The organism is Mesorhizobium sp. Z1-4, assembly GCF_004000235.1.
Classification (GTDB): domain Bacteria; phylum Pseudomonadota; class Alphaproteobacteria; order Rhizobiales; family Rhizobiaceae; genus RCIO01.
Window position 1 is genome coordinate 1,085,189 of the sequence record NZ_RCIO01000001.1, and the last position, 113,226, is coordinate 1,198,414.

Sequence of the window (113,226 nt, forward strand, 5' to 3'; positions counted from 1 at the left end):
TTGGCGTTCCGGGCCAATCATCCGTCGCTGCTCAAGGGGTCGATCGAATTTCTCGCCACGACCGGCGATGCGGTCGCTTTCATTCGCCGCACCGAGACCGAGAAGCTGCTCTGCGCCTTCAATCTCGGCAGCATGCCGGCCGAGGTCGCGCTCCCTGGCGCGATTTCGCCTGTTGCCATTCCCGGTCACGGCCTTGCCGGCCAGCACGTGAACGGAAAACTGCTTCTGGACGCTTATGGCGGCTGGTTCGGCCGCCTCGCCTGACGGCAGCGGCGCGATATTTGTTGGGAGGACACTATGGCCAATCTCAAACTGACAGGCGTCAGGAAAGCCTATGGCAATCTTGAAATCCTGCATGGCATCGACCTCGACATAAAGTCGGGCGAATTCATCGTCTTCGTCGGGCCTTCGGGCTGCGGCAAGTCAACACTTCTGCGCAGCATCGCGGGGCTCGAGCAGATCACCGGCGGCACGCTGGAGATCGACGGCACGGTGGTCAACGACATTCCGCCCTCACAGCGCGGCATCGCCATGGTGTTCCAGTCATACGCGCTCTACCCGCACATGACGGTCTACGACAACATGGCCTTCGGCATGCGGCTGGCGAAGAAAACCAAGCAGGAGATCGACGAGCGGGTGAAGTATGCCGCCGGCATCCTTCAGCTCACGCCCTATCTAGACCGTTTGCCCAAGGCTCTCTCGGGCGGCCAGCGCCAGCGCGTCGCCATCGGCCGCGCCATCTGCCGCAACCCCAAGGTTTTCCTCTTCGACGAGCCGCTGTCGAACCTCGATGCCGCGCTTCGCGTCGCCACCCGCATCGAGATCGCCAAGCTCAGCGAATCGATGCCCGACACCACCATGATCTACGTCACGCATGACCAGGTGGAGGCGATGACGCTGGCAGACCGTATCGTCGTGCTTAAGGACGGCTATGTGGAGCAGGTCGGCTCGCCGATGGAGCTTTATCTCAATCCAGGCAATCTCTTCGTTGCCCAGTTCATCGGCTCTCCCGCGATGAACATTCTGCCGGCGAAAATCACCAGGGCAGGCAAGGCGACAGAGGTCGAATATGCCGGCGGCCGCAAGGCGACCGTGCCGATCGAGACCCCGGCGGGTGCGGCAGGCCAGGAAATCAGCTTCGGTGTGCGGCCAGAGGATCTGACGGTCGCCGATGGCGCAAACGCACTCTTCGAGGGCAAGGTCGATTATGTCGAGCAGCTCGGCGAGGTGCAGCTCGTCTATCTCGACATCGGCCGCGAAGGCGAGCCGCTGGTTTCCAAGCTGGCCGGCAACTCGAATGTGGAGCGCGGATCCACCATGCGGTTCAACGCAGACGGCGACACGCTGCATATCTTCGATGGCGACGGACGCTCCTTCGCACGCGAGCGCATGGCAGCGGCAGCCGAATAGAAGAGCTCTGCAATCCATTTCGCGCATGGCGGTTGTGCACGAAGTGATAGCCGGCCATGTGGAACTGCGGCCGGATTTGCCCTAGTTTCTCGCCAGCAACCTCTGGCGAAAGGGCAGGTACCCATGGCCGACCAGCCGCCTCTCAGCCTCTACGTTCCGGAACCGGCTGTCCGGCCGGGAGACACTCCAGACTTCTCCAATGTGATCATTCCGAAGGCCGGGTCGGTCGACCGGCCGCCGGTCGATGCAGATCCCGAGTCGATCCGCGATCTCGCCTTCTCCATCATCCGGGTTCTCAACCGAAAGGGCGAGGCTGTCGGCCCATGGTCAGGCCTGCTGACGCCCGACGAGCTGCTTGAAGGCCTCAAACATATGATGACCTTGCGCGCTTTCGATGCGCGAATGCAGACCGCGCAGCGCCAGGGCAAGACCTCCTTCTATATGCAGCATATGGGCGAAGAGGCGGTGAGCTGCGCCTTCCGCCAGGCGCTGGAACCCGGCGACATGAACTTCCCGACCTACCGGCAGGCCGGCCTGTTGATCGCAGGCGGTTACCCGATGGTCGACATGATGAACCAGATCTATTCCAACGAGGCCGACCCGCTGAAGGGGCGCCAGCTTCCCATCATGTACTCGTCCAAGGAGCATGGCTTCTTCTCGATTTCCGGCAATCTCGGCACGCAGTTCGTGCAGGCCGTCGGCTGGGCGATGGCCTCGGCAATCAGCAAAGACACGCGGGTCGCCGCCGGCTGGATCGGCGACGGCTCGACCGCCGAGAGCGATTTCCACGCCGCACTGGTTTTCGCCTCCACCTATCACGCGCCGGTGGTGCTCAACATCGTCAACAACCAGTGGGCGATCTCGACCTTTCAAGGCATTGCCCGCGGGGGCTCCGGCACATTCGCGGCGCGTGGCCTGGGCTTCGGCATTCCCTCGCTCAGGGTCGACGGCAACGATTATCTCGCCGTTCATGCGGTGGCGAAATGGGCGGTCGAGCGCGCCCGCCGCAATCTCGGGCCGACGCTGGTTGAATACGTCACCTACCGGGTCGGTGCGCATTCCACGTCGGACGACCCGTCGGCCTACCGCCCGAAGGCGGAGTCCGACGCCTGGCCATTGGGCGACCCGGTGCTGCGTCTGAAGAACCATCTCATCAAGCTTGGTGCCTGGAGCGACGAGCGCCACACGCAGGCGGAGGCCGAAATTCTTGACACGGTGATCGCCGCGCAGAAGGAAGCCGAAAAACACGGCACGCTGCACTCGGGCGGCAAGCCGTCGACGCGCGACATGTTCGAAGGCGTTTATGAGGAGATGCCGCCGCATCTGCGCCGCCAGCGCCAGCAGGCGGGAGTGTAACGCGATGCCGCGCATGACGATGATCGAGGCGATCCGCGACGCGCTCGACGTGTCGATGGGACGCGACGAGGGCGTGGTCGTCTTCGGCGAGGATGTCGGCTATTTCGGCGGCGTTTTCCGCTGCACTGCCGGCCTGCAGCAGAAATATGGCCGCACCCGCTGCTTCGACGCACCGATCTCCGAGCTTGGCATCGTCGGCACGGCGATCGGCATGGCCGCCTACGGGCTGAAGCCCTGCGTCGAGGTTCAGTTTGCCGACTATGTTTATCCTGCCTACGACCAGATCGTGTCGGAGGCGGCGCGCCTGCGCTACCGGTCCAACGGTCAGTTCACCTGCCCGATGGTCATCCGCATGCCAACTGGCGGCGGCATCTTCGGCGGTCAGACGCACAGCCAGAGCCCCGAGGCGCTGTTCACTCATGTGTCGGGCCTGAAGGTCGTTGAGCCATCCAACCCGGTCGATGCCAAGGGCCTGCTGATCGCCGCAATCGAAGACCCCGATCCGGTGATCTTCCTGGAGCCGAAGCGGCTCTATAACGGCCCCTTCGACGGCCATCATGACCGTCCAATCACCCCCTGGAGCAAACATGCGCTGGGCGAGGTCGAGGCCGGCCACTACACCGTGCCGCTCGGCAAGGCCTCGGTGCGCCGCGAAGGATCGGCCCTAACCGTGCTGACCTATGGCACCATGGTCTATGTCGCGGAGGCCGCGGCGGAGGAAACCGGCATCGACGCCGAAATCATCGATTTGCGCACCTTGCTGCCGCTCGACCTCGATACCATCACGGCCTCGGTGAAAAAGACCGGCCGTTGCGTTGTCGTCCATGAGGCAACGCTTACCTCCGGCTTCGGCGCCGAGCTTGCTGCGCTCGTGCAGCAGCATTGCTTCTACAATCTCGAAGCGCCGATTGCCCGCGTCACCGGCTGGGACACGCCTTATCCGCACGCGCAGGAATGGGAGTATTTCCCCGGCCCCGCGCGGCTTGGCGAAGCGATGCGCGAGGCGATGGAGGCTTAGATGGGCGAACACACCATCAAGATGCCGGATGTCGGCGAGGGCGTTGCAGAAGCTGAGCTTGTCGAATGGAGCGTGAAGCCCGGCGACCTCGTGCGCGAGGACGACGTGCTGGCCGCCGTGATGACTGACAAGGCGACGGTGGAGATACCTTCGCCGGTCGAGGGCGAGATCACCTGGCTGGGTGCGGAGGTCGGCGACACGGTTTCGGTTGGCTCGCCCATTGTCCGCATCAAGACCGCGGGCGGCGGTGACGGGGAGGCGGAAGAAATCGTGGCCGAAGCCAAACCGGCTGCGCCCGAGCCCGAGAAACCCGCAGAGAAGCCTGCTGAAGAGCGCTCGCACAAGGCCGAAAAAAAGCCGGCTAAAGATACTGCACCCAAGCCCGCGGCTCCGATCATGCGGGCCGCAGGCGCGCCGCGTGCGGAAGGCGAAAAGCCCGTTGCTTCACCGGCCGTCCGGTTGCGGGCCCGCGAGGCGGGCATCGATCTGCGCCAGGTTCCGGGCTCCGGTCCCGCCGGCCGTATTCTGCATGAGGATATCGACGCCTATCTGCGTGCTGGTCCGTCTCAGCAGGCGACCGCTGCTCGTCATGCCGACAGTTCGGTCGAGGAAATCAAGGTCATCGGGCTGCGTCGCCGCATCGCGGAAAAGATGGCGCTGGCGAAATCGCGCATCCCCCACATCACCTATGTCGAGGAAATCGACGTCACAGCACTGGAAGACCTGCGCGCCGCGCTGAATGCATCGCGCAAGGCCGATCGTCCCAAGCTCACCATCCTGCCGTTTCTCATTCAGGCGATGGTGGTGGCGATCAGGGATCAGCCGGCGCTCAATGCGCATTTCGACGACGATGCCGGTGTCGTGCGCCGCTATGGCGGCGTACATGTGGGCATCGCGGCCCAGACCGATTCCGGCCTCGTTGTGCCGGTCGTCCGCCATGCCGAAGCGCGCGATCTGTGGGACAGCGCGGCGGAGGTGAACCGCCTGGCAGACGCCGCGCGTGCCGGCACCGCGACACGCGAGGAACTGAGCGGCTCCACAATCACCATCACGTCTTTGGGCGCGATGGGTGGTGTCGCAACCACGCCGGTCATCAACCATCCGGAAGTCGCGATCGTGGGCGTGAACAAGATCATGATGCGCCCGGTCTGGGACGGTGCCGCTTTCCAGCCGCGCAAGATGATGAACCTGTCCTCCAGCTTCGATCACCGCGTGATCGACGGCTGGGATGCCGCGCGCTTTGTCCAGCGCATCAAGGCGCTGCTGGAAGCGCCGGCCATGATTTTCGTGGGGGAGTGAGCAGATGAAGGAAATCGCCTGCAAGCTTCTCGTCATTGGCGCTGGCCCGGGTGGATATGTCTGTGCCATCCGTGCCGGACAGCTCGGCATCGACACCGTCGTGGTGGAGGCGGTCAAGCCGGGCGGCACCTGCCTCAATGTCGGCTGCATTCCCTCTAAGGCGCTCATTCACGCCGCCGAAGAGTTCGAGAAGGCCTCGCACTGGGCCGCAGGCGACACGCCGCTCGGCATCTCGGTCGCCAAGCCGGCCATCGATTTCGGCAAGACGATCGCCTGGAAGGATGGCGTTGTCGGGCGCCTAACCAGCGGCGTCTCGGGCCTGCTGAAGAAGGCCGGCGTGAAAGTTGTCGATGGCTGGGCGCGGTTCCGCGACGGCAAGACCGTCGAGGTCGAAACCGAAACGGGCACGCAGGTGATCCGTGCCGAGGCGATTGTCATTGCGACCGGCTCAAGCCCTGTCGAGTTGCCCTTCCTGCCTTTTGGGGGCCAAGTGATCTCCTCCACCGAGGCGCTGGCGCTGGCAGAAGTGCCGGCGACGCTGGCCGTGGTCGGCGGCGGCTATATCGGGCTCGAGCTTGGTACCGCCTATGCCAAGCTGGGTGCAAAGGTCACCGTGGTTGAGGCGGAAGACCGCATCCTGCCGCTTTACGACCCGGAGCTGACGCGCCCGGTATTGAAAAGCCTCGCCGCGCTGGGCGTCGAGGTGATGACCGGTGCAAAGGCCAAGGGCCTGTCGAAGAAGGGCGATGCCCTTCTGGTGGAAACCGGTGCCGGCGAAAAGAGGATCCAGGCCGCAAAGGTTCTCGTCACTGTCGGGCGTAAGCCGCTCACCGAAGGTTGGGGCCTCGAAGAAATCGACCTCGACATGAGCGGCCGCTTCATCCGCATCGACGATCACTGCCGCACCTCGATGCGCGGCGTTTATGCAATCGGCGATGTCACCGGTGAGCCGATGCTAGCGCACCGTGCGATGGCGCAGGGCGAGATGGTGGCCGAAATCATCGCCGGCAAAAGCCGCGCATGGGACAAGCGCTGCATCCCCGCGATCTGCTTCACCGACCCCGAAATCGTCTCGGCCGGCCTGTCGCCGGAGGAGGCACGCACCGCGGGGCGCGACGTCAAGGTGGCGAACTTCCCGTTCTCGGCCAATGGCCGCGCCATGTCGCGACTTGCCGAAGCCGGTTTCGTGCGCATCGTGGCGCGCGCCGACAATCATCTGGTTCTTGGCGTTCAGGCGGTCGGCCAGGGCGTGTCGGAACTCGCCGCCGCCTTCGGGCTTGCGATCGAGATGGGCGCAACGCTGGAAGATGTCGCCGGAACGATCCACGCGCACCCCACGCAGGGCGAGGCCTTCCAGGAAGCGGCTTTGCGCGCGCTCGGCCACGCGCTGCATATTTGATTTCGCCGAACGCGGCGTCTTCCTCGGGCTTGTAGCTCGATTGCGTCCTCTCCCTGTCCTTCGACAAGCTCAGGATGAGGGAGAGGAAGAGCTTCCGCAGATGACAGCGCGCTCTTCTCCCCACCGGGGAGAAGGTGGCCCGAAGGGCCGGATGAGGGGGTAAGAAGCTCCGTTGGGGCTGATGAAGGCAGGCCCTTGGGACAAGCCCAAGGGTGACGGCGCGGACGGGTTGGCCCACTCGCCTCCGTCATTACCGGGCTAGTCCCGACAATCCATGCCTCGGCATCGCTGCGCAGGAGCGACGGCGGCTAAACCAGAACCGGCTTCTTCACCCGCTCTTCGCCGCCGAAAACTTTGATGTAGCGCTCGATCTCTTGTCGGTCGCCGGTCGCCTTGTTCGGATTGTCGGAGAGCTTCACGGCGGGGCGTCCGTTCGCTTCGCTCACCTTGCAGACCAGCGAAATGGCCTTCAGCCGGTCATTGGGCAGCGGCGCGCAATCCTCGAAATCATTGGTGAGGTTGGTGCCCCAACCGAATGCCATGCGCACCCGGCCCTCGAAATGCCGGTAGGTTTTGAGGATCGTGTCGACGTCGAGGCCATCGGAGAAGATCAGCAGCTTCTCTTTCGGGTCGCGGCCATGCGCCTTCCACCACTCGATAATGCGCTCGCCGCCCTCGATCGGCGGAGCGCTGTCGGGGCGGAAGCCGGTCCAGTCGGCCACCCAGTCGGGCGCATCGCGCAGGAAGGCGGCTGTACCAAACGCGTCCGGCAGCACAATCAGCAGATTGCCGCCGTAAAGCGTGTTCCAGTCCTGCAGCACCTTGTAGGGCGCTGCACGCAGCTCTTTCTCGGTATCTGCAAGCGCTGCCATCACCATGGGCAGCTCGTGCGCATTGGTGCCGAGCGCCTCAAGGTCGGTATCCATGGCGAGCAGCACATTGCTGGTGCCGGTAAAGGCTTCGCCGATGCCTTCCTTCAAGGCTTCCACGCACCAGCGCTGCCACAGGAACGAGTGCCGCCGCCGCGTACCGAAATCCGAAATGCGGATTTCAGGAAACGCCTTCAGCCGCTCCACCTTGTCCCACATGCGGGCCTTTGCCCGCGCATAAGTGACATCGAGCGAAAACGGACCGAGTTCGCGCAGCGCGGCGCGGCTGCGCAATTCGTTGATGATCGCGAGAGCCGGAATTTCCCACATCGACGTCTCGGCCCATGAGCCGTGAAAATCGAGCTGGTACTGGCCTTCTTCCTTGCGCAGCTCATATTCGGGCAGCTGGAACGCCGACAGCCAGTCCAGAAATTCGGGCATGAATATCTGCTTGCGGCCGTAGAAGCTGTTACCTGCCAGCCAGATCGTCTCTTTCTTGGAAAGCCGCACCGTGCGCGCGTAATCGAGCTGCGCCCGCAACTCCGCCTCGTCCACCTCCTCGGCCAGCCGCACCGAGGTCGTACGGTTGATCAGCGAAAAGGTCGTGCGGACATCCGGGTAGCGGCTCCAGATCATCTGCAGCATCAGGAGCTTGTAGAAGTCCGTATCGAGCAGGCTGCGCACGATTGGGTCGAGCTTCCAGGTGTGATCGTAGACGCGCCGCGCAATGTCCGTGGTCGTCATCTGGCTCTCCGATGCAAATCCGCGTTAGTGCATAAGGGTTGCCGGCGCGAATTGCCAGCTTGTCCAATCAATTGAAAGCATGCAGCATTTTGTGAAATTGCGCCTGAGGGCAGTGTCGCTATTCTTGCAGGTACAGAGGGGCGCGCCGATTCCAGCCAGGATTTTCATAACAGCGTTGGTCGCGGGTGTCGGGTTGCTGGCAGCGTCGCCGGCCGCCTTCGCGCATACGGCCGACCGCGGCTTCGTGATGCTTCTGCCGACCGGCTATTATCTCTTCGGCGGCGCGGCGGCGGTGGCGCTCAGCTTCGCGGTTCTGGTCGTCATGCCGCCCGTCGCACTTGCCGTGCTTTTCGCTACGCGATTACGGCTCGTTGCTCGCCCGATCGACGGCAGGCTGTTCACCAGCACGATCAGCTTCCTCGTCGTTGCCAGCATCTGGTACGCCGGTCTTTTCGGCAGCCGCGACCCGTTGTCGAACCCGCTGCCGCTGGTGTTCTGGACGGTTTTCTGGGTCGGCTTCACGCTAGTTGTCGGCCTGCGCGGCAATCTCTGGCGCTGGCTGGAACCATGGTATGGGCCTTCGCGGCTGATCCTCAAAGCAATCGGCCGGGCGGACGCGCCTCCGCCGCTGAAACTGCCTGAGCGCATGGGCCATGCCGGTGCGCTGGTTCTGCTCCTCGGCTTCGGGTGGTTCGAACTCGTATACCCCTCGCCCGACGATCCCGCACTTCTGGCCAAGGTGCTGATCGCCTACTGGCTTTTCAACCTGGCGGGCATCCTGGCTTTCGGCCATGAGGCCTGGACGGCGCGTATCGAGCTGTTTTCGGTGCTGTATTCAATGATTGGACGGCTTGCGCCGTTTCAGCGTGAAGCGGACAGTGACGGGCGGCAGGCGCTTTTTCTGCGGTTTCCCGGTGGCGCGCTGGAGAAGGCCCCGCCGCTACCGCGCGGTGCAACACTCTTCCTGCTGCTAGCGCTGGCAACTGTTTCCTTCGACGGGCTGATGCGAACATTCTTCTGGCTCAGCTTGGTCGGTGTGAACCCGCTCGAATTTCCGGGCCGCTCTGCCGTGGTGTTTGCAAACACTGTGGGGCTTGCCGGCATCTTCTCGGCCCTTTCGGCACTGTTCGTTTTTGCCGTCTGGCTCGGCAACCGCATCGCCGGCTCGACTGCATCGCTCGCGACAAGCTGCGGCTTGCTGGTGTGGTCGATCCTCCCCATCGCGCTCGCCTACCACTTCTCGCACTATCTCGGCGTGCTGGTGATCAACGGCCAATATGCGCTCGCCGCGATTTCCGATCCGCTGTCGAATGGCTGGAATATTTTCGGCACCGCCGGCTTTCATGTTGCCGCTGCGGCAACCGCCGGTTATGACGCCGCATGGATCATCTGGAACCTGCAATCGGCCGCGATTATCGGCGGGCATCTCATCGCCGTTATGATCGCCCATGCACTCGCGTTCCGAATTTACGGCTCCGCGCGCCAAGCCGCGCTCAGCCAAATTCCCCTTGCAATTCTGATGGTTGGCTACACTGTGTTCGGTCTGTGGCTGCTTTCGTCGCCCACTGGAGGCTGACGCTGCGGAACTCAGTTTTCGCGGTTCTATTGCCAGCTTCCGGGTTTGGTGATTTTATTTGCATACAAGTGAATTTTGGCGCACCGCGAAACCCGTGAAACGCCTCTTTGAATATGGTCTTAACAGCCGAAAAAGGGGAACTGGTATGGCTGACAAACGCACTTCTCTCCTGCTTCCAAAGAAACAGGGCCTCACCCGCCGTGGCGCGCTGAAGGGGCTCGGCGCAGCGGCCGGCATCATGGCCGCGCCGGGCTTCGTGCGCTACGCCCAGACACAATCGTCGGAGCCGATCCGCATCGGCTTCCAGGCACACCGCACCGGCATCGGCGCTGCATACGGCCGCTGGTATGAGCGCGTCACCATGGCCGCGACACAGGCGATCAACGATGCCGGCGGCATCAACGGACGCCCACTCGAGATCGTCACCGAAGATGACGGTACCGACCCGAAGCGCGGCGCCGAGGTGGTCGAGAAATTTGCCAACCAGCACAAGACCGACGTCGTGTTCGGCACCCTGTTCAGCCATGTCGTGGTGGGTTCGGCGCCAGCTGCGGGCGAACTCAAGATTCCCTACTATGTCGTGTCGGAAGGCTACCACGTCGCGTCCGGCAGCCTGAACCGCTACGTATTCCAGCCGGGCATCACCGATGTGAAGGCGCAGGTGCGCGCTGTTGGCCCGTGGATCGCCGACAACCTCGGTAAGAAGATCACCCTGGTTTTCCCGGATTACGCTTTCGGGCACGACCACCGCGACAAATTTCCCGAGCGTTATGAGGCGGCTGGCGGACAAGTCGTCGGCCTGGTGCCGATCCCGCCTACGGAAACCTCCTTCACCCGCTATTTCCCGCAGATCCCATCGGAAACCGAGGTGATCTACCACGTGATGGTCGGTCCCGGCGTGCTGACGTTCGTCAAGGAACTCGGCGAGTTCTACGGCTCCAGCGGACCGAAGCTCTTCGGTTTCCTGGACAGCCTTGAAGCGGTCGATATTGCCAGCCCCGGGCTCGAATTCCTGGAAGGCTCGCACTTCTGGGAGGCTATGCCGCGTTATCTGCAGCCCGACGCCAGCGATGCCGCCAAGGCGTACCGCGCCGCCGTCGGCATCGACGACAACGGCGCCAGCGTGAACGATCCGAAGGATGTCTCCACCGCCTCGCACATGTTCGGCTGCTGGGAGACGCTTCATATCATCAAGCAGGCGATGGAAGCCGCCGGATATCAGGGCCCTGCCGACCGGGCCAAGCTGGTGGAAGCCACCGAGGCGCTGACCAGCTTCGCCGCCGGCGCTGCGCACCCGCAGGGCGACAAGGTCTTCAACGCCAAGATCCACCAGTCCTTCGGACACCAGCACGTTTCTCAGGTTGTCGACGGCAAGCTCAACGTCGTCCACACAACCTCGATCGAAGACGGCATGTACGAGGCGGAAGCCGACTACACGACAATGCCGCTTTAGGCTCTGTTCTTACCCTCCCCCTTGTGGGGAGGGTGGACGGACGAATGGAATTCGAGAGACCGGGTAGGGGTCGTGAAAAGCATGGTTCGTCGGCACCCTCAACCCGGACCTGTGGTCCGACCCTCCCCACAAGGGGGAGGGTAATCTAAATGGCATTCGGACCTTATTTCTTTCTGGCTACGCTTGAAGGCCTGGTGATGGCCGCGGTGCTGGCGCTCACCGCGCTCGGCCTGTCGCTGGTCTTCGGTGTCATGCGCGTGGTCAATGTCGCCCATGGCGAGTTCTTCATGCTGGGCGCGGTGCTCGCATGGGCGGTGGCGTCCTCGATTTCGGGGCACCCCGCGCTGGGTTTCCTCGCGGCTCTCGTCATCAGCCCGCTCGTCGTGGGTGCGGTAGCACTTGCCTCCGAGCGGCTGGTGCTGAAGCGCGTCAACTACAACCCTGAAGCCACCATCGTTGCGACCATCGGCATTCTCTACATTCTCCAGCAGCTGGCGCTCACCTTCTACGGCCCGGACGCACGGCCGGTGGTGGCGCCGTTCGACTATCGCATCCGTTTCCCCTGGTTCGGCTATTCGGCCTACAAGCTGTCGGTCATCGCGGCCTCGGCAATCGTGCTTGCCGCGACCTGGTACCTGCTCTCGCGCACCAAAATCGGCCTGATCATGCGCGCCACGCAGTTCGACGCCGAAACCGCGACGGCCTTCGGTATTCCGGTCGACAAGGTCTATGCCGGCGTCTTCGCGCTGGGCGCCATGCTCGCGGCGGTTGCCGCAGTTCTGATCGTGCCGATCCAGCAGGCGCATTACCTGATGGGCCACGACCCGCTGCTGCTCTCCTTCATCGTCGTCATCATCGGCGGATTGGGCAGTTTGCGCGGCACCATCGTCGCCGCGCTTCTCATCGGCCTGTCGGACGGCATTATATCGGTGTTCTTCTCGCCGACTCTGGCCAAGATCATCGCCACCATGGCCGTGGCGCTGGTGCTGGTTTTCCGCCCGCAGGGGCTGTTCGGAGTATCGGCGCGGTGATGGGGCTCGGCAATCTGTCTGGCCGTGTGCTTGCCCTGCATCTCGGCGTCGTTGCGCTGCTGTTTGCGCTGCAATTCGTCCTGCCGGCCTATCACCACGGCATCATGGCGCGCATTCTGGTGCTGGCCGTCTTCGCCATGGGCTACAATCTGCTCTTCGGCTACACCGGCCTGCTCAGCCTCGGCCATGCGATGTTCTTTTCCGCCGGGCTCTACGGCGCGGGACTGACCGTCTATCACCTCGACTGGTCGGTGCCGGCTGCTTTTGCCGCGGGCCTTGCATCGGGGCTCGTGCTTTCAACGGTCGTCGGCTTCCTGGCGCTGCGCACAACCGGCGTCGCGTTCCTGATCGTCACCATGATGTTCGGCCAGGTTGCCTATCTCTTCACGCTCTATTTCGGCGACTGGACACGCGGCGAAGAGGGCCTCACCCTGTCGCAGGCAGCGCGCCAGCTCGGACCGCTCGATCTCACCGACCCGACGACGCGATATTTTGCAGCGCTCGCCCTGTTCACGGTGGTGCTGTTCGTCACGCTTGCGCTGGTGCGCGCGCCCTTCGGCCGGGTGCTGATCGCGATCCGCGAAAACGAGGAACGCACCCGCATGCTGGGCTACGACACGTTTCGCAACAAGCTCGGCGCGACCATTGGCTCGGGCGTCATCTGCGCGGCCTCGGGCGCAGCCTATGTGCTTCTCTTCGGCTATTTCGGCTCGAGCTTCGCCGCCGTGCAATATTCGATCCTGCCGCTTCTGTGGGTCCTCGTCGGCGGAGCTGCCACCACGCTGGGCCCGCTGCTCGGCACTGTGCTAATGTTCTATCTGATCGACCTCTCGAACGACCTTCTGAACAGCCGCTTCCCCGATTGGGACGTCTCTTATCTCGGCATCGTCGGCGTGGCGCTCGTGCTTCTCATCCTGTTTTTCCCGAAGGGGCTGCTCGGCTCCATACGTGACCGCTGGGTCAGGTGGCTGCCATGAGCGCGCTTGTGGAAACACGTGGCCTCGGCCGCAGCTTCGGCGGCCTGCGTGCGGTCGACAGCGTCGATTTCAGCCTCCCGGAGGGTGAAATCCGCGCAATCATCGGCCCCAATGGCGCGGGCAAGACCACCTTCGTCAGCCTCATCTGCGGCCGTGTTGCACCGACCGACGGTACGATCAGCTTCGACGGGCGTGACATCACCGGCATGCCGGCGGACCGGCGGGTGATGGCGGGCATTGCCTACACGTTCCAGATCACCTCGATCTTCGCCAACCTCACGGTCGAGGAAAACGTCACGCTCGCCGCGATGCGCCGCCATGTCGGCCGCGCCGGCAAGCGCTATTCGCCCGCGGCCCTTCGCCAGGCTTCGCTGTCCGCGCTCGGCCGTGTTGGCCTGCGCGACCACGCCGACGCAGTTGCCGGCAATCTCGCTTATGGCCATCAGCGGCTTCTGGAAGTCGCGATGGGGCTGGCGCTCGAACCCAGGCTTCTGGTGCTCGACGAGCCGACGCAGGGGCTCTCAGACACCGAGATCGAGAGTTTCATCGCGCTGGTGCGCGAGATCGGCCAGCAGGCGACCGTACTTCTGATCGAGCACAACATGCCGGTCGTCATGGCACTGGCCGAGCAGATCACCGTCATGGACCAGGGCCGCATTATCGCCGAAGGCACGCCCGATGCGATCCGCGCCAACGCCGCCGTGCAGCAGGCTTATCTTGGAGCGCCTGCCGATGGCTGACGTGCTCGTTCTGGACAATGTCGACGCCGGTTACGGCGAGGTGCAGGTGCTGCGCGGCATGTCGCTCATGCTGCGACGGGGCGAGGTGCTGTGCATGCTCGGCCTCAATGGTGCGGGCAAGACCACGACGCTGAAGACCATCATGGGGCTGGTGCGCGCCAGCGCCGGCTCCATTCGCCTCGGCGAGAGGGAACTCGCCGGGCTGCCCGCGCATGAGGTGCCGCGCGCCGGCGTCGCCTATGTGCCGCAGGGCCGGCGTCTGTTTTCCGAGCTCACCGTAGCCGAAAACATCGAGATCGGCTTGATGACGCGCAAACATGGCGAAGCCACGCGCGAGAGCGTGCTCGAACTTTTCCCGGTTCTGCGCGAGCGGCTGAAACAGCGCTCCGGCACATTGTCAGGCGGCGAACAGCAGATGCTCGCCATGGCGCGCGCGCTGTGCGTGGAACCCGAAGTGCTGCTTCTCGACGAGCCGACCGAAGGGCTGATGCCGTCAATGATCGCCCGCATTCGCGACACCGTTGCGATGCTGCGCGAGCGCGGCGTCTCAACGGTCCTTGTCGAACAGCGGGTCGACGCGGTTCTGCCGGTCGCCGACCGTGTGGCGTTCATAGAGAACGGCCGCAACCGTGAAACACTGGATGTGGAAAAGCTGCGCGAGAACCCTGAGCTCGTTCGCCACTATGTCGGCGTGGGGTAGCGCGTGGTGCGCCGTGCCTGCCATTGCGACCACGCGAAGGCGGCAACGAACTGCAGGCTCATCAGAAGCACGATCGTGGGTGCCGGCGCGCTGTCGATGAAAAAGCTCGCATAGACGCCCAGAACCGACGACCCCACCGCGATCGCCATCGAAACGACGAGCATGCGCTCGAAGCTGCGCGTGATCAGATAGGCGATGGCGCCGGGCGAGATCAGAAGCGCGATGGCGAGGATGATGCCGACCGCCTTCAGTGCACCGACGATGGTCAGCGAAATCAGCGCCAGCAGCCCGTAATGCAGGAGCCGCACCGGCAGGCCGATGGCGCGCGCATGCTGTTCGTCGAACACCATCGCCATCAGGTCGCGCCGGAACACACCGGCGGTGGCAAGCGCCACGAGCGCTATCGCCGCGCTTTCGGCGACATCGCGCCAGGCAACACCCAGAATGTCGCCGAACAGAATGTGGTCGAGGTGAATTTCGGTCTGGATAGCGATGTAGAGCACGATGCCCAGCCCGAACATTCCGGAGAACACGACGCCCATGACGGTGTCTTCCTTCACCCGGCTGTTTTCTTTGAGATAGCCGGTGGCGAGCGCGCAAACCATGCCGGCCGCGAATGCGCCGGCCGCCAGCGGCAGGCCGACGACATAGGCAAGCACAATGCCGGGCAGCACCGCGTGGCTGATGGCGTCGCCCATCAGCGACCAGCCCTTTAGAACCAGAAACGGCGACAAGAGGCCCATCGGCAGCGCCGCGAGCGCGGCGATCAGGAACGCCTTTTGCATGAAGGGAAGCTGGAAGGGTAGAAGGAGGAGGTCGATCACGCGCCAGCCCCCAGCGCCGCCCGGGCGCGGCGGCGCGCCGCCAGCATGCCGTGTTTGGGTGCGAAGAAAAACGCTATGAGGAAGATCAGCGTCTGCAACACGACGATGATGCCGCCGGTCGCGCCATCGAGGAAATAGCTCGCATAGGCGCCGGTGAAACTTGTCACCGCGCCGATGGCGACGCTGGTCAGGATGAGACGCGGAAAGCGGTCGGTCAGCAGATAGGCGGTAGCGCCTGGCGTCACCACCATGGCGATGACCAGAAATGCGCCGACCGTCTGAAGTGCTGCCACCGTGGAGGCTGCGAGCAGCGTGAAGAACACGACGCGCAGCAGCCCGGTGTTGAGACCGATAGAACGCGCATGGCTTTCGTCGAAGAAGGTGACCATCAGGTCCTTCCACTTCAGCGTCAGCACCGTCAGCGTCACCACCGAAATGATGACGAGCTGCAGCGTGTCCATGGGCGTGATCGCCAGAATATTGCCGAGCACGATGGTCTGAATGTTCACCGAGGCCGGCGACAGGGAGACCATGAACAGGCCCAGCCCGAAAAAGGATGTGAAGATGAGCCCGATAATGGCGTCTTCACGCAATTTCGTGCGCTGGTTGAGAAAGAGCATGCCGGCCGCCGCCAGTCCGCCGGAAAGGAAAGCACCCAGCGAGAATGGCAGGCCGAGCATATAGGCGCCGGCCACGCCCGGCACGATGGCGTGCGAAAGCGCGTCGCCGATCAGCGACCAGCCTTTAAGCATCAGATAGGCCGACAGAAACGCGCATACGCCGCCCACCAGAGCCGACACCCACATGGCGTTGACCATGTAGCCATAGCCGAAGGGTTCGAGCAGAAGCTCCATCAGGATTTGTCTTTCCCGCCCTTGCCCGCCGCGTCATCGCCATAGATGACGAAGGGGCGCTCGTCGTCGGTCAGCACGGTCACGCTGCGCGTATCGGTTTCCGCGTCTTCATGCAGGTCGGCGCCGCCGAGCACATGCCGCCTCAGCACGCCGCCAAAGGCCTTGCGCAGATTGGCCTGCGTAAACACATCCTCGGTTGGCCCGGCGGTCAGCACCGTGCGGTTGATGAGGATCGCCCGGTCGCAAAAGCGCGGTACGCTGCCGAGGTTATGGGTTGAGACCAGCATCACGCGGCCTTCGTCGCGCAGCGTCTTCAAAAGCGTGATGATCGCCTCTTCGGTCTTCACGTCGACGCCGGTGAAGGGCTCGTCGAGCAGGATCACCCGGCCTTCCTGCGCCAGCGCGCGGGCAAGAAAGACACGCTTCTTCTGACCGCCGGAAAGCTCGCCGATCTGGCGCTTGCGGTAGTCGCTCATGCCGACGCGGGCGAGAGCCTCGTCGACCAGCGCGCGGTCGCGGGCGCGCGGAATGCGCAGTGCATTCATGTGGCCGTAGCGGCCCATCATAACCACGTCTTCCACCAGCACGGGGAAGTTCCAGTCCACCTCCTCCGCCTGCGGCACATAAGCGACAATGTTGCGCTTCAGCGCCTGCGCAGCCGGCTGGCCGAATATCGAAACCGAGCCGCGCGCCAGCGGCACAAAACCCATGATCGCCTTGAAGAGCGTGGACTTGCCGGAGCCGTTGACGCCGACAAGCGCTGCGATCGAGCCTTCTGGAATGGCGAAGCTGGCGTCGATCAGCGCCGTATTGCCGTTCCGGTAGGTGACGGTTGCGTCACTGACGGCGAGGCCCGGTCGCTCCACCTTTTCAGGCGCTGCAAACCCGTCGGCCTCGGGCTGCAGGTTCATTGTTTCAGACCTTCCACGATCGTGTTGGTCGTCACCTTGAGGAGGTCGAGATAGGTCGGCACGGGACCGTCCGGGTCGGAGAGCGAGTCCACATAAAGCACACCGCCGTAACGGGCTCCGGTCTCGCGCGCCACCTGCCGCGCCGGCTTGTCGGAAACCGTGCTTTCGGAAAACACCACGGGAATGTCGTTATCCCGAACCGCATCGATCACCTTGCGCACCTGCTGCGGCGTACCCTGGCTGTCGGCGTTGATCGGCCACAGATAAAGTTCGCGCAGGCCGAAATCGCGCGCAAGGTAGGAGAACGCACCCTCGCTGGTCACCAGCCAGCGCCTTTCGGCCGGGATGCTGTCGAGCGCATCGCGCAGCGGCTCTACAAGTGCCGCGATCTCGGCGAGATAAGCATCTGCATTGGCCTGATAGATGTCCGCATTGTCGGGATCGTTCTCGGACATGGCGCGGCGGATATTGTCGACATAGACGGCCACATCGCTGGGCGACATCCAGGCATGCGGGTTCGGCTTGCCGGTGTAGGGACCCTCGGCAATACCCATTGGCTCCACACCGTCGCTGACGACGATACCCGGCACGTCGCCGAGATTGTTGAGGAACCGCTCGAACCACTGTTCGAGGTTGAGGCCGTTCCACAGTACCAGATCGGCGTCGCGGGCGCGCAGAATGTCGCCCGGCGTCGGCTGGTAGTTATGAATCTCGGCATTCGGCTTGGTCACCGATTCCACGGTCGCGGCATCGCCTGCCACGTTGCGCGCGATGTCGGCGATCACCGTGAAGGTGGTGACGACCTTCAGCTTATCCGCAGCCTGAGCCTGAACGAGGCCCATCGACAATACCGCAATCGTACCAACAAGGCCTGACCAGCTAAGCGAACGCATGAAATTCCCCGGATGACGATCATTGGACACACTGCATTTAGGAGAATTCCAAACACCTGTCAATGCAATTGCAAATCGTTTGCAACTGAGGCGAGCCAGTTGCGAATTGCTCGCATTAGTTTTTGCAACTGGGTGTCAGCTGGCTCATAGTTCGGCGATGAATCACAGCGCACAGACCAAGCCGGACTACGAACGGGAACTGAGGCGCGCGGGCGTCCGCATCACGCGGCCGCGCCGCGTCATCCTCGATATTCTCGCGGCAACCGAAGATCATCCCGACGCGATGGAGATATTCCAGCGTGCCAGCACCATCGATAAGTCGATTTCGCTGTCGACCGTCTACCGCACGATGAAGCTGCTGGAGGGCATGGGCGCCATTCACCGGCACGCATTCGAGGGGGGGCCAGCGCGTTTCGAGCAGGCGTCAGGCGACCACCACGACCATCTGATAGACCTCGATACGGGCGACGTGATCGAATTTCACTCGAACCGTATCGAGGAGTTACAGGACGAGATCGCCCGCGAGCTGGGCTACGAAATTGTCCATCACAGGCTGGAACTCTACGGCCGGCGCAGGAAGGCCAGCGCTCGGAAATAGGTCAACGCAAGGCCAGCTGCGCGTTTCGCGGGACCGCGGCCGCGATCGCTTCCAATGCCGCCGGATCAAGTGTCATCGCGACATGTCCGAGCCCCGGAAGAAGCGTCACCTCCGCCTGAGGCTGCACCGCATGCACAGTCCCGGCATAGGCCTGCGAGGCAAAGACCTCGTCCTTGTCGCCAGCCAGAAGGGCGATTGGCGCATCCACAGCCTTCAGCAGACCGTCGGTGTCTTGCGGGTTCATGCTAACGAGCAGCCGGTGCGAATAGACCGGCGTGAGATTAGGACTGTCGCCGGCCGCGAACACGATCACGGGCAGATAATCGAGCCCGTGAAAGCCCAACCCGTTGAGGATCGACAGACCGATGATGCGCGGAATATCGGGGTAGGCCCAGGCGCGCTCCGCCGCGTTCGGATTGTCGGCGGTCGAGGGTTCCGCGTCGACACCAAGCATGGGCGACACCAGGATCAGCCTGGCGATGTCGGGCGCATGCCCCTGGCCGGCGGCATTGAGCGCAAGGCCGCCGCCCGAAGAAAATCCGATCAGGCTGATTGGCAGGCGCGGGGCCTCGTTGCGCATGAAAGCCAGGAAATCTTCGACGTCCTCAGCCGGCTGGCCGATATGAGCAACGTCGCCGCGCAGCCCGGTTGCGCCATGGCCCCTGATGTCGATCGCATAGGCGGTGACGCCGCTTTCCGCCAACGCCACGGCCAGCGGATGCATGCTCTGGCTGTCGGCGCTCGACCCATGCAGAAGAAGCGCGGCTGCGCGGGCATCTTTTGCTTCGTAGCGGCGGAACGCGATGCCGACGCCATCGCGCGCGTCGGTGAACCCGATCCCGGCCATGGTGCCATAATCGACATCCGCGAACGGGTCGGTGATCGAAGCGAAGGGTTTCGGTTTGTCAGCCACCGGCCACATGACCAGAAGCGCAAGAACAAGCGCCGCGACGATGGGCACGGCTAGGATCGAGAGGAGAAGTTTCATTCGGGACAGGGTTCCTCCGGGCCGATCGATTGTCGAGCTGCGCAGCTAGCAACCGCGGCCTGCCAGGGTCAAGTTGTTGGGGCCGAGGTTGTTCGGGTTGACGCTTGTCACATCACTCGTTCATCATTTGCGCACGCGGCCGGCCGCGGGGGGAATCAATGAGCGAAGCGGAGATCGGCCTCATCGGCCTGGGCACAATGGGCTCGAACCTGGCGCTCAACATCGCCGAAAAAGGCCACAAGATCGCCGTCTGGAACCGAACCGCCTCGCGCACAAAAACCTTCGCGGGCAATGCCGGCGAACTGGCCGGCAACATAATGGCATGTGAAACGCTCGAAGATCTGTTGCAGGCGATCGAGCCGCCGCGGCCGGTCATTCTGATGGTGCCGGCAGGCGATCCGGTCGACCAGCAGATCGAAGCCCTGCTGCCTCTTGCCGGCAAGGGCGACATCATCATAGACGCAGGCAACGCCAACTTCCGCGACACTGAGCGCCGTGCGCAGGAACTCGAAGGCAGCGGCATCGTGCTCGTCGGCATGGGTGTGTCAGGCGGCGAGGACGGCGCCCGCAACGGGCCCTCCATCATGGTCGGGTCCGACAAGGCGGCGTGGCTGCGCGTCGAAGGCATCTTCAACGACATTGCCGCCAGATATGAGGGCGAACCTTGCGCGGCCCGGCTGGGGCCGGGCGGTGCCGGCCATTTTGTCAAGACGGTCCATAACGGCATCGAGTATGCCGACATGCAGATGATCGCCGAGGTCTACGGCATCCTGCGTGACGGGCCGGGGCTCAGCGCCGAGGAGATAGGTTCGATCTTCGCCCGCTGGAACGATGGCCGGCTCAACTCATATCTCATCGAAATCACGGCGGAAGTGCTGGCGACGGCCGACCCGGACAGCAGCGTGCCGCTGGTCGATGTCATTCAGGACAAGGCCGGCCAGAAGGGTACGGGACGCTGGTCGGTGATCGAAGCCGCAATGCTCGGCGTGCCGGCAACCTGTATCGAGGCCGCGGTTGCCGCGCGCAGTCTTTCGTCGCTGAAAAAAGAGCGGGAGTTCGCCTCCCGCCGCTACCCGCAGATAACGCGCCAGCAACCGGGCTCTACCGCGGCCCTCGTGGCCGAACTTGAGACCGCGTTGCTTGCCGGCAAGATCGCCGCCTATGCGCAGGGCTTTGCAATCATGCGGGCAGCGTCGGACGAGCATGGCTGGGATTTGCCGATGGCCACGATAGCCCGCATCTGGCGCGCCGGCTGCATTATTCGCTCGCAGCTTCTCGATTCGATTGCCAAGGCCTACGACGCCAAGCCGAAGACGACCAATCTGATGGTGGCGCCGGCTTTCGTGGACATGATGCAGCCGGCACATCTCGCCCTCAGGGTCACTGTCGGGCGTGCGGCGCTGCACGGGCTGCCGACGCCGGCACTATCAGCCGCCCTCGCCTATTTCGACAGCTACAGACAGGCCCGCGGAACCGCCAACCTGATCCAGGGCCAGCGCGACTTCTTTGGCGCGCATGGTTTCGAGAAAATTGGCAGCCGGGGGCAGAAGCACGGCCCCTGGTCAGCGCGCGCCGGGAAAAAATAGCGTCTAGCCGCCGCCCTGCGGCCGCTCCGCAGCGGGCGGAATAGAGGCGGGATCGCGCACCAGCTCCGGTACGCTCAGACTGTGCAGGTCCGCCACGGGACGACCTTCGATCTGGCCCAGGACGGCATTTGCGAGTTCGCGACCCGCCAGCCGGAAATCCTCCTCGACCACGTAAAGGCCCGGCCGAAACATCTGCACCAGCGGGGTCGACTGTTTGGTCACGACATCGATCTCATCGCCAAGAGTCATGCCGCACATTTCCAGCGCGTTGACGATTGCCATAGCAGACGCGCCGCTGCCGCAGACCACACCGTCGGGGCGGCTGGGGCGTCTGAGAAGCTCGATAGCGGCATCGCGGATACGGTCGATAGGCTGATCGACCCAGCTGTTGTGAAACGGAACTTCGGTCAGCCCGCATTCGGCGACGCCATTGGCAAAACCGTCAGCCATATGCCGGTAGTAGCTGAGCTTGGGTTCGGGGGCGAGCAACGCGAGCCGCTTGCGACCGTTCCGGGCGAGCCGGCGAACCGCCAGTCGGGCAAAGACCTCGTTGTCGAAATCGTGCCAGGGATGCGCGTTGCCGAGATCGGTGCGCCCATGCGTTGCGAATGGGAATTTGTGCTCCAGCATGTAGAGCACGCGCGCGTCCTGCGGCTCGGTCCGCGAGATGATGATTCCGTCGGCGGAATGTGTTTCCACAACGTAACGGACGGCATCCATGGGATCGTCGCGCCCCGAATAGGGCGTCAGAATGATATGGTACGGCGTGCCGCGCAGTGCGCGCGATACGCCATAGATGATGTCGGAGATGAAGCCCATCAGCTGCTCGTCGGTATTGAGCAGCAAGGAGATGACATTCGTCTTGCCGGTCCTTAAGCGCACGCCGGCGCGGTTCGGACGGTAACCTACCTGTTTGGCGACTAGCTGGACCCGGCGTTTGGTATCGGCGGAAATGTCCGGTGCGTCCTTCAAGGCACGCGAGACGGTGGTCACGCCGAGTCCGGTCATGAACGCAATCGTCTTCAGGGTGGGCCGCCCCTCGGCGCCGGCCTGCACGTTCCCCTCAGCTGATCTGTCGTTCATGGCCCCGCCACCATTTCAAGCCGCACGTACCGTTCTGACTCCACACGTTCACGAAGACAACCATAGCTGTAACGATACAGATTTGGACCATTTCGGGAAAATCTGCGACGCTGGCCGTCCACAGGGTGCAGGCAATCCCAACGACAGATCCCGCCCTGATCACGACTCGATTTCTTGCACCGCAGCATAGCCTGAATTCTTGATTCCGCTACAATAATCCCCTGAAATGCTGCGTTGCAGCGGGATTTCCTACCGATCTCCCAGCGGCCGCTACCCTCGTCAGTATATTTTCGGGACACGAAAAAATATCGCCGAATCGCCGATCCGCTGTTGCCGGAGCTTTTTCATTCGCATAACGTCCCGACCTGTAACGTTACAGATTCAGGGAGGACTGTGATGAAATACCGTATGTTGACCGCTGCTTTTGCCGCCCCGGTCGCGCTTCATTTCACCGGCCCGGCCAGCGCCGTTGATCTCGAAGTCACGCATTGGTGGACCTCGGGCGGCGAAGCTGCCGCTGTCGCCGAATTCGCAAAAGCATTCAACGAAAAGACCGAACACAACTGGGTCGACGGCGCGATTGCCGGGTCCGGCGGTGTTGCCCGCCCGATCATGATTTCGCGCATTACCGGTGGCGACCCGATGGGCGCAACCCAGTTCAACCATGGCCGCCAGGCCGAGGAACTGGTCGAAGCCGGCCTGATGCTCGATCTCACCGAACTGGCCGAGAAAGAAGGCTGGAAGGACCTCGTCCATCCGTCTTCGCTGCTCGACAGCTGCACGCTTGACGGCCGCATCTATTGCGTGCCGGTCAATATTCACTCCTGGCAGTGGATCTGGCTAAGCCACAAGGCCTTCCAGGACGCAGGCGTTGCTGTTCCGACCAACTGGGACGAGTTTGTCGCCGCTGCGCCCAAGCTGCGCGAAGCCGGCAAGGTTCCGCTGGCAATGGGCAATCAGCCCTGGCAGGCATCCGGTGCGTTCGGTGTGATCGCGATCGCAATTTCAGGCATCGACGCCTGGAAAGCGGTCAACATCGACAAGAACGCCGAAGTTGCCGCCGGTCCCGAATATGCCAAGGTCTTTCAGGCTGCGGCGAATGCGCGTGAATTCCGTAAGGGTTCCAACGTGCAGGACTGGAACCAGGCCACCAACATGGTCATCACCGGCGAAGCCGGCGCACAGATCATGGGTGACTGGGCGCAGGGCGAGTTCCAGGTAGCCGGCCAGACGGCCGGTGAAGACTATAGCTGTCTACCCGGCCTCGGTGTGAACGAGATCATCTCGACCGGCGGCGATGCCTTCTACTTCCCGAAGCTCGACGACCCGGAAAAGGAAGCGGCCCAGCTCGAGCTGGCATCGCTGATGCTTTCGAAGGAAGTCCAGGTCAGCTTCAACCTCAAGAAGGGCTCGCTGCCGGTGCGTGGCGACGTCGACCTCGCGGCTGCCAACGACTGCATGAAGAAGGGTCTCGCGATCCTCGCTACTGGCGCAATCCTGCCCGACGGCAACCAGACGCTGTCGCCGGACACGCAGGGCCAGATCGAGGATCTGATGACCCAGTTCTGGTCAAGCGACGAGATCTCCGCCGACGAAGCGCAGAAGCGCTACGCAGAGATTATCGCAAGCGCCGACTGATCAGGTGAGACGCCGCCGGCCTTCTGCGGCCGGCGGCTACTTTGTGCGGGAGGTCGGTCATTGCTGTGCCAGCCTTTGCTGGCGAACGGCAATGCCGACAGCCGATCGGGGAGGTGCTTTCCATGGCTGATACCGTCGAAACGGCAGTTGCCGCGGCGGGCGCACGGCCAGTCGAGCGTGGCCGATGGGAACGCTGGCTGATCGCGGGAATCGCAGGCGGGGTACTTCTCAGGCTGGCCATGCTGCTCGGACTTTCGGTTTGGTTCGAAGAACTGGGCACAGCCGGAGACTGGATCGTCGAGGGGTTGCCATGGCTGGTTCTTGCCTTCGCCGGCCTGTCGCTCATCGCCGTCATCGCCAATTCTGCAAGTGGCTTCAGCCTGTCCGGCAACCGCCTGCGCGGCCATGTCGTCGGCTGGACGATAGCCGCACTGTTACTCCTCGTATTCGACTTGCTGGGGCCGCAATTCAAACCAGCCGTTTCCGTCCTCGGCAAACCGGCGCGCATATTCATCGAATTCTGCGGCGAACACGGTCTCTTCCTCGCCGCGGTCTGCTTGCTGGTGGCCGGTGCGCTGGCTGCCAGCGGCTCGGAAAAGCAGCTCCTGTCGCGACCCGGCATCTTCGAGCGCGTCTGGGCGCTCAACCTGACGGCCAAGATCGCAGCGGTGCCGATGATGCTGGTTGCGCTCGGTGTCTTCACCGGCGGCACAGTCTGGACCGTCGTCTATTCCTTCACCGACTCCCGGCTGCTGCCGCGCGAAAAGTGGGTCGGCCTTGCGCAGTACGATCGCCTCTGGGGCGAGGATCGCTGGCTTATCTCGATCGAGAACCTGCTGATCTACGGCGTCTGTTCGCTGGTATTTTCGATCGTCATCGGTTTTCTGCTGGCCGCAATGCTCGACCAGAAGGTGCGCTTCGAGAACACATTCCGCACCATCTTCCTCTACCCCTTCGCGCTGTCCTTCATCGTCACCGGCCTCGTCTGGCAATGGGTGCTGAACCCCGACTTCGGCATACAGGGCGTGGTGCGCTCGCTTGGCTGGGAAACCTTCACTTTCGACCCGCTCTACAATCAGGACATCGTCATTTACGGCATCCTGATCGCCGGGCTGTGGCAAGGCACGGGCCTGATCATGTGCCTTATGCTGGCCGGCCTGCGCGGCATTGACGAAGAGATATGGAAAGCCGCGCGCATCGACGGCATTCCGATGTGGAAGACCTACCTGTTCATCGTCGTGCCGATGATGCGTCCGGTATTCATCACCACGCTGGTGCTGATCGCCTCCGGCATCGTGCGCGTTTACGATCTGGTGGTGGCACAAACCAGCGGCGGACCGGGCATCGCTTCAGAGGTTCCGGCCAAATATGTCTACGACAAGATGTTCCTCGGCCAGAACCTCGCACAGGGTTTTGCCGCATCGACAATGATGCTGCTGAGCGTCCTGATCGTGCTGATCCCCTGGGCCTATCTCGAATTCGGAGGGAAGAAGCGTGGTTGATACCGCATCCCTTCTCAAGATGGCTTCGGTTGAATCCAGCCCTGCCTATGATGCCTTGACAGGCCCGCGCGGCCCGCGCCCGCGGCCGAGATTTTCACGGCGCAATATCTTCCTCTACGGCACGCTTCTGGTTGTTGCCGTCTACTACTTGCTGCCGCTTTACGTGATGATCGTGACATCGCTGAAAGGCATGCCGGAAATCCGGCTGGGCAACATCTTTTCCCCACCGGTGGAAATCACCTTCCAGCCCTGGGTGAAGGCCTGGGCAGAAGCCTGTACCGGGCTGAACTGCGAGGGTCTGTCGCGCGGTTTCTGGAATTCGGTCCAGATCCTCGTGCCGTCGGTGGTGCTGTCGATCGCAGTCGCCTCGGTCAACGGCTACGCGCTTGCCAACTGGCGCTTCAAGGGCGCCGATATCTTCTTCACCATCCTGATCTTCGGCGCCTTCATTCCCTATCAGGTGATGCTCTACCCCTTGGTCATCATGCTGCGCGAGCTCGGCCTTTACGGCACGCTGTGGGGACTGGTGCTGGTTCACACGGTGTTCGGCATGCCGATCCTGACGCTGCTCTTCCGCAATTATTTCACGTCGCTGCCGGAAGAGCTGTTCAAGGCTGCCCGCGTCGACGGGGCCGGCTTCTGGGGCATCTACTTCAAGATCATGCTGCCGATGTCGCTGCCGATCTTTGTCGTGGCGATCATCATTCAGGTGACCGGTATCTGGAACGACTTCCTGTTCGGCGTCGTCTACACCAAGCCCGACACCTATCCGATGACGGTTCAGCTCAACAACATCGTCAACTCCGTGCAGGGCGTGAAGGAATACAACGTCAACATGGCGGCGACGCTGCTGACCGGCCTGGTGCCGCTGATCGTCTATTTTGTTTCTGGAAAACTCTTCGTGCGCGGCATTGCAGCCGGCGCGGTCAAGGGCTGAGATACGGGGCCGGATATGGCAAGTGTGGTCGTACGCGATGTTTCGCTGAATTTCGGAGCGGTCGAGGTTCTGAAATCGCTGAATATCGAGGTTGAACAGGGCGAGTTCCTGGTGCTGCTCGGGCCATCGGGCTGCGGCAAGTCGACATTGCTGAACTGCATTGCCGGCCTGCTCGACGTCACTGACGGCCAGATTTTCATCAACGGCAAGAACGTCACCTGGGAGCAGCCGAAGGATCGCGGCATCGGCATGGTGTTCCAGTCCTATGCGCTTTATCCGCAGATGTCGGTGGAAGGGAACTTGTCCTTCGGGCTGAAGAACCAGCGCCTGCCAGCCGACGAGATCGCCGAGCGCGTGAAACGCGCCTCCGAAATCCTGCAGATCGAACCGCTGTTGAAGCGCCGCCCCTCGGCGCTTTCCGGTGGCCAGCGCCAGCGCGTCGCGATCGGCCGTGCACTGGTGCGCGACGTGGATGTGTTCCTGTTCGACGAGCCGCTTTCCAATCTCGACGCCAAGCTGCGTAACGAACTGCGCGTCGAGATCAAGCGCCTGCACCAGAAACTCGCCAACACCATGGTCTACGTCACGCATGACCAGATCGAAGCGATGACTTTGGCCGACCGTATCGCCGTCATGCGCAACGGCATCATCCAGCAGCTCGATGCGCCGCAGGCGATCTATTCGCGGCCGGTCAATCGCTTCGTTGCCGGCTTCATCGGGTCGCCCGGCATGAACTTTCTGGAAGGGACCATCGAGGGCGGCGCGACACCCAGATTCAATGCCGGCGACACCACGATCGACACCAAAGGCTATGAGTTTGCCGACAAGCCTGAAACCGGGACGAAGGCGGTGTTCGGGGTGCGGCCCGAACATGTTATGCTCGGCGAAGCGGCCCGCGCGATGCCCTACACCAGCGAGGTCGATATCGAGATAGTGGAGCCGATGGGCTCAGATACACTCGCCTGGACCAGGCTGGGCGGGCAGAACTTCACCTTCCGCACCGATTCCGAATACGCGCCGAAGGAAGGCGAGAAGGTACTGATCGGGTTCGATCCGGCCAGAGCCTCGCTGTTCGACGCGCACACCGATATCCGTCTCTAAAGAGGCCGCGGCATTGTTCAGCGCCTAGGCCAATTTTCTCAGCCGGTGCAAGGCACCGGAAACAACCGGACCAGAAAACACAACAGATCGCGCTTGGAGCAGTCGATGACCGCCTTTTCCTACCAGCTTTATTCTTCCCGCGAGTTTCCACCGCTCGAGGACACACTCGCCATGCTCAGAGGCCTCGGCTACGAGCAAGTCGAGGGTTACGGCGGCGTCTACGGCGATCCCGCTGCCTTGCGTGCAGCTCTCGACCGCAACGGTCTGGCGATGCCGTCGGGCCATTTCGGCCTCGATATGCTGGAGGACAATCCCGGCAAGGTGATCGAGATTGCCCGTATCGCCGGGATGAAAGCGGTATTTTGCCCGCATATCGGTCCGGAGCTTCGCCCGGACAGCGCGGCCGGATGGGCCGATTTCGGCCGCAGGCTGGCGAAAGCCGGTGAGCCGATCATGAAGGCGGGCTTCACCTATGGCTGGCACAATCATGACTTCGAGTTGCGCGCGCTCGCCGACGGGTCGGTGCCACTGGCGCATCTTCTCGATGCAGCGCCCGAACTCGCCTGGGAAGCCGATATTGCCTGGGTCGCTCGCGGCGGCGCGGACCCGCTCGGATGGATCGCGCGTTATGGCGACCGGCTGGCGGCTGTCCACGTAAAGGACATAGCGCCTGCTGGCGAAAAGGCCGACGAGGACGGCTGGGAAGATGTCGGACACGGCACGATGCCCTGGACGGCAATCTGGGCTACGTTGAAGAATACGCCCGTGGACATCTTCGTGATGGAACACGACAAGCCCAGCGACCATGAGCGCTTTGCGCGCCGGTCGATCGAAGCAGCCCGCAGTTTTTAGGAGAGCGCAAATGGCCAGCAAGAGCGGAGCCGGGAAACTCGGCGTCGGCGTTATGGGCTGCGGCAATATCTCAGCAGCGTATTTCTCGCTGTCGAAGCTGTTCAAGGGGATGGAAATCCGTGCCTGCGCCGACCTCGACATGAAACTCGCGCAGTCGCGGGCAGCGGAATATGGAGTGCGTGCTGAAAAGCCCGCCAACCTTCTGTCGGCCGGCGATATCGACATTGTCGTCAACCTGACCATTCCGGCGGCCCATTACGAGGTGTCGAAAGCAGCGCTCGACGCCGGCAAGCACGTGTATTCCGAAAAGCCGTTCGTACTGTCAGTGAAGGAAGGGCTGGACCTGAAGAAGTGCGCCGACAGAAAAGGCCTGCGGGTTGGTTCCGCGCCGGACACGTTTCTCGGCGGCTCGCACCAGCTTGCCCGCAGGATCATCGATGCCGGCGACGTCGGCAAGATCACCAGCGGCACAGCCTATGTGATGAGCCACGGCATGGAGCACTGGCACCCGAACCCGGATTTCTTCTTCCAGCCGGGCGGCGGACCGGTGCTCGACGTCGGCCCCTATTACGTGACCAACCTGATTCAGCTCGTCGGCCCCGTGAAACGGGTCGCAGCGTTCTCGTCTACGCCCGCTACGCACCGCACCATCACGTCGAAGCCGCGTTATGGCGAGAAGGTCAAGGTCGAGACCCCGACCACGATCCACTCCGTGCTCGAATTCGAAAACGGCGCGGTGATTACGCTCAACGCAAGCTGGGACGTATGGGCTCACGGTCATTCGCCGATGGAGCTCTATGGCGAAACCGGAACTCTGTTCCTTCCCGATCCGAACTTTTTCGGCGGCGACGTGGGCCAGACGAAAGCCGGCAAGAGGCTGAAGAAAAATCCGACCTGGAAGCACCCGCTTGGCATTCCGAACCAGAAGCACAGCGAAGGCATGATGGCCAACTACCGCACGATCGGCCTGGCCGACATGGCGCTGGCTATTGCGGAAGGCCGCCCGCACCGCTGCTCGCTGGAGCTGTCGCTGCACGCGGTGGAGGTCATGCTTGCAATTCTACAGGCCGGCGAGACCGGCAGGGTCGTCACCTTGAAGACAAGCTGCGAGCGCCCGGCGGCTCTTGGCGTGGCCGAAGCCAAGGCTATGATGAAGAAGAAAAAGGGCTAGACCGGCCACCGGCCGGTAGGAGATTTGTATGACCCATTGGGTGCCTGCCGAACATCGTTATGATGGAATGTTCTACAACCGCTGCGGCAAGTCCGGCCTCAAACTGCCGGCCATTTCGCTCGGCCTGTGGCACAATTTCGGCGGCGACACGCCGCACGACCTCAAACAGGCCATGTGCCGGCGGGCCTTCGATCTGGGCATCACCCATTTCGACCTCGCCAACAATTACGGCCCGCCACCCGGTTCGGCGGAGGAGGCATTCGGCAAGATCCTGCGTGAGGATTTCGCCGGTTTTCGCGACGAGCTGATCATCTCTTCCAAGGCAGGTTATCTGATGTGGCCCGGGCCTTATGGCGAATGGGGCAGCCGCAAATATCTGATCTCAAGTCTCGACCAGAGCCTGAAGCGTATGGGTCTCGACTATGTCGACATCTTCTATTCGCACCGCTTCGACCCCGACACGCCGCTTGAGGAAACGATGGGCGCGCTGGACCAGATCGTGCGTTCGGGCAAAGCGCTCTATGCCGGGATCTCCTCCTACAACTCGAAGCGCACGCGCGAGGCCGTCGCCATACTGAAAGAGCTAGGCACGCCCTGCCTGATCCACCAACCAAGCTATTCCATGATCAACCGCTGGGTGGAGGATGACGGTCTGCTCGACACGCTGGACGACCTCAGTATCGGTTCGATCGTCTTTTCGCCGCTGGCGCAGGGCATGCTCACCAACAAATATCTTGGTGGCATACCCGACGCGAGCCGCGCGGCGCAGGGCAAATCGCTCAAGAGCGAATTCCTCAACGACAAGACACTGGCCGGCATTCGGGCGCTCAACGAAATCGCAAGAAAGCGCGGCCAGACGCTGGCGCAGATGGCGCTGGCCTGGGTGCTGCGCGGCGGGCGCGTGACGACGGCGCTGATCGGCGCCAGCCGCCCCGAGCAGATCGACGACTGCGTGGCCGCCCTTCAGAACCTCGAATTCTCGAAGGACGAACTCGCCGAAATCGACAAATACGCCATGGACGCCGACATCAATCTGTGGGCCGCTTCGGCGGAACGTGCCGGCCCTTCGCGCAACTAAGCCGGTGCCGTGATCGTCAATCCGATCCTGCCCGGCTTCAATCCCGACCCTTCGATCTGCCGGGTCGGAGACGATTATTACATCGCCACCTCCACGTTCGAATGGTATCCCGGCGTCCAGATTCACCACTCGAAAGACCTTGCCAACTGGCGGCTGGTCAGGCGCCCGCTGGAGCGCGCCAGCCAGCTCGACATGCGCGGCAATCCGGATTCCGGCGGCATCTGGGCGCCCTGCCTGTCATATGCCGACGGGCTGTTCTGGCTGGTCTATACCGACGTCAAGCGCATCGACGGGTCGTTCAAAGACACGCACAATTACATCGTCACCTCGCCGACCATCGAGGGTGAGTGGTCGGATCCGATCTACGCCAATTCGAGCGGTTTCGATCCATCGCTGTTCCATGATGACGACGGCCGCAAATGGTTTCTCAACATGCTGTGGAACCATGTGTCGCCGGGCGTCGGCGGATCACCGAAACATCCGTCCTTTGCCGGCATATTGCTGCAGGAATTTGATGCGGCTGCCGGCAAGCTTGTCGGGCCGGTGAAGAACATTTTTGCCGGCAGCCCGCACGGGCTGGTCGAAGGCCCGCATCTCTTCAAGCGCGATGGCTGGTACTATCTCACCACGGCGGAAGGCGGCACCGGCTACGACCACGCGGTTACCTATGCCCGCTCGCGTCAGATCGACGGCCCCTACGAACTGCACCCCGAAACCTTCCTCGTCACGTCCAAGGAGGCGCCCGACGCAGCACTGCAGCGCGCCGGTCACGGGCAGATGGTGGAGACTACGGATGGCAGCTTCTACCACACCCATCTGACAGGCCGTCCGCTTCAGGGCACCCGGCGCTCGCCGCTTGGCCGCGAAACCGCGATCCAGAAGGTCGAATGGAGTGACGATGGCTGGCCGCGACTTGCAGGCGGCGGAGTGGTTCCTTCGCTCGAGGTGCCCGCGCCCTTTGGCGCAAAAACGAAGCCGAAACCAGAAATCGTTCGGCATGACTTTTCGAGCGCCGACCTGCCGCTCGATTTCCAGTGGCTGCGTTCGCCGGCGCCGGGGCGCATCTTCTCACTGACGGAGCGGCCCGGTCACCTTCGGCTTTATGGCCGTGAGTCGGTTGGCAGCTGGTTCGAGCAGGCGCTTGTCGCGCGCCGGCAGGAGGATTTTGCCTTTCGCGCCGAAACCGAACTTGATTTCCAGCCGGAGCATTTTCAGCAGGCGGCGGGCCTGACGCATTATTACAACCGCCACAAATTCCACTTCGCGGCGATTACCCACGACGCGAAAAAGGGACGCGTGCTGCGCATCATGTCCTGCCTCGGCGATTGGCCGGAAAGCCGGCTGACATTCTTTCCCGAGGAACCGGTCGCTGTCGGCAATGGTCCGGTCTCGCTGGCCGCCGAGGTTGACGGCGCGGCACTTCAGTTTTTCTGGCGCCAGGGCAAATCCGATTGGGTGCCGCTGGGGCCGGAGCTTGATGCGAGCCTGATCTCGGATGAGGCGGGCCGCGGCGAACATGCCTCCTTCACAGGCGCTTTCGTCGGCATGCTGGCCTTCGATGTTTCGGGCACGGCGATGCCGGCCGACTTCGCATATTTCGAATATCGCCGCGTGGTCTGATCAACCGTCCGCGCGCCGGGGTCTCGTTCGACACACCGATTTTTGAGCCCCACCGCTCTGCGACGCTGCTAGAAGGTGTCAACCTTACGAGCGGGAGCCGAAGCCATGTCCAGTATCACACAGCGCCTCGAATTCACCGGTCATTCCGGCGCGAAGCTCGCCGCCAGGCTCGATTTGCCCAACGGGCCGTTGCGCGCCTACGCGCTCTTTGCGCATTGCTTCACCTGCTCCAAGGACGTGGTGGCCGCGCGGCGCATCGCGGCCTCACTCGCGCGAGAAGGCATCGCCGTGCTGCGCTTCGATTTTACCGGGTTGGGCTCCAGCGAGGGCGAATTCGCCTCGACCAACTTCTCCACCAATTGCGGCGACCTGTTTTCGGCCATCGAATATCTGCGCGAAAATTACGAGGCGCCGGCCGTGCTGATCGGCCATTCGCTTGGCGGCGCGGCGGTGCTGGCTATTGCGAAGGATGTGCCCGAGGCAAAGGCAGTGGTAGCGATCGGTGCACCGGCGGATGCCGGGCATGTGCTCCACAATCTGGGTACGACGCTGGAGACCATCCGCGCCGAGGGCGAGGCCGAAGTCGATCTGGCCGGCCGCAAGTTCCGTATCCAGAAGCAGTTCGTCGAAGACGTCGAAAGCCAGAAGGTGAAGGACGCGGTCGCGAAAATGCGCAAGCCATTGCTGATCCTGCACTCGCCGATCGACCAGACGGTCGGCATCGAGAATGCGTCGGAGATATTTCTGGCCGCGAAGCACCCGAAGAGTTTCGTCTCACTCGACACAGCGGACCATCTGCTAACCAAGCCGGACGATGCCGAGTTTGCCGCGCGCACCATCTCGGGCTGGCTCACCCGCTACGTGAAAAGCGACAAGCCACAGGGCAGCGAGGCGATCGAGCATGTGCGGGTTATGGAAACCGGCGAAGGCAAGTTCCAGAATGCGGTACAGGCCGGGCGCCACCGTCTCTTTGCCGACGAGCCGGAAAGCGTCGGCGGCATGGATTCCGGCCCCTCGCCCTACGACTTCCTGTCGATTGCGCTAGGCGCCTGCACGGCAATGACCTTGCGCCTTTATGCAGCGCACAAGGAGCTCGATATCGGGCGCATCAGCGTCGATGTCTCGCACGCCAAGATCCATGCGAAGGACTGTGACGATTGCACGGAAGCGGAGCGCGAAAAGGGCGGCAAGATCGATCGCTTCGAGCGTGTCATTTCCGTCGATGGCGATGTCCCCGCCGACCTTCATGACAAGCTTCTGGAGATCGCCGACAAATGTCCGGTTCACCGCACGCTGGAAGCAGGCGCCAAGGTCAAATCCTCGGTGCGCTCCTCATAGGCTCAGGGAAACAGAACCGAAGGCAGATAGGTGGGAATTGCCGGCAGGAACCAGATGATTGCCACACCCACGATCTGCAGCAAAATGAAGGGCGCAACGCCGGCATATATATGTCCGGTGGTGATTTCGGGCGGCGCCGCGCCACGCAGATAAAACAGCGAGAAACCGAATGGCGGCGTCAGGAATGACGTCTGCAGATTGATCGCGATCAGGATCGACAGCCACACCGGGTCGTGCCCCATCAGGATGAGCAGCGGCGCCACCAGCGGCAGCACGATCACCGTGATTTCCACGAAGTCGAGGAAGAAGCCGAGCACGAAGATCAGGAGCATGCAGAAGATCAGTGCGCCGGTCGGGCCGCCGGGCATCGCAGACAGGAGCTCCTCTATGCGTTCTTCGCCGCCAAGACCGATAAAGACCAGCGAGAAGATGCTGGCGGCAATAATGGTGGCGAAGATCATCGAGGTGACCGTCATGGTCGATTTCATCGCCGGCACCAGCAGCCCGCTGGCGTGGATGCGCAGCAGCGTGACAACGAGCGCTGCCAGTCCGGCCAGCGCCAGCAGCGTGTAGGCACCGCCCTGCAGCCATCCCAGGATCGTGACGTCGCTGCGCTGCAGACGTACCGGCGCTGCCCCCGCAGCAATTGCGAGAAGAAGCAGCGCTACCGCTCCGCTCAGAACCAGCCAGCGCGGGGCGCCGAGGCGCTGCCCGGCAAGCAGCATCGTGCCGACGGCACCCACTGAAGCGGCTTCGGTCGGCGTTGCGATGCCGCCGAGAATGGCGCCGAGCACTGCAACAATCAGGATGATCGGCGGCAGGATGGCGCCGGCCACCTCCCGCGCCGAAGGGCGTTCTTCAAGCTGCGACGCCGCCGGTGCGTCCGTCGGCACCAGCCAGGCACGGCCGAGAATGTAGAGGATGTAAAGTACGACGAGCGTCAGGCCGGGCAACAATGCGCCGGCAAAGATTTCACCCACCGAGATCGTCTCGATCGAAAACTTGCCCTGCTCGAACTGCGCCTGCTGATAGGCGTTGGACATCACATCGGAGAGGATGATCAGCAGCGTCGATGGCGGGATGATCTGGCCGAGCGTGCCCGCGGTGCACACCGTGCCTGCAGCGAGCTTCGGGTCGTAGCCGTTGCGCAACATGGTCGGCAGCGCGATCATACCCATCGCGATCACGGTGGCACCGACAATGCCGGTGGATGCCGCAAGCAGCGTGCCGACCAGCACCACTGAGACGCCGAGGCCGCCGCGCAACCGGCCGAAAAGCCGCCCCATCGTTTCGAGCAGCTCTTCCGCGATGCGGCTCTTTTCGAGCACAACGCCCATCAGAACGAACAGCGGAATGGCGATCAGTACGTCGTTGGTCAGCACGCCGAACACGCGCTGGCCCAGAGCGCCAAGCAGCGTGATGTCCATCGTGCCGGTTGCCCAGCCGAGGAAGGCGAACAGCGTCGCAACACCTGCGATCGAAAACGCCACCGGGAAGCCGAGCAGGATAAAGGCGATCAGCGCCGCGAACATGATGATGTCGAGCGGCAGCATCATGCGCCCTCACGCAAGCGGGCGATGTCGCGCAGCAGGCCGGATACCGATTGCACGATCAGAAGGACGCAGAAGGCCGGGATCAGCGATTTCAGAAGGAAGGAGGCCGGGATGCCGCCAACGGAAATCGGGCCTTCGAGGATCGCCCATGAATTCCGCACCGACGGCCAGGTCCAGTAGAGCAACACCAGCATCGACGGCAGCAGCAGCGCCAGATGCCCGAAAATGTCGATCTGCGATTGCCGCCGCGGGGCGGCTTTGGCGTAGAAGATGTCCACGCGAACATGGCCGTTCATCAATAGCGTGTAGCCGGCGCCCAGCATGAACAGTGTGGAGTGGAGATAAAGCACGCTTTCGCTGAGCGCGATGAAGCTGATGCCGAAGACATAACGCAGAAGCACGATGACGAACTGCAACAGCATCATCGCCAGCGCGCACCAGCAGACCACGCTGCCGACTGCGCGGTTGACCCGATCAAGCGCATCGGAAAGCGCAGCCATTCAAATCCCCCGGCGATCATGCGCCGGCGCTGATGCCGCGCCGGCGCACTGGTTCCCTTAGTATTTGTAGTCCATCGCGCGGGCGTTCATCTGCCCGTTGTCGGCGTAGACCATATAGGCCGAGACCGACTTGCGGTAGGCAAGGAAGCTCTCGGTGATTCGCTGGACGAGTTCGTCGCTGTCGTTGCGCAGATCGGCGATCACCTCGCCGGCGGCATTGCCCATGGCGACAACCACGTCGTCAGGCAGCATCTTCACCTGAACGCCTTCATCAGCGACCAGCTTCTCGAGTGCGAGGGCGTGTTTGGTCGTGTATTCGGTCCAGACCGGATTGTAGAGGCTCTCGCAGGCGAGCGACACAACCTGCTTCAGGTCGTCCGGCAGGTCGGCATAGGCCTGCGCATTGACCACGCATTCCTCGGCCGAGGACGGCTCGCCGACACCCGGCCAATAGTAGTTCTTGGCCACCTGCTGGAAGCCCAGCGCGCTGTCGGTCCACGGGCCGATGAACTCGCCCGCATCCAGCGCGCCCGACTGCAGCGCCTGGAACATGTCGCGGCCGCCCATTGCCTGAACGGCCATGCCGATCTTGGCGCACATTTCGGATGCGAGACCGGTGGTGCGGAACTTGAGGCCCTTGAGGTCGTCGACCGAGTTGATCTCCTCGCGGAACCAGCCGGCCCACTGCGGACCGGAATTGCCGCACAGGAAGGGCTTCAGGCCGAAGCGTCCGTAGATTTCGTCATAAAGCGCCTGGCCGCCGCCATGCGTCAGCCAGCCTACCTGCTCGTCGGCGCGCAGTCCGAAAGGCTGCGAACCGAACAGGAGAATGCCCTTCGACTTCGAACCCCAATAGGCGGGAACGGCATGGTAGAGCTCGGCGGTGCCTTCCGACACCGCATCAAACACGCCATTGCCGGGCACAAGCTCGCCGGCGGCGAAGAGTTTTACCTCGATGCGTCCGCCCGACAAGGTTGTGATGCGGTCGGCCAGAAGCTGTGCCGCAACGCCCGGCCCCGGCAGGTTCTTCGGCCATGCCGTGACCATCTTCCATTCGCGCCGCTCCTGGGCAATTGCGGGTGTTGCGAGTGCGGCAGCTCCCGCGCCGACCGCCGCGGTTTTAAGGAATTCACGTCTTTTCATGATCGTTGCTCCCAATTTCCCTGCTTGTTGCTCAGTTGCCCAGAATGCCAGGCAGCCTGAGGCCTTTTTCGCGCGCACAATCGAGCGCGATCTCGTAGCCGGCATCGGCGTGCCGCATGACACCTGTCGCCGGGTCGTTCCACAATACACGTTCAAGCCTGCGGGCAGCATCATCCGTGCCGTCGGCGCAGATCACCATGCCGGAATGCTGCGAAAAGCCCATGCCGACGCCACCGCCGTGGTGTAGCGACACCCAGGTTGCGCCCGATGCGCAGTTGAGCAGCGCGTTGAGCAGCGGCCAGTCGGACACGGCGTCCGAGCCGTCCTTCATAGCCTCGGTCTCGCGGTTCGGCGATGCGACCGAGCCGGAATCGAGGTGGTCGCGCCCGATTACCACCGGCGCCGAAAGCTCGCCCTTTGCGACCATCTCGTTGAAGGCGAGACCCAGCCGGTGACGGTCGCCCAGCCCCACCCAACAGATGCGCGCCGGCAGGCCCTGGAACGAAATACGCTCCTTGGCCATGTCGAGCCAGCGGTGCAGATGCTCGTTGTCGGGCAGCAGTTCCTTCACCTTGGCGTCGGTCTTGTAGATATCCTCGGGGTCGCCGGAGAGTGCTGCCCAGCGGAACGGGCCGACGCCGCGGCAGAACAGCGGCCGGATATAGGCCGGCACGAAACCCGGGAACGCGAAGGCGTTTTCGAAACCTTCATCCTTGGCGACCTGGCGGATATTGTTGCCGTAGTCGAGCGTCGGCACGCCGTCGTTCCAGTAGGCCACCATCGCTTCGACATGCTCACGCATTGACGCGCGTGCCGCCTTCTCGACCGCCTTCGGATCGCTCTCACGCTTCTCGCGCCATTCGCCCATCGTCCAGCCTTTGGGCAAATAGCCGTTGACCGGATCATGGGCCGAGGTCTGGTCGGTCAGCATGTCCGGCCGCACGCCGCGCCGGCGCAGCTCGGGCAGGATTTCGGCCGCGTTGCCAAGCAGGCCGACGGATTTCGCCTCGCCCGCCTTCGTCCAGCGCTCGATCATCGCCAGCGCTTCGTCGATCGTCTCGGCCTTCTCGTCGAGATATCGGGTGCGCAGGCGGAAATCGATGGAATCGGGATTGCACTCGATGGCCAGGCAGCAGGCTCCCGCCATCACCGCGGCAAGCGGCTGAGCGCCACCCATGCCGCCGAGCCCGGCGGTGAGGATCCATTTGCCCTTGAGGTCGCCGCCATAATGCTGGCGGCCGGCCTCCACGAAGGTTTCGTAGGTGCCCTGCACGATGCCCTGCGTGCCGATGTAGATCCACGAACCGGCCGTCATCTGGCCGTACATCATCAGGCCCTTGCGATCTAGCTCGTTGAAATGATCCCAGTCGGCCCAGTGCGGCACGAGGTTGGAATTAGCGATCAGGACGCGCGGCGCGTCGGCATGGGTCTTGAACACGCCAACGGGTTTGCCCGACTGCACGAGCAGTGTTTCGTCGCCCTCCAGCGTGCGCAACGATGCGGCGATACGGTCGAAATCGTCCCAGGTGCGGGCGGCGCGGCCGATACCGCCATAAACCACCAGTTCGTGCGGGTTTTCTGCAACCTCGGCGTCGAGGTTGTTCATCAGCATCCGCAGCGGGGCCTCGGTAACCCAGCTCTTGGCGCTGATTTCGGGACCGCGCGGAGAGCGCACATCGCGGATGTTGTGGCGTGGATTTGTCATGGTCTGGCTCCGGGTGTGATGACGAGCGCAATGTCGTTGAGGCGGTTGAGAATGGCGCCCAGATGGACACGCAATCGTTTCGCCTTCTGCCCGTCATAGTCGAATGGCGGTTCTTCGGTTGCGAGGTGGGTCGCCTGCGCAAGCTCCATCTGAATGGCGTGCACGCCCGCATGCGGGCGGCCGTAATGGCGGGTTGTCCAGCCGCCTCGGAAGCGGCCGTTGACGACGTGGTCATAACCTTGGGCCGCCGAGCAGATGTCCGCTACAGCAAGCTCCAGTGCCGGCGCGCAGGTGGCGCCGTTGTTGGTGCCGATGTTGAAATCCGGCAACCGCCCGTCGAACAGAAAGGGGCAGTGCGAACGAATGGAGTGGCAATCGTAGAGGATTGCGATTTCATGCTCGGCCAGCACCCGGTCGATCTCGGCCTGCAATGCAGCGTGATAGGGCGTGTGAAATTCGGCGATCCGCTGTTCGATGTCGCGTACGCCCGGTTCCGCGCCGTCCTTCCAGATCGGCTGGTTGTCGAAATCGGTCAGCGGCACAAGGCTGGTCGTGTTCTGCCCGGGATAGAGGCTCTGGCCGCCGGGATCGCGATTGGCGTCGATCACGTAGCGATGGAACGTCGCCCGAACGGTCGTCGCACCGGGCGGCAGACCATCATAGAGCGTGTGCACATGCCAGTCCGTATCGCGCAGCTTGCGCCCTTCCTCGTTGAGGCGATCCCAGATATCCGGCGGCACATGCGTGCCGGTGTGCGGCAGCCCGAGGATGACAGGCGATGAGCCCCGACTGACCTCGACAGGGATCATGCATCAAGCTCCGGCAGGATGCCCGCGCCCACGGAAGCATTGAGGCCGCCCGAGGCAATGAGTTCGGAAGCTGCCTCCAGATCCACGGCCAGATACCGGTCTTCCGCGATCATCGCCGCGGCTGAACGGATCGCCTTGTGCGCGTTCTGCAATTCGGCGCTCGTCTTCAGCGGCGCGCGCAGATCAACCCCCTGTGCGGCCGTCAGCGCCTCAATGCCGATGATGCCGAAGAGATTTTCGGTCATCGGTGTGAGGCGGCGCGCACCGTGGCAGGCCATCGACACATGATCTTCCTGATTGGCGGAGGTCGGCGTGGAGTCGACAGACGCCGGGTGCGCCATCTGCTTGTTTTCCGACATCAGCGCCGCAGAGGTGACTTCGGCAATCATCAGCCCGGAATTCAACCCTGGTTTTGGTGACAGGAAAGCCGGCAGCCCGAATGAAAGCGCCGGGTCGACAAGCAGCGCGATGCGCCGCTGGGCGATTGCGCCGATCTCGCAAACGGCAAGCGCTATCTGGTCGGCCGCAAGCGCCACGGGCTCGGCGTGGAAATTGCCGCCCGACACCACGCTGCCGTCAGACAGAATGAGCGGATTGTCGGTGACGGCATTGGCCTCGATCGTAAGCGTGTGGGCAGCTTGCCGGAGAAGGTCGAGACAAGCGCCATCGACCTGCGGCTGGCAGCGGATGCAATAGGGATCCTGCACGCGCTGGTCGCCCTCGCGATGGCTCTCGCGTATCTCCGACCCGTCGAGCAGCGAGATCAGCGCCGCTGCAGCGTCGATCTGCCCGCGGTGTCCGCGCAGTGCGTGTATTTCAGGGTGAAACGGCGCCGACGAGCCCATTGCCGCGTCGGTCGAGAGCGCCCCGGTGATCAGCGCCGAACGTGCCGCGCGGTGGGCGCGGAACAGGCCGGCCAGCGCCAGCGCCGTCGAGACCTGAGTGCCGTTGATCAGAGCGATGCCTTCCTTGGCCTGAAAGACCAGCGGCTCCAGTCCAGCCTTTTCGAGAGCATCAGCTGCCGGCAGCCGTTCTCCGCCGAAATAGGCTTCACCCTCGCCCATCATAGCCGCCGCCATGTGGGCAAGCGGAGCAAGATCGCCCGAGGCGCCCACCGATCCTTTTTCCGGAATGAGCGGGATGACGCCGCGCGCAAGCATCTCCTCGATCAGCCGGATGACGTCCATCCGCACGCCGGACGCGCCGCGACCCAGAGACAGTAGCTTCAGTGCCATGACCAGCCGCACGATCTGCTCGGAGAACGGCGCTCCCACGCCGCAACAATGGGAGAGGATCAGGTTGCGCTGCAGTGTCTCGACGTCGTGCGGCGGAATGCTGACGCTGGCCAGTTTTCCGAACCCGGTATTGACGCCGTAGATGGCCTCGTTGCCGCGCGCGATGCTGGCGATGCGCGCGGCCGCCGCTTCAATTGCCTTGTGGCAGGACGGGTCCAGCCGTACCGGCGGCATCTCCCGCCAGACACGTTCCAGGTCCTGAATGGTGACCTTTCCCGGTTGCAGCACAAGCGTCATTCAATTTTCTCCCCCAATGCGCAGATGAAGCGGGTTGAAGCCGATGCGATAGGCCAGTTCGGCCGGCTCCCCGGCGTTCCAGACCGCGAGTTCGGCGGCCTTGCCTTGCTCGATGGTCCCGATTTCTTCCGAAAGGCCCAGTGCCGCCGCGGCGTTGCGCGTCACGCCCGCAAGCGCTTCCTCCGGCGTCATGCGGAACAGCGTACAGGCCATGTTCATGGTCAGCAGCAAAGAAGCGAGCGGCGACGAGCCGGGGTTGCAGTCGGTCGCAACGGCGATCGGTACGCCCGCCTCGCGCAGCAACTGCACCGGCGGCAATTGCGTCTCGCGCAGCGTGTAAAACGCGCCCGGCAGGAGCACCGCCACCGTGCCGTGCTCGGCCATCGCGTTTACGCCGGCCGCGTCGAGATACTCCAGATGGTCGGCCGAAATGGCGCCGTGCCGCGCGGCAAAAGCCGCGCCGCCGAGATTGGACAGCTGCTCGGCATGCAGCTTCACCGGCAGGCCGAGCGTCTGGGCATGTTCGAATACACGCTGCATCTGATCTGGCGAAAAGGCGATGCCCTCGCAGAATCCATCGACCGCGTCTGCAAGACCCTCGGCTTTCGCCTGGGTCATGCCGGGTAGAACGACCTCGCCGATATAGTCGTCGGCGCGGCCCTTGAATTCGGGCGGCAGCGCGTGGGCAGCAAGCCAGGAGGTGACGATGCGGACGGGCCGCATCTCACCGAGACGCCGCGCCGCGCGCAGCATCTTCAGTTCGTGCTCGACCGAAAGCCCGTAGCCGGATTTGATCTCGATGGTCGAGACGCCCTCTGCGATCAAGGCGTCGATGCGCGGCAGCGCCGATTCGACGAGCTCGTCCTCGCTAGCCGCCCGCGTCGCCGACATGGTCGACACGATGCCGCCGCCGGCCCGCGCGATCTCCTCGTAGCTCGCGCCCTCGAGCCGCATTTCGAATTCGCGCGCCCGGTTGCCGCCGAAAACAATGTGCGTATGGCAATCGATGAGGGCTGGCGTGACCAATCGGCCGCCGAGGTCGACACGCTCAGCGCCGTGCCAGCCGGAGGGGAGTTCGCCCTCGGGGGCCACCAATGCAATGCGACCGTTCTCGACGCCGACGGCGTGGCCTTCAAGTAGCCCATAGGGGGCGCCGCCGCGCATCGTCGCGAGCCGCATGTTGACGAACAGTCTTGTGGTCATCGGTGCGTTTTCGGTTTCAATAAGCAGAGATTGATGGTATTATGTATAGACATAATAAGTCAAACGGAATTCATCGATGCAATCCATCTTCGCCGAAAACGCGCTGCTGCCCGACGGTTGGGCGACCAATGTAAATGTCCGGATCGGCGACGATGGCCATGTAGCTGAAGTGACCCCAAATGCAGCAGCCGACACAGCTGCCACCCGCGTACCGGTGCTGGTGCCCGCGGTTTCCAACCTGCACAGCCACACATTTCAGCGGGCCATGGCCGGCCTGGCGGAGCGGCGCGGACCCAACGAACGCGACAGTTTCTGGACCTGGCGCGAGGTCATGTACCGCTTCCTCGACATCCTGACGCCGGACGAGATCGAAGCCGTCGCGGCACTGGCGTTCGTCGAGATGCTGGAGTCCGGTTTCGCGGCGGTGGCCGAGTTCCATTACCTGCACAACCAGCCCGGCGGGGCCCAGTACGACGACATCGGCGAGCTGGCCGTTCGTATTGCCGCGGCCGCTTCGCAATCCGGCATCGGGCTGACGCTGCTTCCGGTCTACTACCGGCAAGGCGGCGTTGACGGACGGCCGCTGAAAGGCGGCCAGCTGCGTTTCGCCAACGAGCTCGACAGCTTCGGCAATCTGGTCGCCCGGAGCATGGAGATCGCCGCCGGCGCGACGGCGGACACCGGTTTCGGCATTGCACCGCACTCGCTGCGCGCTGTTCCCGCCGCCGACCTTGCCGAACTCGCCGGCTGGCAGCCGCAGTTGCCGCTGCACATGCACATCGCCGAACAGGAGGCCGAAATCGAGGAGACGCTGGCCGTATTGAAGGGGCGGCCGGTGGAATGGCTGCTCGGCAATCACGACGTCGACGACCGGTGGTGCCTGATCCACTGCACGCACATGACGCCGGACGAAGCATCGCGGCTCGGCGCGTCAGGAGCCGTTGCGGGGCTCTGTCCCGTTACCGAAGCAAATCTCGGCGACGGCATATTCGACGCACCGACCTTTCTGAAACCGGCAGGCAATTTCGGTGTGGGCTCAGACTCCAACATCTCCATAAGCGTTGCCGGGGAGCTGCGGCAGCTCGAATATTCGCAACGCCTGCGCGACCGTGCGCGGGTGGTTCTGGCAGAACCGAAACAATCGGCCGGACGCCGGCTCTATCTCGGCGCGCTATCGGGCGGCATGCGCGCGCTCAACCGAAATAGCGGCGAGATCGCTGCCGGACGCTGGGGCGATCTCGTAGCGCTGTCCGCAGGAGAACTGTCGGCATTCGGAGCCAAGGATCTTGTTCTCGACGAATGGATTTTCACCGGCGGCGTACAGGTGCGCGACGTGTGGGCAGCAGGGCGTTATATGGTACGCGATGGATCACATGTGTCGTCGGACGCGATCCGCGCCCGATACCGCAAGGTACTCGAAAGTCTCGGTAGCCGCCTGTGAACGCAGCCCGCATATCCTGGAAAGACATACGCGACGAGCTTGAGCGCCGTATCGCCGTGCGCGAGTGGGCGCCGGGTGCTGGGCTGCCGGGCGAGGAAACGCTGGCCGCCGAGTTCGGCGCCTCTCGCGCGACCGTCAACCGGGCGATGCAGGACCTCGCCGCACGCGGGCTGATCGAACGCAAACGAAAGGCTGGAAGCCGGGTTTCGGAAAACCCGGTGCGAGAGGCACGTTTCGTGATCCCGCTTGTGCGCCAGGAGATAGAGGACACCGGCGCGCGGTACGACTACAGCCTGCTGTCGCGCGAAATCGTCGGAGCGCCGGAACTTGTCGCCGCACGGCTTCAGATCGCGCAGGGCGCCCGGTTCCTGCATCTGCGCTGCCTGCATCTCGCAGACCGCGCGCCGTACCAGTACGAGGACCGCTGGATCAGCCTGATGGCGGTACCCGAAGCCGAAGAGGTCGACTTCAGCTCGGTTGGCCCCAACGAATGGCTCGTCGCCCATGCACCGTTTTCGACCGCGGAATATGCGTTCTTTGCAGCTGCGGCCTCGGGCGAGGAAGCCCCGGCGCTCGGGCTTCCATTGGGTTCACCGGTCTTTGTCGGCGAGCGATTGACCTGGCTGGCTGGGCGGCCGATCACGCTCGTGCGCATGACACATCCGCCGACGCACAGGGTCGTCACCCGCCTCTGAACGGGAAAGGGCGGCGCACAGCACCGCCCTCTCCAAAGCCAGCTGTCCGCAGGCTTAGTTCATTTTTCCTGCTATCCAGTCCTTGTAGTTGGCCAGCCGCGTGTAGATGCCGTAGGCATTGGCGTGGCCGCAGGCAGCGTCAGCGTCGATCGGGCCTTCGCCCCAGGACACGATACCGACCTGAACCGGCTTGCCGTCGACCATGGTGAAAAGCGGCCCACCGCTGTCGCCGTTGCAGGCGTCGCGCGCGCCGTCTGCTTCGCCGGCACACAGCATGTTACCCGTAAGCGGGTTGCCCATCGTCGCCGCCATGGTCTGCACGGCATCGTCGATAGCGGTTTCGCTGTAGCGCATGCGCCAGGCGTAGTCGCGCAGGATTGCGCCGATGTCGCGGGCGTAGATTTCCTTGATACCACTGTTACAGGCGGCGTTGGGGAACAGCTTGATGCTGGCTTCCATCAGATTGTTGGGGAAGCTGCCGTCGTCCATCATGCCCCAGCCGATCACCGTGGCGTCGCCGCCATCCAGATCGTCGCTTGTCATTGCGATGGTCGGCGCGGTCGCCGAGTCGGCCAGCCGCAGCAGCCCGATATCGTTGTCCAGCGTCGAAGGATCGTAACCCTCGTGCACGATGACCTCGGCAACGGCCAGCCGCTTGCCTTCAGCAAGGTTGGTCGCTTCGGAGAGTACGGTCACCGTTTCAGCCGGGATCGCCTCGCCGAAATCGTAAAGGCAGTGGGCCGCCGTCAGTACCCAGTTTGGCGCTATCAGGCTGCCGCCGCAGAACTGCGCATTTGGCTGCGACTGAGGCGAGTCGTCCAGCCACTCGGTGGTCAAAAGCGCGACCTGGAACGGCCACGCGCCCTTGGCCGCTTCCTTGCCGCCGAAGACACGGTCGTCCGACGGTTCCATGGCATTGGAACGCAACTCCGGCACACGGCTTGCGGGCGACGTTTCCGGCCGCGCGTCCTGCGCCAGTGACTGCGTCGCAAAAGGCAGCGACAGCGCCAGAGCCGTCAGCGATGCTGCCGTGACTTGGTATCCACGAGTGAAGAAGCTCAAATTGTCCTCCTGAGACATGTGCACCGTGCCCCAACGCATTCGTGCGGCCCGGCCGATAGCCACCTAAAGCCCATAGGTGACGATACGGAAACATTAGTTGACATCAAAGTTGGAATAAATGGGGCGCCCGCCGCGATCGCTCCGCCTCGAAAGGCTTGTCATCGGCGCATTGCCGGGCTTCGATAGGCTTGGCGCGCATCATCATATCGACATGATTGTCGATTGTGTTCACGCCCGTCTCAGGCATCTGGAGTTTTACGGCAATGAAATTTCCTGACAAAGCGGTGTTTGCGTCGGCGCTTGCCGCCTTCGCTCTGGTCGCGGTTCCGGTGACGGCGGCAGAAGTGTCGTCCGGCAGCGAAGGCACCGGCGAAGCTTCGCGTGCGGCACCGGGGGGTGCGCGCATTTCGGAGCGCGGTTCGCCGGTGGAACAGTTGAAGCTCGACGAAGAAGGTGTGACACGCGCTCTCGAACTCGACGCGGAAAAGATCGAGAGGAACCTCGGCACCGTTATCCGCAAGAAGGACGGTACCGAGAGCCGCGAACCGGCAAGCGATGCAGTGATGCGCGCTTTACGGGGCGCAATGCGTGAAGGATCCGATCCGACATTTGCCGAGGGCGGCGACGCACGCCAGGTCTTCGGCGACGACGACCGAATTCAGGTGACGGACAGCAGCAACTATCCGTTCCGCACCTTCGGCCTGATCCAGGGCGAAGGTCCCGACGGCGGGATCTTCAATTGCTCGGCAACCCTGATCGGTCCGCGCACGCTGCTGACCGCAGCACACTGCCTCTACAATCACGACACCGGCTGGCTCGACAATTTCGTTTTCGCGCCAGGCCTCCTCTCCATGCAGGAGGCGCCGCACGGCGTCTACGAATATGAGGAAGCCCACATCTTCGAAGGCTACATTTCGAACTATCAGGGCTATTACGGATCGGTCGTGCCGTGGGATATCGCGGTCGTCATCCTGCAGGAGCCGGCTGGCGAAAATCTCGGCTGGATGAGCTACGGATATGACCCGAACCTGGGCAATTTCGTCGCCAACATCGTCGGTTATCCCGGCGACATGCCGCCCGGAACCATGTGGGCGGTAAGCTGCGATGTGTCCGCTGCGAACATGGGCGACAGCTGGTTCCAGTATCTGTGCGACACCTATCCGGGTTCGAGCGGCAGCTCGGTCTACAAATACAACGGCTCCACGAACGAGCGCGTTATCTACGGCGTCAACGTCGCGGAAAACCCCTCCGCCAACACCGCGGTGCGTATCAACCGCACCTATTTTGAGTGGTTGCGCGGTCTGGTTAAGTAACTGTTTGAAAGCTCAGGCAGCAGGGGCCCGTGGCGCAAGCCGCGGGCCTTTTCTTTTGAACTCAGGCTGCAACACGCCTTTTTGCAGCTTCATATTCAGCGGCCAGCCGGTCGATCAGTTTTGCCGCCGGTACGACCTCATCCACTGCGCCGATGCCCTGCCCGCAACCCCAGATGTCTTTCCAGGCCTTGGTCGCACCCGAGGAGAAATCCATTTTGGAGGGGTCGGATTGCGGCAGATGGTCGGGATCCAGCCCCTGCGCAGCGACCGACCCTTTGAGGTAGTTGCCGTGGATGCCGGTAAAGAGGTTGGAATAGACGATATCGGCAGCTTTGGAATCGACGATCATCTGCTTGTAGCCATCCACCGCGCGTGCTTCCTCGGTGGCGATGAACGGCGATCCGATATAGGCGAGGTCGGCGCCCATCGCCTGTGCCGCGAGCACGGCGCCGCCATTGGCGATCGCCCCGGAAAGCAACAGCGGCCCCTCGAACCACTGCCTGATCTCCTGGATCAGCGCAAAAGGCGACAGCGTTCCGGCGTGGCCGCCGGCACCGGTGGCAACCGCGATCAGCCCGTCGGCACCCTTTTCGATCGCCTTGCGGGCGTGCCGGTCGTGGATGATGTCGTGCAGCACGATGCCGCCATAGGAATGTACGGCCTCATTCACCTCCGGCACAGCACCCAGCGAGGTGATGACGATCGGCACTTTGTATTTGACGCATGAAGCCAGATCCTGCTCCAGCCTGCTGTTCGATTTGTGAACGATCTGGTTGACGGCGAAAGGTGCCGCCGGCCGGTCGGGATTGGCTGCGTCATGTGCCGCCAGCGTTTCGGTGATCTCGGCCAGCCAGTCGTCGAGCTGCTCCTGCGGCCGCGCATTCAGCGCTGGAAACGACCCGACGACCCCGGCCTTGCACTGCGCCAGCACCAGCGGCGGATGCGAGATGATGAACAGCGGCGCACCGACCACCGGGATACGCAGGTTCCGCTTCAGAATATCGGGTAGCGCCATCGGTTGCCTCATTTCAGATTTATTGACGTGTGCGTAAACGTAACTCGTTCTAGCAGATCGACTGTCGCGGGCAATCCTGAATGTCGGCGGGCCGCAGCCACCGGCGCGGACGGCATCCAGCTATCGAGATTGATCGCAGCGCTGCCACGGTTTAACCATTGTCCGTCGGAGCGGCGGACGAGGATTTTCGATTGGATTCCATCGAGCGGGCGATAAGGGATGCGCTGGCAAAGGGCGATGCGCGCGACAAGGCCTATCGCGAAAACGTCTACCGGTCGGTGCTGGCGGCGCTGGAGCGCGCCAATGCGGCGGATCCCGAGCTTTCCCAGGAAACCATCACACATCGCAGGCGGGCACTTCAGGGCCACATAACAACGATCGAACGCGAATTCGTCGTGCCGTCCGCACCTAAGGTGGAGCCGCCCCGCGCAGCGGCCGAAACCGGAGGGCAGGCTACCGCCTCGCCGCAAATCGATGCGCCGACCCGTGACGAACCCGCGGCGCCACGCTTTGATGAAGCGTCCGAAGAGATCGGCGTGGCTGAAGACGACAGGCTGGCACCCGGGGGCGCAAGGCGTTACCGTCGGCGGCGGCCATATGCCGTCATGTTCGTGGTTGCCATGCTCGTCGCGGCCGTCGCGATCGGCGCCTGGTGGACCGCGCAGCTTGGCCTTTTTTCGCGCCCAGAACCAACGGAACCGCCGCCCTCAACAGGCGGCGAGAGCTTCACGCCTCAGCCTCCGGCTGCGGGAACGGTCCGCGATTGGGTGACGCTGTTCGATGTCTCGGATGTCTCCGGCGTGATCACGCCGTCCGGCACCGCGGCAGGGAAAGTGGAGGACGACGACGGCACCTACCTCGTGGTCCGCTCGGGCTCCGGCGGCGAGGCCGTGCTTGTCAACGTGCCTGAAGATCTGTTGCAGCGCCTGGCTGGCGGACATGTCGTATTCGACGTGATTGCCCGGTCGGAGGAAGGCCGGGAAACGCAGATTTCGATCAGCTGCAATTTCGGCGAGCTGGGCGACTGCGGGCGCAGGCGCTATCTCGTCGGTTACGAACGCGCCGACTATCTCTTCGACGTCGAACTTCCGGCCGGAACGCCTAGCGCGGATGGCACGATCGCGATCGTCTCCGACGTCGACAATGAGGGCAAGGTGCTGCATCTCTTCGAGATCAGGGCCGCGCGGCGTTAGTCGAGAAGCGCGAGGAGTGTCTCAAGCCGGTCGGCTTCGCCAGCAGGTTTGTCCCATCTGAGCCGCGATATGCGCGGAAAACGCATCGCCACGCCTGATTTGTGCCGGGTCGAGCGGTTCAGCCCTTCGAACGCCACTTCCAGCACCAGCCCATGGCCTGGCTCGGCGCGCACCGAGCGCACCGGCCCGAAGCGTTCTACCGTGTTGTCGCGCACATATTTGTCGATCTGCTTCAGCTCGTCGTCGGTGAAGCCGAAATAGGCCTTGCCGACAGGCACCAGCTCGGGCGCGTTTTCAGGCCCGGTCCATACGCCGAATGTGTAGTCGGAATAGAAGCTGGAGCGTTTGCCGTGTCCGCGCTGCGCGTACATCAGAACCGCATCGACGAGGAACGGATCGCGCTTCCATTTGAACCACGGGCCTTTCGGGCGGCCAGCGGCGTAAGTAGAATCCCAGCGCTTCAACATGATGCCTTCGATCACTGGATGCGGCGGCGACTGCCGGAGAGACTCCAGTTCCTCGAAGGTTTCGAAGGTCACCAGCGGCGACAAGTCGAAGCGGCTGGCATCCAGCCCGGTGACGAAATCTGCCAGCCGCTCGCGCCGTTGCGCAAACGGCATTGCGCGCAAATCCTCTTCGCCCGCCCGCAGCAGATCGTAACAACGCACGAATGCCGGGTACCGCGCCTGCATCTTGGCAGAGACAGTCTTGCGGTTGAGCCGTTGCTGCAGATCGGAAAAGCTGCCGGTCTCATGCGGCGGCGTGCCGACCAGCAATTCGCCGTCGATGGTGCCGTCGAACGTCACCGCCTCCACCAGGTCGGGGAACGCACCCGATACATCGTCACCGGTGCGCGAATAGATGCGGCGGACGCCGGCTTCCGCGGTGACCTGAACGCGTATGCCGTCCCACTTCCATTCAGCCGCATAGTCCGCGGGGTCGAGCTTCTCGCGGTCGTTTTCGGCAAGCGGGTGGGCGAGCATGACGGGCCGGAAAAGCGCGGCAGCGCTTTCTTCCGGCTTGTCGCCCTTGCCTTCGAGCCAGGCGAAAAGCGCCTCGTAGGGCGCTTCGATGCCGTGCCAGATTTCCTCGATCTCGCTCACATCAATGTCGCCGAGCCCAGCCAGCGCCTGTTTCGCGAGCCTTGCCGAAACGCCGATCCGCAATCCGCCGGTGACAAGCTTGATGACCGCGAAGCGCGCCGGAATGTCGAGTTCGTCGAGTAGTGCCGCAAGTATTGCCGGCGCATCGGAACGGCTGGCGGCGGCGAGCGTGTCCACCACTTGCGCCAGCGGCGGGCCGCCGCCGCTGTTCTCCTCGCCGCCGGGCCATACCAGCGACAGCGTTTCCGCCAGGTCGCCGACATAGTCGTAGGAGTAGGCGAAAAGCACCGGATCGATGCGCTCCGCACCTAGCGCCCGCAAGACGCCCGGTTTCACGCCGGTGAAAGACAAATCGCCGGTGATTGCCGCCAGCGCGTAGCCCCGGTCGGGGTCCGGCGTAGAACGCAAATAGTCCGTCATCAGCTTCAGCTTGGCGTTGCGGCTTGCCGTCAGCACCAGCCGGTCGAGGAGTTCGGCGAAGCGCTGCATCTAGTCGCCCTCGTCCTCGTAGCCGACGAGGTTGAGCGGCCGCGCGGCGATGCCGTTGATCTCGCACCAGCGCACAAGGGCTTCTTCGCGGCCATGCGTGACCCAGACCTCGCCTGCTCCGGTATCGCGTATGGTGCGGGTCAGTTCCTCCCAGTCGCCATGGTCGGAGATGATCAGCGGCAGCTCCACGCCGCGCTGCTTGGCGCGCTGTCGAATACGCATCCAGCCCGAAGCGAATGCCGAAACCGGGTCGGCGAAGCGCCGCGCCCAGCGGTCGGCGAAGGCGGATGGCGGCCCAACAACGATCTCGCCGGCGAAATCGCCACCCTCGGCGTTGTCCAGCGTCGCCGGTTCGAGCCGGCCAAGCTCGATACCCTCGCTCTGATAATAGGCGCAGAGCTTCTCCAGCGCGCCGTGGATGAAGACCGGCCGGTCGTAGCCGGCGTCGCGCAAAAGACGGATCACGCGTTGCGCCTTGCCGAGCGCATAGGCGCCGACCAGATGCGTCCGTTCCTGGAAGGCAGCGGCGGAAGCGAGCAGCCGCCTGATTTCGCCTGCGGCGTCCGGGTGCTTGAAGACAGGCAGGCCGAAGGTCGCTTCGGTGATGAAGACGTCGCAAGGCACCACTTCGAAATCGGCGGAGGTCGCATCTTTCTGGCGTTTGTAGTCGCCCGACGCCACGATCCTGATGCCGCCGGCCTCAACCGCGATCTGCGCCGAACCCAGCACATGCCCCGCCGGATGGAAGGACACTTTCGCGCCGCCAATCGCGACCTGCTGGCCGCACTCGATCGCCTGGCTGGTGCCGGCGAAATCGTCGCCATAGCGCAACTTCATGATCGCCAGCGTCTCGCGCGTCGCGAGCACGCTTTCGTGGCCGGCACGCGCATGGTCGGAATGCCCGTGCGTGATCAACGCCCGCTCCACCGGTCGCACCGGGTCGATGAAGAAATCGCCCAGCGGGCAAAAGAGACCTTCGGGCCTTGTGTGGAGAAGCTGTTCGGGGCGCATCGCCTGAAGATAGCGGTTTGCCGCGGCCGGAAAAGCCTTCGCGGCTGCCACCAGAATCTCTCTTGCCAGTTCGCGACAATCGCGGGATAAGCCGCGCGCCCGGGATGCCGGGTTCCGGAACCCTCAAGACATGCAATATCTGCAGCTTTCGTCCGGCGATCTCGTCGTCGACCGCCGCGCCTCCTATGCCGAAGCTCTGTTTTCGGCAGGTGACCACATGGCCGCGGCCGAGCTTCTACGTGAGGCACTTGAGCTTGCGCCCACATGGAGCGCCGGCTGGTTCCGCTGCGGCGAAATCTACTGGGAGGCCGGCCGTGCCGAAGAGGCCGCCGATTGCTGGCGCGAGGTGCTGCGGCTCGACCCCGCCGACAGCCTTGGCGCTACGCTCAGGCTCGGCCTCGCTGGCGCGGTGCCGCTTCCCGACCACACGCCGCCGGCGTTCGTCGAGGCGCTGTTCGACCAATATGCGCCCGACTTCGACACCGCTTTGGTCGAAACGCTCAACTATCGCGTGCCGGAACTTCTCGCCGAAGCGATAGCTCGCACCGGCTCAAACGCATTTGCCCATGCAGTCGATCTCGGCTGCGGCACCGGTCTGATGGGCGAGCGCTTGCGCAAGGCGGTGAGCTTTCTGGAAGGCGCGGACCTGTCGGCCGAGATGCTGAGGCGCGCCGAGGCAAAGCGCGTCTATGACCGGCTCGAGAAAGCCGACCTGCAGAGTTTGGTTATTCCTGAAGAAGCCGATCTCGTCACGGCAGCCGATGTCTTCATGTATGTCGGCGGACTGGAAGCGCTGTTCGCGCGCATTTCGGCTTCGCTCGCGCCTGGTGCTCTGTTCGCCTTCAGCGTCGAGCGGCATGACGGCGATGGCTTCGTACTTCTGGCCTCGCGTCGCTATGCCCACTCCGAGACCTATCTGCGTGACCTGCTCGCCGCCAACGGCTTCGAGTTGCTCTCGCTCGACCGCAAGCCGATCCGCATGGACCGCGGCGAGGCAATCGAAGGGCTGATCGTTGTTGCACGCCGGGCAGACGTTATCGACGTGCCGGTGGCCGCAGCTGAAGACGAGACCAGTCACGCCGCCGAACTGCGCCAGCCAAACTGATCACGGTTTGTTCGCATTTTCGCTTGGCGCGCCCGCGGCCGGGCGCTAACGTTCGCGCGTGACCGCGAAACCAGACCTCACCAGCGCCGAAGCCGGCCCTTATCTGCCTGAACCGTTCCTGCGCTGGTTTGCGGAGCGCGGCTGGTCGCCGCGCCCACATCAGCTGGAATTGCTGGGCAAGGCGCAGGCGGGCGCCTCGGTGCTGCTCATAGCCCCGACCGGGGCGGGCAAGACGCTGGCCGGTTTTCTGCCTTCGCTGGTCGATCTGGCCGAGCGCCCGAAACGCAAGCCGGGCGAGCCCTTTCGCGGCATCCACACGCTTTATATCTCGCCGCTCAAGGCGCTCGCCGTCGATATCGAGCGCAATCTCGGCAAACCGGTCGCCGAGATCGGCCTCAGCCTCTCGATGGAAACACGCACCGGCGACACGCCGTCTCACAAGCGCCAGCGGCAGAAATATGCACCGCCCGACATTCTGCTCACCACACCAGAGCAGCTTGCTCTGCTGATCGCCTCGCGCGAGGCGGACCGGCTCTTTTTCGGCCTTCGCTATGTGGTGCTCGATGAGCTGCATTCGCTCGTCACGTCCAAACGCGGCCATCTCCTTTCGCTGGGGCTGGCGCGCCTGCGCCGCTTTCAGCCGCAGCTTCAGGCGGTCGGGCTGTCGGCGACGGTGGCCGACCCGGATGCGCTGCGGCGCTGGCTGGTGAGCCAGGCGAGCCTCTCCCCCCTTGAGGGGGAGATGGCCGCGAAGCGGCCAGAGGGGGTTGCCTCAGAAGGCGCCGCTGGAAAGCTGAGCCCTGCATCAACCACCCCACCCCGATCGGCTGTGCCGATCGACCCTCCCCTCAAGGGGGAGGGAAAGCGCAGCGCTATGTCTGAACTGATCACCGTGAAGGGCGGCGCGAAACCTGAAATCACCATCCTGGATTCGAACGAGCGCGTGCCCTGGTCTGGGCATTCCGCCCGCTACGCGATCCCCGAAGTTTATGAAGCGATCAAGCGCCACAAAACGACGCTTCTGTTCGTCAACACGCGCAGCCAGGCAGAGCTTTTGTTCCAGGAACTCTGGCGCATCAACGATGAATCGCTGCCGATCGCGCTGCATCACGGTTCGCTCGATGTCGGCCAGCGAAGGCGCGTCGAAAAGGCAATGGAGGATGGCAGCCTGCGCGCCATCGTCGCCACGTCGACACTCGATCTCGGCATCGACTGGGGCGATGTCGATCTGGTCGTCCATGTCGGCGCTCCGAAGGGCGCGAGCCGGCTTGCCCAGCGTATCGGCCGCGCCAACCACCGGCTGGATGAGCCGAGCCGCGCCACCCTCGTGCCGGCAAACCGCTTCGAAGTGCTGGAGTGCAAAGCGGCGGTCGAGGCTAACTATCTCGGCGCGCAGGATACGCCGCCTCTGCTGGCCGGCGCGCTGGACGTGCTGGCGCAGCACGTGCTGGGCTCGGCCTGCGGCGATCCCTTCCAAGCCGACGAGCTCTATGCCGAGGTCCGTTCCGCCGCACCTTATGCCGCGCTCGACCGCGGGACTTTCGATGAAGTGGTCGCCTTCGTCGCCACTGGCGGCTACGCGCTGAAAAGCTATGAGCGTTATGCCCGCATACGGCAGATGCAGGACGGCCGCTGGCGCGTCGCGAATCCGCGCATCGCGCAGCAATACCGGCTGAATGTCGGCACGATCGTGGAATCTCCCATGCTCAATGTCCGCTATGTGCGGGCCGGGCGCGGCGCGGCAGCGCGCGGCGGGCCGGTGCTTGGCAAGATCGAGGAATATTTCATCGAAACGCTGGCGCCGGGCGACACATTCCTCTTCGCCGGCAAGACGCTGCGGCTGGAAGGCATCCGCGAAAACGAGTGTTTTGTATCGAATGCCGCCGGCGAGGATGCCAAGGTTCCCTCCTATGCCGGCGGCAAGTTCCCGCTCTCCACCTATCTCGCCGAACAGGTGCGCTCGATCCTTGCCGACACGTCGCGCTGGACGTCTCTGCCGCCGCAAGTGTCGGAGTGGTTGCAGGTGCAGAAATACAAATCCGTGCTGCCCGGCCGCGACGGCCTCCTGATCGAAACCTTCCCCCGCGCCGAGCGCCACTACATGGTCGCTTACGCCTTTGAGGGCCGGCTCGCACATCAGACGCTGGGCATGCTTCTGACCCGCAGGCTCGAGCGCGTAGGCGCCCGTCCGCTGGGCTTCGTCGCGACCGATTACTCTCTGGCCGTGTGGGCACTGGAGGATCTTGGCGCGCTGTTCCAGTCGCGTTACCCGCTGGGCGAACTCTTCGACGAGGACATGCTGGGCGACGACCTCGATGCCTGGCTCGCCGAAAGCTGGATGCTGAAACGTACCTTCCGCAATTGCGCGGTTATTGCGGGACTGGTCGAGCAGCGGCACCCCGGCCAGGAAAAGTCCGGCCGCCAGATCACCGTTTCCGCCGACCTGATCTACGATGTGCTCAGAACCCATGAGCCCGACCACATTCTGCTGCGCGCCACCCATGCAGATGCCGCCGCCGGGCTGCTCGATGTCAGCAGGCTCGGCGACATGCTCTCGCGCATTCGCGGGCGAATCATGCATAAAAGGCTGGATCAGATATCGCCGCTCGCGGTTCCGATCATGCTGGAGATCGGCAAGGAACCCGTCGGCAAGGACGCCAGCGAAAGCCTGCTGCGCGAGGCGGCGGACGATCTGATTGCCGACGCCATGAAGATGTGAGACAGGAATGAACCTCGCAGCCATCGCTGAGCCGCAATATGAAACCGCCACGATCGAAGTGGCGGGTGCGACGGCGATATGCGACCCGCGCGGCGCGCTCTATTTCGCCGATGACGATCTGCTTGTCGTGTCGGACTTGCATCTGGAAAAGGGTTCTTCGCTCGCCCGCCGCGGCATCTTCGCGCCGCCATATGATACGGGTTCGACGCTTTCGGTACTGGCGGACATCGTCGCCCAATACCGGCCACAGGCTGTGATCAGCCTTGGCGACAGCTTTCACGATGCCGAGGGCGCGGCGCGCCTGCCGTTGGTCTATCGGGAGGCGCTGCTTGAGATGATGTCGGGGCGCGACTGGTTCTGGATCGCCGGCAATCACGATCCCGACGCTCCGCATGATCTGCCGGGTGAATGCGTGCGCGAGCTGGCGCTGGGCGATCTCATTTTCCGGCACGAACCCTCACGCGGGAGAGCGCCGGGCGAAATCGCCGGGCACCTGCATCCCGGCGCCCGCATCGTGCGGCGCGGTCGGTCGGTGCGGCGTGCCTGTTTCGCCTGCGATGGCGAGCGCCTCATCATGCCGGCCTTCGGCGCGTATACGGGAACGCTGAATATCAGGGACCGCGCCTATGCCGGCCTCTTCGCCGCCGAACGGCTGGTGGCCTACATGCTTGGCCGCAACAGCGTCTATCCGATCGCCGGCACGGCGCTCAGGTAGCCGTCGCCGCAAAAGCGATGATCATCGTCACCACGATGCCCGCCGTCAGCTGCATGCGCAGCCGCGCGAACCAGCCGGGCATGCGGCCTGATTGCGCCGAAAGCGAATCCCAGGCGCCATGGGCGGCGAATGCAACCGCCAGAAGCACGAATGAATAGGGCGGCGGAATAAACAAGGCGGCCCAGCCGCCAAGCGCCGGCACCACCGATATCGCCAACAGGCGCGCCGTATCGTCGTTTGTGCCCGACATGGCATAGCCCCAGCGGATACCACCCAGAAACGACAGCACGACCGCCGCATAGCCTGTAAGCAATGCGATGGTGGTTTCGCGCCAGAGGTGATCGCCCGGTATGCCATACAGCCAGAGCGAAAGAAGGATCGCGGGTACCAGGCCGGCATAACCGAGGCGCAGGGCAACCGTCTGCGGCGACGCTTGTTGGACAGCCCGGTTTTCTTCCGGTTGCTCGGTTTCGGTCATTTCTACTCCCTGCGGAAGACGACACTGCCGATCCACCCCGTCAGCAGGGCGAGAGCGACAGCCAGCAAACCATAAAGCAGGCTGTATTCATGTGCGGCGCGGAAAATCGACTGCTCGAAACCGGCCTTGAAAATGACCAGAGGAACCGAAGTCTCGCGCAGGAAGGCACTGTTCTTGAACAGGAAGGCGCGCGCGCGATGTGTGCCAACCGGCACGTTGGGCGCCAGCGAAACCGTCGCACGGAAGAGATTCTGCGACAGGAATTCGACGCCGCCGATGCGCTCGCTGTAGAGCCCGGTCGTACGTTTGCGCTCGCGCAGCGCGGTGGTGAACTCTTCGATCGTTTTCCTGGAACCCTCGGCATCGATCGGCTCGAGGAAGATATTGTCCGCGCCGAGCGAGAGCTGCTGGTAACTCTCGACATTCGTGATGTCCTGAAACGCCCGCGTCGTCGCGACCGAATAGGAGCTCGGAACGCCCCGGAACGATTGCGACTGGGTGTTGATCCACATGCCGAGCACGCGGCTCTTCTTCCACACCACCAGCGGCCGCGGCGGGCCTTCCAGCACGACAATCACATCATACCGCCCCTGGCGGCTCACCAAAGGGTCGATGTTTTCCAGAGCGCCGAAGATCGTCAGCTCCGCCCCGCCGAAATCCGATGTGATGGAGAACCGGTCGGTGGAGAGGCCGACCTGGATGTTTTCCGGGTTCTCAAGCTCGACCTGCGCCAGCGCCGCATGGACGCAGGCGATGAGGCCAATCAGGATCAGGAGCGCGCGAAGCATCATCTCATGCGCCTCCGATCGGGGTCAGCGTGTAGATGCTCGAGGGGCGCACGAAGAGATCGAATCCGAGCCGCAGTGCAACCGCGAGAACCAGCAGCGCCAACAAAGCGCGCAGCTGCTCGCCGCGCAGCTTCTGGCCGGCCCTTGCACCATATTGAGCGCCGGCAACACCGCCGGCCATCAGAAGGAACGCCAGCACGACATCGACCGTCTGGTTGGCGGTGGCATGCAATACCGTGGTGAAGGCGGTCACAAAAATGATCTGAAACAGGGAGGTGCCGATCACCACATTGGTCGGCACCTTGAGCAGATAGATCAGGGCCGGCACCATGATGAAGCCGCCGCCGACACCCATGATCGCCGCCAGAAAGCCGATGCCCGCGCCGAGGGCGACAACCGGTATGGCGCTGACGAACAGCTTGGATGCCCGAAAACGCATCTTCAGCGGCAGCTTGTGAATCCAGTTGTGCTGGCCCGGTTTGCGCAGAGTTGCCGTTGCGCCGCCGCGCGAACGCTGAATCGCGCGCACCGATTCCACGAGCATCAGTCCGCCCACAATGCCGAGAAACGCGACGTAGAGCAGCGAGATGAAGAGATCGAGCTGACCGAGCCGCCGCAGCAGCGCGAAAACATAGGCGCCGAGCGCCGACCCGGCGAAGCCCCCCAGAAGGAGCACCGTTCCCAGTTTGAAATCGAGCGTTCCACGCTTGAAGTGCGCGATCGCGCCGGAAATGGATGACCCGATAACCTGGTTGGCTCCGGTCGCGACCGCGATCGCCGGCGGAATGTTGTAGAAAATCAGCAGCGGCGTGATTAGAAAGCCGCCGCCGACGCCGAACATGCCTGAGAGGAACCCGACTGCGGCGCCCATTCCGAGCAGCACCAGAAGGTTCACTGACATTTCCGCTATCGGGAGGTAAATGCTCACCCGTCCACCCGGTCTGCGCAACGCGTGCCGGGCACCCGTTCCCAGCCACAAGCCTTAGAAATAGAAGCCGGTTTTGCGCCCACAGTGTGGCCAAGTCAAACCAATCTCGCACAAATGGCTAATGCAGTGGCTGGTGGCTGCCGCCCGGACGGCCCGCGGATGGTCGGCGGGCACCACAGGCGTCAGTTGAGCGCCAGCAAGGCCTTGACCAGCTCGTCGTCGACCTGGCCGTCGGCCTCCATGCCGTTGGCGGCCTGGAAGGCCTTGATGGCAGCCTGAGTCTTGGCGCCCATCACGCCGTCGGCGGGGCCTGCATCGTAGCCGTTGTTGTTGAGAATGGCCTGTATGTTGCGCACTGCCTTTTCGACATCGACGCTTGCCGTTTGCGCATCGCCCTCGGTCCACTCTTCAGGAATGTCGGCAACGTTGGCCTCGGGAAGCACAGGGCGGGCTTTCCACAGCTCGACGGTCTGGCGCGCCTTTTCGAGCTGCTCCGGACGCAGGGCCTTCGCAACCTCGTCGCGCTTGGCCGCGGCGTCGCGGTCGCCCGTCTTGGCCACGAGTGCGAACCATTTGTAGCTCTCTTCGAGGCTTTGCGGCACGCCGGTGCCCTTGGCCGCGAGGATACCGAGATTGTACTGGCTGTCGGTCACACCGAGTTCGGCCGCCTCCAGGAACCAGCGCGCGGCGCGGTCATTGTCGGGCGCGTTTTCGGTTCCGCCCATTGCATAAAGCACGGCAAGATTATGCATCGCGCTGGCGTTGCCCTGTTTCGCGGCCCGGTCATACCACTCCATCGCCGCGGTGATGTCACGTTCCACACCGGAGCCGCGCTCGTAGAGATTGCCCAAGCGGTATTCGGCCGGCGCGTAACCGAGTTCGGCGGAGCGTTCGTACCATTCCGCCGCAGCCGCCATGTCGGCGGCGACACCGCGCCCGTCCGCATAACGATTGCCGATCTCGAACATCGCCTTCGCGTCGCCGGCGTCGGCAGCTTCGCGCAGCGCCACGGGGCCGGCATCAACCGGCACAAAGGTGGCCATAGTCGCGGGGTCGGCCGCGTCCACGCTCTCGGGCAATGTCATGGGTTCGACAGCCGCCATGCGCTCGTCGATCTTGCGGGGCTCGGCGACGTGTTCGACCGGCGCGGAGTTCATGATCGCGTCCCGGGCAGAGTTCACGACAGCGGTTCCGCCTTCGCCTGCCACTGTGGGCGCGGCAGGATCATCCTGATGCAGCATCTCGGCGCTCAGGGGAGTCAGAGCCGGTTCGATGGTTTCCTGTTCGGCAATGGCGACATCCACGGAGCCATCGTCGGAAAGCAGCGCCGCGCCAAGCTGCCACGTGCCGACAACAACGACAATTGCCGTCGCGGCCATGAGCGCAGTCTTGCTGCGCCCCTTCAGAATTCCGCCAACGCCCAGCTTGCGACCGCTCCCACCGCCGTCACCCTTGCGTTTCATTGCTTCTGCCTCGGCGGCAGCCGCCTGCGCGGCGCGGCGCGCCGCAGCGATGAAGTCGGACTTGGCAGCGTCCATGCTGCTCGCCGGGCCAGGGCCACCTTCCTCCGAGCGGACGCGTTTCATGATTGCATCGAGATTGGGCGCGCCGGAGCCGGGTTCGATCGGCTGGTTTGCCGTGCTCGGATCAAGCGGCTCGTCGAGTTTGGGTTCGCTGGCGGCGTTCGAGCCGGCGAGTTCAACTTCGGCCGGTTTGCGCTCTTTGCGGAACTTGCGCGCCAACCCGCCGAGCATCGAGCGTTTCTCGGCACCAGCCGCGGCAGTTTCCTCATCCGCGCCGAGCGCCTGCTGCGCGGCGGCGGCTGCGGCCTGAGCCGGTGATCTGATCTGCGGTCCGACCGCCGGTTCGGGAACGTCGAATTGCGGGTCATCGCCGAAATCGCTTTCGATCGACGGCGTGTCGGCGGCGGCAAATTCGGGCTTGCGCACCGCTTCTGGTGCCGGCCCCCGCTGTTCCAGCGTGCCGAGCCGGTCGACAATCTTCAGCAGCGTGTCGTGAATGGTCTCGAAGGTCTTGGCGTTGCGCTCGTCCGATTTGCGCGACAGCTCCTCGAACGCTTTCAGCTCGGCCGAGAATGCGGAAAGGCCTTCGCCTCCGGCGCCCGGCGGAAGGCTGCTCACCGCCTCCTGGGCGGCCCGGCGGGCGGCCTCAACCATAGCCTCGCGCCCTTGCGACAGCGACTGCTCGATGTGGTCGAGCCGCGGCGAGATGTCGTCGAATTCGGGAAGCGGCTGGCTTGGCTGCTGCAGGTGAGCCGAAAGCGCGGCCACCTGGGACTCCAGGCTGCGGATCACTTCGGGATCGATACCCGCAACGTCGCGGCCGGAATTGTCGAGCCGGCGCGAAATATCGTCAAGCCGCTCTTCGAGCCCGGCCATACCCTGCACGTCGCCGAGGGCCGGCCGATAGGTCTCCAGGTTTGCCGCAAGCTCGGCAAAACGCCGCTCCATTGCATCGACGAGGTCCGCGCCGCCATTCGCGGCGCCGGTATCGCGCTGGTCGAGCTTGTCGGACACCGTTTCCAGCCGCCGCTCAAGCTCGCGGAACAGCTGCTTGCCCTGCTCGATGGCATCGCCCTGACGCTGCTCCAGCAGAGTCGAAATCTGCGCGAACCTGTCTTCCATTCCCTGGAAGATCACATCGGCATAGTTACGTGCCGGGTCCTGCTCAAGCTTTCCTGCAATAGCGCTGATCTGGTCGGCCAGAACCTCGACCGCGGATTCCGGCACCTCGATGCGCTGCGCAATCTCCTCGACGCGGTGCGACAGGGCGTTGAGCCTGTCGATGACCTGTTCGGAGCTCTGGTCTTCGGCCAGTTCCTCGATCTGGTGCGCCAGCGAGGTGACACGCGCCTCGATGCGCTCAAAGGGCTCCGGGTCGAAGGATTGGGACGTGGCATTTGCTGCCGAAGCCGCAATCGCCCGGGTGATTTCGTCGAGCCGCTGCTCGATCAGCGCAAAGGACTCAGGCATCTGTGCGCCGTAATTGGCGGAGAACTGATCGACCGTGCCGGCGAGCCCGCGAAGCTTGTCTTCGAGCGAGCGCAGCGAAAGCGATTCCGGCAGGCTGTCGACGGCCTGGCCGATGCGTTCCAGCTGACTGTTGAGTGCTTTCAGCGTCGGTTCGAACTGCGCCCGGTCCGGTGCGCGGTCCAGCTTGCTCTCGAGGCTCGACCAGCGCCGATCGACCGAGCGCAGGGTTTCTTCGCGCGCCAGTTCGCCGAGCGCACCTTTGACCTTCTCAAGCTCCAGCCGCAGCATGTTGACGCTGCGGTCGTCGCTGCGTTCCGAAAGCGACCGGACGGCGTCTGAAAGGCGTTCGAATTCAGCGCCGATCTCGCCGGCGCTGGAAGACGGCGCCATGGAACCGAGGCGTTCGATGTCGGAACGAAGCGAATCGAATTCGCGCCGAAGGCCATGGCCCATCTGCTGGCGCAGCTCCTCGCGCAGTGCCTGGAGTTCCGACGCTACGCGCGTCACAGCGCCGAGGCTGTCTTCCTGCTGGCGCACGCGGCTCATGTCGCGGGCCAGAGCATCGAACGACCCCTGCCGCACGTCGCCGCGCGGCGCTTCATAGCGGTCATACTGATCTGCGAACTGGTGATGGTCGTCTTCGCGGTAGCGCTGCCGTTCTCCGCGGCGCGGCGCCTGAAACGCCTCGCGCCCCGGTTCGCCACGGCCTTCAAGCCGGGCCAGCGTACGGTCCATATCCTGGAAGGAGGGGTTTGGGCGCCTTCTCCGTCCGGCGTTGATTGATTCGAGATATGACCGTTTGTTGTTCATCGACATGCCTGTCCGCCGTCGCAACCGGCAGGGAGCCGGTGCTTTTAAGGTCGGGGCGACTGCGAATTCGGCCTAAGTCCGGTCTTCCATGGTCACGGTGGGTTGCGCCACCTGACTTTTCGAATGGAAAACCGTGGCCAACGCATGACAGGATATCCACAGTACACCGACGCGCTCACCTTTCCCCGAACGTGGTAAACAAGGCGTTAACCAACCTTACCAGGATGCAAATTGCACTGCGTAGCTTGCCTGTGGCGTTTCTTCGCAGTTGCAACATGAAGCCGCCGGCATTATCTGGCCCGCAATGAAGTTGACTCGTTCCGTCAGGAACGGGTCTTTCGACTGAAACTGGTCCGGATCCCTGACCCCCAGGGGATCCGATGCTATGGGCCCGATGCGGTGCCCGCCGGGGATTTTGAGAGGACATTATGAACTTCACCTCAGCCGGGCTCGACCCGGCCGGTGGCGGTGGTTCGGATTCCGTTTCCGAAAACCTCACGAGAATCGGCGAAATGGCGCGCGAATTCGGCGTTACGCTGCGTGCGCTGCGTTTCTACGAGGACAAGGGGCTGATCCAGCCCATCCGCCACGGCGCAACCAGGCTCTACCGGTCTGCCGACCGCAAACGCCTCGACTTCGTGCTGCTAGGTCGCCGCGTCGGCTTCTCGCTGCGCGACATCAAGCAGATGCTCGACCTGTACGATCCGGACGGCTCCAACGTTCGCCAGCTTAAAGTGATGCTCGACAAATCCGAGCGTCAGCGCGGACGGCTCGAAAAGCAGCGCGAGGAACTTGCGCAGGCGCTTGCCGATCTGGATGGCCTGATCGATGACGTTCGGGGGCAGCTCGCCGCGCGAGCCTGAACCCCGGCCACCGGCCGCATTTTACACCTTCAGACGCGACGGTGGTGGCGAATGCCGCCGCCGCGATTGCGCCTGGCATAAGCGGATTCATAAATTTTGACGTTTACGCAAACGTCAAAATTTGATAGTCCGCGCTCCGAATGCCGATCTCACCTTGCGCCCGCTCGCTGCGAGGCGCAGATTTGTATTTTCGGAGGAACCCATGCCGACCTACAAAGCACCGGTCGAGGACACGCTTTTCGTGCTCCGGGACGTTCTGGGCTATGAGCGCTATTCCAATCTCCCCGGCTTTTCGGACGCCACGCCCGATGTGCTGGAAGCCATCCTCGCCGAGGGCGCCAAACTCGCCGAAAACGTGCTTCAGCCGCTCAATCGCGCCGGCGACATGGAAGGCTGCGTGCGCCACGACGATGGTTCGGTGACCACGCCGAAGGGCTTCAAGGACGCTTACGAGCAGTATTGCCAGGGCGGCTGGCTGGGTCTTGCAGCGCCGGCCGAATATGGCGGCCAGGGGCTCCCCTATTCAGTTCACTCCGCCGTCAGCGAATACATGATCTCTGCCAACATGGCGCTGATGATGTATCCGGGTCTCACACAGGGCGCGGTTGCGGCAATTGTCGAACATGGCTCCGACGAGCAGAAGCAGACCTGGCTGCCCAAGATGATCGAGGGCACCTGGACCGGCACCATGAACCTGACCGAGCCGCATTGCGGCACCGATCTTGGCATGCTGCGCTCCAAGGCGGTGCCGCAGGCCGACGGCTCCTACAAGATCTCCGGCCAGAAGATCTTCATCTCCGCCGGCGAACACGACATGTCCGACAACATCGTGCATCTGGTGCTGGCCCGCATCGAGGGTGCGCCGGAAGGCGTGAAGGGCATCTCGCTGTTCATCGTTCCGAAATTCCTGCTCGATGACAACGGCGAGCCGGGCGAGCGCAATGGCGTTTCCTGCGGATCGATCGAAGAGAAGATGGGCATTCACGGCAATTCGACCTGCGTGCTCAACTACGATGACGCCACCGGTTATCTGATCGGCGGCGAGAATGCCGGCCTCAAGGCAATGTTCGTGATGATGAACGAAGCCCGCCTCGGCGTCGGCCTTCAGGGGCTTTCGATTGCCGAGGTCGCCTATCAGAACGCCGCAGACTATGCGCGCGAGCGCATTCAGGGCCGGGCGCTCACCGGCCCGAAAGCGCCGGACAAGAAGGCCGATCCCATCATCGTTCATCCCGATGTGCGCCGCTCGCTGATGACCATGCGCGCCTTCAACGAGGGCGGCCGCGCACTCGTGCTGTGGACCGCGATCAAGTCCGACGTTGCGCACCGTTCCGGCGATGACAGGGAGGTGCAGGAGGCCGACGACCTGCTCAGCCTCATGACCCCGATCATCAAGGGCGTTCTGACCGACAAGGGTTTCGACCACGCAGTAATGGCGCAACAGCTCTTCGGCGGCCATGGCTACATTGAAGAACACGGCATGAGCCAGTTCGTGCGCGATGCCCGCATCGCCATGATCTACGAGGGCGCGAACGGCATTCAGGCGCTCGATCTCGTGGGACGCAAGCTGCCGGCCAATGGCGGCCGCGCCATTCAGGCATTCTTCAAGGAGGTCGGCGACTTCTGCGAAGCGCACCGCGAAGACGAGACGATGAAGCCATACACCAAGGCGCTCAAGAAGGGTCTCAACGACCTCCAGGCGTCCACGATGTGGCTGATGCAGAACGCGATGGCCAAACCCGACAATGCAGGTGCCGCCTCGACCGATTTCATGCATCTCTTCGGCCTGGTGGCACTCGGCTATATGTGGGCGCAGATGGCCAAGAGCGCGCAGGAGAAGCTGGCCGCAAACGGCTCGTCTGCCTTCCTCGACAACAAGCTGACCACCGCTACCTTCTTCATGGAACGGCTGATGCCGGAAACGGCGACACGGCTCGCCCGCATCTCAGCCGGAGCCGATTCCATGATGGCAATGCCAGCGGAGGCATTCTAGGCGCGACGTTGCGGGCGGTCTTTTGACCGCCCCGCGCACGCCGCCGGCAATCCTGGCGCGCCCGCACGAATGTGATGGTCCAGGCGGAGTCACTACTGTTCAAGGTTGAACTTGTTGGTAGAATGCCGGCGTTCCACGGGAGAAGAAAATGGCCGTCAGACCAGCTGAAATCCTGCAGCGTCCCAAGCCGGACTGGGCGTCCGAGGACGTCGCCATGCTGTATGACATGGCGACCAAGTTCCTCGAAGCCGAGATCGCACCGCGCTACGAGGAATTCGAGAAGGCCGAATCGTTCGACCGCGAAAGCTGGGAAAAGGCAGGGGCCAACGGGCTTCTTTGCGCTTCCATACCTGAGGAGTATGGCGGCTCGGGCGGCACCTACGCGCATGAAAGCGCGATCACCATGGCATTGGGGCATGTCGGTGTCGACGGGTTCGGCATTGCGCTGCACAATGCCATCGTCGCGCCTTACATACTCCACTACGGCTCGGAAGAGCAGAAGAAGAAGTGGCTGCCCAGGATGGCCTCCGGCGAGCTGATCGGCGCCATCGCGATGACAGAGCCAGGCGCGGGTTCGGATCTTCAGGGCATCAAGACACGCGCCGAAAAAGACGGCAACCAGTACCGCATCAACGGTTCCAAGACCTTCATAACCAACGGCCAGCTCGCAAATCTCATCATCGTGGTCACCAAGACCGACCCGGCAGCGGGCGCCAAGGGTACCTCACTGATCGTTGTCGAAACCGACGGTGCGGATGGCTTCGAACGCGGACGCAACCTCGACAAGATCGGGCTGAAAGCCAATGACACGTCGGAGTTGTTTTTCAACGATCTGAAGGTGCCGACATCCAACCTGCTCGGCAACGAAGAAGGCCAGGGTTTTGTCCAGCTTATGCAGCAGCTCCCTCAGGAGCGCCTGCTGATTGCCGGCCAGGCGGTCGGGATGATCGAGCGCGCGCTCACCGTCACGATCGACTACGTGAAGGAACGCAAGGCCTTCGGCAAAGCCGTCCTCGACTTTCAGAACACCCAGTTCAAGCTGGCCGAACTCAAGACCGAGGCGACAATCGGCCGTGTCTTCTACAATGACTGCGTCGCGCGCCATCTCGCTGGCGGGCTCGACCCCGCCACGGCTTCGATGGCGAAGTACTGGTTGACTGACCTGCAGTGCAAGATCGTCGACGAATGCCTGCAGCTCTTCGGCGGTTATGGCTACATGAACGAATATCCGATCGCACGCATGTATCGCGACGCCCGCGTCCAGCGCATCTATGGCGGCACCAACGAGATCATGAAGCTGCTGATCGCGAGGAGCCTCTAAAGATGTCCGCCGATCCGCTTGCCAGCTTCAGCATGGACAATGCGCCGCCGACCGCCAAATGGCTGGGCATGGAAGTGTTGGGCTGGGATCGCGACGCGATGACTCTGCGGCTCGCGTTCGACCCGCCGCGCGACGTGATCAATTTCGGCGGCGTGGTGCAGGGCGGCTTCCTGATCGCGATGATGGACGACGCGATGGGCTTCAACTGCTTCATCAGCCTTGGCATGGTGAACCGGCAGGCTTCGATCGACGTTCACACGCATTTCCTGCGCGCGGTCCAGCATGGCCGCGTGGAGGTTGAGGCGCGCGTGGTCCGGGCCGGCCGGTCCGTCGCCTTTCTGGAGGCTGAGCTTTACGGCCCCGACGGCGAACTTGCGGCACGTTCCGTTTCCAGCATGAAACTCACCCCCGTCGCCAAGGCTGCGCAGGCGGCCGAATAGGAGCGTGCATGAGCGAGTTTGATCTCCACTGCTTTTCCGAGAGCGGAAACTCCTACAAGGTCGCGCTGATGCTCAAACTCTGCGATGCCGACTGGCGGCCGCTGGGTGTGGAGTTTTTCAAAGGCGCCACGCGCTCGGCTGAGTATCGCGACATCAACGTGATGGGCGAGGCGCCGGTGCTGATCCATCACCGCGAGGGTGGCGATCTCACACTCAGCCAGTCCGGCGCGATTCTGATCTATCTGTCGCGCCATTTCGGCAAATTCGGCCACAAAACCGAGGCCGAGGAGTTCGAGATCCTGCGCTGGATCCTGTTCGACAACCACAAGCTCACCAGCTACACCGCGACCGAGCGTTTCATGCGCCATTTCCGCGGCAAGAAGGGCGACCCTGCGGCGGAGTTCATCTATGGCCGGGCACGCGACGCCTGGAAGGTGCTCGATACTCATCTGACGGGCCGCGACTGGGTTGCTGCGGACCGCGCCACGATCGCCGACTTTTCGCTCTGCGGCTATCTGTTCTGGCCCGAGCAGGTGGATGCCGACTGGACTGAATTCCCCGCGATCGCCGCATGGCTGGAGCGCATCCGCGCGCTGCCCGGCTGGGCCGCACCGGAAGATTTGATGCCTTCGGGCATGTGAGGAAAAAACTGAGGGCGCCGCCGTTCGCGCCCCATTGCAAGGAGATGCAAGATGGCAGACGCATTTGTATATGACGCCGTTCGCACGCCGCGCGGACGCGGCAAGAAGGACGGCTCGCTGCACGAAGTGCCGGCGGTGCGGCTTGGCGCCAAGGTGCTGGAAGCCGTGCGCGACCGCAACGGCCTCGACACCTCCAAGGTTGACGACATCATCTTCGGCTGCGTCGATCCTGTCGGCGAGGCCGGTGCCGTCATCCCACGTGCCTCCGCCTTTGAGGCGCGTTACGCCACCGAGGCACCTGGCATGCAGATTTCGCGTTTCTGCGCTTCGGGTCTCGATGCCATCAATTTCGGCGCTGCCAAGATTGCCGGCGGCTCGGATGACATCGTGATTGCCGGCGGCGTCGAATCGATGAGCCGCGTCGGCATGGGTATGTCGGGCGGTGCCTGGTTCATGGACCCCTCGGTCGGCCTGCCGTCTTATTTCATGCCGCAGGGCGTCTCCGCCGACCTGATCGCCACCAAATACGGCTTCAGCAGAGACGACGTGGATGCCTATGCGGTGGAGAGCCAGAAGCGCGCCGACGAAGCCTGGAAGGACGGCCGTTTCAAGAACTCGGTCGTCACGATCAAGGATCAGAACGGCCTGACCATTCTCGACCATGACGAGCATATGCGGCCGGGCACCGACATGCAGTCGCTGGCTTCCCTCAATCCGTCCTTCGTCATGCCCGGCGAGATGGGCGGCTTCAATGCCGTCGCCGTGCAGCGTTACCCCGAAATCGAAGGCGTGAACCATGTGCACCACGCCGGCAACTCGTCCGGCATTGTCGATGGTGCGGCCGCCGTACTGCTCGGCTCCAAGAAGGCTGGCAAGGCGATGGGGCTGACGCCGCGCGCCAAAATCCGCGCCTTCACCAATATCGGCTCCGAGCCGGCAATCATGCTGACTGGCCCCGTCGACGTCACCGAGAAGCTCCTGAAGAAGGCCAAGATGACGCTCGACGACATCGACCTGTTCGAGCTCAACGAGGCCTTCGCCTCGGTGGTGTTGCGCTACATGCAGGCCTTCGACATCGATCACGACAAGATCAACGTGAATGGCGGCGCCATCGCCATGGGCCATCCGCTCGGCGCCACCGGCGCGATGATCTTCGGCACCGTTCTCGACGAGCTGGAGCGCCGCGATCTGAACACCGCGCTTGTCACGCTTTGCATCGGTGCGGGCATGGGCACCGCCACAATCATCGAGCGGGTCTGACGGAGGCGCGCCATGTATATGCCGAGCAGCGCCCGTGAGGAGCGCCGCGACGTTCTGACAGCTGCGATGCGTGACATCCAGTTCGCCGCGCTCGTGTCGAGTGGGCCGGAAGGGCTGCATGCGTCGCACCTACCCGTCCTGCTGCGCGAGGTGGGCGACGACCTTTTTATCGAGGCGCATGTCGCCAAGGGCAACCCGCACTGGAAGCTCGGTGGCGCACCGACGCTCGCGATCTTCCAGGGCCCGCAGGCCTACATCCACCCCGGTTGGTACGAGAGCAAGAAAGAGCATGGCCGCGTGGTGCCGACCTGGACCTACATCGCCGTTCATGCTCATGGCAGCATCGAGGCGTTCGATGCAAAGCACGAGCTGCTCGATCATGTCGGCCGCCTGACGTCTCAGAACGAAGAAAAGCGGGCCGAACCTTGGGCGGTCACCGACGCGCCAGAGAAATATCTCGACGCGATGACCCGCGCCATCGTGGGCATCAGGATGCGCGTCGAGCGCATCGAGGGCAGCTGGAAACTCAATCAGCACAAATCCGATGCCGACCGTGCCGGCGTCGTCAGTGGCTTGGCAGCGGAAGAGCGCACAGGCGCGCATGCGGTTTCAGCGCAGATGCAGGCTCTGGAAGCCGAACGCCAGGGAGCCCGATGATGAAGCTGAACCCAGCCACCACCGCCCTCATAGTGATCGACGTGCAGAAGGGCTTTTTGCAGCGCGAGGCCAATGGCGAGCGCCGCAACAATCCTGCCGCGGTATCCAACATGGTGCGGTTGCTCGAGGCGTTCCGCAGCCGCGGCATGCCGGTGATCCACATCCGGCATGCATCCACCAATCCCGGCTCGCTTCTGCGGCCCGAATTGCCGGGTTTTGCCTCCATGGACGAAACCCGCGAGATCGGCGACGAGCCTGTTCTGGTTAAGTCGGTCAATTCCGGCTTCATCGGCACCGATCTCGAACAGCGCCTGCGCAATGCGGCAATCGAGACCGTGGTTCTTGTCGGCGCCACGACCAATCACTGCGTCGAGACCACGACCCGCATGGCCGGAAATCTGGGCTTCGATGCCCGGCTGGTCGAAGACGCCTGCTACACGTTCGACCGCATCGGTTATGGCGGCGCACACGATAGCGCGGAAGACATTCACGCGATGACACTGTCGAACCTCGACGGTGAGTTCGCGATCATTGAAACGACTGACAGCCTGCTCGCGGCATTTGCTGCGAGCGCCGCGGCCTGAGGAGAACACAGATGAGCTACAACAATTTCACCGTCGAAACCGACGCCGACGGCATCGCCCTTGTCACATGGGATTCGCCGGGCCGCTCCATGAACGTCTTCACCGAAGAGGTGATGGACGAGCTGGAGAAGATCAACGACAAGCTCGCCGCCGACGAGGCGGTCAAGGGCGTGGTCATTACCTCCGGCAAGGACAGCTTCTCCGGCGGCGCCGACCTCACCATGCTGCAGCGCCAGCTCGGCACCTTCTACGCGATGGAAAAGAAGGACCACGATGCGGCGATAAAGATGCTCTTTGACGGCGCCGGCCGCATGAGCTGGCTGTGGCGCAAGATCGAGACCTCGGGCAAGCCGTGGGTCTCGGCGATCAACGGTACCTGCATGGGCGGCGCGTTCGAGCTTTCGCTCGCCTGCCATGGCCGTGTCGTCGCCGATAGCGACAAGGTCAAAATGGCGCTTCCCGAAGTGAAGGTCGGCATCTTCCCGGGTGCTGGCGGCACGCAGCGCGTGCCCCGGCTTGCCAATGCGCAGGAAGCGCTGCAGATGCTGACCACCGGCCAGAACCTGTCGGCCAAGAAGGCGAAGCAGATGGGTCTGGTCCACGAGGTCGTGGACCCGGCCAATCTGGTCGACGCCGCCAAGGCAATGATCAAGGCCGGCCTCAAGCCGGTTCAGCCCTGGGACGAAAAGGGCTTCAAGCTGCCGAGCGGGCCGGTCTATTCCGCGGCCGGTGCCAATCTCTGGCCACCGGCGATCGCGATTCTGCGCCGCGAGACCTACGGCAACTACCCGGCTGCTACCGCGATCCTGAAATGTGTCTATGAGGGCCTGCTTGTGCCCTTCGATACCGCGCTCCGGATCGAGCAGCGCTATTTCACCGAAATCCTGCAGTCGACCGAGGCGGCCATGATGGTGCGCTCGCTGTTCGTTTCCCTGCAGGAGCTGAACAAGGGCGCGCGCCGGCCCGGGGGCGTGCCGGAAACCAAGTTCAAGAAGATCGGTGTGCTAGGCGCCGGCTTCATGGGCGCCGGCATTGCCTATGTCACCGCGCAGGCCGGCATACCGGTCGTGCTTCTCGACCGCGACATGCCCTCAGCCGAAAAGGGCAAGGCACATTCCGCCGGTCTGATGGATGGCCGCATCAAGAAGGGCCGTTCGACCGAGGCCGACAAGGAAAAGCTGCTGTCGCTGATCACGCCGACCGACGACTACGATCAGCTCGACGGCTGCGACCTGATCGTGGAAGCGGTGTTCGAGGACAGCGAGATCAAGAAAGGCGTGACGGAGAAGACCGAGGCGGTGATCTCCAAATCGGCGACCTTCGCATCCAACACCTCGACCATCCCGATCTCCGCTCTGGCGAAAAACTCGAAGCGGCCAAAAAACTTCATCGGCATCCATTTCTTCTCGCCGGTCGACAAGATGATGCTGGTCGAGATCATCATGGGCAAGAAGACGGGCGATGCCGCTCTTGCCGTCGCGATCGATTATGTGCGCGCTATCCGCAAGACGCCGATCGTCGTCAACGACACCCGCGGTTTCTACGTCAATCGCTGTGTGCTGCGCTACATGGCCGAAGCCTTCCAGATGCTGATCGAAGGCGTACCGCCGGCAATGATCGAGAACTCCGCCAAGATGGCCGGCATGCCGGTCGGCCCGCTCTCGCTCACCGATGAAACGGCGATCGACCTGGCGCAGAAGATCATGAAGCAGACGATGCGCGATCTGGGCGAGAAGGCGGTGCCGGCCGACCAGTTCGAGCTCATCAACACCATGGTCGACAAATATGGCCGCCATGGCCGCAAGAACGGTAAGGGCTTCTACGATTATCCGGCCAAACCGGCGAAGAAGCATCTGTGGCCGGAGCTGAAGACGCTCTACCCGCAGCAGGATCCTGACAAGATCGATGTCGAGGAACTGAAGCAGCGTTTCCTCGTCACCATCGCGATGGAAGCCGCGCGTGTCATGCAGGAAGGCATCGTCACCGACCCGCGCGAGGCGGATGTCGGCTCGATCCTGGCCTTCGGCTTTGCGCCCTATACCGGCGGCGCGCTGTCCTACATCGACGGCATGGGCGTGGAGAATTTCCTCGCGCTGTCGAAGAAACTCCAGAGGAAATATGGCGCCCAGTTCAAGGCGCCGAAGCTGCTGGCCGACATGGCAGCCAAGGGCGAGACCTTCTACGACCGCTTCAATCCCTATCCCAAGGACGCTGAAAAGAAGGCGGCTTAGCGCACCAGCTTTCCTCTCCCCGTCGGGGAGAGGTCGGTTTGCACCACGAGGCGAAGCCGAGTGGCCAGGCAAACCGGGTGAGGGGCCGGTCATCATTCCCCCCCACCCCGCTCACTCCGTTCGCGACCCTCCCCTCAAGGGGGAGGGAAATAGGAGCATTTCATGTACGTCTGGGGTCGCATGCTGCGCATGGGTCTGACCGCGAAATCGCGCGGGCCCTATCGCATGGGCGATGAAAGCCGCCTGACCTTTCGCTGCCTGCCGTCAGACATCGATTCCAACATGCATCTCAACAATGCGCGCTACATGATGCTGGCCGATATCGGCCGCATCGACATCTTCATTCGTGCCGGCCTGATCGGCCTTGCACGCAAGCGCAGATGGGCGCCGATGATGGGCGGCCTGCAGTCTGTGTATGTGCGCGAGATACGGCTGTGGCGGAAGTTCGATGTGGTCTCCACCGTCGAGACCTGGGAAGACACGCAGGTCATTGGTCGCCACCGTTTCGAGCTTGAAAGCGGCGAGACCGCCGCACTGGTGATGACAACGGCCGGCGTCTACGACTTTTCGGCCCGCCGTTTCGTGCCCATCGACGAGATGGTTCGCGAACTCGGTCATGAGATCAAGCCGCGTCCGCCAAGCGAGGAAGAGCGCATTTTCATGGATTCGCATGCGGGCCTGCGCAAACTCGCGAAAGTGAAGAGCTGACCGCTTGCCAGTCGGCAGCCACGCCATATGCTGCGCCGGAATTGACCAAGGAGCATTGCGCAATGGCAACCAGCATCGACTATTTCGTGACCAGCGTCTCGCCCTGGACCTATCTCGGCCATGACGCCGCGCGCGCGGTTGCTGCCAGGCATGGGGCAACGCTCGTGCCGCGCCCGGTGAACCTTGGCCAGATGTTCGGTGTTTCGGGCCAAGTGGCGCTTGGCGAGCGACCCGCCGTGCGCCAGCGCTACCGCTTTATCGAGCTGCAGCGCTATGCCGAGATGCGCGGCAAGAAGATGAACTTCAAGCCGAAGCACTTTCCCACCAATCCGGCGCTTGCCGACCATACCATCTGCGCCATTGCCGCCGACGGCGGCGATCCTTTCGATTATATGGGCCGGGTCTTCGCCGCTGTCTGGGCCGAAGAACAGGACATTGCAGATGAAGCGACGTTGAAGCCGCTTTTGACCGCATCCGGTTTCGATGCAGAAGCAGTCATCGCACGCGCCAAGACCGACGAGGTTGCGGCGATCCGCCAGAAAAACACCGAAGATGCAATCGCGGCCGACGCCACCGGCGTACCGTCCTTCGTGCTCAACGGCGAGCCCTTCTGGGGGCAGGACCGTCTCGATGAGCTCGACCATGCGCTGGCGAGCGGCCGCGGGCCATACGGTCCGCTATGAGATGACGCCTGAGGAGACAATTGATCTCTACGCCGCCGCCTGGGGCGAAACCGATTCCGGGCGGCGCATGACGATCCTGGAACAGGTGCTGTCGCCCGACTGCACATACACCGACCCCCGCGTTCATGCGGCCAATCCGGGGGAGCTATCCGATCATATCGGGCGCATCCTGCCATCGCGTCCGGGGGCGAAAGTGCTGCGCATCAGCACCGTCGACATGCACCACGGCAAGGCGCGTTTCGCCTGGCACATGGTCAATGCCGACGGCACCGCCCTGCCGGCCGGGCTCGATATCGTCGAATTCGATGAAGCGACCGGCAAGCTCAAGACGATCCTCGGCTTTTTCGGCTCTCTGCCGGACCTCGAATAGCCGGCAGTGTATCGGCGCCGCTCTGCGAACTGGACAGACGCGCCCGCGCATCCTACAAGACAAAAAAGGTATATTTTCCTGCTCACTGCAGGCGGAGGATCCATGCTTTCGCACGACCAGGTCTGGGAGGCCATCGACCGGCTTGCCGAGCGTAACTCGCTTTCGGCGTCCGGCCTCGCCAAGCGCGCCGGTCTCGATTCCACCGCTTTCAACAAATCGAAGCGCCGCTCGTCGGACGGGCGCCCGCGCTGGCCGTCGACGGAATCGCTAGCCAAAATCATGCAGGCTACCGGCGCTTCGCTCGATGACTTCATGGCCCTGCTCGGCGGGACGGCGCGGCGCGGAGGCGTGCCCGGCGCATCGGATACCGGCATTCCGCTGCTCGGTTTCGCCCAGGCAGGCGCCGGCGGATACTTCGACGATGCCGGCTTCCCCGCCGGCCATGGCTGGGACATGGTGGAGTTTCCGGCCGGGGTGGCCGACGGGTCTTACGCGCTGAAGGTTCAGGGCGATTCCATGCTGCCGCTCTACCGCGACGGCGACGTTCTCATTGTCCATCCCGGTGCTACGGTGCGGCGCGGCGACCGTGTTGTGGTGAAGACATCGGGCGGCGAGGTGATGGCCAAAATCATGACCAAACGAAGCGCCCAGATCATCGAACTGACCTCGATGAACCCGGACCATCCGGACCGCAGCTTGCCCATGGCCCAGGTCGAGTGGGTGGCCCGCATCGTCTGGGCCAGCCAGTAAGGCGACAGATGCGAAAGGCGCCCATGGCCCTGGCGGCTGGCGGATTGATCCTGCTTGCGGCCGGCTTGCTTGCCGGCAGAACCGCCTGGCAGCAGCAGCCGGCGGCGGAACCAGAACTGGTCGAGGCGAAGACCGAGGCGCCCGAGCCGTCGCCTGCAATGGTTCAGCAGTCCGCAGTGCCGGCGAATGCGCGCCCGGTGGCGCCGGACGTTGTGGCCATCCCCGAGGTGGAACCGGAGACGCTCGTGCGCATCGCGCCGCGCGCCCCGCTCAGCCCTTTCGCCAAGCCGCTGCCGCCGCCCACGCCCGACCACAGCAGGATCTACCGGCCGCTCGCGGAGGCGGCGGGCCGTATTCTCGGACAGGGGCTGATGGTTGAAATCGCGGGCCTCGACATTGTCGAACCCGACGAGTTGTGTCTCGATCCCGAGGGCATTGAATGGCCATGCGGCATGCGCGCGAGAACGGCGTTTCGCGGCCTGTTGCGCGGGCGCGCCGTCAGTTGCGATATCCCGCCCGATTTCGAGGGTAGCGAAATCACCGCCGGCTGCACGCTGGGCAAGCTCGATCTCGGCGAGTGGATCGTTGCCAATGGCTGGGCGAAGGCGGTGCAGGAAGGCCCGTACAAGGAATATGAAGAGGCCGCGCGGGACGCCGAAAAGGGCATCTTCGGTCCAAGCCCGATGCCGCTTCCCATACTCACCGAAGTCCCGAACTTCATGGATGAACGCTGAGGCAACCCGCCTCTGCGAAGTCAGTCCGCGAGTTCGCCGGCCAGCGCTTTCGCAATCAGTGCCCGGGTTTCGGCGATGCCATAAAGCGCGGCGAAGGAGCCGAAACGCGGCCCGCGCTCCTGGCCGATCAGCACCTGGTACAGCATCTGGAAGAAGGCGCCGGAAACGCCGGGCCCGCCGCCGGGGCTCTGGCGCTTGTGATCCTGATAACGCTCGATCCCGCGTGCGACGTCGAGTACGGCGTTCTGGACCGCCTCGCCATCCGCGCCGGCAGACAGGCTGCCAAGTTTTTCGGAAAGGGCCGCGAGAGCCGCCGCCTCCGTTTCGTCCGGCGCGCGGAAGGTCTTCGTCGGCTTCACGAAATCGTCGAAATAGCGGATCGCATAACCCACCAGCCGGTCAAGCTCGGGATGCGACTCGGCCGTCACGCCCGGCGCGTGCCGCGAAATGAAACCCCACAGCACGGTGTTGTCATGCGCGTTCGACGCGCTCACCAGGTTAAGCAGCAGCGCGAACGACACCGGCAGCGCAATCGCAGGCGGTTCGCCGTCGTGAATATGCCAGACCGGGTTGCCGAGCCGCTCCTTCCATTCCTGCCGGGAAAAGGCGGAGAGGAAGGTGTAATATTCGTCCACCGCGCGCGGAATGACGTCGAAATAGAGCTTCTTCGCCTGCCGCGGCCGCTGGAACATATAGAGCGCGAGGCTCTCGGTGGGGGCGTAGGTCAGCCATTCGTCGATGGTGAGCCCGTTGCCCTTCGACTTCGAAATCTTCTGCCCGTTTTCGTCGAGGAAGAGCTCATAGACGAAATGCTCCGGCGCCCGTCCGCCAAGGATCTCGCAAATCCTGTCATAGATCACTGCGTTGGTCTGGTGGTCCTTGCCGAACATCTCGAAATCGACGCCGAGTGCGGCCCAGCGCATGCCGAAATCCGGCTTCCACTGCAGCTTCACCGCGCCGCCGGTCACAGGCAAGGTTGTCTCGGTTCCGTCCTCGTCGTCGAATGTGACGGTACCGGCGGCCGCATCGACATTCTTCATCGGCACATAGAGCACGCGGCCGGTCGTCGGCGAGATCGGCAGGAAGGGGCTGTAGGTCGCCTGCCGTTCGGGCCCGAGCGTCGGCAGCATCACCGCCATGATATCGTCATAACGCGCCGCCGCGCGCAGCAGCACCTCATCGAAGCGGCCAGACTTGTAGTATTCCGTTGCGCTGGCAAATTCGTAGTCGAAGCCGAAGGTGTCGAGGAAACGCCGCAACATCGCGTTGTTGTGGTGGCCGAAGCTCTCGTAATTGCCGCCGAAGGGATTCGGCACGGTGGTCAGCGGCTGGTGCAGATACGGTTCCAGCGCGGCGCGGTCCGGCACGTTGTCCGGAATCTTGCGCATGCCGTCCATGTCGTCGGAAAAGCAGAGCAGCCGCGTCGGCACCTTGTCTTCGGTCAGGACACGAAACGCATGCCGCACCATGGTCGTGCGCGCCACTTCGCCAAACGTACCGATATGCGGCAGGCCCGAGGGCCCGTAGCCGGTCTCGAACAGCACCGCCTCCGGCCAGTCACGGCCTTCATAACGCGCGATGATCTTGCGCGCCTCCTCGAAGGGCCAGGCATTGCTCTCGGCTGCCGCGCCGATGATTTCGGGGCTGAGTGTGACGGGGTTCATGCCAGCCTGTACTGCTTTGAAAGGGACCGGTGGCGCTTGGCGCCGCAAATGCGGCTTGGTCCTATTCGCCCGGCCAAACTTCGTCAACAAACACGGCGAAAATCGTTGCACCGGCTGGCCTCGATCCGTAACAAGACGCGGCAATCTCAAGAGCGGAGTTATCGATGAAGCAGCCGACTGCGCAGGAAGCGCTCATCTATCTCATGGTGATGGTCTCGGCGTCCGACCGCGAAATGGGCGATCCGGAACTTTCGCGCATCGGGTTCGTGGTCTCCAACCTGCCCGTGTTCGAGGGTTTCCAGGCAAGCCGTACGCTGGATGTGGCGCGCGAGTGCCAGGAATGGCTCCAGCGCGAAAACGGCTTTCAGGAGATTCTCGACGCCGTTGCCGCCGCAATTCCGGAGCGCCTGCGTGAAACCGCCTATCTGCTTGCCGTGGATGTCGCGGTCGTGGACTTGCATGTGGAGCCGGAGGAACTGCGCATGCTGCATATCCTCCGCGACAAGCTCGAGATCGGGCGCGACGCCGTATCCGCCATTCAGCGCGCCGCGAAGGCCCGATTCCTGCGGCTTTAGCCCGGTTCACCGTGAGTTGACCGGGCATCCCCTTTCGGCAGCCCGCGGCAAGCTTTATGCGCAGGAAACCGCATGCCGCGGTTCGGGTTTCGCATGACTGTCGAAGGCAATTCAGAGGTCATATTGCGCCTGGTCGCATTCGCCGCGATTTTCGGGGCGATGGCGGTGTTCGAGCTCTGGTCGCCGCGCCTGGAACGCGCCGAGATGATGGGCGCGCTCAAATCGCGGCGCTGGTTCACCAACCTGTCCATGGTGATCCTGTCCTCGCTACTGCTGCGGCTGATTTTCCCGGCCGCGGCGGTCGGAACCGCGCTTTGGGCACAAGCGAATGGTTATGGCCTCTTTCCCGCGCTCGGGTTGAACCCCGTCATAGGCGGCATTCTGGCCTTCATCGTCCTCGATTTCGCTGTGTGGCTGGAACACGTCGCCAGCCACAAAATCCCGCTTCTGTGGCGCATCCACCGCATGCACCATGCCGATACCGGGTTCGACGTGACCACGGCGCTGCGGTTTCATCCGCTCGAAATCGTGCTTTCCATGTTCTGGAAGGCGGCAGTCATCATCGCTCTCGGCGCGCCGCCTGTTTCGGTGCTGCTGTTCGAGATCGTGCTCAACGGCACCGCGATGTTCAACCACTCCAACATCGATTTGCCCCGCCGTATCGACGGGCATCTGCGCAAGCTGCTGGTGACGCCGGACATGCATCGCGTCCATCATTCGACGCTGCGTCGCGAAACCGATTCCAACTACGGCTTCAACTTTCCGTTCTGGGACCGGATTTTCCGCACCTATAATGCGCAGCCCTCCGCCGGCCACGCGAAAATGGAAATCGGTCTGAAAAACTGGCGGGACGGCCGCCCGGCCGGGCTCCTGTGGTCGCTGCTGCTGCCGTTCAGAAAAAGCTGACCGGGAAATAGCGCAGGTAGAGCTCCTCGAACTCACCGTTCATGTTGATTTCCCGGAGTGCATAGTCGAAAGCCTCCGCCAGGATTGCGTCTTCCTGCCTTACGGCGATGGCAAGCCCTGCGCCGAAATACTCCGGTGCAATGTAGGGACCACCGGCAAAGCGGCAGCAATTGGCGGAATCGCTTCCCGCCAGCCAGAAGCTCAGCCGCAGGCCGTCCCCGAATGCCGCATCGGTTTCGCCGCTTCGCATCCCGGCATAAAGCCAGTCTTCGCGGCTGTAGAGCACCGGTTTTGCCCCTGGAAAGTAGTCGCGCAGCATCCTTTCATGCTCCGACCCGGCAAGCACGCCAACGCGCCTGCCTTCAATGTTGCCGTGGATCGGCTCCTCAAGGGTCGAACCGCTTGCTACAACGAAGCGGGCGGGAAAGCGCAAATAGGACCGTGTGAACGCGTATTTCAGCCTGCGCTCCGGTGTCAGCGCCAGGCCGGCGATGAGCGCATCGCCTTCGCCGCGCTCGATTGCACCTTCCAGTTCTTCCCAGGGCAAGGCCTGAATCTGGCAGCGGTCGAGAATATCGAGTGCCCGGCATACCGAGCGTGCAAGGTCCACATGAAAGCCCGAAATCAGGCCGTTGCTGTCGAGAAAATTGAATGGCGGGAAGTCGACGGTCGTCAGGAACCTGATGCGGGCGAATCGCGACAGATCAGGTTCGGTGAGCCGCTCTTTGACGTCCCAGAATTGGGGGATGTTCGGCCCGGCTGCATGTGCGGGCACGGCCGTCGCACAAAGCGCCGTAACCATGAATGCGGCCAACCAGCGAAACATCAGAACTCCATATTTTCAACTGCGCCGAACACTTGGTTGCCTACAACCGTTTGGTTGTTTTTGCAAAGCATACACAGCCAAGGTTGAATTAGTACCGAATAGTCAATACGATTACTTAACGCGGGCGGGGGCATGGTGGGGCCGGGATTGCCATGGCGCATTTCGACAAGACGCTGGAATACATAGATAAAATACAGAATGCACACACCCCCGAGGATGTGTGCCGGGCGCTGGTCGACGTTACCTCGCAGTTCGGCCTGACGGCGCTTCTGGCGGGCACGGTTCCCGGCCAGGGCACGCCGGGCGAGGAACAGCGCGGCCACGTGCTTTTGTGCGACTGGCCGATGGACTGGCTCGAGCGCTATGTGACGCGCAACTATGTCGACCACGACCCGCTCGTCCAATACATGCGCAAGAACCCCTCGCAGGTGACCTGGAGCGATGCGGCGGCACGCATCGATCTAGATCGCAGCGCGAGAGAGGTATTCTGCGATGCGGGCGCCTACAAGCTCAATGACGGCTATGCGCTGCCGCTCGTCACGCTCGAAGGCGAGATCGTAATGATATCGCTGGGCGGCGAACAGGTCGACCTCGACGAGCACGCCGTGCGGCTGATCTCACTGGCATCCACATATGCGATCGGACGCGCAATACAGCTAAGCTCCGCCTCGCCGACCATCGACCACCGCCCCGAGCTCACGCCGCGCGAGAAAGAGTGCATGCGCTGGGCCGCGGCCGGCAAATCCGAGTGGGAGATCTCCCAAATCCTCGGCATTTCCGAGCACACCTCCGAAAAGCACCTGCTCAACGCCAAGGCCAAACTTGGCGCGTCGAACAGGGTTCAGGCGATTGCCGAAGCGATCCGGCACGGCTACATCGCCTAGCACTCAACCTGCGGTTTAGCGGCTTCCTGTTCACTACGTGATCGCGTAATTTCGACACTGTTGGGCCGTCGTACACTGGTCTTCCTCAACAAGGGAGACCGTTATGTTATACGCATTTTCAACCAGTGAACTGATGGACCGGCCGGACCTATGGCAGGCGGTTCATTCCCTCAGGCACAGCATCTTTGTCGACGAGATGGGCTGGGACGACCTGCGCCGTCCCGACGGGCTGGAAATCGACCAGTTCGATCATGAGGAAGCGACCCATCACCTGGTCGTCCGCAACGGCGAACTGGCCGGCTATCAGCGCATGCTGCCGACCACACGACCGCATCTGCTGACTGAAGTTCTCACCGACCTTTACGAAGGCACGCCACCCTGCGGCCCCGACGTCTTCGAGCTCACGCGCTACGCGGTTGCCAAGCCATACCGCGAGGGACGCTGGGGCGTTTCCAGCGTCGGCAGCGAGCTGATTGCCGGATTTATCGAATGGGGGATGACGCGTGGGGTCGACAAGGTGATCATCGAGTTCGAACCCATGTGGGTTCTGCGCGCCCTGCAGCTTCGTTTCCTCGCGCAGCCGCTGGGCTACCAGCGCACATATGGCCGCCAGCAGGTGGTCGCCACCCTTCTCACCTTCGATGAAACCACGCTTCGCACAGTGCGGGAGAAACGCAATTTCGATGCCGCGGTCCTCGCCCAGGGCGAGCCGGATTTCATTGGCTACAGAAAGGCCTCGTAAGCCCAGCCTCGATTTTCACGGAACCAGTCAAGAAGGGAACACGACATGGACTTCCGACCAGAATCCGAATTTCAGAACCACACACTCACCATCACGGTCGCGTCGCAGGACGGCAGGCCGATCCTCGACGGACCAGCCTACCGGAGCCTTGCGGCCACGCTCCGGGATGCCGCCGACGACGACGAAACACGGGTCGTCGTCCTGCGCGGGCTTTCCGGCTGCTTCTGCCTCGGTGGTGACTTCTCCGAATTTCTCGATAAGACCCGGCACCGGGACCTTATCGCAGCGGTAACCGAGATGTTTCGCGTGCTCGCCACCTTCCCCAAACCGCTGCTGGGCTGCGTCGACGGCGATGCGGTCGGTGTCGGCTGCACGATTCTGTTCCACTGCGACCTCGTCATCGCTTCGCCCGAAAGCACGTTCCGGGTTCCGTTTGTCGATTTCGGCCTTGTGCCGGATGCGGCCACCAGCATCCTCGCTCCCGAAAAGCTGGGTTACACCGACGCGTTCAAGTTCTTCTGCCTCGGCGAAACACTGACCGCGGAACAGGCGTTCGGCATGCGCCTGGTTTCTCACCTGGCGGGCGAAACCGACGCCGAACAGCAGACGATGTCGATCGCGCGTACTCTGGCCAAGAAGCCAGCCAGGGCACTATCGCAGACCAAGATGCTGCTGCGCGGAGACGAAAGGCTGCTGTGCGACCGCATCGACCGGGAGATCAAGCTCTTCCACAATGCTCTGCAGGACGATGCGACCATCCGGCGGCTGGCACGCATCGCCCGCATGGCAGCCTGAGGGCGCGTGCCGGAGGCCTCGAAGGGAACGTCCGCTCCGTATCTGGCCGATTTGCGGCCAGGTGCGGAACAGATGCCGCCGCGGGGGACCGACGGCACCGCCGCACCGCGCGATCGCGCGCGCTCCCTGTCCGGAGCGCGCCGGCAGGAGCTCGCCAACGAGATCGCGGTCTGGCGGCCGGTTCTCCGTTATCTGAACCTGCCCGACGAGGTCGCCAGCGCCGCCGAGGCCCGGGCGCGTGCCAACGGCACGACAGTTCAGGCCGAATTGCTGGTATCGGGCCGCTGCAGCGAACAGGCTTTCTTCCGGGCAATGGCCGCGGTTCTGGGCGTCGCATTTCTTTCGCGGCTCGATGCTGACACGCTCGTTTTGCGCAACCGCGACGGGCTCGCCCTGCTGCAGTCCGCCGACGGACCGAGACTTGTGCGCTCCGTAACGGAAGACGGGGCCGGGCTGATCGTCGTGGCGCCCAACCTTGTCGGGTTTCAGCGCATACTGGAGCGCAAGGATATCGACCCTGCCCTGCTTGCGCGCCTGCGTATTGCACCGCAATCCGTTCTGCGCACCGCAATCAGTGCGCGGTGCCAGCGTGTGATCGGCGAACGTGCGGTCGCCCAGCTTTTCGACGCCCTGCCTTATTGCTCATCCCGCATGGTCCTTACAGGGTTCCAGGGTTTTGCCGCGGGCGGGCTGGTGACCGCCTTCGCCGCGGCCATGCTGGCTGCGCCGCGCTGGATGATCTTTGCCGCGCATCTCTTCTTTTCGGTGTTCTTTTTCGCGTGCGCGGCGCTGCGCCTTGCGGCCGCCGGCCATGCGCAAGCCCGCCGAAGGGCAGCCGGCTTACGGCGCTTCGAGCCCTCGGCCCTGCCGCGCTATTCGGTTCTGGTTGCGCTCTACCGCGAGGAGCAGATCGTTCCCGAACTGCTGCAGGCACTTGGCGCACTGGTCTGGCCGCGCAGCAAGCTCGAAATCAAACTCGTCTGCGAAGCCGATGACCTGGCCACAATTGCCGCTCTTGAAGCGCATGAATTGCGGCCGTGGGTGGAGATCGTTCGCGTCCCGCCAGGACTTCCGCGTACCAAGCCGAAGGCTCTGGCACATGCCCTGCACACGGCAACGGGCGATCTCGTCGTGCTCTACGATGCCGAGGACAAGCCGCACCCCTGGCAGCTGCTGGAAGCACATCAGCGGTTCGAAGCTTCGGATGCTTCGCTTGCCTGCGTGCAGGCCCCGCTGGTGATCTCCAACGGCCGACGCAGCCTGATTTCGCATATGTTCGCGTTCGAATATTCCGCGCTCTTCCGCGGGATATTGCCGTTCCTGTCGGCCTACGGCCTGGTGCTGCCGCTTGGCGGCACCTCAAACCACTTTCGCCGCAATGCGTTGGAAAAGATGGGCGGCTGGGATCCATACAACGTGACGGAAGACGCCGATCTCGGTCTGCGCATGCATCGTTTCGGCTATCGTACCGAGACAATCGATTATCCGACCTATGAAGCGGCGCCGGAAAACTGGAAAGACTGGCGCAACCAGCGCACGCGCTGGCTGAAAGGGTGGATCCAGACCTGGTTCGTCCATATGCGCAGCCCGCTCAGGCTGGCGCGCGAGCTCGGGCCAGCTTCGTTCCTTGTGACACAGATACTGTTTGCGGGAATGGTCGTATCGGCGCTGGTGCACCCGCTGTTCCTGCTGACCATCGTCTGGCTGGGTTACACCATCGCCTCCGGCGGTGCCCAGTCATGGCTCGTACCTGCGATCATAGCGCTGGATTTCAGCAATATCCTGCTGGGCTACGGCGCCTATTTCCTGCTCGGCCGCACGTCGCTTCCGCGCGAGGAGCGGCACGGCATCTGGTTCGTCGCGCTTTGCACGCCGCTCTACTGGTTCATGCAGTCGATCGCCGCCTGGCGGGCGGTGTTCCAGCTGCGGCGCGATCCCTATTTATGGGAGAAGACGCCGCATCCGGGCAGCGGCGACGCGCTGCCGCCCTGACATCACAGGCTGCGCAGAAATGCCGGCGCGTCGGAGATGATCCTGGGATCTTCCTTGCCGATCGCCTTCTCGTCGCGCCCGGCATAAGGGATCGACAAAAGCACGTGGCGAATGACCGCAAGGCGCGAGCGCCGCTTGTCGTTCGCCCGCACCACCTGCCACGGCGCATAAGGTGTGTGCGTGCGCTCCAGCATCAGGTCGCGCTTGGCCGAATAGTCGTCCCACTTTTCCATACCGGCCACGTCGATGGGCGAGAACTTCCAATGCGTCAGCGCGCTGTGGCGGCGGTCGTGAAACCGCTCGAGCTGGGTTTCCTGGCCGATATTGAGCCAGAATTTGAAGAACCGTATGCCTTCGCTGACCAGCGTCAGCTCGAAACGCGGCGCGTCATCGAGAAATTTCTGGTGCTGCTCCGGCGTGCAGAAGCCCATGACCGGCTCCACGCCGGCACGGTTGTACCAGGAGCGGTCGAAGGTGACGAACTCGCCGGCGGTCGGGAAATGCGCAATGTAGCGCTGGAAATACCACTGCCCGCGCTCAGCCTCGGTCGGCTTGGGCAGCGCGATGATGTTTGCGGTGCGCGGGTTCATGTAACGGTGCATGCGAAAGATCGTGCCGCCCTTGCCGGCGGCATCCCGACCCTCCATCACCACCATGACGCGCTCGCCCGTCGCCTGCATCCAGGACTGCAGCTTGACCAGCTCCTTCTGCAGGGTTTCCAGCGTCTGGTCGAAGTCCTTGCGCTTCATGCGCTCGTCATAGGGATAGCCGCCGGCCGTCAGCTTGTTTTTTTCCACCCAGTCGGGGAGGCCAGGATCGTCGATGTCGAACATGCGTTCCTTGCCGCCGACCTTGATCCTGATCGGCTTGGCATCCACACCGCCTTTGTTCCGATTGTCATTTTTCATGCGCCGATCCTTCTAAGTTCACGCCGTCATGCTATTGGGAGCGTTCTTCGGCCTCAAGCTGCCAGTTGCAGAATGTGCGCCACCCGCGCGGGACCATACCATGAGCGAAACCGACACCACCGAGAGGACGCGTAGCGCATTGGCGCTCTACGCAACGCGCCTTTCGGAGGCGCGCTGGGTTGTTGCCGTGGCGGTTGCGGCGATCCTGTTCGTCGCCGCGTTCTCCGACGTGTCCTGGGCCCATATCGTCATTCCGGTTCTCGGCGTTGTCGGTGCGGCCGCGCTTGTGCCGCGCACAAGCCGAATGCGCCGCCGGCGCGAAGCCAAGGCACAGGCGCTGCTCGGTCCGCTGGAGCGCCTTTCAGCGATGCGTCTGGCCGCCGCCGTACCCGATCCGCTAATCCTGTTCGACCAGACCGGGCGCATCGCGCATGCCAACCAGCCGGCGCAAACAGCTTTCGGATCGGTTGCGCCGGGGGTTGATGTGCAGCTGCGCTTTCGATCTCCCGAAATGCAGGAGCTTGTGCGCGCATTGCTTTCGGGTAACGACCGGCCTGCGGGTGTCGACTATGCCGAGCGCGTGCCGGTCGAGCGGCATTATCGCGTCAGCGCATCCTCGGTGGGCGCCGGCTCGGGGCTCTATGTTCTCGTGTTCAAGGACCAGAGCGAATTGCGGCGGGTCGACCGCATGCGGGCCGATTTCATCGCCAATGCCAGCCATGAGCTGCGCACGCCGCTGGCTTCCATCTCGGGTTTCATCGAAACCCTGCGCGGCCCGGCCCGCGACGATCCCAAGGCCCGCGACCGTTTTCTCGAGATCATGAACAACCAGACCGGGCGTATGGCGCGGCTGATCGACGATCTGCTTTCGCTGTCGCGGCTGGAGATGAAGTCCTTCGTCAATCCCGACGAGAGGGTGGACATCTGTCTGCTGGTCGGCGGTGTGATCGATTCTCTCAACCAGCTTGCGAGGGATGCCGGGGTCGAGATCGTGCGTGACATCCCGGCTGAACCGATCGAGGTGCCGGGCAGCCGCGACGAACTCATTCAGGTGTTCGAAAACCTGCTTGAGAACGCATGCAAATACGGTGCGTCGGGAGGCAAGGTCGAGATATCGGTCGAACGCTCGGGCCCTGGCCCGGAAGCCGGTGTCGATGTCACGGTCCGCGATTTCGGGCCCGGCATTCCCGACGAGCACATACCGCGCATCACGGAGCGCTTCTATCGCGTCGATGTCGAGGAAAGCCGCACCCAGAAGGGTACCGGGCTCGGCCTTGCCATCGTCAAACACATTCTGAGCCGGCACAATGCGCGGCTCACCATACGATCCAGGATCGGCGAGGGTGCGGCGTTTACCGTTCACCTTCCCGGATAATGATGCACTCTCCGGCGGCAGGCACACAGTCGCGATGACGTTATCGTGTCTGAAGTCCGCTCCGGTTCTTTTTTCCGTTACCTGCCTGTCCTAGGTTCCGGATTCGAGATGCCAAGGAAACGAGCCGCACATGCATATTGTCAGCGCCTATGATGAAGACCTGAAATTTCTCGCCGGCCGGGTCGCCGCGATGGGCGGCATGGCCGAGCGCATGATCGAGAATTCCATATCCGCCCTGGTGCACAACGACGCGCCGATGGCGCAGAAGGTGATTGCCGCCGACGAGCAACTCGATGCAGCGCAGCGCGAAATCGACGAGCGGGCGCTGGCGGTCATCGCGCGCCGCCAGCCGCTGGCGGACGATCTGCGCGAGATCATCGGCTCAATTCGGATCTCCACCGATCTGGAACGCGTCGGAGATCTCGGCAAGAACATCGCCAAGCGCGCAATTTCGGTCGCCATGTCGCGGCAGCCGGTCAAGCTGTTCCGCGGTCTGCAATCGCTGTCGGAGCTCGCCTCGGCGCAGTTGAAGGACGTGCTCGACGTCTACGCATCACGCGAAGTCGGCCGCCTGGGCTCGGTGCGCGACCGCGATTACGAAATCGATGCCGTCTACACCTCGCTGTTCCGCGAGCTCCTGACCTATATGATGGAAGACCCGCGCAACATCACCTCATGTACGCATCTTCTGTTCTGCGCCAAGAACATTGAGCGCATGGGCGATCACGCCACCAATATCGCCGAGACGATCTATTACGTTGTCACTGCCGAGCAGCTCCCGGCCGAACGCCCCAAGCAGGACCGCAGCCACGATGTGACGGTCGAGGTCGACGACTAGAAGGCGGCGCTGCCTGCTGCGCTCTAGCGGACCCTGCGCCTCTCCGAGGCCGGCTGGTACGCCAGCCGCGAGTGATAGGTGCAATAGGGGCCTGAATCGCCGGACTCATTGCCGCAAAAGCTGAATTCGTCACTCATCGGGTCGCCGTTCGGCCATTTGCAGGTGTGCTCGGTCAGCTCCACCAGCGCCAGGTTGCGCGATATCGGAATCACGACGTTCTCGATGGGCCGCAGGTCCTGCCGCGCGATGGCCTCAACGTCGAACTGCGCCTTGAGCGCCGTGGCGCCGATCGTCTGGGTCACGGTGCGCCCGGTGCGCGGCGTGCGCCCGCCTGCCGGAGCGGCCTTTTTTGGCCGCGGCGACGACGACCCCGTCCTTCCGCGGCCGGAAAGCTTCAGCCGATGAACCTTGCCGATCACCGCGTTACGGCTGACGCCGCCAAGCTGCGCCGCGATCTGGCTTGCACTCAGCCCGTCCGCCCATAGCTTTTTCAGCTGTTCAACGCGTTCGTCTGTCCAGTTCATCGTATGCCGCTCCTTGGCGAAGCGTGCGGAATCGGAATCCTTTCCCGACCGGCCGAAGGGCCAGCGTGACGCTACATTTACGCAGAGATTAGAGTCCGCCGCACGAAATCTAGTTCGTTAGGGGCAAACTATCGCATCGCTTGACTCCGTGACAAGAGTCCCGACCGCAGGCAGAATCGCTTTTCCCGGTTTTCCCCAGCTTGGCCGGAATATCCCAGGCGCGGCGGCGGCGCCAAAGCGTTGGACCAATTGCCCAAACCCCGTCATTCATTGACTTTCCGGGGAAAAACCGGGATAGACGCACAAATTGGACAGCCGCCCGCTGCTGGGCGGCTTTTTTGATTTTGCCGGTTGGTATTGGCGGTTGCCGGAACGAACCGGAGCATTGCCGGAGGATACGGAATGAGTGGCTCGGCGCTGTACAATACTTTTGCACGCGCACCCCTGTCGTTTGAACACGGCGAGGGTTCCTGGCTTGTAACGCCGGGCGGCCAGCGATTTCTCGACTTCGCCGGCGGCATCGCGGTCAATTCGCTGGGCCATGGACACCCGCATCTGGTCGCCGCCCTGACCGAGCAGGCGGCAAAGCTGTGGCATGTATCGAACCTTTACGAGATTCCGGACCAGTCGCGGCTGGCGGACCGGCTTGCCGAAGCCACGTTCGCCGACAAGGTGTTCTTCACCAATTCCGGCGCCGAGGCGATAGAGTGCGCCATCAAGACGGCCCGCCGCTATCAGTATGCCGGCGGTCACCCTGAGCGTTACCGCATCATCACCGTGGAGGGGGCCTTCCACGGCCGCACGCTGGCGACGATCGCTGCCGGCGGACAGCCGAAATATCTCGAGGGCTTCGGCCCCAAGGTCGAAGGCTTCGATCAGATCGCCTATGCCGATCTGGACAAGATCGAAGACCTCGTCTCGGGTGAGACCGCCGCCATCCTCATAGAGCCCGTTCAGGGCGAGGGCGGTATTCGTCCGGTGCCGTCATCGACGATGCGCAAGCTGCGCGAGATATGCGACCGGCATGGACTGTTGCTCATTTTGGACGAAATCCAGTGCGGTATCGGCCGCACCGGCAAGTTTTTTGCGCATGAATGGTCCGGCATCGAGCCGGACATCATGGCGATCGCCAAAGGTATTGGCGGCGGTTTTCCGATGGGCGCCTGTCTGGCCACCGAGGAAGCGGCCAGCGGCATGGTACCGGGCATCCACGGCACCACCTTCGGCGGCAACCCGCTTGCCATGGCGGTTGGCAATGCTGTGCTGGATGTGGTGCTGGAAGATGGGTTTCTGGACGACGTGCAGCGCAAAGCGCTGCTGTTCAAGCAGGGACTTGCCTCGGTTATCGACGAGTTTCCTTCCGTTTTCGAAGAGGTGCGCGGCGAGGGCCTGATGCTGGGCCTCAAATGCCGGCTGCAGAATACGGCGGTGAACGCCGCATTGCGCGATCATAACCTGCTGACTGCGCCGGCCGGAGACAATGTGGTCCGGCTTCTGCCGCCGCTCAATGTCGGCGACGACGAAATCCGCATCGCGCTGGACGCCATTCGCGCCGCAGCCGCCGGCCTGGCCGAAAAAGCCGCCGGCGCGGCCTGAGCGTTCGTCATGTCAGCAAAACACTTCACCGACCTGTCCGACATGTCCGCGGCGGAATTGCGCGGTATCCTGGATGACGCGCGCCGCCGCAAGGAACGGCTGAAAGCGGGTGAGGCCGACAAGCCGCTTGCCGGCAAGGCGCTGGCGATGATCTTCGAAAAGCCGTCCACGCGCACACGCGTTTCGTTCGATGTCGGCATGCGCCAGCTTGGCGGCGAAACGATCATGCTGACCGGCACCGAAATGCAGCTCGGCCGTTCCGAGACGATCGCGGATACCGCACGTGTCCTTTCACGTTACGTGGATGCGATCCTGATCCGCACCACTTCGCATGACCGGCTTCGCGAACTGGCCGAATATGCAACCGTTCCGGTGATCAACGGCCTGACCGACGATACGCACCCGTGCCAGGCAATGGCCGACGTGATGACGTTCGAGGAGCACGCCGGTCCGGTAGGCGATCGGCTGGTCTCGTGGGTCGGCGACGGCAACAACGTGCTTCATTCGTTGCTGGAGGCTTCGGCCAGGTTCGGCTTCCGCATGAATGTTGCGGTGCCGGAGGGCAGCGAGCCGGCGGCACAATATGTCGACTGGGCGCGTGCCAACGGCGGACGGGTTACAATCACCGCGTCGCCGGAAGAAGCGGTTGAGGGTGCCGATTGCGTGGTCACCGACACCTGGGTTTCGATGGGGCAGGAACATCGCGCCCGCGGCCACAACGTCTTCCGCCCCTACCAGGTGAACGCCGAGTTGATGAAGAAGGCGAACCCGGAGGCGCTGTTCATGCATTGCCTGCCGGCGCACCGCGGCGAGGAAGTGACCGACGAAGTTATCGACGGACCGAACTCGGTGGTTTTCGACGAGGCGGAAAACCGTCTCCATGCGCAAAAGGCCGTGCTGGCATGGTGCCTCGGCGCTTGAAGCGCGGCAGGCGCGACCTTATCTGCAGGCAGCTAACCCCATTTTGAACGCATTGTGCCTTTCGCCGATACCGCGTGGCCGGTAGCTTGGCAGGGTAGATCGGGATTTGTGATTTTGAGCGAACAACTACCGGCGCTGGGCGACTTCGGGTTCGCCGGTGACGACAACGTCGTTCCTTTCGACGTCCAGTCTCTGGACGTTCGAGGGCGCGCGGTGCAGCTCGGCCCGCTTCTGGACAAGGTGTTGAGCCGCCACGACTATCCCGAGCCGGTGGCGAACCTGCTGGCGCAGGCGATCGTGCTCACCGTGCTTCTCGGCACGTCGCTCAAATTCGACGGCAAGTTCATTCTCCAGACCCGCTCCGACGGACCCGTCGATATGCTGGTCGCCGACATCCGCACCCCCGGTTCTGTGCGCGCTTACGCTCGTTTCGACGCCGAACAAGTGGCAGCGGCGGTTGCGGATGGCCGCGACGCGCCCGAGCAGCTTCTCGGCGACGGCGTGCTCGCGCTCACCGTCGACCAGGGGGCATACATGCAGCGTTATCAGGGCGTGGTGCAACTCGACGGGACCTCGCTGGAAGACATTGCCCGCGTCTATTTCCGTCAGTCCGAACAGATTCCGACCGAGGTACGCCTCGGCGTCGCACGGCAGCTACTGCCTGGCGGCAACGGCGCGGCGCCCAACTGGCGGGCCGGCGGGGCGATCATGCAGTTTCTGCCCGAATCGCTCGACCGCATGCGTGTGCCCGATCTGCACGGCGGAGACGGCGACGATTCCGACCCGGACCAGAGCGGCCCGACCGACGATGCCTGGCAAACCGCGCGTGCGTTGTTTCTCACGCTCGACCCGTCCGAGCTCGCGGACCCCACAGTTGGTACGGAGCGGCTGCTCTACCGGGTTTTTCACGAACAGGGAGTGCGGGTTTACGACGGAACACCGGTCGTGGACGATTGTTCCTGCTCGCGGGACAAGATCCGGCAGATCCTCGAAGGTTTCACGGCCGAGGAGATCGCGGAGAGCACCGAGGACGGAGGAATCCGCGTTAATTGCGAGTTCTGCTCGACGGAGTATGTATTCGACCCGGATGAGTTTTCGGGGTCCGGTTCGTCGCTCAATTGACCGAATGCGCCTGGCCGGGAACGTCCAGTGAAAATGCGGGAATGTCGATCTCGAAGGTTTCGCCGTCGGCGCCGCTCATCGTGTAGCTGCCGACCATGAAACCCGACTCCGTCGTCAGCGGGCATCCGGACGTATATTGATAACTGTCGCCGGGTTTCAGTTCCGGCTGGTCGCCGACCACGCCTTCGCCGCGTACCTCGCGCACCCGCCCGAGCCCGTCGGTGATGCGCCAGTACCGCGACAGCAGCTTCACCCACATTTGCGAGTTGTTGGCGATCGTGATGCGGTATGCCCAGAAATACTCGCCATCTTCGGGATTGGAGCGGTCTTCCAGAAAAATCGGCTCCGCCATCACCTCGATGTTCCGGGTGATCGCTTTGTACATGTCAGTCTCACCTCGCCTGCGGCATCATCCTGATGTGCCAGATAAATCACGCGTTGTAACCGTCAAAGACATGAGTATGGTCCTGATCATGGCCAAACACCGGCACGAACAGAATGCTTGACGGCTGGGCGCGGCGGCGGATCGACCCGGCACTGAACCTAACTGCCCGGCAACTGGTGCGCCTCGGCGCAACCCCGAACGCGATTACGGTCGCCTCCTGCCTGATAGGTCTCGCCGCTGCGGCCGCCATCGCGGCAGGCAATCTCTATTTCGGCCTGTTCCTGCTGCTCGTCAGCCGCATCGGCGACGGCCTCGACGGCGCGGTTGCCAAGATCACCGGCAGCAGCGATTTCGGCGGCTTCCTCGATATCGTGCTCGACTTCGTCTTTTACGGCGCGATCCCGCTCGGTTTTGTACTGCTCGATCCGGCAGCCAACGCGGTGGCCGGCGCGGTGCTGATCTTCTCGTTCTACGTCAACGGCGCGAGTTTCCTCGCCTACGCCGTGATGGCCGAGAAGCGCGGCGCGACAACCGACGCGCGGGGCTCGAAATCGCTTTTCTTCACCACGGGGCTGGCCGAGGCGACTGAGACGATACTGTTCTTCGCCGCCTTTTGCCTGTTTCCGGGCTGGTTCCCGGTTCTGGCCTATGCCTTTGCAGCAATCACCTTCTACACAGCGCTGTCACGCATCGTGCTGGCCGCGTCGGCTTTTCGCGGCAAAACCTAACCCGCCCGATCCAGCGCCTGGTCGAGATCGGCGATCAGGTCGTCGGCATCTTCCAGCCCCACCGACAGCCGCACCGTGCCTGGATTGATACCGAGTTCGGCCCGTGCCTCGTCGGTCAGGTTCTTGTGGGTCGTGGTCGCAGGATGCGTGATCAGGCTCTTTGCGTCGCCCAGATTGTTGGAGATGCGGATAACTTCCAGCGCGTTCTGGGTGCCGAAGGCCGCCTTCTTGCCGCCCTTCAGTTCGAAGCAGACCAGCGTCGAGCCACCCTTCATCTGCCGCGCGATGATGTCGGCCTGAGGATGATCGTTGCGGCCGGGATAGATGACCCGCTCGACCTTGGGATGGCACGCAAGGTGCCCGGCCACGCGCCCGGCGCTTTCGGTCTGCTGTTTCACCCTGAGCGGCAGCGTCTCCAGCCCCTTCAGCATGGTCCAGGCGTTGAACGGCGAAAGGCTGGGCCCCGTATGGCGAAAATAGTCGTGCAGGTGCTTGTCGATCCATTCCTTGTCGGAAAGCACGACACCGCCGAGGCAGCGCCCCTGCCCGTCAATGTGCTTGGTCGCGGAATAAACGACGATATGCGCGCCGAGCTCCAGCGGCTTCTGCTGCAGCGGCGTCGCGAACACATTGTCGACGACAACGCGCGCACCGGCCGCATTGGCGATCCCGGCCACCGCAGCGATGTCTATCACTTCAAGCGTCGGGTTGGTGGGGCTCTCCAGAAAGAATAGCTTCGTATTGGGCCGCACCGCAGCCTGCCATGCGTCAAGGCTGGTGCCATCGACCAAGGTGGTTTCGATGCCGTATCTCGGCATCAGCGTCTCGATCACCCAGCGGCACGAACCGAACAGCGCCCGCGCGGCAACCACGTGATCGCCCGCTTTCACGCTGCACAGAAGTGCCGCGCTGACAGCCGCCATGCCCGAGGCCATGGCCCGCGCGTCTTCCGCACCTTCCAGCTGGCACATGCGCTTTTCGAACATGTCGACGGTGGGGTTGGCGTAACGCGAATATATGAAACCCGGTTCGTCGCCCTTGAAGCGCGCCTCCGCGGCTTCCGAGCTGTCGTAGACAAAACCCTGGGTCAGGTAGAGCGCCTCCGACGTTTCCCCGAACGATGATCGCATCGTGCCGCCATGAACCAGTTCGGTTGCCGGTTTCAGTGCGCGCTTCGTCTCCAGGGTCATGACAGTGCCTCAAAAACAAAAAAACCGGCCGCAAATCGCTGGCCGGTCCTCTCGGTCCTTTAGCGACTTGTTTAACGTGGCTGCAAGCCGACCGGCCAAATCACCACGGGATAATTGTCGTTTAGACGGCGCCGGTGCTTGCGTCAATCGCAAGGNATAATTGTCGTTTAGACGGCGCCGGTGCTTGCGTCAATCGCAAGGGCGCTTAAACCTCCGGCCAGGAAGAGCAGGTGGTGAGGCTCCGTTGGCCAAGGCAGGTATTCTCCCCGACACCGAAATCGCAGCGCTGTTCGAGGGCGGTGCGCTGGCATCCGATGCCGCGCTCGACCCGGACCAGATCCAGCCGGCAAGCCTCGACCTGCGGCTTGGCACGACGGCCTATCGCGTGCGGGCAAGCTTCCTGCCCGGTGCGCGTCCCGTTGCGGACAAACTCTCCGCGCTCAAACTGCACGAGATCGACCTGTCGGGCGGCGCCGTGCTGGAAACCGGCTGTGTGTACATCGTTCCGCTGATGGAGCGGCTGGCGCTGCCGGATGACATCTCCGCCTCCGCCAATCCCAAGAGCTCGACCGGGCGGCTCGACATCTTCACCCGCGTGATGACCGATCATGGCCGCGAGTTCGACAAGATCGGCGCGGGCTATTCCGGCCCTCTCTACCTGGAAGTCAGTCCGCGCACTTTCCCGATCGTCGTTCGCGCCGGCTCCCGCCTGTCGCAGGTGCGTTTCCGCCGCGGCACGCCGCTACTCGACGCCGAAGACCTCGCCGGCCTTCACGCGCGACAGACGCTTGTCGCATCGGACGAACCCAACATCTCGGGCGGCGGTATTGCTCTGTCGATCGATTTGCGCGGCGACCCCAACGGCCTCGTCGGCTACCGCGCCAAGCATCACACCGCCGTGGTCGATGTCGACGTAAAAGCCGCCCACGATGTGCTTGATTTCTGGGATCCGCTTTATGTGCGCGGCACCGGTGAACTGGTGCTCGATCCCGACGAGTTCTACATTCTCGCCTCGCGCGAGGCTGTGCATGTGCCGCCCGACTATGCCGCGGAGATGACGCCGTTCGACCCGCTGGTCGGCGAGTTCAGGGTCCACTATGCCGGTTTCTTCGATCCCGGTTTCGGCCATTCGGCGGCCGGCGGCACCGGCAGCCGCGCCGTGCTCGAAGTACGCAGCCACGAGGTGCCGTTCATCCTCGAACATGGCCAGACGGTCGGCCGGCTGGTCTACGAGCACATGCTCTCGCGACCGAAGAAACTCTACGGCTCGGCTCTGTCGTCGAACTATCAGGCACAGGGCCTGAAACTTTCGAAGCATTTTCGCGCGGGCGACGAGATCATCGCCCACTAAAAATTCGGCACTACTCTCCGATGCTTGCGATGTAGGCCAGAATGCCAGCGATCTGCGGCGGCGTTGCAACAAATTCCGGCATATCGGGATGGCCGGTGACAATGCCTTCCGCCAGCGCCTCCTCCAGATTTTCGAGCGGATAGCGCTGCGGCAGAAGCCTGAAAGGCGGCGCGTCGGGATGCGTGCTCTCGTCAGCCTTGCCCGTTGCGTGGCAGGTGGAACAGTTCTCCAAAACCAGCAGGCGTCCGAATTCGATATCAGATGCCTCGTCGGCATGAGCGGCTGCCACGCCCAGGATCAACACCGAAACCGCCGCAATCGTCAAAGTCCGCATCAGGTCCTCCTACTTGTCATACGGCTCTTATGGGGGAGCGCAGCCGCGGTTGCCTTGATCCCGGTCAAGCAGCGACGAAAGCGCTTGTTGCACAGCAAACTGGACGCCTAGAATGGCGGCGAGGCTCCGGATAGATAGCTCGCGTGTAGGATGTCCAGAAACGCCACCCTCCAGAAACCGCTCCTGCAGGTCGCCGCTTTTCTCGGGTTGGCGGTTGTGCTCGGCGCGGTGACGATCCTGGTTGCCATGCGGCTGGCCGAGCGCAGTGCCGAGGCGGAGCTGCGCCGCAATGCCGAGTTCACGCTGGGCCTGCAGGTCGAGACGATCCTCAGCCATCTCGACAAGTACCGCCATGTGCCGGCACTCACTGCGCGCCGGCAGGACGTGCTTGCGATGCTCGCCGACGGGTTGTCTGCAGCCGATGCCGACGAGCTTCGCGTCATAGCCTCCAATGTGCGGACCCTGTCCGGCGCCACGGACAGCGCCTTCGCCGCGCCGGACGGCATGAGCATGACAAGTGCTACCGGCTATCTCACCCCCGACCTGATCGCCGACACAGAGCTGGTGCGCGCAGCATTGCAGGGCCGGCTCGGCAGGGCCTCGCTTTCGGCCGCGGATACCCAGCACACCTATGCGTTTTCGACGGGCGTCAGGCTCGGCCGCGATGTCCGCGCCATCATCATTGTCGCAGCGCCGCTGGACTCCATCGAGCAGACCTGGGCGCTGTCGCCGAATCCGATCGTTGCTTTCGACAGCCGGGGCCAGCTCGTCGCCGGCAATCGCATGGCGCGCGGCAGGGCATCCGCTATTCGCGAAGCTGTTTTCACCGGAGCGGGCGCAAGCGCCGGCACGATCACGCTTCCCGACACCGGCTCCTCGCGCTTCATTCCCTTCCGCCGCTACATTCCGCACATGGACTGGACGCTATTTGTGCTGGTACCCGACCGCGCGATCGTGGATGCGGGCCGCTATGCCGCCACGGTTGCCGGGCTCGGCGCAGCGCTGGCCACGCTGATCGGCGTCATCATCGTCCTGAGCCTGCAGGAATCGCGCCGCCGGCACCGCCTCGAGCGCCTGACTGCTCTGCGCCTCGAACGCCAGGTACGCCAGCGCACCGGCGAGCTGAGCAGGTCCAATGCCCGGCTGGCAGTTGAAGTGGAAGAGCGCAAGCTTACCGAAACGGCGCTCCGCAAGGCGCAGACGGAGCTGGTGCAGTCGACCAAACTGGCCGCGATCGGCCAGATGTCGGCGGCGCTGGCGCATGAATACAACCAGCCGCTCGCAGCCATACGATCTTACGCCGACAATGCGCAGCTGTTTCTGGCGCGAAAAAAGACCGCACAGGTCTCCGACAATCTGAGCCGCATCGGGGCGATGGTCGACCGCATGGCCACCTTGTCGAAGACGCTGAAATCCTTTGCCCGCAAACCGCGCATCGACCTTGCCGACGTTCAGCTTGAACAGGTCCTGCAGGACAGCCTGCTTCTGATCCAGCCCAAGGCCAAGGCCGCCGGCATGAAAATCGTCTGCCGGCCGGACCGCCCCGGCCGCCTGGTTCGCGCAGGCCCGGTGCGTCTGGCGCAGGTCTTTGTCAACCTGATCTCGAACGCCATCGATTCCAACACGCTGTCGGGGGCCGACGAAATCACCATCGACTGGCAGGCAGACGACACCACGACGACGATCCGCGTCTGCGATCGCGGCCCCGGCATCAGCGCCGACGACGTCCATTCGATATTCGACCCTTTCTTCACCACCAAGGAAGTGGGCGAAGGTCTCGGGCTCGGGCTCTCCATCGCCTACAACATCGTGCAGGATTTCGGCGGTAAACTCAGCGCCGGCGGCCGCGAGGGAGGTGGCGCTACCTTTACCGTGGTGCTCAGGACGGCTGCCCCGGCCAAAAACCGGCAAATGGAGCCGGCCTGATGGGCGCCTATGCCGATATCGTGCTGATCGACGACGACAGCGATCTGCGGCACGCTCTCGTGCAAGGGCTGGAGCTGGACGGCTATGCCGTGGCCGATTTCCCGCGCGCGGACGGCGCCTTGAGCATGATCACCCGCGCCTTTTCGGGCATCGCCGTATGCGATATCCGCCTGCCCGACATCGACGGCATGACCTTCCTGGCCAAGGCGCTTGAAATCGACCCCGCGCTGCCCGTCATTCTGATCACGGGTCATGGCGACGTGCCGCTTGCGGTGCAGGCCATGCGCAACGGTGCATATGATTTTCTGGAAAAGCCCTTCACTCCGGGCAAGCTGGCCGAGGTTTCCGCGCGGGCGCTGGAGAAGCGCCGGCTGGTGCTCGAAAACCGGGCGCTGCGCGAAAACCTCACCGGCGGCGACGGTGTCGATGAAGTCCTGATCGGAAACTCGCCGGCGATGGTTCGGCTGCGAGCCGAGGTCCGGGCGATTGCGGAGACCGACGCCGATGTGCTCGTCGTCGGCGAAACCGGTTCCGGCAAGGAGGTCGTGTCGCGCGCCATTCACCGCCTTGGCGCTCGCGCTGGCCAGCCTTTTGTCGCCATCAATTGCGGCGCGCTGCCGGCGGAGATAGTGGAATCGGAGCTGTTCGGACACGAAAAAGGTGCCTTCACCGGTGCAAGCAGCCAGCGCATCGGCAAACTGGAACATGCCGATGGCGGTACGATCCTGCTCGACGAGATCGAATCCATGCCGCTCGATCTTCAGGTGAAGCTGCTGCGCGCGCTTGAAACCAAGCAGATCGAGCGACTGGGGTCCAACCGGGTCATCAAGACCGATGTCAGGTTCATCGCCGCGTCGAAGGCGGACCTGAAGGCCGAAAGCGAAGCCGGGCGCTTTCGCGCCGATCTCTTCTACCGCCTCAACGTGGTGAGCATTTCGATACCGCCGCTGCGCAACCATGCCGAAGACATACCCGACCTGTTTTTCCAGCTGGCGCGTGAGGCACGGGCCCGCTACCGGCGCGAGATCCCGGAAATTACCGTCGATCTTCTGGAACGCCTGAAGGCACATGACTGGCCCGGCAATGTGCGCGAGTTGCGCAATGTCGCCGACCGGTTTGTCATTGGCCTCGGCACCGATTTCGGGCAGCAGCGGCAGGCGGCGGTCAATGGCGGCGGCCCGCCGCTGCGCGAGCGCATGGAGAGCTTCGAAAAAGCCGTGATCGAAACGGCGCTCGACCGGCATGACGGCAGGCTGAAACCGGTCTACGAGGAGCTCGGCATCTCCCGCAAATCGCTGTACGAAAAGATGCGCCGCCACGGGCTTTGAGGGTGAGAAACCACCCATTGCCCGCCGAAGATGTTACCGAATCTACCCATCCAGGTTTGCATCGGTGTTGCGCTGCGCAATGACTGCGCCCGGTAACGCCCTGTAAACTATCGATATACGCGGACATGCGCAGGCCAGCGGGAAGTTGGCACGACGCTTGCGAACACATTTGTGAGCCGGCGGCACAGCCGGTGTCCGGAGAATAGGGAGAGACTCCATGAAATATGTTTTGGGCGCGGCTGTTGCCGCATCGGTAGCGATCGGCGCGGCACCCGCGCTGGCAAGCTGCGACGACGGCGAAATGGTCATCAAGTTCAGCCATGTGGTTGCCGCGACGGGCCACCCGAAAGGCGACGCCGCAACGCTGCTCGCAGACCGTGTCAATGAGGAGATGAACGGCAAGGCCTGCATGGAGGTGTTCGCCAACTCGACCCTCTATGACGACGACAAGGTTCTGGAAGCGCTGCTTCTGGGCGACGTTCAGCTCGCTGCTCCGTCGCTTTCGAAATTCGAAGCCTACACGCTGAAGTACCGGCTGTTCGACCTGCCGTTCCTGTTTGCCAGCCTCGACGCCGTCGACAGCTTCAACAACAGCGATGCGGGCCGCGGTCTGCTCAAGGTTATGGAGCCCGACGGCTACACCGGTCTCGGCTACTGGCTGTCCGGCCTGAAGCAGTTCTCGGCCAAGAAGCCGCTTGTCGAGCCCACCGACGCGTCGGGCCTCAGCTTCCGCGTGCAGACGTCCGACGTCGCCGTGGCGATGATCGAGGCGCTTGGCGCTTCGGCCCAGAAGCTCGCCTTCAAGGAAGTCTACGGCGCGCTTCAGACCGGCGTTGTCGACGGTCAGGAAAACACCTGGTCGAACATCTACACCCAGAAGTTCTTTGAGGTGCAGGACGGCATCACCGAGACCAACCATCAGGTTCTGGCCTATCTGCTGGTGACCTCGACGGAATGGCTGGAAGGCCTCGACGCCGACATTCGCGATCAGTTCGTCTCCATCGTTGACGACGTGACCGCATCGGCAAACGCTTCGGTCGCAGCGACCGAAGCCGCCAACCGCCAGAACATTCTCGATGCCGGCGGCATGATCCGCGAGCTGGCGCCCGAACAGCGTGCCAACTGGGTCGCCACCATGAAGCCGGTCTGGGATCAGTTCGAAGGCGATATCGGCAAGGACCTGATTGACGCCGCTGTCGGCGCCAACGCCACCAACTAGAAACAACAAGCCGACACATTGGCCGGGCGGGCGAAAAGCCCGCCCGGTGCTGCATCGGGTGATCGTCACCGCTGTTGCAGCCAATAATGACTTCGGGGGGAGGTCAGGATAATGAACTGGAGCGTGTTGTGGCCCTATCTGGCGCTGCTGCTCATGATAGGCGCGTTCTGGCAATGGGAGCGCAGGCGGCCCGAGGCAGTCGCCCGGCTTGAGGAAAACCTCATCGCCGCGCTGCTTGCCATCATCACCATCGTCGCATTCGCGCAGGTTGTCGCGCGCTACGGCTTCAACACCGGCTGGGGCGGCGCGCTCGAACTTCAGCGCATTCTTTTCGCCTGGCTCATCCTGTTCGGCATGAGTTACGGCATCAAGATCGGCTCGCATCTCGGCGTCGATGCGCTCATCCGGCTTTTCCCGCCCCGGGCATTCCGCGCCCTGGCGATCTTCGGCGCCGCCTGCGTTCTGCTGTACGCGATCATTCTCATCAACGCGGCATGGCTCACGCTGCTCGGCGTCGACACCAGCACCAACTGGCGCCAGACGGGTGCGGTCGGCTACTGGACCTTCATGTTCCAGCGCGGCACCGGGCTCGACGACCTGCGCTGGCCCGAGCTGCTCCAATCCACCTTCGGCCTTCAGGACCGCGTTCAGCGCTGGATCGCATATCTGATGCTGCCGATCGGCCTGTCGCTGCTTGCTTTCCGCAGCCTGCAGGCCATCGGCCAGATATGGACGGGGGAGCGCGAACTGGTGATTGCCGGCCACGAAGCCGAAGAGCTCGTTGCCGAGCACAAGGACGAGCTGAAGGGCTGAGACAATGGAAACCATAATCCTTTTCGCCCTTGTCATCGGTCTGCTGTTTCTGGGCGTCCCCGTCGCGGTTTCGCTCGGCCTGTCGTCGGTACTGGTGATCGCGCTGTTTTCGTCCGACTCCATGTCGTCGGTTGCGCTGCAGCTCTTCACCGCATCGCAGAACTACACGCTGCTGGCCATTCCGTTCTTCATCCTGGCATCGGCATTCATGTCCACCGGCGGCGTGGCAAAGCGCATCATCCGCTTTGCCATCGCGGCGGTCGGCCATTTCCGCGGCGGCCTCGCCATGGCCTCGGTTCTGGCCTGTATGCTGTTCGCCGCGCTGTCGGGCTCCTCGCCGGCCACGGTAGTTGCCATCGGCACCATCGCGATCGCCGGCATGCGCCAGGTCGGCTATTCCAAACCCTTCGCGGCAGGCATCATCGCCAATGCCGGCACACTCGGCATTCTGATCCCGCCATCGATCGTGATGGTGGTCTATTCGGCCGCAACCGATGTTTCGGTCGGCCGCATGTTCCTCGCCGGCGTTATCCCGGGCCTTGTCGCGGGCCTGATGCTGATGGTCGCCATCTACATCGCCGCCCGTTGGCGCAATCTGCCCGCTGAACCGTGGCGCGGTTTTCACGAACTTCTGAATGGCGGCAAGGAGGCGGGCTGGGGCCTGTTCCTCATCGTCATCATCATCGGCGGCATCTATGGCGGCGTATTCACGCCGACGGAGGCCGCCGCGGTGGCCGCCGTCTATGCCTTCTTCGTCGCGCTTTTCATCTATCGCGACATGGGTCCGATGAAGGACACGCCCTGGGTCGCCGAAAGCGATTCCAGAAGCGCGCGGGTGGGTTTTTCGGCCAGCGTCTATTTCCTGGCGTTCTTCTTTGTGTGGATGATCCTGTCGTTCTTCGCGACGGCGGAATCGGAGACCGTCACATTTGCCGGGCGCACAACGCTCGGGCTCATATTGTCGCTCGCAATCCTGATCGCCTATGCGGTCTGGCGCGACCCCGAACACAGCCCGCTCGCCGTGCCGCGTCATCTCGCGGCCGGGCTTCCGATCTGGGGCCGCAACCTTTCGCTCATGCTGCGCAAGATGCCCGCAGCAGCCTTTCACGACGAAACACGCAAGGTCATGGTCGACGCCAGCAAAACCACACTGATGCTGATGTTCATCATCGTCAATGCGCTGCTCTTCGCGCATGTGCTGACTTCCGAGCGCATCCCCGACGCCATCACCGACGTGATGCTCGATTACGGCTTCAACTGGTTCACCTTCCTGATCGCGGTCAATCTGCTGCTGCTTCTGGGCGGCCAGTTCATGGAACCTTCCGGACTGCTGCTCATCGTGGCGCCGGTCGTTTTCCCGATCGCAATGGAGCTCGGCGTCGATCCCGTCCATCTCGGCATCATCATGGTGGTGAACATGGAGATCGGCATGATCACGCCGCCGATCGGCCTTAACCTGTTCGTCACGTCGGGCATAACCGGCATGAGCCTGATCCAGGTCGTAAGGGCGGCGATGCCTTTCGTTGCCGTGCTCTTCCTGTTCCTGATTCTCGTCACCTATGTGCCGGTGCTGTCGACATGGCTGCCCTATTCGCTGATGGGGCCGGAACTCGTGACCCGCTGACCCGGCGGGCTTGCCCCGCACCGCTACTTCTTTCTAGGTTCGGGGCATGGGGGCGGAAACCGAAACAAGGCGATGCCGGCGCTGCGGCGCCGACATGGCGCTGTCCGAGCGCCGCTGGACCGGCACGGGCACGGAGCTCCGCTACGACTGCGCCAGCTGCGGCTATGAGGTGAAATTGCTGCCGCCGGGCGCGGTCGGCAGCGGCATTCTGATGTGGGTGGCAGCCTCGACGCTCGTCACCGCTCTCTTCATGTACGACAAATGGTTCGGCCCCGGCGTTTTCGGCTGGATTGTCATCGCGCTGTTCTGGTTGGGCGGCGCCTGGGTCTACCTGCCCGCGCTTTGGAAGCTGCGCGCCCACCCCGTTACCGGCGCGGCGCCGTCAAAGCTGCCGGATGAGCAGGCGGATCCCGACCCGCTGCGCGCCGGCATCAAGGCGATTGAGCGCAAGTCCCTTTTCGGCGCGCCGCTGCTGCTGATCGCAGCGGCAGCCGCAATCCTTCTGGCGGCCGCGGCAATCGGCTACGTGAACGACGTGATGCTGAACTGAGCAGGCTCTACTTGTCCTGTCCCGCGGCCTCGCGCTCTTCCTGCCGCAGCGCGGTAAGAGCGGAGGCGATGAGGCCGGTCGGCACCGCCACGATGCCGAGAGCGACCAGCAGGATCAGTACGGTGAAAAGCCGCCCGAGCATGGTCACGGGATAGACGTCGCCGTAGCCAACCGTGGTCAGCGTGATGGCGGCCCACCAGAGTGCGTCGAAAACGGAGCCGAACGCCTCCGGCTGCGCCTCATGTTCGAATTGGTAGACAACCAGCGCGCAGGCATAAAGCAGCACCGTCGCAACGACCGCGAAGATTGCCACCTCTTCTCTTACCGAACGCCACGCGGCGGCCAGCCGTTCCGCGGCCTTCGTATAGCGCGCCACCTTGAGCAACCGGAACAGTCGGAAAAGCCGCAATGTCCTCAGTGCTCTGAGATCGACACCGAACCATGGCAGCACGAGGCCGAGCAGGAAGGGCGCGATCGATAGCAAGTCGACGATGCCGTAGAAGCTGAAGATATAAGCACGCCTGTTATGCGCCGTGAGGATGCGCAGCGCATATTCGAGAGTGAAGATCGCGATGATGACGATGTCCGTAACGACCAGGACGTAGCGTGCCCAGCGCGGCAGATCCGGAAGCGTCTCGATGCCCATCAACAGGGCCGAGATCGCGACAATAGCCAAGAGCGCCAGTTCGACGCGCCGGCCGAGGCCCGGATGATGGCCTTCGAGTGCGGTCCCGATGTGATTTCGCCAGTTCATGCCGCCCTGTCCCGCCGGCGCGGCTGCCCGCGCTCCATGTGGGATAAAGCCATGTCACCGGCTTGGCTGCAACTCCGGCCGCTGCCGCGGGCGCGTCAATGCCGGCTCCAAACTGTGCTTGACACCAGCCACGCGGGTGACGATCAATGCGCCGGTCGGCGGGTGTAGCTCAATGGTAGAGCAGCAGCTTCCCAAGCTGAATACGAGGGTTCGATTCCCTTCACCCGCTCCAGCCTTCCAACGTCAGCTGACAATCCGCAGGTTGGAGAGTTCCTGGCTGATTTCCTTGAACTTCTCCGCCAGGCTGGAACCGGTTGCATTCCAGTAGAGCTTCGCCGGCAGGTTGTTCGCATCCTTGCGGAAGCGGGATTCGGAAGCGCAGGCCTTCAGCGCATCCATTTGCGCCTTTTCCTCGCTCTTGGATGAGCTGAGGTCCAGAGACACCGTCATCACGACGATGCCGGCTGTCTTCGCATTGCTGCAAAGCGCGGCAAACTGCTCGTTGAGCGCCTTGGTGTAGTTGCCGTTCGAATAATCGCTCTTGCTGACGACATTCGAGGTGCCCATGAAGATGCGGTTGGCGCTGGTGCCGTTGTAGCCTTTGCCGGCATAGCCGTAGGACGAATAGATCGACTTGTTGCTGGCGAGGTCGTTGTAGCCGAGCGAAGACGGCGTGTAGTAGGTGTTCTGGCCGTCCGTCAGCACGATCACGACCTTGTCGTTGCCGTTTTCCACTTCGGGCCGCCCCTGGGTGAACGGCGCCGCGCTCGACACCACGCGCCACCCCCACGCCATGCCTTCCGGCACATTGGTGCCGCCGTTCGATGCCATCGCGTCGATGGCGCTGGTCACGGCCGTCTTTCCGGCGCTGCTGGTGACGTCGGTCAGCGGCGTGATGGCAGTTGTCGTGCAGCTCGCATTGGGGCCGCTGCCGGCACTTGCCGCGCTGGTGCCGCTGGGTGCCGGCTCGAAGTATTTCGGCATATATTTCTGCCGGTAGGCGTTGTCCGAGCTGGTGGTGAGGTCGAGCCACCAGTCGTTTTCGGACGCGCGGTTGGAGCTGTCGCGTTTGTCGGTCTCGTCAGGGCCGAACATCGGCACGTAGAGAGTGGCAGGCGTCGCGCTGCTCGGTGTCGCGTCATTGATATTGTAGGGATAGGGCCGCGATTCCACGCACCCCTGCCAGCTGGCGTAAGAACCGTAGTTGGGAACCGATTCATAAACCGGCACCGTCTGGTACGAGCAGGACGAGTAATACCAACTCGTGCACACCCACTGGGTGGTGGTTCCGGTCTGCACATTGCTGTAGCCGGTGATGCGCTGCAGGTCGTCGAACATGGTGAAGCGGGTAACCTTCTGGTTGACCGCCGCTCCCCAGCCCGCGCCTGTCTTGTAGAAGCCGCCGCCCGATGCGGTGACTTTCTTGGCGGCCGGCATGGTCGACCAGTCGAAATTCTCATGATGGATCGGCGAAATGCCATCAGTGTCCATCCACGACGCCGTCTTGTTCGACGCGCCGACATTGACCGAAGCGGCAAACGGAACCACCGCGAACTGCACCGGCTTGGAGATCTGCTTCATCTGCGCGCCTTCGGCGGCGATGGTGTCGACGAGCTGCTTGGCTGCTTCCTTCAGCAAAACCATGCGCTTCTTGCCGGAGCCGGAACCGAGATAGTCCATGGAACCCGAATTATCGAGCACCAACGCCACTTCCAGCGTGTTCTTCAGCCGCACTTCGGAAAGGGCGCTGAAGGCCAGGTTGGTCTGTGTCGTTCCGTCACCGCCCACAAAGGCCTTGAAGGCGCCCAGAAAGAAGGGTTTGTAGCTGGCCTCCGCCGACAGCTTGAGTGTGCCGCCACCGGCATTTTCGTCAGGCAGAACGACCGTCAGCACCGCTTGGCTGGCATCTTCGCCACTGAGATTGGCCTCAAAGAAAGTGTGCGCATAGGCCTTCGCGGCATCGCCGCCGCCGCCGTCCGAAATGTAGCGTGCCGTCGCTATGCCGGCTGCATCGAGTGCGTGCAGAACCGACTGCCGCTGCTGGCTCATCACCGCGTAATCGACACCCAGGGCAAGCCCGCCCATGATAGGCACGATTGCCACCGCGGTGATCAGCACATAATTGCCGCCGCGGTCGTTCCACAACCTGCGAAGCATCTCGGTATGAACCCCAGCCAACGAAAATGACCGGCGATTCTTCATATAGGGAAATTAAGAATCGCTTGAGCGATGCGGTTAATACGAGATAAACCCAAACAAGCAAATTGTATTCAGAGCACTCATGCAAGAAATCTTAAATAATGCTAAATTATTGTGTAAAATATAACGGTTAAGATTTGCAAATTCGTTCGGGCAATCAGCATATTCATAAAATATCACGGCAGAAAAATATTTGATCTATCAAGAAGACTTTCCTGAATCTGCCGGTGAATACACAAACTGTCGGGAGATGCCAACGTGGCCGTAGGCCATGTTCGGCCGATCTGCGGATATGCTGCCGGAACGCGGCGCACGGAGTGGGCTATTGAACCGCCGTATCGACATGCGTATGTGCCTTCCAACGCAATTTTGGAGGTGGCGCGTGTCATCCATCAATCGGTTTCTCGGCGATACGCCGCTGCGCGTGGCATTGAAGCTCGTCGTGCTGTCGTTTCTGGTCGGCATCGTGATGAGCGCATTCGGCTGGTCGCCCTGGGATGTTCTCAACGGGATCCGCGAGTTCTTCGTCCGCATGTGGGATCTTGGTTTCGACGCGCTTGCCCGCTTCGGCGACTACATCGTGCTGGGTGCTGCGATTGTGGTACCGGCTTTTATCATATTGCGCATTCTCAACTACCGACGCTCCTGATGCGCGTCATGCATATGAGGCTGCCGTTTCGAACATTATCGCGTGGCGCTCTGCGAGCTCGCTGACATCGTCGGCGTAGCCGCCGCCCACCACGCCAACGAGCGGTATGTCGCGGCCCCGGAAATGCGCGATCACACGCCGGTCGCGTTCTCTTATCCCGTCATCGGTGAGTGAAAGCCGTCCCAGGCGGTCGTGCACGTGTGGGTCCACCCCGGCATTGTAGAAAACGATGTCGGGTGAGAGTGCTTCCGCGATCCGGCCAAGCGCGTCGTCGAGGCACTCAAGATAGGCGGCATCTCGCACGGCGTCGGGTAGCGCGAAATCATAACGCGAAGGCACCTTGCGGGCGGGATAGTTCTTTTCCGCATGCAGCGAGAAAGTGAAGACCCGGGGTTCATCCGCAAATATCTCGGCCGTGCCGTCGCCCTGATGCACGTCCAGATCGACGACCAGAACGCTGCTCACGCGCCCCGCGGCGAGAAGCACCGACGCGGCAACGGCGACATCGTTGAATGTGCAGAACCCCGCGCCATGTCTGCGCCTTGCATGGTGGCTGCCGCCGGCCGCATTGCAGGCGATGCCGCCGGCGAGTGCAATATCGGCCGCGATTACCGTACCCGCCGAAGCCAGCCGCGCCCGCAACGCAACCCGCTCACCGATCGCAAAGCCGATCTCGCGCTCAATGGGCTTCGGCACCTCGCAGCGCAACACCTGATCGACATAGTTCGCGTCGTGCGCAAGACGCAGCCATGCGGCTGGGGCGGGCGCCGATTCCACCAGTGTGCCGTCACGCGCCAGCCCACGGGCGCGCAAGCTGCGCATGAGTGCAGAGTACTTGCCCATCGGAAAGCGGTGATTGACCGCAAATTTCGCGTCGTAGTCGGGGTGATGGACAATCGGCAGAGCCATAGCTTCTATCTAGGGCCTGTGCGTGCGCCTGGGAAAGGGGGGCGCACAAACTGTCATGGGGTTGGCGGCTTGCCAGGCCGGCCAGGCTTGCATGGCACGGCCGATATGTGCAGATGCAGCTAGTAGCATCGCGCCACCGGGTTTCATCCATGACCGAACAGACAAGCTCAGAAGCCAGCCGGCGCCCCTTTGTGGTGACCAACCGTTCGGTACTTGCCATCGCCGTGCCGATGACGGTCGCGTTCCTGACCACACCGCTACTGGGCGTCGTCGACACCGCCGTTGTCGGGCAACTGGGCGATGCCGCGCTTCTTGGCGGACTTGCGATCGGCGCCGTCACCTTCGATCTGGCATTCGCAACCTTCAACTTCCTGCGCACCGGCACGACCGGCCTTGTCGCGCAGGCGATGGGCCGCGAAGACGACGCCGAACAGCAGGCCGTGTTCTGGCGTGCGCTTGCCATTGCCGCAGTATCCGGCCTGGTCACGATCCTGCTCGCGCCGCTTCTGCTTTATGTCGCGGGCGTGTTCTTCGCCCCTGAGGCCGCCGTCTTCGACGCGCTCGCGCTTTATGTGGGCATTCGAATATTGGCAGCTCCGCTGTCGCTGATGAACTATGCGATCCTCGGCTATGTGCTCGGCCGTGGCGAAGGTGCGCTCGGGCTCGTGCTGCAGCTCGTACTCAACGGCTCCAACATTGCCCTGTCCATCTTCTTCGGCCTGACGCTCGGCTGGGGGCTTGAAGGCGTCGCATGGGGCACGGTGTGCGGCGAACTCATAGGCGCGGTCGCGGGGCTTGCGATCGTCGCGGTCCGGTTCCTCCGTGCCGGTCTTGTGCCACGCACGCGGGTCTTCGACCTGCAGGCACTGGGCGCCATGTTCACGCTGAACCGCGACATTCTGATCAGAACCTTCGTGCTGATGGCCTCCTTCGCACTTCTGACCCGTCAGGGTGCCCAGCTCGGCACGCTGACGCTGGCGGCCAACGCCGTTCTGATGAACTTCTTCCTGGTCGCCACCTATTTTCTGGACGGCTTTGCCGCCGCGTCCGAGCAGCTGGCCGGGCGCGCCGTTGGCGCACGCAACGGCACCGCATTCCACCGCTCCGTGCGGCTTGTCGCGATATGGGGTTTCAGCATCGCGCTGGTGCTGATGGCGGTTATCCTCGCTTCCGGCGACCGGCTGATCAACCTGATGACAACGGCGCCGGATGTGCGTGCCCTGGCGGCGCTCTATATTATCTGGATCGCGGCAACGCCGCTGTCAGGCGTACTTGCCTTTCAGATGGATGGCGTTTTCATCGGCGCCACCTGGTCGCAGGACATGCGCAACGCGATGCTGCTATCGTTCGCATTATATCTGGTCGCTTTGCTGTCGCTGGGAGCGCTGTACGGCAATCATGGCCTGTGGGCTGCCCTGCACATCTTCCTGCTGGCGCGCGGTGTCTCGCTATACCTGATCATGCGGCGCCGTGCGGCGGCGCAGTTCGGCTCGTGAGCTAATCGCCGAGCGGCTGTGCGGCCCACCGGTCGACCGTGCTGTCGCGGATGTCGAGGATCGAGCTCAGCCCTTCGCGCTCGGCCAGTTGAGCGAGACCACGCACAATATGCGCCGGAAGACCGGGGCCGCGATAGATCATGCCGGTATAAAGCTGCACCAGATCGGCTCCGGCGCGAATTTTCTCAACTGCCGTTTCGGTGCTGTCTACGCCACCCACGCCGACAAGCGTCATGTCGGGACCGACTGCCTTGCGCATTCTGGCGAGCACCGCTGTCGATCGTGCAAAAAGCGGTTTGCCCGACAGTCCGCCCGCCTCGCCTCGCGCCGCGCTTCGCAGGCCGGCACGCCGTAGCGTGGTGTTCGATACGATCAGCCCATCGACCCCCGCATCAGTCGCTTCCCGGGCGATCGACGATATTTCCGCTTCATCGAGATCGGGCGCGACCTTCAGGAATATCGGCACACCTCGGTCGCCTGGCGCTGCGTTTCGCGCCGCGATGACCCGCGCCAGAAGTTCACGCAACGCGCCCGCCGACTGCAGATCGCGCAGGCCGGGCGTGTTGGGCGAGGAGATGTTCACAACCAGATAGTCGGCGAGCGGTGCAAAGGTTTCCACACCGGCGACATAATCGCCGACGCGGTCGCTGCTGTCCTTGTTGGCTCCCACGTTCACGCCGACAATGCCCGGCCTTTTGCGGCGCCCGAGCAGCCGCCGACGGGCAGCCGCGTGGCCTTCATTGTTGAAGCCCAGCCGGTTGATGACGCCGCCGTCCTCGCGCAGTCGGAACACACGCGGCGCCGCGTTGCCCGGCTGGGCCCGGGGCGTCACGGTGCCAACCTCCGCGAAACCGAAACCCAACCCCAGCAGGGCGTCTGGCACCTCGGCGTTTTTATCATAGCCGGCCGCCATGCCGAGCGGGTTGGCGAAGGTCAGCCCCGACCGTTCGACAACAAGGCGCGGATCGCGCGGCAGGCTTGCGCGGACGGCGCCGGCCGCCAGTGCCCGCAGCGAAAGCTTGTGGGCAGCCTCCGGCGGCAGCTGCAGGAGAAGGCGCTGGCCGAGCGCGCCGAGCATCCGGGTCAAGGCTCCAGCGGCGGAAAGACGTGCTTTCCGTCGGAACCGAGCGGAAGCGGCCTCGCCCAGTCGACCGCCGCAAGCGGAAGAGGTGCGTAGAGATGCGGAAACAGCGCCCCACCGCGCGAAGGCTCGTATTTCAGCGCTGCGCCGAGTTTCGCTGGGTCGACGGCGACAAGCAGCAGGCCATCCTGTCCTGCAAAGTGCTTCTCGGCCGTTTCGATCACCTGCGCTGCCGTGGAGAAGTGAATGAAGCCGTCGGCGAAATCGACCGGTGCGCCGTCGAACTGGCCGGCAGCTTCCGCCGCCCGCCACAGTGCGGCGGGGCAGATTTTGTAGATGAACTTGTCCAAAGCACGCTCCTGACTGCGGCCCGGCTATAGCTTTGATCGTATTTCAGGCGCAATGGCTGCTATGATGCGGTTCGCAAAATTGGGGAGTTCACCATGCGCAATATTGTCCCGACGGTTTTCGTCCTGGCAGCGGCCCTTCCATTCGCCGGACAGGGCCTGGCGGCCGAGCGTTTTCAGCTTGAGCGAACCGAAGGCGGCTTCGTGCGCATGGACACCGAGACCGGACAGATGTCGTTCTGCGAAACGGGTTCGGACGGGCTGGCCTGCAAGGATGCAGGCGGCGGCAGTCCGGCCGGCGCCGGCCGCATCGATGCGCTCGAGAAGCGTATCGATGCGCTGGAAAAGCGCATTGGCGAGTTGGGTGCAGGCACGGCCCACAACGCACTGCCTTCCGATCAGGAGTTCGAACAGACGATGAGCCTGATGGAGCGCTTCATGCGCCGGTTTATGGGAATCGTGAAAGAGTTCGAGACTGAAGCCGGGCAAGAACAGGAAGCTGCGCCGGATCGGACTTGAGGGTCTGGACCGGTCTCTCCCGTTCGACGCGATGCAGGATCGGCAGGTTTTTGTCATAGCCCAGGCCGACAAACACGATCGACAGCACGAACATGACGCAGGCAAGCAGGAACGCGCCCTGCGCAAACCGGCCGTAGACTTCGCGAACCGTGTTCCGGAACACCTGTTTGGACTCCGGGTTCACCGGCCGGCTCTTGTCATCGAGGTATAGCCACATCTCCGTGTGGCGCGGGCTTTTGCGGCCTGCCTCGAATGCCTTGACGAGCAGGATGGTCGCCATAGCCAGCGCCATCACGGCACCGGCCCGGAATGCGATTGCCGGATTGAACGAAAAGCTCAGCATGACCAGGCCGATGGCGAGCCAGCCGAAAAGCACGGCCCTGCCGACGCATATCATCGCAACCTGGCGGAACTTCTCCATCAAGCTTCCCTCCGGCTATCTGCGACTTTAGGCCAATGCCGCAAGCGGGCAAATCACAACCCGGCGAGCGGCAGGACGCCCATTGTTGCATCGCAGCTTGAAAAGCGGCGGCATCCCCGCATAATCCAGGGAGGGAGGCACGCCCTTGCGGCGATGCGTGGGCGTGGAGGTTTCGTGGCATCTGGCTGCAAATTCGTCATCGCTGACGATCATCCACTGTTTCGCGGCGCGCTGAAGCAGGCGCTGGCCGGCGTGGAGGGCGAGAACGCCGTTCTTGAGGCGGGCGACTTCGATTCCACCAAGGCGCTGATCGCGGACAATGACGACGCCGACCTTCTGCTGCTCGACCTGACGATGCCCGGAGCCAGCGGCCTGTCGGGCCTGGTTGCCCTGCGCGGCATTCATTCCTCGATGCCGATGATCGTCGTTTCCGCGCGCGACGATCCCGAGACCATCCGCCGCTCGCTCGAACTCGGCGCATCGGGGTTCATCTCCAAGTCCGCCGGCATGGATGTCATCCGCGAGGCTGTGAAGACGGTTCTTGCCGGCGGCGTCTATACGCCCGAGGGCATTGAGCTCGGCTCGGAGGGCGATCCCGAGATATCCGACGTCATCAGGCGGCTTCAATCGCTTACACCGCAGCAGACGCGGGTGCTCGGCATGCTGGCGGAAGGCAAACTCAACAAACAGATCGCCTATGAGCTTCAGGTTTCAGAAGCGACGGTGAAGGCACATGTCTCGGCCGTGCTGCAAAAGCTCGGCGTGGACAGCCGCACACAGGCAGTGATCATGCTTTCGCGCATCGGAGCCGACCCGGTCAGCTAGCCTATTCGGCTGCCGCCGGCAGACGCTGAAGCCGGTTGAGCACCGTCCGCAGCGCCGCCGGTTTTACGGGCTTGTTGAGCACCGGTATCTCGAGTTGCGCAGCCTGCGCGCGAACTTCGTCGGAACGGTCCGCGGTGATCAGAACGGCCGGCAGCCCTGCGCGGTGAAACTGACGGATGCGCCGGATCGCTTCCAGCCCCGTTTCCTTGTCGAGATGATAGTCGGCAAGGACGATGTCCGGCTTGGCCGCACCGCTGCCGAGCTCGGCATGCCGCTCCCAGCTCGGCTGGGTTTCGACCACGCAGCCCCAGCCTTCGAGCAGGAGGCGCATGCCGTCGAGAATGCCGGCATCGTTGTCGATACAAAGAACGGCCATGCCGTCCAGCGCAGTCAGCGGACGCTGAGGCGGATCGTCGGCAACAGTTTCGGTTTCGACCGCCTCGAAAGCCGCAGTCGGCACGATGACTGAAAACCGTGTGCCCTTGCCCGCGAACGACTCAATCTGGATTTCAAGCCGCAGCACGCGAGCGATGCGATCGACAATCGACAGGCCGAGCCCAAGGCCCTGCGCTTCGCGCACACCTTCTTCAAGCCGGGTGAATTCGCGAAACACGGTGTTCAGCTTGTCGGCGGCGATCCCGATGCCTGTGTCGTGCACCTGCAGCTCGATCAGTCCGCCGCGACGCCGGACGCCGACCAGAACCCGCCCCGAGCGGGTGTATTTGATCGCGTTGGATACCAGATTCTGAACCAGCCGCCGGAACAGGTTGCGGTCGGTGAAAATGGTCGCGCTTGACGGCACGATGCGCAGGTCGAGGTTCTTTTCATTCGCCAGCGGCTGAAAGTCCGTCTGGATCTGGCGCAACAGCCCATCGATGCTGAATACGGATTTGGCGGGTTTCAGCGCCCCTGTGTCAAGGCGCGATATGTCGAGCACCGCGCCGAGAATCGTTTCCACGGAGTCGAGCGAAGACTCAATGCTCTGCACGGTCTCGAAGCGCTTGTCGCCCTCGGCGGTTTCCATCACCGACGCGCAGTAGAGACGTGCGGCATTGAGCGGCTGCAGGATATCGTGGCCGACGGCTGCAAGAAATCGTGTTTTGCCCAGATTGGCCTCTTCGGCGATCACCTGCGCCTGGGCCAGCTCCTCGTTCACTTCGACCAGCTCGGCGGTGCGCATTGCAACACGCTGCTCCAGCGTTTCGTTGGCGCGCTTCAGCGCCAGGTCTGCCTCCACCCGCGCGGTGATGTCGGCATAGGTGGCGACGATGCCGCCATCCGGCATCGGGTTGGATTTAACCTCGATGGTCCGGCCGCTGGCCTTGAGCTCCAGTTGCCAGGGCTGTCCGACCGTCGTCAGTCGCTCCAGCACGTGGTTTTCACGGTCGGGAGAGATTTCGCGGCGGTCGATTAGGTCGCGCAGAAACTCGGCCATCGAAATGCCGACCTGGCCCAGCTGGTCGGGCAGCCCGAACAGGTTCCGGTATTGCCGGTTCCAGCAGATCAGGCGCAGGTCCTTGTCGAAAACCGTAATGCCTTCTTCCATCTGGTCGAGCGCAGTCTGCAGCAGGTCGCGGTTTTGCTGCAGTGCCTCGGAGGCATCGTCGAGCAGCCTAAGCGCATCGCGCGCCGATCTGTCGTTGCGCTGAAACATCAGCGACAGAATGAGCCGCGACGACGACGATCCGACGGCGCTGGCCAGCAGTTGCTCGGAGAAACGAATAACGGGCATCGACGCCTGCTCGGTGCCGACGAGCAGGACGCCCTCCTTTTCCTCGTAGCTCTGGAACGACCTTTCCGTCCGCTCGACGCCAAGATAGCGGCCG

At 63.1% G+C, this 113,226-nt stretch carries 103 protein-coding genes, 1 tRNA gene and 1 riboswitch (2 of these 105 only partly in view); of the genes, 68 read left to right on the top strand and 36 right to left on the bottom strand.

Annotated elements, in window-relative coordinates:
- From bglA to lpdA, 6 genes are all read left to right on the top strand, one after another.
- On the top strand, nucleotides 1-264 hold the 3' portion of the coding sequence (gene bglA, locus EP165_RS05240; protein WP_127520433.1) for a beta-galactosidase BglA. 1,410 nt of this gene lie to the left of the window's left edge; only the last 264 of its 1,674 coding nucleotides appear in the window; its start codon lies off the left edge, out of view; the stop codon is at nucleotides 262-264.
- A 33-nt stretch (nucleotides 265-297) separates the two neighbouring features.
- Nucleotides 298-1,410: an ABC transporter ATP-binding protein gene (locus EP165_RS05245; RefSeq protein ID WP_127520434.1), complete on the top strand. Its 1,113-nt coding sequence runs from the start codon at nucleotides 298-300 to the stop codon at nucleotides 1,408-1,410.
- Nucleotides 1,411-1,533: 123 nt separating this feature from the next.
- Nucleotides 1,534-2,766, top strand: coding sequence for a 3-methyl-2-oxobutanoate dehydrogenase (2-methylpropanoyl-transferring) subunit alpha (locus EP165_RS05250; protein WP_127520435.1), 1,233 nt, complete (start codon nucleotides 1,534-1,536; stop codon nucleotides 2,764-2,766).
- A 4-nt stretch (nucleotides 2,767-2,770) separates the two neighbouring features.
- Nucleotides 2,771-3,784, top strand: a complete 1,014-nt coding sequence (locus EP165_RS05255) for an alpha-ketoacid dehydrogenase subunit beta (RefSeq protein ID WP_127520436.1) — start codon at nucleotides 2,771-2,773, stop codon at nucleotides 3,782-3,784.
- Nucleotides 3,785-5,083 (top strand): dihydrolipoamide acetyltransferase family protein, encoded by a 1,299-nt coding sequence (locus EP165_RS05260; RefSeq protein WP_127520437.1) that lies wholly within the window; start codon nucleotides 3,785-3,787, stop codon nucleotides 5,081-5,083. It abuts the gene before it with no gap.
- Nucleotides 5,084-5,087: 4 nt separating this feature from the next.
- Nucleotides 5,088-6,482, top strand: a complete 1,395-nt coding sequence (gene lpdA / locus EP165_RS05265; RefSeq protein WP_127520438.1) for a dihydrolipoyl dehydrogenase — start codon at nucleotides 5,088-5,090, stop codon at nucleotides 6,480-6,482.
- A 308-nt stretch (nucleotides 6,483-6,790) separates the two neighbouring features.
- Here lpdA and pncB read toward each other — a convergent pair whose 3' ends face one another.
- A complete protein-coding gene (gene pncB / locus EP165_RS05270; RefSeq protein WP_127520439.1) occupies nucleotides 6,791-8,095 on the bottom strand; it encodes a nicotinate phosphoribosyltransferase in 1,305 nt (434 codons plus the stop codon).
- Between the two features lie 124 nt (nucleotides 8,096-8,219).
- Between pncB and EP165_RS05275 the strand changes: the two genes are divergently transcribed.
- The 6 genes from EP165_RS05275 to EP165_RS05300 all read left to right on the top strand — a co-directional run bounded on the left by EP165_RS05275 (nucleotide 8,220) and on the right by EP165_RS05300 (nucleotide 14,572).
- Nucleotides 8,220-9,671 (top strand): hypothetical protein, encoded by a 1,452-nt coding sequence (locus tag EP165_RS05275; protein WP_245440027.1) that lies wholly within the window; start codon nucleotides 8,220-8,222, stop codon nucleotides 9,669-9,671.
- A 145-nt stretch (nucleotides 9,672-9,816) separates the two neighbouring features.
- Complete coding sequence (locus EP165_RS05280; RefSeq protein ID WP_127520440.1) at nucleotides 9,817-11,124, top strand: ABC transporter substrate-binding protein; 1,308 nt, start codon at nucleotides 9,817-9,819, stop codon at nucleotides 11,122-11,124.
- A 149-nt stretch (nucleotides 11,125-11,273) separates the two neighbouring features.
- Nucleotides 11,274-12,155, top strand: a complete 882-nt coding sequence (locus EP165_RS05285) for a branched-chain amino acid ABC transporter permease (protein WP_127520441.1) — start codon at nucleotides 11,274-11,276, stop codon at nucleotides 12,153-12,155.
- Complete coding sequence (locus EP165_RS05290; protein WP_127520812.1) at nucleotides 12,155-13,132, top strand: branched-chain amino acid ABC transporter permease; 978 nt, start codon at nucleotides 12,155-12,157, stop codon at nucleotides 13,130-13,132. The genes EP165_RS05285 and EP165_RS05290 overlap by 1 nt, the downstream gene beginning before the upstream one ends.
- Nucleotides 13,129-13,872: an ABC transporter ATP-binding protein gene (locus EP165_RS05295; RefSeq protein WP_127520442.1), complete on the top strand. Its 744-nt coding sequence runs from the start codon at nucleotides 13,129-13,131 to the stop codon at nucleotides 13,870-13,872. Before EP165_RS05290 ends, EP165_RS05295 begins: the two co-directional genes overlap by 4 nt.
- Entirely contained in the window at nucleotides 13,865-14,572 is a 708-nt protein-coding gene (locus EP165_RS05300; protein WP_127520443.1) for an ABC transporter ATP-binding protein, read from the top strand. Before EP165_RS05295 ends, EP165_RS05300 begins: the two co-directional genes overlap by 8 nt.
- Here EP165_RS05300 and EP165_RS05305 read toward each other — a convergent pair.
- Genes EP165_RS05305 through EP165_RS05320 form a run of 4 tightly spaced genes read right to left on the bottom strand, consistent with a single transcriptional unit; the run spans nucleotide 14,554 to nucleotide 18,003 of the window.
- Nucleotides 14,554-15,357, bottom strand: a complete 804-nt coding sequence (locus EP165_RS05305; protein ID WP_127520813.1) for a metal ABC transporter permease — start codon at nucleotides 15,355-15,357, stop codon at nucleotides 14,554-14,556. The two genes, EP165_RS05300 and EP165_RS05305, sit on opposite strands and share 19 nt — an antisense overlap.
- 35 nt (nucleotides 15,358-15,392) lie before the next feature.
- Nucleotides 15,393-16,253 (bottom strand): metal ABC transporter permease, encoded by an 861-nt coding sequence (locus EP165_RS05310; protein ID WP_127520444.1) that lies wholly within the window; start codon nucleotides 16,251-16,253, stop codon nucleotides 15,393-15,395.
- On the bottom strand, nucleotides 16,250-17,161 hold the full coding sequence (locus EP165_RS05315; protein WP_127520445.1) for a manganese/iron ABC transporter ATP-binding protein: 912 nt from the start codon (nucleotides 17,159-17,161) through the stop codon (nucleotides 16,250-16,252). Before EP165_RS05315 ends, EP165_RS05310 begins: the two co-directional genes overlap by 4 nt.
- On the bottom strand, nucleotides 17,158-18,003 hold the full coding sequence (locus EP165_RS05320; protein WP_245440063.1) for a metal ABC transporter substrate-binding protein: 846 nt from the start codon (nucleotides 18,001-18,003) through the stop codon (nucleotides 17,158-17,160). Before EP165_RS05320 ends, EP165_RS05315 begins: the two co-directional genes overlap by 4 nt.
- 208 nt (nucleotides 18,004-18,211) lie before the next feature.
- On the opposite strand from EP165_RS05320, the gene EP165_RS05325 reads away from it, so the two are divergent.
- Nucleotides 18,212-18,652, top strand: coding sequence for a Fur family transcriptional regulator (locus EP165_RS05325; RefSeq protein WP_127520447.1), 441 nt, complete (start codon nucleotides 18,212-18,214; stop codon nucleotides 18,650-18,652).
- 1 nt (nucleotide 18,653) lies between these two features.
- On the opposite strand, the gene EP165_RS05330 is transcribed toward EP165_RS05325, so the two are convergent.
- Complete coding sequence (locus tag EP165_RS05330) at nucleotides 18,654-19,640, bottom strand: alpha/beta hydrolase (protein WP_127520448.1); 987 nt, start codon at nucleotides 19,638-19,640, stop codon at nucleotides 18,654-18,656.
- A gap of 158 nt (nucleotides 19,641-19,798) precedes the next feature.
- Here EP165_RS05330 and gnd point away from each other — a divergent pair, with 158 nt between their 5' ends.
- Nucleotides 19,799-21,226 carry an NADP-dependent phosphogluconate dehydrogenase gene (gene gnd / locus EP165_RS05335; protein ID WP_127520449.1) on the top strand — a complete coding sequence of 476 codons (1,428 nt, stop codon included), beginning with the start codon at nucleotides 19,799-19,801 and terminating at the stop codon, nucleotides 21,224-21,226.
- Between the two features lie 3 nt (nucleotides 21,227-21,229).
- Here the strand turns inward: gnd and EP165_RS05340 are convergent, their stop codons facing one another.
- Nucleotides 21,230-22,309 carry a LacI family transcriptional regulator gene (locus tag EP165_RS05340; RefSeq protein WP_127520450.1) on the bottom strand — a complete coding sequence of 360 codons (1,080 nt, stop codon included), beginning with the start codon at nucleotides 22,307-22,309 and terminating at the stop codon, nucleotides 21,230-21,232.
- Nucleotides 22,310-22,705: 396 nt separating this feature from the next.
- Here EP165_RS05340 and EP165_RS05345 point away from each other — a divergent pair, with 396 nt between their 5' ends.
- From EP165_RS05345 to EP165_RS05385, 9 genes are all read left to right on the top strand, one after another.
- Nucleotides 22,706-23,947, top strand: a complete 1,242-nt coding sequence (locus EP165_RS05345; protein ID WP_127520451.1) for an ABC transporter substrate-binding protein — start codon at nucleotides 22,706-22,708, stop codon at nucleotides 23,945-23,947.
- Nucleotides 23,948-24,552: 605 nt separating this feature from the next.
- The gene (locus EP165_RS05350) at nucleotides 24,553-25,449 is read left to right on the top strand and encodes a carbohydrate ABC transporter permease (protein WP_245440064.1); all 897 of its coding nucleotides are present in this window, start codon (nucleotides 24,553-24,555) and stop codon (nucleotides 25,447-25,449) included.
- Between the two features lie 19 nt (nucleotides 25,450-25,468).
- Nucleotides 25,469-26,386 carry a carbohydrate ABC transporter permease gene (locus tag EP165_RS05355; protein WP_127520815.1) on the top strand — a complete coding sequence of 306 codons (918 nt, stop codon included), beginning with the start codon at nucleotides 25,469-25,471 and terminating at the stop codon, nucleotides 26,384-26,386.
- 15 nt (nucleotides 26,387-26,401) lie between these two features.
- Nucleotides 26,402-27,487, top strand: a complete 1,086-nt coding sequence (locus EP165_RS05360; protein WP_127520452.1) for an ABC transporter ATP-binding protein — start codon at nucleotides 26,402-26,404, stop codon at nucleotides 27,485-27,487.
- Between the two features lie 105 nt (nucleotides 27,488-27,592).
- On the top strand, nucleotides 27,593-28,339 hold the full coding sequence (locus EP165_RS05365) for a sugar phosphate isomerase/epimerase family protein (protein ID WP_127520453.1): 747 nt from the start codon (nucleotides 27,593-27,595) through the stop codon (nucleotides 28,337-28,339).
- Between the two features lie 10 nt (nucleotides 28,340-28,349).
- Nucleotides 28,350-29,510: a Gfo/Idh/MocA family protein gene (locus tag EP165_RS05370; protein WP_127520454.1), complete on the top strand. Its 1,161-nt coding sequence runs from the start codon at nucleotides 28,350-28,352 to the stop codon at nucleotides 29,508-29,510.
- Between the two features lie 28 nt (nucleotides 29,511-29,538).
- Entirely contained in the window at nucleotides 29,539-30,588 is a 1,050-nt protein-coding gene (gene mgrA / locus EP165_RS05375; RefSeq protein WP_127520455.1) for an L-glyceraldehyde 3-phosphate reductase, read from the top strand.
- 9 nt (nucleotides 30,589-30,597) lie between these two features.
- Nucleotides 30,598-32,208 carry a glycoside hydrolase family 43 protein gene (locus EP165_RS05380; RefSeq protein ID WP_127520456.1) on the top strand — a complete coding sequence of 537 codons (1,611 nt, stop codon included), beginning with the start codon at nucleotides 30,598-30,600 and terminating at the stop codon, nucleotides 32,206-32,208.
- 105 nt (nucleotides 32,209-32,313) lie between these two features.
- The gene (locus tag EP165_RS05385) at nucleotides 32,314-33,546 is read left to right on the top strand and encodes a bifunctional alpha/beta hydrolase/OsmC family protein (protein WP_127520457.1); all 1,233 of its coding nucleotides are present in this window, start codon (nucleotides 32,314-32,316) and stop codon (nucleotides 33,544-33,546) included.
- Between the two features lie 2 nt (nucleotides 33,547-33,548).
- On the opposite strand, the gene EP165_RS05390 is transcribed toward EP165_RS05385, so the two are convergent.
- From EP165_RS05390 to hutI, 7 genes are read right to left on the bottom strand one after another with little or no spacing between them, the layout of a single operon-like run.
- Nucleotides 33,549-35,102, bottom strand: coding sequence for a TRAP transporter large permease (locus EP165_RS05390; RefSeq protein WP_206075864.1), 1,554 nt, complete (start codon nucleotides 35,100-35,102; stop codon nucleotides 33,549-33,551).
- Nucleotides 35,099-35,599 carry a TRAP transporter small permease subunit gene (locus EP165_RS05395; RefSeq protein ID WP_127520458.1) on the bottom strand — a complete coding sequence of 167 codons (501 nt, stop codon included), beginning with the start codon at nucleotides 35,597-35,599 and terminating at the stop codon, nucleotides 35,099-35,101. Before EP165_RS05395 ends, EP165_RS05390 begins: the two co-directional genes overlap by 4 nt.
- Before the next feature lie 57 nt (nucleotides 35,600-35,656).
- Nucleotides 35,657-36,742, bottom strand: a complete 1,086-nt coding sequence (locus EP165_RS05400) for a TRAP transporter substrate-binding protein (RefSeq protein ID WP_127520459.1) — start codon at nucleotides 36,740-36,742, stop codon at nucleotides 35,657-35,659.
- 31 nt (nucleotides 36,743-36,773) lie between these two features.
- Nucleotides 36,774-38,447, bottom strand: a complete 1,674-nt coding sequence (hutU, locus tag EP165_RS05405; protein ID WP_127520460.1) for a urocanate hydratase — start codon at nucleotides 38,445-38,447, stop codon at nucleotides 36,774-36,776.
- Nucleotides 38,444-39,256: an N-formylglutamate deformylase gene (gene hutG, locus EP165_RS05410; RefSeq protein WP_127520461.1), complete on the bottom strand. Its 813-nt coding sequence runs from the start codon at nucleotides 39,254-39,256 to the stop codon at nucleotides 38,444-38,446. The genes hutU and hutG overlap by 4 nt, the downstream gene beginning before the upstream one ends.
- On the bottom strand, nucleotides 39,253-40,788 hold the full coding sequence (gene hutH, locus EP165_RS05415) for a histidine ammonia-lyase (RefSeq protein WP_127520462.1): 1,536 nt from the start codon (nucleotides 40,786-40,788) through the stop codon (nucleotides 39,253-39,255). The genes hutG and hutH overlap by 4 nt, the downstream gene beginning before the upstream one ends.
- Nucleotides 40,789-41,991: an imidazolonepropionase gene (hutI, locus tag EP165_RS05420; protein ID WP_127520463.1), complete on the bottom strand. Its 1,203-nt coding sequence runs from the start codon at nucleotides 41,989-41,991 to the stop codon at nucleotides 40,789-40,791.
- Between the two features lie 76 nt (nucleotides 41,992-42,067).
- On the opposite strand from hutI, the gene EP165_RS05425 reads away from it, so the two are divergent.
- Both EP165_RS05425 and hutC read left to right on the top strand, forming a co-directional pair.
- Nucleotides 42,068-43,432, top strand: a complete 1,365-nt coding sequence (locus EP165_RS05425) for a formimidoylglutamate deiminase (RefSeq protein ID WP_127520464.1) — start codon at nucleotides 42,068-42,070, stop codon at nucleotides 43,430-43,432.
- The gene (gene hutC / locus EP165_RS05430; protein WP_127520465.1) at nucleotides 43,429-44,127 is read left to right on the top strand and encodes a histidine utilization transcriptional repressor HutC; all 699 of its coding nucleotides are present in this window, start codon (nucleotides 43,429-43,431) and stop codon (nucleotides 44,125-44,127) included. The genes EP165_RS05425 and hutC overlap by 4 nt, the downstream gene beginning before the upstream one ends.
- Before the next feature lie 54 nt (nucleotides 44,128-44,181).
- On the opposite strand, the gene EP165_RS05435 is transcribed toward hutC, so the two are convergent.
- Complete coding sequence (locus EP165_RS05435; protein WP_245440028.1) at nucleotides 44,182-45,189, bottom strand: serine protease; 1,008 nt, start codon at nucleotides 45,187-45,189, stop codon at nucleotides 44,182-44,184.
- A gap of 263 nt (nucleotides 45,190-45,452) precedes the next feature.
- Here EP165_RS05435 and EP165_RS05440 point away from each other — a divergent pair, with 263 nt between their 5' ends.
- Nucleotides 45,453-46,502 carry a trypsin-like serine peptidase gene (locus EP165_RS05440; RefSeq protein WP_127520467.1) on the top strand — a complete coding sequence of 350 codons (1,050 nt, stop codon included), beginning with the start codon at nucleotides 45,453-45,455 and terminating at the stop codon, nucleotides 46,500-46,502.
- 61 nt (nucleotides 46,503-46,563) lie between these two features.
- Here the strand turns inward: EP165_RS05440 and EP165_RS05445 are convergent, their stop codons facing one another.
- Nucleotides 46,564-47,517, bottom strand: coding sequence for an NAD(P)H-dependent flavin oxidoreductase (locus EP165_RS05445; protein ID WP_127520468.1), 954 nt, complete (start codon nucleotides 47,515-47,517; stop codon nucleotides 46,564-46,566).
- Between the two features lie 191 nt (nucleotides 47,518-47,708).
- Here EP165_RS05445 and EP165_RS05450 point away from each other — a divergent pair, with 191 nt between their 5' ends.
- Nucleotides 47,709-48,710: a hypothetical protein gene (locus tag EP165_RS05450; protein WP_127520469.1), complete on the top strand. Its 1,002-nt coding sequence runs from the start codon at nucleotides 47,709-47,711 to the stop codon at nucleotides 48,708-48,710.
- Here the strand turns inward: EP165_RS05450 and EP165_RS05455 are convergent.
- Entirely contained in the window at nucleotides 48,707-50,302 is a 1,596-nt protein-coding gene (locus tag EP165_RS05455) for a cisplatin damage response ATP-dependent DNA ligase (RefSeq protein WP_127520470.1), read from the bottom strand. The two genes, EP165_RS05450 and EP165_RS05455, sit on opposite strands and share 4 nt — an antisense overlap.
- Nucleotides 50,303-51,313: a ligase-associated DNA damage response exonuclease gene (locus EP165_RS05460; RefSeq protein WP_127520818.1), complete on the bottom strand. Its 1,011-nt coding sequence runs from the start codon at nucleotides 51,311-51,313 to the stop codon at nucleotides 50,303-50,305. It lies immediately after the preceding gene.
- Nucleotides 51,314-51,443: 130 nt separating this feature from the next.
- Here EP165_RS05460 and EP165_RS05465 point away from each other — a divergent pair, with 130 nt between their 5' ends.
- Genes EP165_RS05465 through pdeM form a run of 3 tightly spaced genes read left to right on the top strand, consistent with a single transcriptional unit; the run spans nucleotide 51,444 to nucleotide 55,852 of the window.
- The gene (locus EP165_RS05465) at nucleotides 51,444-52,418 is read left to right on the top strand and encodes a class I SAM-dependent methyltransferase (RefSeq protein WP_127520471.1); all 975 of its coding nucleotides are present in this window, start codon (nucleotides 51,444-51,446) and stop codon (nucleotides 52,416-52,418) included.
- A 58-nt stretch (nucleotides 52,419-52,476) separates the two neighbouring features.
- Entirely contained in the window at nucleotides 52,477-55,137 is a 2,661-nt protein-coding gene (locus EP165_RS05470; protein WP_127520472.1) for a ligase-associated DNA damage response DEXH box helicase, read from the top strand.
- 7 nt (nucleotides 55,138-55,144) lie between these two features.
- Nucleotides 55,145-55,852: a ligase-associated DNA damage response endonuclease PdeM gene (pdeM, locus tag EP165_RS05475; RefSeq protein WP_127520473.1), complete on the top strand. Its 708-nt coding sequence runs from the start codon at nucleotides 55,145-55,147 to the stop codon at nucleotides 55,850-55,852.
- Here pdeM and EP165_RS05480 read toward each other — a convergent pair.
- The 4 genes from EP165_RS05480 to EP165_RS05495 all read right to left on the bottom strand — a co-directional run bounded on the left by EP165_RS05480 (nucleotide 55,845) and on the right by EP165_RS05495 (nucleotide 61,849).
- Complete coding sequence (locus EP165_RS05480; protein ID WP_127520474.1) at nucleotides 55,845-56,330, bottom strand: DUF3429 domain-containing protein; 486 nt, start codon at nucleotides 56,328-56,330, stop codon at nucleotides 55,845-55,847. The genes pdeM and EP165_RS05480 overlap by 8 nt on opposite strands.
- A 2-nt stretch (nucleotides 56,331-56,332) precedes the next feature.
- Complete coding sequence (locus tag EP165_RS05485; RefSeq protein WP_127520475.1) at nucleotides 56,333-57,121, bottom strand: TIGR02186 family protein; 789 nt, start codon at nucleotides 57,119-57,121, stop codon at nucleotides 56,333-56,335.
- A gap of 1 nt (nucleotide 57,122) precedes the next feature.
- Entirely contained in the window at nucleotides 57,123-58,046 is a 924-nt protein-coding gene (locus EP165_RS05490; protein ID WP_127520476.1) for a sulfite exporter TauE/SafE family protein, read from the bottom strand.
- Between the two features lie 182 nt (nucleotides 58,047-58,228).
- On the bottom strand, nucleotides 58,229-61,849 hold the full coding sequence (locus EP165_RS05495; RefSeq protein WP_127520477.1) for a peptidoglycan-binding protein: 3,621 nt from the start codon (nucleotides 61,847-61,849) through the stop codon (nucleotides 58,229-58,231).
- A 428-nt stretch (nucleotides 61,850-62,277) separates the two neighbouring features.
- Between EP165_RS05495 and EP165_RS05500 the strand changes: the two genes are divergently transcribed.
- The 14 genes from EP165_RS05500 to EP165_RS05565 all read left to right on the top strand — a co-directional run bounded on the left by EP165_RS05500 (nucleotide 62,278) and on the right by EP165_RS05565 (nucleotide 75,084).
- A complete protein-coding gene (locus EP165_RS05500; RefSeq protein ID WP_127520478.1) occupies nucleotides 62,278-62,712 on the top strand; it encodes a MerR family transcriptional regulator in 435 nt (144 codons plus the stop codon).
- Nucleotides 62,713-62,914: 202 nt separating this feature from the next.
- Nucleotides 62,915-64,705: an acyl-CoA dehydrogenase C-terminal domain-containing protein gene (locus EP165_RS05505; RefSeq protein WP_127520479.1), complete on the top strand. Its 1,791-nt coding sequence runs from the start codon at nucleotides 62,915-62,917 to the stop codon at nucleotides 64,703-64,705.
- Between the two features lie 148 nt (nucleotides 64,706-64,853).
- Nucleotides 64,854-66,026, top strand: coding sequence for an acyl-CoA dehydrogenase family protein (locus tag EP165_RS05510; protein WP_127520480.1), 1,173 nt, complete (start codon nucleotides 64,854-64,856; stop codon nucleotides 66,024-66,026).
- Nucleotides 66,027-66,028: 2 nt separating this feature from the next.
- Nucleotides 66,029-66,466 carry a PaaI family thioesterase gene (locus tag EP165_RS05515; RefSeq protein WP_127520481.1) on the top strand — a complete coding sequence of 146 codons (438 nt, stop codon included), beginning with the start codon at nucleotides 66,029-66,031 and terminating at the stop codon, nucleotides 66,464-66,466.
- A gap of 8 nt (nucleotides 66,467-66,474) precedes the next feature.
- Nucleotides 66,475-67,107, top strand: a complete 633-nt coding sequence (locus EP165_RS05520; protein ID WP_127520482.1) for a glutathione S-transferase family protein — start codon at nucleotides 66,475-66,477, stop codon at nucleotides 67,105-67,107.
- Nucleotides 67,108-67,158: 51 nt separating this feature from the next.
- The gene (locus EP165_RS05525) at nucleotides 67,159-68,367 is read left to right on the top strand and encodes an acetyl-CoA C-acetyltransferase (RefSeq protein ID WP_127520483.1); all 1,209 of its coding nucleotides are present in this window, start codon (nucleotides 67,159-67,161) and stop codon (nucleotides 68,365-68,367) included.
- Between the two features lie 12 nt (nucleotides 68,368-68,379).
- Nucleotides 68,380-69,024, top strand: coding sequence for an FMN-binding negative transcriptional regulator (locus EP165_RS05530; protein WP_127520484.1), 645 nt, complete (start codon nucleotides 68,380-68,382; stop codon nucleotides 69,022-69,024).
- Nucleotides 69,024-69,608 carry a cysteine hydrolase family protein gene (locus EP165_RS05535; RefSeq protein ID WP_127520485.1) on the top strand — a complete coding sequence of 195 codons (585 nt, stop codon included), beginning with the start codon at nucleotides 69,024-69,026 and terminating at the stop codon, nucleotides 69,606-69,608. The genes EP165_RS05530 and EP165_RS05535 overlap by 1 nt, the downstream gene beginning before the upstream one ends.
- A gap of 11 nt (nucleotides 69,609-69,619) precedes the next feature.
- Complete coding sequence (locus EP165_RS05540) at nucleotides 69,620-71,839, top strand: 3-hydroxyacyl-CoA dehydrogenase NAD-binding domain-containing protein (RefSeq protein WP_127520486.1); 2,220 nt, start codon at nucleotides 69,620-69,622, stop codon at nucleotides 71,837-71,839.
- Between the two features lie 162 nt (nucleotides 71,840-72,001).
- On the top strand, nucleotides 72,002-72,547 hold the full coding sequence (locus EP165_RS05545) for a thioesterase family protein (RefSeq protein WP_127520487.1): 546 nt from the start codon (nucleotides 72,002-72,004) through the stop codon (nucleotides 72,545-72,547).
- Between the two features lie 62 nt (nucleotides 72,548-72,609).
- Nucleotides 72,610-73,230, top strand: a complete 621-nt coding sequence (locus EP165_RS05550) for a 2-hydroxychromene-2-carboxylate isomerase (protein WP_127520488.1) — start codon at nucleotides 72,610-72,612, stop codon at nucleotides 73,228-73,230.
- Nucleotides 73,178-73,600, top strand: coding sequence for a nuclear transport factor 2 family protein (locus tag EP165_RS05555; RefSeq protein WP_127520489.1), 423 nt, complete (start codon nucleotides 73,178-73,180; stop codon nucleotides 73,598-73,600). Before EP165_RS05550 ends, EP165_RS05555 begins: the two co-directional genes overlap by 53 nt.
- 102 nt (nucleotides 73,601-73,702) lie before the next feature.
- Nucleotides 73,703-74,350, top strand: coding sequence for a LexA family transcriptional regulator (locus EP165_RS05560; protein WP_127520490.1), 648 nt, complete (start codon nucleotides 73,703-73,705; stop codon nucleotides 74,348-74,350).
- Nucleotides 74,351-74,373: 23 nt separating this feature from the next.
- On the top strand, nucleotides 74,374-75,084 hold the full coding sequence (locus EP165_RS05565; protein WP_127520491.1) for a thermonuclease family protein: 711 nt from the start codon (nucleotides 74,374-74,376) through the stop codon (nucleotides 75,082-75,084).
- A gap of 20 nt (nucleotides 75,085-75,104) precedes the next feature.
- On the opposite strand, the gene EP165_RS05570 is transcribed toward EP165_RS05565, so the two are convergent.
- The gene (locus tag EP165_RS05570) at nucleotides 75,105-76,748 is read right to left on the bottom strand and encodes a lysine--tRNA ligase (RefSeq protein WP_127520492.1); all 1,644 of its coding nucleotides are present in this window, start codon (nucleotides 76,746-76,748) and stop codon (nucleotides 75,105-75,107) included.
- A gap of 164 nt (nucleotides 76,749-76,912) precedes the next feature.
- Here EP165_RS05570 and EP165_RS05575 point away from each other — a divergent pair, with 164 nt between their 5' ends.
- Together EP165_RS05575 and EP165_RS05580 are read left to right on the top strand one after the other, a co-directional pair.
- Nucleotides 76,913-77,323: a tellurite resistance TerB family protein gene (locus EP165_RS05575; RefSeq protein ID WP_127520493.1), complete on the top strand. Its 411-nt coding sequence runs from the start codon at nucleotides 76,913-76,915 to the stop codon at nucleotides 77,321-77,323.
- Nucleotides 77,324-77,416: 93 nt separating this feature from the next.
- A complete protein-coding gene (locus tag EP165_RS05580) occupies nucleotides 77,417-78,229 on the top strand; it encodes a sterol desaturase family protein (RefSeq protein WP_127520820.1) in 813 nt (270 codons plus the stop codon).
- Here EP165_RS05580 and EP165_RS05585 read toward each other — a convergent pair.
- Nucleotides 78,216-79,058: an ABC transporter substrate-binding protein gene (locus EP165_RS05585; RefSeq protein ID WP_501981657.1), complete on the bottom strand. Its 843-nt coding sequence runs from the start codon at nucleotides 79,056-79,058 to the stop codon at nucleotides 78,216-78,218. The genes EP165_RS05580 and EP165_RS05585 overlap by 14 nt on opposite strands.
- 149 nt (nucleotides 79,059-79,207) lie before the next feature.
- Here EP165_RS05585 and EP165_RS05590 point away from each other — a divergent pair, with 149 nt between their 5' ends.
- The 4 genes from EP165_RS05590 to EP165_RS05605 all read left to right on the top strand — a co-directional run bounded on the left by EP165_RS05590 (nucleotide 79,208) and on the right by EP165_RS05605 (nucleotide 83,468).
- Nucleotides 79,208-79,939 (top strand): helix-turn-helix transcriptional regulator, encoded by a 732-nt coding sequence (locus tag EP165_RS05590; RefSeq protein WP_127520494.1) that lies wholly within the window; start codon nucleotides 79,208-79,210, stop codon nucleotides 79,937-79,939.
- Between the two features lie 103 nt (nucleotides 79,940-80,042).
- On the top strand, nucleotides 80,043-80,681 hold the full coding sequence (locus EP165_RS05595) for an acyl-homoserine-lactone synthase (protein WP_127520495.1): 639 nt from the start codon (nucleotides 80,043-80,045) through the stop codon (nucleotides 80,679-80,681).
- A 45-nt stretch (nucleotides 80,682-80,726) separates the two neighbouring features.
- Nucleotides 80,727-81,476 carry an enoyl-CoA hydratase-related protein gene (locus EP165_RS05600; RefSeq protein ID WP_127520496.1) on the top strand — a complete coding sequence of 250 codons (750 nt, stop codon included), beginning with the start codon at nucleotides 80,727-80,729 and terminating at the stop codon, nucleotides 81,474-81,476.
- A gap of 72 nt (nucleotides 81,477-81,548) precedes the next feature.
- The gene (locus EP165_RS05605; protein ID WP_245440032.1) at nucleotides 81,549-83,468 is read left to right on the top strand and encodes a glycosyltransferase family 2 protein; all 1,920 of its coding nucleotides are present in this window, start codon (nucleotides 81,549-81,551) and stop codon (nucleotides 83,466-83,468) included.
- A gap of 2 nt (nucleotides 83,469-83,470) precedes the next feature.
- On the opposite strand, the gene ppk2 is transcribed toward EP165_RS05605, so the two are convergent.
- Entirely contained in the window at nucleotides 83,471-84,376 is a 906-nt protein-coding gene (gene ppk2, locus EP165_RS05610) for a polyphosphate kinase 2 (RefSeq protein ID WP_127520497.1), read from the bottom strand.
- Between the two features lie 100 nt (nucleotides 84,377-84,476).
- Between ppk2 and EP165_RS05615 the strand changes: the two genes are divergently transcribed.
- Nucleotides 84,477-85,751, top strand: a complete 1,275-nt coding sequence (locus EP165_RS05615; protein ID WP_127520498.1) for an ATP-binding protein — start codon at nucleotides 84,477-84,479, stop codon at nucleotides 85,749-85,751.
- Between the two features lie 130 nt (nucleotides 85,752-85,881).
- Entirely contained in the window at nucleotides 85,882-86,589 is a 708-nt protein-coding gene (gene phoU, locus EP165_RS05620; RefSeq protein ID WP_127520499.1) for a phosphate signaling complex protein PhoU, read from the top strand.
- Nucleotides 86,590-86,612: 23 nt separating this feature from the next.
- On the opposite strand, the gene EP165_RS05625 is transcribed toward phoU, so the two are convergent.
- Nucleotides 86,613-87,113 (bottom strand): GcrA family cell cycle regulator, encoded by a 501-nt coding sequence (locus tag EP165_RS05625; RefSeq protein ID WP_127520500.1) that lies wholly within the window; start codon nucleotides 87,111-87,113, stop codon nucleotides 86,613-86,615.
- A gap of 402 nt (nucleotides 87,114-87,515) precedes the next feature.
- Here EP165_RS05625 and EP165_RS05630 point away from each other — a divergent pair, with 402 nt between their 5' ends.
- The 3 genes from EP165_RS05630 (at nucleotide 87,516) to EP165_RS05640 (ending at nucleotide 90,752) form a co-directional block, all read left to right on the top strand.
- A complete protein-coding gene (locus EP165_RS05630) occupies nucleotides 87,516-88,709 on the top strand; it encodes an aspartate aminotransferase family protein (protein ID WP_127520501.1) in 1,194 nt (397 codons plus the stop codon).
- A 9-nt stretch (nucleotides 88,710-88,718) separates the two neighbouring features.
- Nucleotides 88,719-89,630: an ornithine carbamoyltransferase gene (gene argF, locus EP165_RS05635; RefSeq protein WP_127520502.1), complete on the top strand. Its 912-nt coding sequence runs from the start codon at nucleotides 88,719-88,721 to the stop codon at nucleotides 89,628-89,630.
- A gap of 114 nt (nucleotides 89,631-89,744) precedes the next feature.
- Nucleotides 89,745-90,752 (top strand): Hsp33 family molecular chaperone, encoded by a 1,008-nt coding sequence (locus EP165_RS05640; protein ID WP_127520503.1) that lies wholly within the window; start codon nucleotides 89,745-89,747, stop codon nucleotides 90,750-90,752.
- Here the strand turns inward: EP165_RS05640 and apaG are convergent.
- Nucleotides 90,745-91,137, bottom strand: a complete 393-nt coding sequence (gene apaG / locus EP165_RS05645) for a Co2+/Mg2+ efflux facilitator ApaG/CorD (protein WP_127520504.1) — start codon at nucleotides 91,135-91,137, stop codon at nucleotides 90,745-90,747. The genes EP165_RS05640 and apaG overlap by 8 nt on opposite strands.
- Nucleotides 91,138-91,250: 113 nt before the next feature.
- On the opposite strand from apaG, the gene EP165_RS05650 reads away from it, so the two are divergent.
- On the top strand, nucleotides 91,251-91,865 hold the full coding sequence (locus tag EP165_RS05650) for a CDP-alcohol phosphatidyltransferase family protein (protein ID WP_127520505.1): 615 nt from the start codon (nucleotides 91,251-91,253) through the stop codon (nucleotides 91,863-91,865).
- On the opposite strand, the gene EP165_RS05655 is transcribed toward EP165_RS05650, so the two are convergent.
- Nucleotides 91,862-93,055 (bottom strand): O-succinylhomoserine sulfhydrylase, encoded by a 1,194-nt coding sequence (locus EP165_RS05655; protein ID WP_127520506.1) that lies wholly within the window; start codon nucleotides 93,053-93,055, stop codon nucleotides 91,862-91,864. The two genes, EP165_RS05650 and EP165_RS05655, sit on opposite strands and share 4 nt — an antisense overlap.
- A gap of 39 nt (nucleotides 93,056-93,094) precedes the next feature.
- Nucleotides 93,095-93,172: riboswitch (SAM riboswitch) on the bottom strand.
- 127 nt (nucleotides 93,173-93,299) lie between these two features.
- Here EP165_RS05655 and EP165_RS05660 point away from each other — a divergent pair.
- On the top strand, nucleotides 93,300-94,406 hold the full coding sequence (locus tag EP165_RS05660; protein WP_127520507.1) for a 2'-deoxycytidine 5'-triphosphate deaminase: 1,107 nt from the start codon (nucleotides 93,300-93,302) through the stop codon (nucleotides 94,404-94,406).
- A gap of 10 nt (nucleotides 94,407-94,416) precedes the next feature.
- Here EP165_RS05660 and EP165_RS05665 read toward each other — a convergent pair whose 3' ends face one another.
- A complete protein-coding gene (locus tag EP165_RS05665; RefSeq protein ID WP_127520508.1) occupies nucleotides 94,417-94,740 on the bottom strand; it encodes a c-type cytochrome in 324 nt (107 codons plus the stop codon).
- 150 nt (nucleotides 94,741-94,890) lie between these two features.
- Between EP165_RS05665 and EP165_RS05670 the strand changes: the two genes are divergently transcribed.
- The 6 genes from EP165_RS05670 (at nucleotide 94,891) to EP165_RS05695 (ending at nucleotide 102,200) form a co-directional block, all read left to right on the top strand.
- On the top strand, nucleotides 94,891-96,666 hold the full coding sequence (locus tag EP165_RS05670; RefSeq protein ID WP_127520509.1) for a sensor histidine kinase: 1,776 nt from the start codon (nucleotides 94,891-94,893) through the stop codon (nucleotides 96,664-96,666).
- Complete coding sequence (locus EP165_RS05675) at nucleotides 96,666-97,994, top strand: sigma-54-dependent transcriptional regulator (RefSeq protein WP_127520510.1); 1,329 nt, start codon at nucleotides 96,666-96,668, stop codon at nucleotides 97,992-97,994. Before EP165_RS05670 ends, EP165_RS05675 begins: the two co-directional genes overlap by 1 nt.
- A 217-nt stretch (nucleotides 97,995-98,211) precedes the next feature.
- Nucleotides 98,212-99,213, top strand: a complete 1,002-nt coding sequence (locus EP165_RS05680) for a DctP family TRAP transporter solute-binding subunit (RefSeq protein WP_127520511.1) — start codon at nucleotides 98,212-98,214, stop codon at nucleotides 99,211-99,213.
- Nucleotides 99,214-99,324: 111 nt separating this feature from the next.
- A complete protein-coding gene (locus tag EP165_RS05685; RefSeq protein ID WP_206075865.1) occupies nucleotides 99,325-100,026 on the top strand; it encodes a TRAP transporter small permease in 702 nt (233 codons plus the stop codon).
- Between the two features lie 4 nt (nucleotides 100,027-100,030).
- Nucleotides 100,031-101,650, top strand: a complete 1,620-nt coding sequence (locus tag EP165_RS05690) for a TRAP transporter large permease (RefSeq protein WP_127520512.1) — start codon at nucleotides 100,031-100,033, stop codon at nucleotides 101,648-101,650.
- A gap of 94 nt (nucleotides 101,651-101,744) precedes the next feature.
- On the top strand, nucleotides 101,745-102,200 hold the full coding sequence (locus EP165_RS05695) for a hypothetical protein (protein WP_127520513.1): 456 nt from the start codon (nucleotides 101,745-101,747) through the stop codon (nucleotides 102,198-102,200).
- 7 nt (nucleotides 102,201-102,207) lie between these two features.
- On the opposite strand, the gene EP165_RS05700 is transcribed toward EP165_RS05695, so the two are convergent.
- Complete coding sequence (locus tag EP165_RS05700) at nucleotides 102,208-102,954, bottom strand: ion transporter (RefSeq protein ID WP_127520514.1); 747 nt, start codon at nucleotides 102,952-102,954, stop codon at nucleotides 102,208-102,210.
- A gap of 158 nt (nucleotides 102,955-103,112) precedes the next feature.
- Here EP165_RS05700 and EP165_RS05705 point away from each other — a divergent pair.
- A tRNA-Gly gene (locus EP165_RS05705) sits at nucleotides 103,113-103,186 on the top strand.
- Between the two features lie 11 nt (nucleotides 103,187-103,197).
- Here the strand turns inward: EP165_RS05705 and EP165_RS05710 are convergent.
- Nucleotides 103,198-105,111 (bottom strand): TadE/TadG family type IV pilus assembly protein, encoded by a 1,914-nt coding sequence (locus EP165_RS05710; protein WP_127520515.1) that lies wholly within the window; start codon nucleotides 105,109-105,111, stop codon nucleotides 103,198-103,200.
- 424 nt (nucleotides 105,112-105,535) lie between these two features.
- On the opposite strand from EP165_RS05710, the gene EP165_RS05715 reads away from it, so the two are divergent.
- Entirely contained in the window at nucleotides 105,536-105,802 is a 267-nt protein-coding gene (locus EP165_RS05715) for a DUF6460 domain-containing protein (protein ID WP_127520516.1), read from the top strand.
- A 6-nt stretch (nucleotides 105,803-105,808) separates the two neighbouring features.
- On the opposite strand, the gene EP165_RS05720 is transcribed toward EP165_RS05715, so the two are convergent.
- The gene (locus tag EP165_RS05720; RefSeq protein WP_127520517.1) at nucleotides 105,809-106,711 is read right to left on the bottom strand and encodes a histone deacetylase family protein; all 903 of its coding nucleotides are present in this window, start codon (nucleotides 106,709-106,711) and stop codon (nucleotides 105,809-105,811) included.
- Nucleotides 106,712-106,860: 149 nt separating this feature from the next.
- On the opposite strand from EP165_RS05720, the gene EP165_RS05725 reads away from it, so the two are divergent.
- A complete protein-coding gene (locus EP165_RS05725) occupies nucleotides 106,861-108,207 on the top strand; it encodes an MATE family efflux transporter (protein ID WP_127520518.1) in 1,347 nt (448 codons plus the stop codon).
- A 1-nt stretch (nucleotide 108,208) separates the two neighbouring features.
- Here EP165_RS05725 and EP165_RS05730 read toward each other — a convergent pair whose 3' ends face one another.
- Both EP165_RS05730 and EP165_RS05735 read right to left on the bottom strand, forming a co-directional pair.
- Nucleotides 108,209-109,285, bottom strand: coding sequence for a quinone-dependent dihydroorotate dehydrogenase (locus EP165_RS05730; RefSeq protein ID WP_127520828.1), 1,077 nt, complete (start codon nucleotides 109,283-109,285; stop codon nucleotides 108,209-108,211).
- Nucleotides 109,286-109,290: 5 nt separating this feature from the next.
- Nucleotides 109,291-109,638, bottom strand: a complete 348-nt coding sequence (locus EP165_RS05735; RefSeq protein WP_127520519.1) for a DUF952 domain-containing protein — start codon at nucleotides 109,636-109,638, stop codon at nucleotides 109,291-109,293.
- Between the two features lie 93 nt (nucleotides 109,639-109,731).
- Here EP165_RS05735 and EP165_RS05740 point away from each other — a divergent pair, with 93 nt between their 5' ends.
- Entirely contained in the window at nucleotides 109,732-110,154 is a 423-nt protein-coding gene (locus EP165_RS05740) for a hypothetical protein (RefSeq protein ID WP_127520520.1), read from the top strand.
- Here EP165_RS05740 and EP165_RS05745 read toward each other — a convergent pair.
- Entirely contained in the window at nucleotides 110,084-110,575 is a 492-nt protein-coding gene (locus EP165_RS05745; protein WP_501981658.1) for a hypothetical protein, read from the bottom strand. The genes EP165_RS05740 and EP165_RS05745 overlap by 71 nt on opposite strands.
- Nucleotides 110,576-110,749: 174 nt before the next feature.
- Between EP165_RS05745 and EP165_RS05750 the strand changes: the two genes are divergently transcribed.
- On the top strand, nucleotides 110,750-111,400 hold the full coding sequence (locus tag EP165_RS05750) for a response regulator transcription factor (protein WP_127520522.1): 651 nt from the start codon (nucleotides 110,750-110,752) through the stop codon (nucleotides 111,398-111,400).
- A 1-nt stretch (nucleotide 111,401) separates the two neighbouring features.
- Here the strand turns inward: EP165_RS05750 and EP165_RS05755 are convergent, their stop codons facing one another.
- Nucleotides 111,402-113,226: the 3' portion of a PAS domain-containing hybrid sensor histidine kinase/response regulator gene (locus EP165_RS05755; RefSeq protein ID WP_127520523.1), read on the bottom strand. Its footprint extends 1,673 nt past the window's final position; the window shows 1,825 of its 3,498 coding nt (coding positions 1,674-3,498); its start codon lies beyond the right edge, outside the window; it ends in the stop codon at nucleotides 111,402-111,404.

What these genes read in the sequence shown, in the direction of transcription:
- EP165_RS05245 (WP_127520434.1), top strand. Translation starts at nt 298, where the DNA reads ATGGCCAATCTCAAACTGACAGGCGTCAGGAAAGCCTATGGCAATCTT.
- EP165_RS05250 (WP_127520435.1), top strand. Translation starts at nt 1,534, where the DNA reads ATGGCCGACCAGCCGCCTCTCAGCCTCTACGTTCCGGAACCGGCTGTC.
- EP165_RS05255 (WP_127520436.1), top strand. Translation starts at nt 2,771, where the DNA reads ATGCCGCGCATGACGATGATCGAGGCGATCCGCGACGCGCTCGACGTG.
- EP165_RS05260 (WP_127520437.1), top strand. Translation starts at nt 3,785, where the DNA reads ATGGGCGAACACACCATCAAGATGCCGGATGTCGGCGAGGGCGTTGCA.
- lpdA (WP_127520438.1), top strand. Translation starts at nt 5,088, where the DNA reads ATGAAGGAAATCGCCTGCAAGCTTCTCGTCATTGGCGCTGGCCCGGGT.
- pncB (WP_127520439.1), bottom strand. Translation starts at nt 8,095, where the DNA reads ATGACGACCACGGACATTGCGCGGCGCGTCTACGATCACACCTGGAAG.
- EP165_RS05280 (WP_127520440.1), top strand. Translation starts at nt 9,817, where the DNA reads ATGGCTGACAAACGCACTTCTCTCCTGCTTCCAAAGAAACAGGGCCTC.
- EP165_RS05285 (WP_127520441.1), top strand. Translation starts at nt 11,274, where the DNA reads ATGGCATTCGGACCTTATTTCTTTCTGGCTACGCTTGAAGGCCTGGTG.
- EP165_RS05290 (WP_127520812.1), top strand. Translation starts at nt 12,155, where the DNA reads ATGGGGCTCGGCAATCTGTCTGGCCGTGTGCTTGCCCTGCATCTCGGC.
- EP165_RS05295 (WP_127520442.1), top strand. Translation starts at nt 13,129, where the DNA reads ATGAGCGCGCTTGTGGAAACACGTGGCCTCGGCCGCAGCTTCGGCGGC.
- EP165_RS05300 (WP_127520443.1), top strand. Translation starts at nt 13,865, where the DNA reads ATGGCTGACGTGCTCGTTCTGGACAATGTCGACGCCGGTTACGGCGAG.
- EP165_RS05305 (WP_127520813.1), bottom strand. Translation starts at nt 15,357, where the DNA reads ATGCAAAAGGCGTTCCTGATCGCCGCGCTCGCGGCGCTGCCGATGGGC.
- EP165_RS05315 (WP_127520445.1), bottom strand. Translation starts at nt 17,161, where the DNA reads ATGAACCTGCAGCCCGAGGCCGACGGGTTTGCAGCGCCTGAAAAGGTG.
- EP165_RS05320 (WP_245440063.1), bottom strand. Translation starts at nt 18,003, where the DNA reads ATGGGCCTCGTTCAGGCTCAGGCTGCGGATAAGCTGAAGGTCGTCACC.
- EP165_RS05325 (WP_127520447.1), top strand. Translation starts at nt 18,212, where the DNA reads ATGAATCACAGCGCACAGACCAAGCCGGACTACGAACGGGAACTGAGG.
- EP165_RS05330 (WP_127520448.1), bottom strand. Translation starts at nt 19,640, where the DNA reads ATGAAACTTCTCCTCTCGATCCTAGCCGTGCCCATCGTCGCGGCGCTT.
- gnd (WP_127520449.1), top strand. Translation starts at nt 19,799, where the DNA reads ATGAGCGAAGCGGAGATCGGCCTCATCGGCCTGGGCACAATGGGCTCG.
- EP165_RS05340 (WP_127520450.1), bottom strand. Translation starts at nt 22,309, where the DNA reads ATGAACGACAGATCAGCTGAGGGGAACGTGCAGGCCGGCGCCGAGGGG.
- EP165_RS05345 (WP_127520451.1), top strand. Translation starts at nt 22,706, where the DNA reads ATGAAATACCGTATGTTGACCGCTGCTTTTGCCGCCCCGGTCGCGCTT.
- EP165_RS05355 (WP_127520815.1), top strand. Translation starts at nt 25,469, where the DNA reads ATGGCTTCGGTTGAATCCAGCCCTGCCTATGATGCCTTGACAGGCCCG.
- EP165_RS05360 (WP_127520452.1), top strand. Translation starts at nt 26,402, where the DNA reads ATGGCAAGTGTGGTCGTACGCGATGTTTCGCTGAATTTCGGAGCGGTC.
- EP165_RS05365 (WP_127520453.1), top strand. Translation starts at nt 27,593, where the DNA reads ATGACCGCCTTTTCCTACCAGCTTTATTCTTCCCGCGAGTTTCCACCG.
- EP165_RS05370 (WP_127520454.1), top strand. Translation starts at nt 28,350, where the DNA reads ATGGCCAGCAAGAGCGGAGCCGGGAAACTCGGCGTCGGCGTTATGGGC.
- mgrA (WP_127520455.1), top strand. Translation starts at nt 29,539, where the DNA reads ATGACCCATTGGGTGCCTGCCGAACATCGTTATGATGGAATGTTCTAC.
- EP165_RS05385 (WP_127520457.1), top strand. Translation starts at nt 32,314, where the DNA reads ATGTCCAGTATCACACAGCGCCTCGAATTCACCGGTCATTCCGGCGCG.
- EP165_RS05390 (WP_206075864.1), bottom strand. Translation starts at nt 35,102, where the DNA reads ATGATGCTGCCGCTCGACATCATCATGTTCGCGGCGCTGATCGCCTTT.
- EP165_RS05395 (WP_127520458.1), bottom strand. Translation starts at nt 35,599, where the DNA reads ATGGCTGCGCTTTCCGATGCGCTTGATCGGGTCAACCGCGCAGTCGGC.
- EP165_RS05400 (WP_127520459.1), bottom strand. Translation starts at nt 36,742, where the DNA reads ATGAAAAGACGTGAATTCCTTAAAACCGCGGCGGTCGGCGCGGGAGCT.
- hutU (WP_127520460.1), bottom strand. Translation starts at nt 38,447, where the DNA reads ATGACAAATCCACGCCACAACATCCGCGATGTGCGCTCTCCGCGCGGT.
- hutG (WP_127520461.1), bottom strand. Translation starts at nt 39,256, where the DNA reads ATGATCCCTGTCGAGGTCAGTCGGGGCTCATCGCCTGTCATCCTCGGG.
- hutH (WP_127520462.1), bottom strand. Translation starts at nt 40,788, where the DNA reads ATGACGCTTGTGCTGCAACCGGGAAAGGTCACCATTCAGGACCTGGAA.
- hutI (WP_127520463.1), bottom strand. Translation starts at nt 41,991, where the DNA reads ATGACCACAAGACTGTTCGTCAACATGCGGCTCGCGACGATGCGCGGC.
- EP165_RS05425 (WP_127520464.1), top strand. Translation starts at nt 42,068, where the DNA reads ATGCAATCCATCTTCGCCGAAAACGCGCTGCTGCCCGACGGTTGGGCG.
- EP165_RS05440 (WP_127520467.1), top strand. Translation starts at nt 45,453, where the DNA reads ATGAAATTTCCTGACAAAGCGGTGTTTGCGTCGGCGCTTGCCGCCTTC.
- EP165_RS05445 (WP_127520468.1), bottom strand. Translation starts at nt 47,517, where the DNA reads ATGGCGCTACCCGATATTCTGAAGCGGAACCTGCGTATCCCGGTGGTC.
- EP165_RS05455 (WP_127520470.1), bottom strand. Translation starts at nt 50,302, where the DNA reads ATGCAGCGCTTCGCCGAACTCCTCGACCGGCTGGTGCTGACGGCAAGC.
- EP165_RS05460 (WP_127520818.1), bottom strand. Translation starts at nt 51,313, where the DNA reads ATGCGCCCCGAACAGCTTCTCCACACAAGGCCCGAAGGTCTCTTTTGC.
- EP165_RS05465 (WP_127520471.1), top strand. Translation starts at nt 51,444, where the DNA reads ATGCAATATCTGCAGCTTTCGTCCGGCGATCTCGTCGTCGACCGCCGC.
- pdeM (WP_127520473.1), top strand. Translation starts at nt 55,145, where the DNA reads ATGAACCTCGCAGCCATCGCTGAGCCGCAATATGAAACCGCCACGATC.
- EP165_RS05480 (WP_127520474.1), bottom strand. Translation starts at nt 56,330, where the DNA reads ATGACCGAAACCGAGCAACCGGAAGAAAACCGGGCTGTCCAACAAGCG.
- EP165_RS05485 (WP_127520475.1), bottom strand. Translation starts at nt 57,121, where the DNA reads ATGATGCTTCGCGCGCTCCTGATCCTGATTGGCCTCATCGCCTGCGTC.
- EP165_RS05495 (WP_127520477.1), bottom strand. Translation starts at nt 61,849, where the DNA reads ATGAACAACAAACGGTCATATCTCGAATCAATCAACGCCGGACGGAGA.
- EP165_RS05500 (WP_127520478.1), top strand. Translation starts at nt 62,278, where the DNA reads ATGAACTTCACCTCAGCCGGGCTCGACCCGGCCGGTGGCGGTGGTTCG.
- EP165_RS05505 (WP_127520479.1), top strand. Translation starts at nt 62,915, where the DNA reads ATGCCGACCTACAAAGCACCGGTCGAGGACACGCTTTTCGTGCTCCGG.
- EP165_RS05510 (WP_127520480.1), top strand. Translation starts at nt 64,854, where the DNA reads ATGGCCGTCAGACCAGCTGAAATCCTGCAGCGTCCCAAGCCGGACTGG.
- EP165_RS05515 (WP_127520481.1), top strand. Translation starts at nt 66,029, where the DNA reads ATGTCCGCCGATCCGCTTGCCAGCTTCAGCATGGACAATGCGCCGCCG.
- EP165_RS05520 (WP_127520482.1), top strand. Translation starts at nt 66,475, where the DNA reads ATGAGCGAGTTTGATCTCCACTGCTTTTCCGAGAGCGGAAACTCCTAC.
- EP165_RS05525 (WP_127520483.1), top strand. Translation starts at nt 67,159, where the DNA reads ATGGCAGACGCATTTGTATATGACGCCGTTCGCACGCCGCGCGGACGC.
- EP165_RS05530 (WP_127520484.1), top strand. Translation starts at nt 68,380, where the DNA reads ATGTATATGCCGAGCAGCGCCCGTGAGGAGCGCCGCGACGTTCTGACA.
- EP165_RS05535 (WP_127520485.1), top strand. Translation starts at nt 69,024, where the DNA reads ATGAAGCTGAACCCAGCCACCACCGCCCTCATAGTGATCGACGTGCAG.
- EP165_RS05540 (WP_127520486.1), top strand. Translation starts at nt 69,620, where the DNA reads ATGAGCTACAACAATTTCACCGTCGAAACCGACGCCGACGGCATCGCC.
- EP165_RS05545 (WP_127520487.1), top strand. Translation starts at nt 72,002, where the DNA reads ATGTACGTCTGGGGTCGCATGCTGCGCATGGGTCTGACCGCGAAATCG.
- EP165_RS05550 (WP_127520488.1), top strand. Translation starts at nt 72,610, where the DNA reads ATGGCAACCAGCATCGACTATTTCGTGACCAGCGTCTCGCCCTGGACC.
- EP165_RS05555 (WP_127520489.1), top strand. Translation starts at nt 73,178, where the DNA reads ATGAGCTCGACCATGCGCTGGCGAGCGGCCGCGGGCCATACGGTCCGC.
- EP165_RS05560 (WP_127520490.1), top strand. Translation starts at nt 73,703, where the DNA reads ATGCTTTCGCACGACCAGGTCTGGGAGGCCATCGACCGGCTTGCCGAG.
- EP165_RS05565 (WP_127520491.1), top strand. Translation starts at nt 74,374, where the DNA reads ATGGCCCTGGCGGCTGGCGGATTGATCCTGCTTGCGGCCGGCTTGCTT.
- EP165_RS05570 (WP_127520492.1), bottom strand. Translation starts at nt 76,748, where the DNA reads ATGAACCCCGTCACACTCAGCCCCGAAATCATCGGCGCGGCAGCCGAG.
- EP165_RS05575 (WP_127520493.1), top strand. Translation starts at nt 76,913, where the DNA reads ATGAAGCAGCCGACTGCGCAGGAAGCGCTCATCTATCTCATGGTGATG.
- EP165_RS05580 (WP_127520820.1), top strand. Translation starts at nt 77,417, where the DNA reads ATGACTGTCGAAGGCAATTCAGAGGTCATATTGCGCCTGGTCGCATTC.
- EP165_RS05590 (WP_127520494.1), top strand. Translation starts at nt 79,208, where the DNA reads ATGGCGCATTTCGACAAGACGCTGGAATACATAGATAAAATACAGAAT.
- EP165_RS05595 (WP_127520495.1), top strand. Translation starts at nt 80,043, where the DNA reads ATGTTATACGCATTTTCAACCAGTGAACTGATGGACCGGCCGGACCTA.
- EP165_RS05600 (WP_127520496.1), top strand. Translation starts at nt 80,727, where the DNA reads ATGGACTTCCGACCAGAATCCGAATTTCAGAACCACACACTCACCATC.
- EP165_RS05605 (WP_245440032.1), top strand. Translation starts at nt 81,549, where the DNA reads ATGCCGCCGCGGGGGACCGACGGCACCGCCGCACCGCGCGATCGCGCG.
- ppk2 (WP_127520497.1), bottom strand. Translation starts at nt 84,376, where the DNA reads ATGAAAAATGACAATCGGAACAAAGGCGGTGTGGATGCCAAGCCGATC.
- EP165_RS05615 (WP_127520498.1), top strand. Translation starts at nt 84,477, where the DNA reads ATGAGCGAAACCGACACCACCGAGAGGACGCGTAGCGCATTGGCGCTC.
- phoU (WP_127520499.1), top strand. Translation starts at nt 85,882, where the DNA reads ATGCATATTGTCAGCGCCTATGATGAAGACCTGAAATTTCTCGCCGGC.
- EP165_RS05625 (WP_127520500.1), bottom strand. Translation starts at nt 87,113, where the DNA reads ATGAACTGGACAGACGAACGCGTTGAACAGCTGAAAAAGCTATGGGCG.
- EP165_RS05630 (WP_127520501.1), top strand. Translation starts at nt 87,516, where the DNA reads ATGAGTGGCTCGGCGCTGTACAATACTTTTGCACGCGCACCCCTGTCG.
- argF (WP_127520502.1), top strand. Translation starts at nt 88,719, where the DNA reads ATGTCAGCAAAACACTTCACCGACCTGTCCGACATGTCCGCGGCGGAA.
- apaG (WP_127520504.1), bottom strand. Translation starts at nt 91,137, where the DNA reads ATGTACAAAGCGATCACCCGGAACATCGAGGTGATGGCGGAGCCGATT.
- EP165_RS05650 (WP_127520505.1), top strand. Translation starts at nt 91,251, where the DNA reads ATGCTTGACGGCTGGGCGCGGCGGCGGATCGACCCGGCACTGAACCTA.
- EP165_RS05655 (WP_127520506.1), bottom strand. Translation starts at nt 93,055, where the DNA reads ATGACCCTGGAGACGAAGCGCGCACTGAAACCGGCAACCGAACTGGTT.
- EP165_RS05665 (WP_127520508.1), bottom strand. Translation starts at nt 94,740, where the DNA reads ATGCGGACTTTGACGATTGCGGCGGTTTCGGTGTTGATCCTGGGCGTG.
- EP165_RS05670 (WP_127520509.1), top strand. Translation starts at nt 94,891, where the DNA reads ATGTCCAGAAACGCCACCCTCCAGAAACCGCTCCTGCAGGTCGCCGCT.
- EP165_RS05675 (WP_127520510.1), top strand. Translation starts at nt 96,666, where the DNA reads ATGGGCGCCTATGCCGATATCGTGCTGATCGACGACGACAGCGATCTG.
- EP165_RS05680 (WP_127520511.1), top strand. Translation starts at nt 98,212, where the DNA reads ATGAAATATGTTTTGGGCGCGGCTGTTGCCGCATCGGTAGCGATCGGC.
- EP165_RS05685 (WP_206075865.1), top strand. Translation starts at nt 99,325, where the DNA reads ATGAACTGGAGCGTGTTGTGGCCCTATCTGGCGCTGCTGCTCATGATA.
- EP165_RS05690 (WP_127520512.1), top strand. Translation starts at nt 100,031, where the DNA reads ATGGAAACCATAATCCTTTTCGCCCTTGTCATCGGTCTGCTGTTTCTG.
- EP165_RS05695 (WP_127520513.1), top strand. Translation starts at nt 101,745, where the DNA reads ATGGCGCTGTCCGAGCGCCGCTGGACCGGCACGGGCACGGAGCTCCGC.
- EP165_RS05700 (WP_127520514.1), bottom strand. Translation starts at nt 102,954, where the DNA reads ATGAACTGGCGAAATCACATCGGGACCGCACTCGAAGGCCATCATCCG.
- EP165_RS05710 (WP_127520515.1), bottom strand. Translation starts at nt 105,111, where the DNA reads ATGCTTCGCAGGTTGTGGAACGACCGCGGCGGCAATTATGTGCTGATC.
- EP165_RS05720 (WP_127520517.1), bottom strand. Translation starts at nt 106,711, where the DNA reads ATGGCTCTGCCGATTGTCCATCACCCCGACTACGACGCGAAATTTGCG.
- EP165_RS05725 (WP_127520518.1), top strand. Translation starts at nt 106,861, where the DNA reads ATGACCGAACAGACAAGCTCAGAAGCCAGCCGGCGCCCCTTTGTGGTG.
- EP165_RS05730 (WP_127520828.1), bottom strand. Translation starts at nt 109,285, where the DNA reads ATGCTCGGCGCGCTCGGCCAGCGCCTTCTCCTGCAGCTGCCGCCGGAG.
- EP165_RS05740 (WP_127520520.1), top strand. Translation starts at nt 109,732, where the DNA reads ATGCGCAATATTGTCCCGACGGTTTTCGTCCTGGCAGCGGCCCTTCCA.
- EP165_RS05745 (WP_501981658.1), bottom strand. Translation starts at nt 110,575, where the DNA reads ATGGAGAAGTTCCGCCAGGTTGCGATGATATGCGTCGGCAGGGCCGTG.